We start from the raw sequence: 115343 nt of genomic DNA on the forward strand, positions 1-115343 counted from the left end.
AGCGCGGATGGGCCGGATCTTCTTCTACCATGCGGCGCAGGCGTGAAATCTGCACATCAATCGAACGCTCCATCGCGCTGTACTCGCGGCCACGCGCCAGGTTCATCAGCTTGTCGCGGGAGAGCGGCTCGCGCGGGTGGCTGACCAGCGCTTTCAGTACCGCGAACTCGCCGCTGGTGAGCGGCATCGGCTCATCTTCGCGGAACATTTCACGCGTGCCGAGGTTCAGCTTGAATTTGCCGAAAGCGATGACCGCCTCTTCCTGCGACGGCGCGCCCGGCAGCTCGTTGGCCTGACGGCGCAGCACCGCGCGAATACGCGCCAGCAGCTCGCGCGGGTTAAAGGGCTTCGGAATATAGTCGTCGGCGCCAATCTCCAGACCCACGATACGGTCTACCTCTTCTCCTTTCGCCGTCACCATAATGATCGGCATCGGGTTGCTCTGGCTGCGCAGACGACGACAGATCGACAGGCCATCTTCGCCCGGCAGCATCAGGTCGAGAACCATCAGGTGAAAAGATTCACGGGTTAACAGACGATCCATCTGCTCGGCGTTGGCGACGCTGCGCACCTGAAAGCCCTGCTCGGTGAGATAACGTTCGAGCAGCGCGCGCAAACGCATATCATCATCGACGACCAGAATTTTGTAGTTCTCTTGCATTTCTAAACTCCCAAAGGCGCCATTGCCTGAGCCAATATTGTTAAAAAAAGATGCTCTATAGTGACAGTCATTAATGGTTTATATTCTAGCCGAAATTGTTACAAAGCATATTAAACAGCAGCTTATCTTCTGTTTTTACCCGGCGCTGCGCTCAGGATCGCAATTCTGAGGTTGCGAACGCCGTTACGTCTTATCTGAAATATAAGCACTTTTTCTGCTATTCGCTGGCGTGATATTCGCACCAGGAAATAATAAACAAACAAATACAACGAGTTACTTTTTCCCGCTGCCTGCATGGCCATCACAGCATAGAACTCCGACCAGAATATCGTTTTATTCACCAATTACGCAGCAGAAAAATTCGTCTGCTGTTTTAATGCCGCGCATCGCCTCTCGGATAATCTCCATCCTGCCGCCTGTTCGATCCGCTAAAAAATAAAGTCTGCGAAATCAGCGGTTAATCATCCCTTCCCCGCTGCGGAAAAATCACGCACACTGCTTTCCATCTGAACATGCTCTCTCTTAAATGATTCACCTGCTTTCTGAACTGAAGTACATGCTACGCGCCTGCCAGTTTCGCCACCGGGGAATAAAGGATTCGGTTTTTACCCTTTTTAAAAACTGGTTCCCCGACTCTTTTTTTGCGCATTGAACTCCGCAGATTAATCCCTTTACACTAACCTGCATCTGAATCTTCTGGCAGCAACAGAATGAAAACCAAACTTATCACCCGTGAAGGCTTTAACCAGCTGAAAGCGGAACTCGACACTCTCTGGCGCGAAGAGCGCCCGGAAGTCACCAAAAAAGTGACCTGGGCCGCCAGCCTGGGCGACCGCAGCGAAAACGCCGACTATCAGTACAACAAAAAGCGCCTGCGCGAGATTGACCGCCGCGTACGCTACCTGACCAAAAGCCTCGAGCAGTTGCGCATTGTTGACTATTCGCCGCAGCAGGATGGCAAAGTTTTCTTTGGCGCCTGGGTGGAAGTTGAGAACGACGCGGGCGAGCTGAAACGCTTTCGCATCGTGGGCTATGACGAGATTTTTGGCCGCAAAGATTATATCTCTATCGACTCGCCGATGGCGCGCGCGCTGCTGAAAAAAGAGGTGGGCGATGCCGCGACGGTAGAGACGCCGGTGGGTCCGGCGCTCTGGTACGTCAATGAGATAACCTACGTCAAATAGTCGTTGAGAATATGGCGCAAAGCTGCCCGCGTCGCTGGCAATTTCACCTTTCAATCCGTATAACTGTCCCCTGTTTCTCAACCCTGTGTAAGCAAGATAGTTACTGATGATGAAAGATCTGAGCCAGATTATTGCAAGTGAGCTTCAGGCGCGGGCAGAGCAAGTTGAAGCCGCCGTGCGCCTGTTGGACGAAGGGAATACCGTGCCTTTTATTGCACGTTATCGTAAAGAGGTGACGGGCGGCCTGGATGATACCCAACTGCGTCAGTTGGAAACCCGCCTGGGCTATCTGCGTGAGCTGGAGGAGCGTCGCCAGTCGATTCTGAAATCGATTGATGAGCAGGGAAAACTGACCAACGATCTCGCCAACGCCATCAACGGCACGCTGAGCAAAACTGAACTCGAAGATCTTTACCTCCCCTACAAACCCAAACGCCGCACCCGTGGACAGATCGCGATTGAAGCGGGGCTGCAACCGCTGGCCGATACGCTGTGGCAGGACCCAGCGCAGGATCCGGAACAGCTCGCCGCCCGCTATATCGACGCGGATAAAGGCGTCGCCGACGCGCGCGCGGCGTTAGACGGCGCGCGTTATATCCTGATGGAGCGCTTTGCCGAGGACGCCACGCTGCTGGCGAAAGTGCGCGAATACCTGTGGAAGAATGCCCATCTGGTTTCCCGCGTGGTGGAAGGCAAAGAGGAGGCGGGCGCAAAATTCCGCGACTATTTCGATCATCACGAACCCCTTTCCAGCGTTCCGTCGCACCGTGCGCTGGCGATGTTTCGCGGCCGCAATGAAGGCGTGCTACAACTCTCGCTGAACGCCGATCCGCAGTACGATGAAGCGCCGCGCGAAAGCTATGGAGAAACCCTGATCGCCGACCACCTCAATCTGCGCCTGAATAACGCCCCTGCCGACGGCTGGCGTAAGGCGGTAGTGAGCTGGACCTGGCGCATCAAGGTGCTGCTGCACCTTGAGACCGAGCTGATGGGCACGGTGCGCGAACGCGCTGAAGATGAAGCGATCAACGTTTTTGCCCGCAATCTGCACGATCTGCTGATGGCGGCACCGGCAGGGATGCGCGCCACCATGGGTCTCGATCCCGGCCTGCGTACCGGCGTGAAGGTGGCGGTTGTGGATGCCACCGGCAAAGTGGTCGCGACCGATACCATCTATCCGCACACCGGCCAGGCGGCAAAAGCCGCTACCGTGGTCGCGGCGCTGTGCAGTAAACATCAGGTGGAACTGGTGGCGATTGGCAACGGCACCGCCTCGCGCGAGACCGAACGTTTCTTCCTTGATGTGCAGAAGCAGTTTCCCCAGGTCAAGGCGCAAAAAGTGATTGTCAGCGAAGCGGGCGCATCGGTCTATTCCGCCTCCGAGCTGGCGGCGCTGGAGTTCCCCGATCTGGATGTTTCACTGCGCGGCGCGGTTTCCATTGCTCGCCGCTTGCAGGATCCGCTGGCGGAGCTGGTGAAAATCGATCCGAAATCGATCGGCGTCGGCCAGTATCAGCATGACGTCAGCCAGAGCCAGCTGGCGAAGAAGCTGGATGCGGTGGTGGAAGATTGCGTGAACGCCGTCGGCGTCGATCTCAATACCGCTTCCGTTGCGCTGCTGACGCGTGTGGCGGGCCTGACGCGCATGATGGCGCAAAACATTGTCAGCTGGCGCGACGAAAATGGCCGTTTTCACAACCGCCAGCAGCTGCTGAAAGTGAGTCGCCTCGGACCCAAAGCTTTTGAGCAGTGCGCGGGCTTCCTGCGTATCAATCATGGCGATAACCCGCTGGACGCCTCCACGGTGCATCCGGAAGCTTATCCTGTGGTGCAGCGTATTCTGGCCGCCACCGAGCAGGCGCTGGATGCGCTGATGGGCAACCCTGCCAGCCTGCGCAATCTGAAAGCGGCGGACTTTACCGACGAACGCTTTGGCCTGCCCACCGTTACCGACATCATGAAAGAGCTGGAAAAACCGGGCCGCGATCCGCGTCCGGAATTCAAAACCGCTCAGTTTGCCGAGGGCGTGGAAACCCTGAACGATCTGCTGCCCGGCATGGTGCTGGAAGGCGCGGTGACCAACGTGACTAACTTCGGCGCCTTTGTGGATATCGGCGTGCATCAGGATGGCCTGGTACACATCTCGTCGCTGTCAGACAAATTTGTTGAAGATGCGCACCAGGTGGTCAAAGCGGGCGATATCGTGAAGGTAAAAGTGCTGGAAGTGGATTTGCAGCGCAAGCGTATCGCCCTGACGATGCGTCTGGATGAACAGCCGGGCGAAACGGCTTCCCGTGGCGGCAACAGCAAAGCTGCCCCACGTGATAACGCGCGTCCTGCCAGCGCCAAAGCGCGTCCGCGCGGCAACAGTCAGCCGGCAGGCAACAGCGCGATGGGCGACGCGCTCGCAGCCGCCTTCGGTAAAAAACGCTAACCTGCCCTGTTCCCCTTTTCCGTCTCGCGGAAAAGGGGACAAATTTGCGATTTTCCACCAGGAAGCTACGCTGAAAAACAGCCTGTATAAAAAATAACTCCTGCCGTGGCCCCCGTTAAATATGGAAATTATCAATGCATTAATCGATAAGATTTACGCTGGTTCCTTTCCTGTGGGCGCACGCGAAAGATTGCTCTCTCATATCCGGGCGGCGCGCGATACGGTAAAGATGCCGCGCAAACCGCACTGGGATGAGAAAGATGTTGTGCTGATCACCTACGCCGATCAATTCCGCGAAAGCGAAGCGCCGACGCTCCAAACCTTTTCACGCTTTTATCAACAGCATCTGCAATCCACCTTTAACCTTGTCCACCTGCTGCCTTTCTTTCCCTATACCTCCGACGACGGTTTTTCAGTGGTGGATTACCATCAGGTCAACCCAATCTGCGGAGAGTGGCAGGATATTGCTGAACTTCACACCCATACGCGGTTGATGTTCGATTTCGTCTGTAATCATATGTCGGCGAAAAGTCCCTGGTTCCGTCATTTTCTGGCGCAGGACCCCGGCTGGGATGATTTCTTTATCAGCATGCCGCCGGCAACCGATCTCAGCGCCGTGACCCGCCCGCGCACCTCCCCGCTGCTCACCCCCTTTACGCTGGCGAACGGCGAGACGCGTTTTATCTGGACTACCTTTAGCGCCGATCAGATCGACCTGAATTTCGCCAACCCGGAAGTGCTGATCAGCATGGTGGACGTGCTGCTGGATTATCTGAAAAAAGGCGCGGACTACGTGCGCCTCGACGCGGTGGGCTATATGTGGAAAACGCCGGGCACCAACTGTATTCATCTGGAGAAAACGCATCAGCTGGTGAAACTGTTTCGCGCCATCGCCAACGTGGTGGCACCCGGTACGGTGATCATTACCGAGACCAACGTGCCGCATAAAGACAATATCAGCTACTTTGGCGACGGCGAGGATGAGGCACAAATGGTGTATCAGTTCTCGCTGCCGCCGCTGGTGCTGCACGCCATCCATTCCGGTTCGGCGCGCGCGCTGCGCCAGTGGGCGTCAAGCCTGGAGCTGAGCGGCAATACCACCACTTTCTTCAATTTTCTCGCTTCCCATGATGGTATCGGACTGAACCCGGCGCGCGGCATTCTCTCGGAGCCGGAGATCAACGCGCTGGTGCGCGATCTGGCGCTGGAAGGGGCGCTGGTTTCTTATAAAAACAACCCGGACGGCACCACCAGCCCGTACGAAATCAACGTTACCTATCTGGATGCGCTGAACAAGCAGGAGGACGATGATGAAACGCGCCTGCGCCGTTTCCTGCTGGCCCATGGCATTTTGCTGGCGTTCCCCGGCGTGCCCGCTATCTACATTCAAAGTATTCTCGGCGCGCGCAATGACCGGGAAGGAGTCAGAGCCGCCGGACATAACCGCGCCATTAACCGCGAGAAATATGCCCTGCGTGAAATTGAACAGGCATTGGCGGGCGAAAACTGGCTGCGCCAGCAAATCTTCAACCGCCTGAGCGCGTTGATTCAGCTACGCACGCGTCAGCCGGCATTTCACCCTGATAACGCCATGACGCTGTTTGACAGCGAAAATGCGTTATTGATCCTCAAGCGCCATCGTCCAGAGAGTCAGGATAGTTTGCTATGCGTATTTAATCTCAGCAGCCGTCAGGTAGAGGCCCATCTGCCCGAAATGGATAAATTTCACGATGTGATTAGTGGCGAGAAAGTAGATGGCACCCAGCCGGTGCAGCTGGATGCCTGGCAGTTTATGTGGCTACGCGGCTGATTATTTATACACTTCCGCCACGCCGCTGAAGCGTCCATGTTCACGCCCGGCGATAATCATGTAATAGCGGCCGCCCTTCTCATCCGCCATCTTCGACAGCTCGCGTTTTGCATCCATAGGCGAGGTGGTTTCCGCCGTGGTGTTCACGGTGCCAATTTTTTGCAAATTCATTTTCTGCACATCTTCTTTCGTCACTTCTTTCGCAGCCAACGCAGAAAAGCAGGCGATGCAGCAGAGTGAAGCAATAACCGTTTTCATGACATTCATACATGTATCCTCATTCATTATTGGTATGCAGGATGCAAGCAGCCGCAAAACACAATCAGGCAGAATGGAACAACATGACTCCCTTCCGGATGCCAGACAGCGGCCCTGCTTACCTGAAAAAGTATTGTCGCATCACACAATTTTTCCAGCGGCCAGGAGAAGTTTTATTTTGTCAGATCCGCGCTAAAGCTGAGGATGTGCTGACAAAAAAGCGCGGGATGAGAGATAAAAGGCGCATGTGCTGCCTTTTCTATAACCACCGACTCACTTTCTGACCAGCGTTCATCCAGCATTTCCGCCACGCGGCGCGGTACCAGCCCGTCGAGCCAGCCGTAAATGCGCAGGAAAGGCAACGCCAGATTAGTTAAGGCATCACGCAGATCGGCCTGGCGCAGAATCTCCAGACCGCCTTCGAGCACCGCCACCGGCGGCATCGGCTGCGAAAGCACCACCTCTTTCAGCGCGCGGGCATCCTGACGGGCGCTCTCCGTGCCCAGCGTTTGCAGCGCCAGAAAGCGCTCTACCGTACGCTGAAAATCATTACTCAGCTGTTGCTGAAAGCCCTGCAGCGTTTCCGGCTTGATGCCGGGCCAGCTTTCCCGCGCGGTAAAACAGGGCGATGACGCCACGGTAATCAAGCCGCGCACCCGCTCCGGCACAAACAACGCCAGCTGGCTCGCCACCAGTCCGCCCAGCGACCAGCCAAGCAAAATGGCGCGCTCGGGCAGCAGGGGGATAAGCTGCTGCGCCATCTCTTCCAGCGTCAGCGCGCCATAACCCTGGCTGCGGCCAAAGCCGGGCAGGTCCACCTGATGCAGACGAAAATGCGGGCTGAGTCGCGCCGTAATGTTGCTCCATACTTCCGCATTCAGTCCCCATCCGTGCAGCAGCACAAGATCCACATTTCCTTCCCCGCTGGTGTGCCAATAGAGCGATTTCATCAGTTACTATCCCGAAATTTAAAAGGAGGTCGCTATGCTACCAATGCCGGGCGTCTGTTGGCTATGTCACCTGCCGCTGCGTTTGCCGCTGCACGGCATTTGCAGCGTCTGTCTGCGCCAGCTGCCCGCCTTGCCGATTCTTTGCCCGCGCTGCGCCCTGCCGTCGCAGCATCCTTATCTACCCTGCGGTCGTTGCCTGAGGCGCTCGCCGCCCTGGCAGACGCTGATTTGCGTGAGCGATTATGTGCCGCCGCTCAGCCAGCTGATTCAGCGCATGAAATTTTCCGGCGCTACCGCACTCAGGGTGATGCTGGCCCGACTGCTTTTGCTAAGCTGGTTAGAGGCGCGACGCACGCGGGCAGTGCCGCATCCCGACCTGCTGCTCTGCGTGCCGCTGCATAAAAAGCGTCTGTGGCAACGCGGCTATAACCAGTCTGCGCTACTGGCGCGCCCGCTGGCGCACTGGCTTACATGTGAATTCCAGCCGCACGGCTTACGCCGTTATCGACACGGCGTGCCGCAGCACCGGCTAAGCGCCCCGGAGCGGCGGCGCAACATGCAGGCCGCTTTCCGTCTTGAAACAGCGGTGCAGGGACGGCATATCGCGCTGATTGACGACGTGGTGACCACCGGCAGTACGGTGGCGGAAATCACCCGCACTTTGCTGGCTCAGGGAGCAGCCAGCGTACAAATCTGGTGCCTGTGCCGTACCTTGTAGAGCGTCGGTGATGGGCGTATTATAACCAACTAAATTAGTCAACTATTGAGCTATCGCCATGATCCGTATTACCGATTCTGCCCAAGAGCATTTTGCAAAACTGCTGTCAAAACAGGAAGATGGCACCCAAATTCGCGTATTCGTTATCAATCCGGGTACGCCTACCGCCGAGTGTGGCGTCTCTTACTGCCCGCCGGATGCGGTAGAAGCGACCGACACCGAATTTAAGTTTGAAAAGCTCTCTGCCTATGTTGATGAGTTAAGCGCGCCCTATCTGGAAGATGCCGAGATCGATTTCGTTACCGATAATCTCGGTTCTCAGCTGACGCTGAAAGCGCCGAACGCCAAAATGCGTAAAGTGTCGGACGATGCGCCGCTGATGGAGCGCGTTGAGTATCTGCTGCAGGCGCAGATCAATCCGCAGCTGGCGGGCCATGGCGGTCGCGTAACGCTGATGGAAATCACCGATGAGAACTACGCCATTCTGCAATTCGGCGGCGGCTGCAACGGCTGTTCGATGGTCGATGTCACCCTGAAAGAAGGTATCGAGAAAGAGCTGCTGAACGCCTTCCCGGAACTGAAAGGCGTGCGCGATCTCACCGAGCATCAGCGCGGCGAGCACTCTTATTACTGATGTGCTTTTTAGCCGACAGGATTGCGCCTGTCGGCTCGCGGTTACTGGCTGTTTCGCTGCTGGCTGACCTCTTTCAGCAGGCGATTCACCTCTTCGTCTTTAAACAGCGCCTCAATGGTGACCGTTAGCCTGCGTCGCCAGTTCGGGTACTCATCCACCGTGCCCGGCACGTTAACCGGCGTCGTCATGCCGAGCCAGTCCTCCGGCTGCAAGCCAAGCAGCGCGCTGTTTGTTTTCGCCAGAAAACGATGGATCGCCTGATTCAACGCGGGCGTCATCGTTTCGTCGCGTGTCTCTCCACTGTTTTCCGCCAACGCGCCCGCCTGACGTAGCGCCTCCAGCAGCGCCTGTTTCTGCTTTGCACGCTGTTCATGCAGCTGTTGCAGCACCGTTTCGTTGGGATAGAGTCCCAGCTTTTCCCCCAGCGCAAAATCACCGGCGTCCCAAAAGCCGCTCAGCGTCGGCAGATCGTGCGTGCTGGCGCTGGCGATTGACTGACGCGGCCAGCTCTGCGGCAGCCGGTAAGCGCCGTTGCGCTGCTGCTCAAACCACAGCACCTTCCACGAAAAAATGCCGCTGTTGCGCAGCTTGCCGACGATCTCTTTTGGCACGGTGCCCAGATCTTCGCCAATCACCATGCAGCGCTGACGCTGGCTTTCCAGCGCCATAATCGCCAGCAGATCGTCTACCGGATAGAAAACATAGGCGCCCTTATCCGCCGATTCGCCATAGGGGATCCACCACAGCCGCAGCATCGCCATCACGTGATCGATACGCAAGGCGCCGCAGTCGCGCATATTGGCGCGCAGCAGATCGATAAAAGGTTGATAGCCGCGCGCCAGCATCACATGAGGATCCATCGGCGGCAATCCCCAGTTTTGTCCCAGCGGACCGAGGCGATCCGGCGGCGCGCCCACCGACGCCTTCATGCGGTAAAGCTCAGGATCGTGCCAGGTTTCCGCGCTGCTCTCCGCCACGCCCACCGCCAGATCGCGATAGAGGCCGACGGCCATGCCCAGCTGCTGGCAGCGCTGCCAGCATTGGGCAAACTGCGTCTGCGCCAGCCACTGTAGCCACATCCAGCAGCGAATTTCATCGACGTGCTCCTCGCACCAGCTCTGCACGGCGGGCAGCTGCGTGTTCTGCCACGCTTCCGGCCAGCTGCGCCAGCCGACGCCCTGCCCTTCATCCGCGCTTTTTTCAAACTGTAGCGCGTCGTAAGCCGCCTGATACCAGAGGTTATCGCCGCCTTCCTGCACAAAAGCTTCAAACGCCAGCATGGCGCTATCCTGCTCGTCACGCTGGCTGAACTGCGTCCAGGCCAGGCGCAGCGCTTCCAGCTTCAGCTGTGCGACGGTGGTGTAATCTACCCATTCGCTGCCGCGCGCCTTTTCCAGCGCCCGCCGGGTTTTCGCCGTTTTCCACCAGCGCTGTGCCGCCTTGCTTTGCTGAAAATCTTCCACCTGCGTGACATCGATATAAAGGACGTTCAGCCAGCGGCGCGACGAGGGACTGTAGGGACTGGCGCCTTCCGGGTTTGCCGGATAGAGCGCATGTAGCGGGTTAAGGCCGATAAAATCGCCGCCGCGTTCGGCAATTCCCACCAGCATTTTTTCCAGATCGCCAAAGTCACCGATGCCCCAGTTATTCTCTGAACGCAGGGTATAAAGCTGCACCAGCGCGCCCCAGCGTCTCTCACCGGCCCGCAGTGCCTCTGGCTCATAGCAGCGGCGCGGCGTAATGATGATGCGCGAATTCCACTGCTGCTTACCTTTGCTGAGCGTCAGCTCATGGTAACCCTGCGGCAGCCGCGGCGGCAGCGTCAGCACATCGCCGCCCGCCACGTCGCCGGTAAAGGCTTTGCCCTTCTCGGTCATTAGCTGCCAGTGAAACTGCCCACGACCCTTTACCGTCAGCTCGCGTTTGCCGGGGCCGCGAAATACCTTAGCGGGCGGCAATGGCGGCGCTTTTTCCTTTGTCGGATGCTCCATTATCGCCAGCAGCTGCTGTCGGGTTTCTTCACTGATCGCCTGCACTTCGCCTTTGGCATTGATATAGCTCGGGGCGATCCCGGTTGCGCTTGCTGCCTTTTCCAGTTGCTTCTCTTTCATTACGGCTCCTTAGCGCTTCGCCTGCCAGATGCGTTTCTGATAATCGCGGATTGAGCGGTCAGAACTGAACATCCCGGTACGCGCGGTGTTAAGGATTGCCGCACGCGTCCAGGCTTCCTGATCTCTCCACATCTCCTCAACGCGCGCCTGCGCCTTGATATATTCCGCAAAATCGGCCAGTACCAGCCAGTAATCGCCATACTTCGTCAGGCTGTCGAGCATCAGATCAAAGGCATGCTTGTCGCCATCGCTGAACTTGCCTTTCTCCAGCTCTTTTAACAGCCCGTCGAGATGCTTATCTTTTTTGCGCAGCTTTTTCGGATCGTAGCCGCCCGCCTTCAGCGCTTTCACCTGCTCTACGGTATTGCCGAAGATAAAGATATTCTCTTCGCCCACCTGCTCCGCAATCTCCACGTTCGCGCCATCCAGCGTGCCGATGGTCAGCGCGCCGTTCAGCGCCAGCTTCATATTGCCGGTGCCGGAGGCTTCATAACCGGCGGTGGAGATCTGCTCGGAAAGATCGGCCGCCGGGATCATCAGCTCCGCCGCAGTAATGCGGTAGTCGGGGATAAACACCACCTTCAGCCGATCGCCTGTTCGCGGATCGTTATTGACCACCTCGGCTACTTTATTGATGGCGTAGATGATGTTTTTCGCCAGGTAGTAACCGGGAGCCGCTTTCGCGCCGAACAGGAAAACGCGCGGGACAAAATCCGCCCGGTTGGGATGGTCGCGCAGCTCACGATAGCAATGCAGAATATGCAGCAGACTAAGATGCTGGCGTTTGTACTCGTGCAGGCGCTTGATCTGCACATCGAACAGCGCATCGGGACTGACCTTAATGCCGGTGAGACGCTCGATATACGCCGCCAGCCGCACCTTGTTGTCCTGCTTGATTTGCCGGTAACGCTGGCGAAACGCAGGATCGTCGGCATACGGCTCCAGGCCTTTCAGCGCATCGAGGTTATTGACCCACTCCACCTTCAGCGTCTCGTCAATCAGCGCGGCAAGCTGCGGATTACAGGATTTCAGCCAGCGGCGCGGCGTAATGCCGTTGGTGACGTTATGGAATTTCTGCGGCCAGAGCTGGTGATATTCAGGAAAGAGATCTTTCACCACCAGATCGGAGTGCAGCGCCGCCACGCCGTTAACGGCAAAGCCGCTCACCACGCAGAGATTCGCCATACGTACCTGACGGTCGTGCACTACCGCCAGCTTTTCCCAGATCGCCTCATTGCCTGGCCAGCGCTTCTCAACGATTTTCTTCAGGCGACGGTTAATTTCGCGGATGATCAGCATATGGCGCGGCAGCAGCGCGCGCATCAGGCGCTCATCCCAGCGCTCCAGCGCTTCCGGCATCAGCGTATGGTTGGTGTAAGCAAAAACATTGCTGGTGATGCGCCAGGCCTCATCCCAGCCAAGCTGATGCTCATCCAGCAGCAGGCGCAGCATTTCAGGAATGGCGATAGTGGGATGGGTGTCGTTCAGCTGGATCACTTCGTAGTCGGGCAGCTCCTCCAGCTTACGCCCCGCCTGATGATGGCGCCGCAGAATATCCGCTACCGCGCAGGCGCACTGGAAATATTGCTGCATCAGGCGCAGCCGCTTGCCTTCCTGATGGTTATCGTTGGGATAAAGCACCTTGGTCAGCTTTGCGGCGTCAATGCCCTGCTGCTCCGCCTGCAAAAACTTGCCGTCGTTAAACAGCGTCAGGTCGAATGGGTGGGCGTGGCTCGCTTTCCACAGGCGCAGCGGCAGAGTGATGCCGTTGCGATAGCCGATGACCGGCAAATCCCAGGCTTCGCCGCGCAGCGTAAAGGCGGGCTTCCAGAGCAGACGGCCATCGCCGGTTTTTTCCACGCTGCCGCCCATCCCCACGCTGACATCCTGCGCCGCGTTATGGCGGAACCAGGGATAGCTGTCGCGCTGCCAGTCATCCGGCGCTTCATGCTGTTTGCCATCCTGAAAAGACTGGCGGAACAGACCATATTGATAGTTCAGCCCGTGCCCCGTGGCCGACTGCCCCACCGTAGCCATCGAGTCCATATAGCAGGCCGCCAGACGACCCAGCCCGCCGTTGCCGAGCGCTGGATCCACCTCCTCCTCCAGCAGCTCGCTGAGATCCACCTGGTGCTGCGCCAGCACCGCTTTGACCTCGTCATACCAGCCGAGATTCAGCAGGTTATTGCCGGTCAGGCGGCCAAGCAGAAACTCCATCGACAGGTAGTTCACATGACGCTGCGGCCTGGGGCTTTTTGCCGCAGGCTGCGCGGCCAACAGCTCCGCCAGCGCGCCGCTCAGCGCCTGCCACCACTGGTGCGGCGTCATTTGCTGCGAAGAGGAGAGACCAAGATATTGCCACTGACGGGTTAATGCAGATTCAAAGCGTGCCTGATTGAATTTTTGCTGCGACATATCAATAGTCCGTTTTCCGTGTTGCGAAATTGGGTTGCGCACAGGCTGACGGCGCCACGTTATGAGAAGTGATGGAACGAAAATGGCTCCAGTCCGGGGCCAGAGATAAACGCGGACGCGTCAGCAACGCCTTAAGTTAAGACGTCATTGAGAAAAAAAGCGACAAGCTCGCAACAGGAAAATAAAAAGGCGTGGGTCAGGCCAGCCGGGCTGGCCTGCGGGACGTCAACAAAGCTCGAGCTGGACCTCATACTGCTCAATCACTTTCATTACGCTGGCGGGCGGCTGCTCGTCGGTGTAGAGATAATCGACCAGGCCCATATTGCCGAGATTGACCATCGCGTTACGGCCAAATTTCGAGTGATCAACCACCAGCATCACGCAGCGGGAATTCTCAATAATGGCGCGCTTGGTGCGTACTTCGTGGTAATCGAACTCCAGCAGCGAGCCATCCATATCGATGCCGCTGATGCCGAGAATGCCGTAATCGAGACGAAACTGGGAAATGAAATCGAGCGTCGCTTCGCCCATGATGCCGCCGTCGCGCGTGCGGATTTCGCCGCCAGCGATAATCAGACGAAAATCGGGCTTCGACATCAGCAGCATGGCGACGTTGAGGTTGTTGGTCACCACGCGCAGATTGTTGTGATTCATCAACGCATGCGCCACCGCTTCCGGCGTGGTGCCGATATCGATAAACAGCGTGGCACCGTCCGGGATCTGGCTGGCGACGCGCTGGGCGATACGCGCCTTTTCAGCAGACCACATCATTTTGCGGTCCTGCCAGGCGGTATTCTCGGAGCTGGAGGGTAAGGCGGCGCCGCCATGGTGCCGCTGGATTTTATTCTGCTCGGCGAGATCGTTGAGATCGCGCCGGATGGTTTGCGGGCTGACTTCGAAGTGATCAACTAGCTCTTCGGTACTGACATATCCCTGACGCCGGACCAGATCGATGATGGCGTCATGACGCTGCGTCTGCTTCACACTGCTCTCCTTAATGGCCTGTGGCCTGTTTTTTTCAGCGACGACGACGCTAGCGCCGCACCACTTTTTTACGGGTATCGACAAAGGCCATCGCCAGACCGACCAGTAGCCCGGTCACATGCGCCGCGTTGGCGATAGACAAGCCAAAGGCACCAAACCAGCCAATCACCAGCCACAGGATAGCGAAACCAATCAGCCCCCGCTCCAGAAAAATGCCGCTTTCGGGATCGCGCTCGCCGCGCAGCCAGCAATAGCCCATCAGTGCATACACCACGCCGGAAAGACCGCCAAACCAGATGCCGCTGAACTTCGCCTGCATCCAGCCGCTCAACAGGGCGGAAATCAGCGTAATCACAAACAGCTTGCCCTTGCCGAGACGTTTTTCTACCGCGCCGCCGAGATACCACCACCAGAGCAGGTTAAAAAGGATATGCAGCAAAGAGAAGTGCAGCAGAGCGTGACTGAACCAGCGCCAGACCTGAAAATATTGTCCCGGTCCGTCTGGCCAGGCGAGCCAGACCATCACGGTGCGCGCGCCGACGATCTGCATCAGAATATAAATCGCGACGCAGGCGACCATGATGGTCATGGTCAGCGGCCCCGCGCGCTCACGAATATTCCCCCAGAAATTGCTGCGCTGATAATGCAGCCCGCTGGCGGTGTTGCCGGTGCGCCAGCTGGCATCATGGTAACGCACATGGTTAGGGTCGCGGATAAACTGCTGAAGTTCGTTTTCGACCATTTCCACTTTCGTCTCATCATCAAGGATGATGAAATAGTGGCCGTCTTGCTCAATTCGCAGCCGTATGCCGCGCGTTGCCATGTAATCCACAAAGGCCTGCGCCATCCGCGGATTGTTAAAATGAGTAATACGCATCATGCACCAAGCTCCTTCCTTTATTACGTATTACGCGCCTCAGGCAATCTCAGAAGCAACCTTTTCGGGGAAAGCGGCGCGCCAGGCATCGAAACCGCCATCAATGCTGTAAGCCGCAGCGAAACCTTGCTCAAGAAGGTACTGCGCCGCGCCTTTACTGCTGTTGCCGTGATAGCACATGACCAGTACCGCTTTAGCGCGATCGGCCTCTGCCAGAAAGCTGTTCAGATTGCTGTTAGAAAGATGAAGCGCATCCGTGGCGTGCGCGGTCTGAAAGCTTTGCGGATCGCGGATATCCACCAGCAGCGCGCCCTGAGCCAGTTGTTCCTGAGCCTGCAGGACGTTGATGCATTCAAAATTTTCCATGGGATTTCTCATTTCTGCGTCATAAACAGCGGCTATTGTAACGCGAGTTAGTCAGGCTATAACCTGACAAACACGCGGGTCTGGCGATTATTTTGCGCAGAAATGTTAGCCGCATCACGCAAAATTGTTTTTATTTGGTTAAGCGCTGGCATCAATGTTGGTTTCCGATTATTATTATGCTCGAAAACGAACATTATTGAACTATTCCGAACATCGGAGGAGATGACGTGGAAACCAAAGACCTGATCGTGATCGGCGGCGGCATCAACGGTGCCGGTATTGCGGCAGATGCCGCAGGACGCGGACTGTCTGTGCTGATGCTGGAGGCGCGGGATTTGGCCTGTGCAACGTCCTCCGCCAGTTCGAAGCTGATTCATGGCGGCCTGCGCTACCTTGAACATTATGAATTCCGCCTGGTGAGCGAAGCGCTTGCCGAGCGTGAAGTGTTACTGAAAATGGCACCGCATATCGCTTTTCCGATGCGTTTCCGTCTGCCGCACCGTCCGCATCTGCGTCCGGCCTGGATGATCCGTACCGGTCTGTTTATGTACGATCACCTGGGTAAACGTACCAGCCTGCCAGGCAGCAAAAGTTTGCGTTTTGGCGCGGATTCAGCGCTGAAACCGGAAATTACGCGCGGTTTCGAATATTCCGACTGCTGGGTCGACGATGCGCGTCTGGTGGTACTGAACGCGCAGGAAGTGGTAAAACGCGGCGGAGAAGTGCGTACGCGTACGCGTGTAACCCGCGCCTGGCGTGAAAATGATTTCTGGATGGTGGAAGCGGAAGATAGCGACAGCGGCAAAACCTTTACCTGGCGCGCCAAAGGGCTGGTCAACGCTGCCGGGCCGTGGGTGAAAGAGTTCTTTGATGACGGACTTAAGCTGAAATCTCCGTACGGTATCCGCCTGATCAAAGGCAGCCATATTGTGGTGCCGCGCGTACATCGCGAAAAACAGGCCTACATTCTGCAAAATGAAGATAACCGTATTGTGTTTGTCATTCCCTGGATGGATGAGTTTTCCATCATCGGCACCACCGACGTGGAATACAAAGGGGATCCGAAAAACGTCAAAATCGACGACAACGAGATCGATTATCTGTTGAAAGTCTTTAACGGCCACTTTAAGCATACGCTGGTGCGCGATGATATCGTCTGGACTTATTCCGGCGTGCGTCCGCTGTGCGATGACGAGTCGGATTCACCGCAGGCTATCACGCGTGATTATACGCTGGATGTGCATGACGATAACGGCAAGACGCCGCTGCTTTCAGTGTTTGGCGGCAAGCTGACCACCTATCGCAAGCTGGCAGAACATGCGCTGGAGAAGCTGGCGAAATATTATCCGAACGCCGGTCCGGCCTGGACGAAAACCTGCGTGCTGCCGGGCGGCGACATTGCCGGCACGCGTGAAGATTATGCGGCGAGCCTGCGTCGTCGTTATCCTTTCATCAGTGAAGGCATGGCCCGTCATTATGCCCGCACCTACGGCAGCAACACGGAAAAGCTGCTCAAGGGCGCGCAGAGCCTGAAAGATTTAGGTGAAAACTTCGGCCACGAGTTTTTTGAAGCCGAGCTGCGCTATCTGGTGCAGAACGAGTGGGTGCGCGAGCTGGATGACGCCATCTGGCGCCGCACCAAGCAGGGCATGTGGCTGAGCAAGGCCGAGCAAGCCCGTGTGGCGGAGTGGCTGGCGGATAACGTGGCGGACGGCGGTCCGTTGCCGTTGAAGCAGTCTGCGTAAACGCAGGCGCGGTTCGCTGACGCGGCGGGTTTTGACCGCCCATACGTACCGCAGTTTCAGCCCGCCGGTGCGGGCGACCGACAAGGGGCGCCCGTCCGGCGGACGTCCCCTCCCTTCATAGCTTTAAATACGCCCGAATCCCGTCCAGGAACATCTGCGTCGCCAGCATAATCAAAATCAACCCCATCAGCCGCTCCAGCGCGTTGACGCCTTTATCGCCCAGCAGGCGTAAAAACAGACCTGAAAGCAGCAAAATGGTCACCGTAATGCCCCAGGCCAGCAGCAGCGCGCCAACCAGGTGCCCCATCTGGTGAGGATATTGATGGGAAAGCAACATCAAGGTCGCCAGCAGCGACGGCCCTGCTACCAGCGGGATCGCCAGCGGCACCAGAAACGGCTCTTCGCCGGCGGGCAGGCCGGAGCTGCTGGTCTCTGGCGAAGGGAAAATCATCTTGATGGCGATCAGAAACAGAATAATGCCGCCTGAAATCGACACCGTCTCGGCGCGCAGGTTAAGAAACGCCAAAATGCGCTCGCCGGCATACAGAAACAGCAACATCAGCACCAGCGCAATCAGCATTTCGCGGATCAACACCACGCGCCGCCGTTTCGGCTCCAGATGCTTCAAAACCGACATAAATATCGGCAGGTTGCCCAGCGGATCCATAATCAACAACAATAATATGGTCGCGGAAATCAATTCAGTCATTTGTTTTAGGTTATCCCTGTCGCTGACAGCGCGTTATTAGTTACGCTGCTGAAAAAGTTAGTGCAATCGATTTAATTCACTTGCCAGACGTGCTGCATTTTGTAGAGTTAGTAACCATTAGTAAATCGTATAGTACATATCAGGGTAATGGCCTCGCCGTTACGGGTTCAGACACTTAATCAGGCAACCGGCGGACAACAGGCTCAGCCTAATCGCCTGAGACGGACAAAAGATGAAAAATGTAGGTTTAATCGGCTGGCGCGGCATGGTGGGTTCCGTGCTGATGTCCCGCATGAGCGAAGAACGTGATTTCGATATGATCAATCCGGTCTTTTTCTCCACCTCGCAGCATGGCCAGCCTGCCCCCGAATTTGGCGGCAAGAAAAACGGCACGTTGCAGGATGCCTTTGATATCGACGCGCTCAAGGCGTTGGATATCATTATTACCTGTCAGGGCGGCGACTATACCAGCGAAGTTTACCCTAAGCTGCGCGCAAGCGGCTGGCAGGGTTACTGGATCGATGCGGCCTCCACGCTGCGTATGAAGGATGACGCCATTATCATCCTCGATCCGGTTAACCATCAGGTGATTCGTCAGGGTCTGGATAAAGGCATCAACACCTTTGTCGGCGGCAACTGCACCGTCAGCCTGATGCTGATGTCGCTGGGCGGCCTGTTTGCCAACGATCTGGTGGAATGGGCCTCTGTTGCCACCTATCAGGCGGCATCCGGCGGCGGCGCGCGTCATATGCGCGAACTGCTGACGCAAATGGGCATGCTGCACGATCATGTGGCGAAAGAGCTGCAAAATCCCGCTTCCGCCATCCTGGAAATTGAACGTAAGGTCACCGACCTGACGCGTTCCGGCACGCTGCCGACCGACAACTTTGGCGTGCCGCTGGCGGGCAGCCTGATCCCCTGGATCGACAAACAGCTGGATAACGGCCAGAGCCGCGAAGAGTGGAAAGGCCAGGCGGAAACCAACAAAATCCTTGCCACCCGCAGCACGATTCCGGTTGACGGTCTCTGCGTGCGTGTCGGGGCGCTGCGCTGCCATAGCCAGGCCTTTACGCTGAAGCTGAAAAAAGATCTGCCGCTGGCGGAAATCGAACAGATGCTGGCGTCTCATAACGAATGGGTGAAAGTGGTGCCGAACGACCGTGAGCTGACGATGCGCGAGCTGACCCCGGCGGCGGTAACCGGTACGCTGACCACGCCGGTTGGCCGTCTGCGCAAGCTGAATATGGGTCCGGAATACCTTTCTGCCTTTACCGTGGGCGATCAGCTGTTGTGGGGAGCAGCGGAACCGCTGCGCCGCATGCTGCGTCTGCTGGTAGGCTAACTCTGAATATGCAGCCGAGGCCGGGTTTTCCCGGCCTTTTTTTATTCTGTTCGATGTAAAATCAATCTACGTTTCGTCCTGCTAGTGATCCGCTTCCCCTTTTTGATACGGGGAAAATAATTTTTTGCTTTCTCCCATGGCATCTGCCAGCCCCAAGCTATGATTTAACCATGATGTGCCGGTAGTTAACTGTTTTTGCTTTGCGAAATGAATAGTTGTTGTACACGGCTGAGAATTTTCCCACGGACGGATAGCTTCCATGCCAGTGTGCTCATGGCTCAATAAAAAGCAGCGCAGGTGAGGAGGCTTGTACCCGCCTCGCTCATTTCGCCTGCCCTATATCACAGGAAGAAAGTCATGTCAGAGCTTCCCGATCGCCAGACGATTAACGCCCTGTTTGCGGGTAATTATGCCGATCCCTTTTCACTGCTGGGGATGCATCAAACCACTCAGGGATTGGAAGTCCGGGCCCTGCTGCCCGAAGCCTCAGAAGTATGGGTAATAGAAACCAAAACCGGGCGCAAATGTGCTCAGCTAAAATGTCTGGATTCGCGCGGTTTCTTCAGCGGCGTGATCCCCAGACGCAAAAATATGTTTCGCTATCAGCTCGCCGTAAACTGGCACGGGCAACAGAACCTGATTGATGACGCCTACCGTTTCGGCCCGCTGCTGGAAGAGATGGACGCCTGGCTGCTGGCGGAAGGCACGCATCTGCGGCCTTATGAGAAGCTGGGCGCGCACGGTGCGGTTATTGATGATGTCAGCGGCACGCGCTTCAGCGTCTGGGCGCCAAACGCCCAGCGTGTTTCTGTGGTCGGTGATTTTAACTACTGGGATGGTCGTCGCCATCCGATGCGTTTTCGCGCTGAAATGGGTATCTGGGAGCTGTTTGTGCCCGGCGCCTTTAACGGCCAGCTCTATAAATTCGAAATCGTTGATAACAGCGGCAAACTGCGCATCAAAGCCGATCCTTTCGCCTTTGAGGCGCAGATGCGTCCGCAAACGGCATCCATGATCTGCGGCCTGCCAAATAAAGTGGAAATGCGCGCTGAACGTAAAGCGGCCAACGCCTTTGACGCGCCTATCTCGATTTATGAAGTGCATCTGGGCTCCTGGCGTCGTCACACCGACAACAATTTTTGGCTCAGCTATAAAGAGCTGGCCGAACAGCTCATACCCTATGTCAAAGAGATGGGCTTTACCCACCTTGAGCTGATGCCGATTAATGAACACCCCTTCGATGGCAGCTGGGGCTATCAGCCGCTGGGTATGTATGCGCCGACGCGCCGCTTCGGCACGCGCGACGAGTTTCGTCATTTTATCGCCGCCGCCCACGACGCCGGACTCAACGTGCTGCTCGACTGGGTACCGGGCCATTTTCCCAGCGATGATTTTGGTCTGGCGAAGTTTGACGGCACCGAACTTTATGAACATAGCGATCCGCGCGAAGGTTTTCATCAGGACTGGAACACGCTGATCTACAACTTCGGACGCCGCGAGGTGAGCAACTTCCTCTCCGGCAATGCGCTCTACTGGCTGGAGCGATTCGGTATTGATGGCCTGCGCGTGGATGCGGTGGCCTCGATGATTTACCGCGACTACAGCCGCGCCGAGGGTGAATGGGTGCCGAACTATTACGGCGGGCGCGAGAATCTCGAAGCGCTTACCTTCCTGCGTTATACCAACCGCACGCTGGGTCGCGCGGCACCGGGCACCATCAGCGTGGCGGAAGAGTCGACCGATTTTCCCGGCGTCACTAAGCCGCCGGAAGGGGGCGGTCTTGGCTTCTGGTTCAAGTGGAACCTGGGCTGGATGCACGACACCCTTGACTACATGAAGCTCGACCCTATTCATCGCCGTCATCATCACAACCTGATGACCTTCGGCATGCTTTACAACTACACCGAAAATTTCGTGCTGCCGCTCTCGCACGATGAAGTGGTGCATGGCAAACGCTCGATTCTGGATCGTATGCCCGGCGATGCCTGGCAGAAGTTCGCTAACCTGCGCGCCTATTACGGCTGGATGTGGGCCTTCCCCGGCAAAAAGCTGCTGTTTATGGGCGGCGAGTTTGCTCAGGGAAAAGAGTGGAACCATGACGTCAGCCTTGACTGGCATCTGCTGGAGGGAGCCGACAACTGGCATCACGGCGTACAGCGTCTGGTGCGCGATCTCAACCACACCTATCGTCACTATCCGGCGATGCACCAGCTTGATTTCGATCCGCAAGGCTTCGACTGGCTGGTGGTGGATGACCATGACAACTCTGTGTTTGTATTTGCACGCCGCGACCGCGATGGCAACGAAATCATCGTCGCCAGCAACTTCACGCCGGTTCCGCGCGAGCATTACCGTTTCGGCGTTAACCAGGCGGGCGGCTGGCGCGAAATAGTCAATACCGATCAACACGATTATCACGGCAGCAACACGCACAACAGCGGCGTTGTGCAAACTGAGGCGATACCCAGCCATGGACGTGAACAATCACTGAGCCTGACGTTGCCGCCACTGGCGACTATCTGGCTGGTACGGGAGGTTGAATGACGTTACAGATCGGCAAGCCTGAACCTTTAGGCGCAAGCTATGACGGCAAAGGCGTGAATTTTACCCTGTTCTCTCAACATGCGGAGCGCGTGGAGCTTTGCCTGTTTAACGAGCACGGTTTAGAGAGCCGCTTCGACCTGCCCGGCCGCAGCGGCGACATCTGGCACGGCTATTTTCCGGCGTTGAAGCCGGGGCAGCGCTACGGCTACCGGGTGCATGGTCCGTGGGAGCCGCCGCGCGGGCACCGTTTTAATCCGGCCAAGCTGCTGGTGGATCCCTGCGCGCGCGCCGTGATTGGCGACGTCCCGGACGATCCGCGCTTTCACGGCGGCGATGCCGAACCCGATCCGCAAGATAACGCCGCGCTGGCGCCCAAGTCGGTGGTAGTCGCCGAAGATTTTGACTGGGACAAGGATGCCCATCCGCGTACCCCCTGGGGCAACACGGTTATCTATGAAGCCCATGTGCGCGGCCTGACAAAACTGCATCCGGAAATTCCGGAAACGCTGCGGGGGACTTACGCCGCACTGGGCCATCCTGTTATGGTGAATTACCTGCAACGTCTCGGCGTGACCGCGCTTGAACTGCTGCCCATCGCTCATTTTGCCAGTGAACCCCGTTTACTACGCCTGGGACTGAGCAACTACTGGGGCTATAACCCCTTCGCTAACTGGGCGGTCGATCCACGCTACGCCTCCGGACAGGATGGCATGCCGCCATTGCAGGAGTTCCAGCAGGCGGTAAAAAATCTTCATGCCGCAGGTATCGAGGTACTGCTGGATGTGGTGTTCAACCACACCGCCGAGCTGGAAGAGACCGGCCCGGTCATCTCCATGTGCGGCATTGACAACGCCAGCTACTACTGGCTGAACGAGCAGGGCGATTACGAAAACTGGACCGGCTGCGGCAACACGCTCAACATTTCCCATCCGCATGTCACCGAGTTCGTGCTGGAAGCGCTGCGCTACTGGGTGAACGTCTGCCACGTTGACGGTTTCCGTTTTGATCTGGCCACGGTGCTGGGACGTACGCCTGACTATAGCCAGCAGGCGCCGCTGTTTGCCGCCATCAAGGCATGTCCGGTGTTATCAAAAGTAAAACTGATCGCCGAACCCTGGGATATTGGTCCTGGCGGCTATCAGGTGGGTGATTTCCCCGCGCCGTTTGCCGAATGGAACGACCATTTCCGCGACGGCATCCGGAAATGGTGGCTGCATGATGAATTGAGCATCGGCGATTTTGCCCGTCGCTTCGCGGCGACCAGCGACGTGTTTGAACGTAAGGATCGCCTGCCTTCCGCCTCAGTCAATCTGATCACTGCCCACGACGGCTTTACGCTGCGCGACCTGGTGAGTTTTAACCGAAAACACAATGAAGCCAACGGCGAAGACAATCTTGACGGTAATAACAGCAACTTCAGCTATAACCACGGTACGGAAGGGCTGAAAGCGTCATATGAAGTCATTGAGCGCCGTCGGCGTAGCGTGCACGGCCTGCTGACCACGCTGATCCTGGCGCAGGGTACGCCGATGCTGCTGGCAGGCGATGAGCTTGGCCACAGCCAGCACGGCAACAATAACGCCTATTGCCAGGATAACGTTCTGACCTGGCTCGACTGGCAAGAAGGCGATAACGAACTGATCGACTTTACTGCGGCTCTGATTCATCTGCGCCAACGCATTCCGGCGCTGACCATGGATCGCTGGTGGCAGGAAGGCGACGGCAACGTGCAGTGGTTGAATGCCAGCGGCAAACCATTGCAGGAAGAAGAGTGGAAACAGGGGGCGCACAGATTGCAGATCCTGCTCTCCGGCCGCTGGTTAATAACAATAAACGCCACGGAGTCCGTGAGCGACATTAAGTTACCAGATGGAGAGTGGCGCGCCATTCCTCCTTTCGCCGGGGATGAAAACCCGATCCTGATAACTGTCTGGCATGGGTCCGCGCACGGCGTGTGTGTGTTCCAAAAGCAATCATAAGGAGTCAGACATGGTCAAATTTGATAGAACAGATCAAATGATGCTGGCGCGACAACTGCCAGCTCAGACGATCGCCCTGATCCTCGCGGGTGGACGCGGCACGCGCCTGAGAGACCTCACCGCAGAACGCGCCAAACCGGCAGTGCATTTTGGCGGTAAGTTTCGCATCATCGACTTTGCGCTCTCCAACTGCCTGAACTCAGGCATTCGGCGCATTGGCGTGATCACCCAATATCAGTCGCACTCGTTAGTGCAGCACATTCAGCGCGGCTGGTCCTTTTTCAATGAGGAGATGAATGAGTTTGTCGATCTGCTGCCTGCTCAACAGCGCTTCTCTACCGAGCACTGGTATCGCGGCACCGCCGATGCAGTAACGCAAAACCTCGACATTATTCGCCGTTACAACGCGCAGTACGTGGTAATCCTCGCTGGCGATCACATCTACAAGATGGATTACTCACGCATGTTGCTGGATCACGTCGGCAACGAAGCGAAGTGCACCATCGCCTGTTTGCCGGTACCGATCCATGAAGCCACCGCTTTTGGCGTCATGGCGGTGAACGAGGAGAATATTGTGGTGGATTTCGTTGAGAAGCCGCCGCAGCCGCCCGCTATGCCCGGCGACGATACCCAGGCACTGGCCAGTATGGGTATCTACGTCTTTAATGCCGACTATCTTTACCAGCTGCTGGAAGAAGATCTGCTGGAACCGGGATCGAACCATGACTTCGGCAAAGATTTGCTGCCGAAAATTGTCGCCAGCGGCAAAGCCTACGCGCACTCTTTTACTATTTCCTGCGTGCAGAATGATATGAACGCGGTGCCTTACTGGCGCGATGTCGGAACGCTGGAAGCCTACTGGCGCGCCAATCTCGACCTGGCTTCAGTGACGCCCGAACTGGATATGTATGACCACGAGTGGCCGATTCGTACCCACATGGAACAACTGCCACCGGCGAAGTTTGTGCAGGATCGTTCCGGCAGTCACGGTATGACGATGAATTCGCTGGTTTCCGGCGGCTGCATTATCTCCGGTTCTGTGGTGGTGAATTCGGTGCTGTTCCCGCGCGTACGCGTTAATTCTTTTTGCAATATCGATTCCAGCGTACTGTTGCCGGATGTGGTAATCGGTCGATCCTGTCGTCTGCGCCGCTGCGTGATCGATCGCGCCTGCGAGTTGCCGGAAGGCATGGTGATTGGCGAAAACCCCGATGAAGACAGCCGCCGGTTTTACCGTTCAGAAGAGGGAATCGTGCTGGTTACCCGATCCATGCTGGCCAAGCTGGCTGAATAAGGTCACTGAGTGACGAAACAGTACACATGCAATCGACGCGAGGATCGCGCCTGATTATCAAAATAGGGGTCGAGGATGCAGGTTTTACATGTCTGTTCAGAACTTTTCCCGCTGCTGAAAACGGGCGGGCTGGCTGATGTCGTCGGGGCATTACCACAGGCACAGATTGCTGGTGGTACGGATACGCGGATACTGCTTCCCGCGTTTCCTGACCTGCGCAAGGGAATTCCGGACACGGAAGTGGTAGCAGAGTTACACACCTTCGCCGGTTTTGTGCGCCTGCACTTCGGGTACTTTAACGGCGTCGGAATTTATTTGATTGAGGCGCCGGGGCTGTACGATCGCCCCGGCAGTCCGTACCACGATGAATCACAGTTTGCCTATACCGATAACTATCTGCGCTTTGCGCTGCTCGGCTGGATGGGCTGCGAACTCGCCTGTGGGTTGGATACCTTCTGGCGTCCCGATATTGTGCATGCTCACGACTGGCATGCAGGTTTGGCTTGCGCCTACCTTGAGGCGCGCGGCCGGCCCGCTAAGTCGGTGTTCACCGTGCATAACCTGGCCTATCAGGGGCTGTTTTATGCGCATCATATGGATCAAATTCAGCTGCCGTGGTCTTTTTTCAATATGCACGGGCTGGAATTCCACGGCCAGATTTCCTACCTGAAAGCCGGGCTTTTCTATGCCGATCACGTCACGGCGGTAAGCCCAACCTACGCCCATGAGATTACCCGACCTGAATTCGGCTACGGCATGGAGTCGCTGCTGGCGCAGCGTCTGCTGGAGGGACGCTTAAGCGGCATCCTGAACGGCGTCGATCCGGCGATCTGGGATCCGGCCCACGATTTACTGTTGACTGCGCGTTATAACCGCGACACGCTGGATGCCAAAGCGGAGAATAAACGTCAGCTGCAAATCGCCATGGGCCTGAAGGTCGATGACAGCGTGCCGGTGTTTGCGGTCGTGAGCCGCTTAACCCGCCAGAAGGGACTCGATCTGGTGCTGGAAGCGCTGCCTGGCCTGTTGGCGCAGGGCGGCCAGCTGGTGCTGCTGGGACAAGGGGACGCGGAACTGCAGCAGGGTTTTCTCGCCGCAGCGGCGGAACATCCGGGCAGCGTCGGCGTGCAGATCGGCTATCACGAAGCCTTTTCACATCGCATTATGGGTGGCGCTGACGTCATTGTTATACCCAGCCGTTTTGAGCCTTGCGGCCTGACGCAGCTCTACGGTTTGAAGTACGGCACGCTGCCGCTGGTACGTCGAACCGGCGGCCTGGCGGACACCGTCAACGACAGTTCTCTGGAGAACCTGGCTGACGGCGCCGCCAGTGGCTTCAGCTTTGAAGACAGCAACGCCTGGTCATTACTGCGTGCTATCCGGCGCGCTTTTGTGTTGTGGTCCCGTCCTTCGCTCTGGCGCTACGTTCAGCGTCAGGCGATGGGGATGGATTTTAGTTGGCAGGTGGCGGCACAAGCCTACCGCGATCTTTATCAACGTTTGCTGTAACGAGAGATTGGGATACTGGATATGAAAGCACCTTTCACCTATGCCGCACCCACGCTAACGGTCGATGCCTTAAAGCACTCTATCGCCTATAAGCTAATGTTTACCATTGGCAAAGATCCCTCTGTCGCCAATAAGCATGAATGGCTGAACGCCGCGCTGCTGGCGGTGCGTGATCGCATGGTGGAACGTTGGTTACGCTCCAGTCGCGCGCAACTGTCGCAGGATGTCCGTCAGGTTTACTACCTGTCGATGGAGTTTCTGATGGGTCGCACCCTCTCCAACGCGCTGTTGGCGATGGGGATTTATGAAGATCTCAATCAGGCGCTGGAGGAGATGGGGCTGGATCTGGCCGACCTGATGGAGGAAGAGAACGATCCGGGATTAGGCAACGGTGGTTTGGGCCGCCTGGCCGCCTGCTTCCTCGATTCTCTCGCTACGCTCGGCCTGCCGGGACGCGGCTACGGCATCCGCTACGATTACGGCATGTTCAAGCAAAACATCGTGGATGGTCAGCAGAAAGAGTCGCCCGATTACTGGCTGGAATATGGTAACCCGTGGGAATTCCAGCGTTTCAATACCCGTTATAAAGTGCGTTTCGGCGGGCGGATTCAGCATGAAGGCAGCAAGGTGCGCTGGCTTGAAACCGAAGAGATTCTGGCGATGGCTTACGACCAGATCATTCCCGGTTTCGATACCGACGCCACCAATACGCTGCGTTTATGGGGGGCGCAGGCCAGTAACGAGATCAATCTGGGTAAATTCAATCAGGGCGACTACTTCGCGGCGGTTGAAGATAAAAACCACTCCGAGAACGTATCGCGCGTGCTTTATCCCGATGACTCCACCTACTCCGGCCGCGAGCTGCGTCTGCGTCAGGAGTATTTCCTGGTTTCCGCCACGGTGCAGGATATCCTGGAGCGACACTGGCAGATGCATCAAACCTGGGACAACCTCGCGGATAAAATCGCCATCCATCTCAATGACACCCATCCGGTTCTGGCGATCCCGGAGCTGATGCGGCTGTTGATTGATGAGAATAAATTTAGCTGGGACGATGCGTTCGAGGTCGCCTGTCAAGTTTTCTCCTACACCAACCACACGCTGATGAGCGAGGCGCTGGAAACCTGGCCTATCGATATGATCGGCAGAATCCTGCCCCGCCACCTCGGCATTATTTTCGATATTAACGATTATTTCCTGAAAACCGTTCAGGACTACTACCCGGACGACTGGGATCTGATGGCGCGCGTCTCGATCATTGATGAGAACAATGGCCGTCAGGTGCGTATGGCCTGGCTGGCGGTGGTGGTGAGCCACAAGGTCAACGGCGTTTCCGAGCTGCACTCCAACCTGATGGTGCAGTCGCTGTTTGCCGATTTCGCCATGATTTTCCCTGGCCGCTTCTGCAATAAAACCAACGGCATTACGCCGCGTCGCTGGCTGGCGCTGGCCAATCCGGCGCTCTCGTCCGTGCTGGACGAAGCCATTGGCCGCAACTGGCGCACCGATCTCAGTCAGCTGTCCGAGGTGATGCCGCAGATTGACTACCCCGCGTTTATCGAACAGATCGCCGATGCGAAATTTGCCAATAAGCGACGGCTGGCGGAGTGGGTGGCGAAAAACATGGATATCGTGCTCGATCCGCATGCGCTGTTTGACGTACAGATCAAGCGTATCCATGAATATAAACGCCAGCTGCTTAACGTTCTGCATGTGATTACGCGTTATAACCGTATCAAAGCGGAACCGGATGCGGACTGGGTGCCGCGTGTGAATATTTTCGCCGGTAAAGCCGCTTCGGCTTACTACATGGCGAAACACATCATTCATTTGATTAATGATGTAGCGAAGGTGATCAACAGCGACCCGCAGGTAAAAAACAAGCTGAAGGTGGTGTTTATTCCTAACTACAGCGTAAGTCTGGCGCAGATCATTATTCCGGCGGCGGACCTCTCTGAACAGATCTCAACGGCGGGAACCGAAGCCTCGGGCACCAGTAATATGAAGTTCGCCCTGAACGGCGCGCTGACTATTGGCACGCTGGATGGCGCTAACGTTGAGATGCGCGAGCACGTCGGCGAAGAGAATATCTTTATTTTCGGCAATACCACGCCGGAAGTCGAAGCGCTGCGTCGTAACGGCTATAACCCGCGTAAATATTTTGAAGAGGATGCCGAGCTGCATCTGGCGCTGACGCAAATCGCGACTGGGGTTTTCAGCCCGCAGGAGCCGGAACGCTACCGCAATATTTTTGATGCGCTGGTCAATCTGGGCGATCACTATCAGCTGCTGGCGGATTACCGCAGCTATGTAGACACCCAGAATAAGGTTGATGAGCTTTATCGTCAGCCGGAAGAGTGGCAGCGCCGCGCCGCGTTGAATATCGCCAACATGGGATATTTCTCTTCCGATCGCACGATTCAGGAGTATGCGGATGAAATCTGGGGAATTACGCCGGTAAGGTTGTAAAGAAGTACCAACAGAGGGGAGCGGGCTGCTGTAGCAGCGCCTCCCCTTTCGCGATCAAATCATGACAACAGCGCAAAGGCGATCATGCCGACCAGCGCGCCCACGCTGCCTAAAATCGTCTCCATCAGCGTCCAGGTCTTGAGTGTTTCCCCTTCCGTCGCGCCGGTAAAGCGGCCAAACAGCCAGAAACCGGCATCATTCACATGGCTGAGAATAATCGAGCCACCCGCGATACAGATAGAGAGCGCCGCCAGCTGCGCGCCGCTGTAGTGCAGATTATCTATCACCGGCATTACCAGACCCACCGTAGTGAGACAAGCCACCGTAGCCGAACCCTGAATCACCCGCACCGCGCCGGAAAGAATAAAGCAGGCGAGCGCAATCGGCAGACCGGCGCCGGTTAAGGCGTTGCCCAGCACCGGACCCACGCCGGAATCGACCAGCACCTGCTTAAAAACGCCGCCCGCACCAATCACCAGCAGAATGATTCCCGCTGGCTGCAGCGCGCTGCCGCATACCTGCATCACTCTCTCTTTATCCATGCCCTGACGATACGCCAGACCATAAATCGCTACCAGGCAGGCCAGCAGAATTGCGGTAAAGGGATGACCAATAAATTCCAGCCACTGGTACAGGCGCGAGCCCTCGCTGGTAAAGCGCGCGCCGATGGTTTTCAGCCCCACCAGCACCAGCGGGAACAGAATCAGCGCCAGGCTGAAACCAAACGACGGCAGTTGTTTTTCATCCACTTCGGGCTGATGGGTTTCCGGCGGCATGGTGAAGCTGACGTGACGGGCGATCAGATTGCCGAACAGCGGACCGGCAATCAACATGCCGGGGATTGCCGCGCAGAGGCCCAACAGGATCATCCAGCCGAAATCCGCATGCATTTGCGCGGCCAGCAGCATCGGCGCCGGGCCGGGCAGCAGAAACGCGGCGGCGGCGGCCACCCCGGCGAACAGCGGGATCACCAGCTTCACCAGATTGTGATGCGTGCGGCGCGCTACGGCAAACGCGATGCTGATCAGCAAGACCACCGCCACCTCAAAAAACAGCGGCAGCGCGCAAACCAGCCCGGCAATACCCATAGCGTAATGCGTGCGGTTTTCGCCAAAGGTTTTCAACATGCGGATAGCAATCTGATCCACCGCGCCGGTTTCATGCAGGATTTTGCCGAACATCGCGCCCAGCGCCACCACGATGGCAAGGAATCCCAGCGTTCCGCCCATGCCCTTCTGCATGGTTTCGGCGATTTTATCGAGGGGCATACCGGAAAAGAGACCGGCGCCAATAGAGACAAGCATCAGCGCGACAAAAGCATGCATGCGCGCTTTCATAACAAGAAACAGCAGCAGGAATACGGAACCTGCTGCCGTCAAAACCAGCGTTGCGGTACTCATTAAACTAATCCTTGTTAACGGCTCCCTGGATGGTCGCGACCGTGGCGGCGACGACGTCGTCCAGCGCATGGTCAATATCCACCACCAGTACATCGTCCTCATCACTGCCAGGCTCTTCCAGCGTGGCAAACTGCGTGACCAGCATTTGCGGCTTGAAGAAGTGCCCTTTACGCGCTTTGAGACGGGATTCAATAGTATTGAAATCACCTTTGAGATAGATGAATTTCAGGTTTTGATTGCCCTGCCGCAGGATATCGCGATAACGCTTTTTCAGCGCTGAGCAGACAATAATCGAGATGGTCTGGGTGCGCTGCATGGCAAAGGCGGCGTCATTCAGCGCCTGTAGCCAGGGCTGACGATCGTTATCGTCCAGCGGATGCCCTTCCGCCATTTTCATAATGTTGGCGCGTGGATGCAGGAAATCGCCGTCAAGAAAGGCGGTATGCAACTCACTGGAAACCTGATTGGCGACCACGGATTTACCGCTGCCAGATACCCCCATCAGGATAAATACATGATGCGGCGTGGTATGCGTTGTCATTTTATTCGCTCCGGCAGATGAATTTGCCAATGTTACCGATAACAATTTCAGCTAACATTGTCGGGACAGGTTTACAGCGTGGCAACCTTTTTACCGGGAAAAGCGCAAAAGTGTGAACTGGCTCAAAAATCCACCAGGATCAGATGCTGCCTCCTTCGGCGATCTCAAACCCGACATCCAGCGCGGTGGTCGCGCTGCGATCGCCGCCGATACGCGCCAGCAGCATTGCCGCTGCCTCGTGCCCCATGCGTTCGCGCGGGGTCAGAACGGTAGCCAGACGCGGCGTAACCACCTGCGTAATATCATGGCCGTGGAAACCAGCGATCGCCATCTGCTGAGGAACCTTGAGTCCCTGACGCTGGCATTCAAACATCGCGCCTACCGCCAGGTCATCATTGGTGCAGAACAGGCTGTCCGTTTCGGGATAACGCTGTTGCGCTTCACACAGCAACATCGCTCCGGCGCTGAACGACGACGCATCCTCCATCATCACGCTGCGCGGCTCCAGCCCCGCCTCACGCATCGCCTTCTCATAGCCCTGCTGCTTTTGCAAGGTACGCTCATCCAGGCGCGCGCCAAGGTAAACCGTATGGCGATGGCCTTTTTTCAGGATAGCATGGGTCATCTGACGTGCCGCTTCCACGTTGTCGAAACCCACCGCCATGTCGAGACAGGGTGAAACGCAGTCCATCACTTCGATCACCGGAATGCCAGCCACTTCCAGCATACGCAGCGTGCCCGGCGTATGGTTGCGCTCGGTGAGGATGACGCCATCGATATTCCAGCCCAGCAGCGAACGCAGCTGCAGCTCCTCTTTTTGCGCGTTGTAGCCAAAGTGCGCGACCAGCGTTTGGTAGCCCGCTTCATCAGTGACGGTTTCTATGCCACGCAGTACGTCGGCAAATACCTGGTTGGTCAGGGAGGGCAGCAAAACGCCGATGGCGCGGCTGGTGGCGTTGGAGAGCATATCGGGAGCGCGGTTCGGAATGTAGCCGAGCTCATCAAGCGCCACGGCGATTTTTTCCCGCAGCGCGACAGAGACCTGCTCAGGATTGCGCAGGTAACGGCTGACAGTCATTTTTGTGATGCCGATGCGATCGGCAACGTCCTGTAATACCGGTCTTTTCTTCTTCATCGTAATCGCTCAGGGACAGATTTACGATGAGTCTATCATTAAACTGATGTTGAAAAGTAAACAGGGCGCGACCTTTGCGCGCGCCCTCACTTATCAGACCGGCGGCAGATCAAACAGCAGTACTTCCGCTGCACTTTCTGCTTCGATATTCAGCGTGCTTTCGTCCCAGATTGCCAGGGCGTCGCTGGCGCCGGCCAACTCTCCGTTCACCTTCACTTCGCCTTTCACCACCTGGATCCAGACGCGGCGACCCGCTTCGATATCAACGCCATCTTTATCGCCTGGGTTAAACACCCAGCGCGACAGCGTCATATCCTGGTAGACCTTGAGCGAGCCGTCGCGCTCATCGGGCGTCAGCACGAACTGGCGGCCTTTCACATCATCAAAACGACGCTGAGCGTAACGCGGTTCGATACCGGTACGTTCCGGAATAATCCAGATTTGATAGAGATGCAGCGCTTCGGTATTGCTGGCGTTGTACTCAGAGTGACGTACGCCGGTGCCTGCACTCATAATCTGGAACTCACCCGCCGGAATCTGTTCTTTATTGCCCATGCTGTCCTGATGCTCCACGGTGCCGGAGAGCACATAGGTCAGAATTTCCATGTCTTTATGGGGGTGGGTGCCGAAGCCCTGACCGGGATCGATGATATCTTCGTTTATCACCCGCAGCGCCGAAAAGCCCATAAAGTTGGCGTCGTGATAGCTGGCGAAAGAAAAGGTATGCCAGCTGTCGAGCCAGCCGTGGTTAGCGTGACCGCGTTCTTCTGCTTTACGTAAATAAATCATGTTCAATTCTCCTCAATGTTTTTTATAGTCTGTACCTGAGGCGGAATGATTGATAGCTGAAAAACTTCATTTGTCTGTTCAAAAAAATTGAAGAGATGGAGACGCGTTGTTGAATCACGCTGAAAGGAAACGCTTGCCCGGACAAGAGCGAATTTCAGATAAAAAAAAAGCCAGCACCCAAGCTGGCTAAGAAACACTGGAAGCAATGTGAGCAATGTCGTGCCTTCACCGGTTATCCACAGGAACTGCCGGGAATGCATGACAATAATAATCATTATCATTCGCGTTTGTAAAGCGGTTTTTGCAAGTTGTTAATATCCTGCGGTTAAATCATCAATGGTACGGGGATCGGATGCGCCATACAGCATACCGTCCGGGCCAATCATAATGCTCTGCGTGCTGCCCATCGCGGGTTCCACCTTCACATGCTGGCCGCGATTCTCCAGCAAACGCAGCGTATCGGGACTGAAGCCCTTCTCGACGCGTAGCTGATCCGGCAGCCACTGATGATGGAAGCGCGGCGCATTGGTCGCTTCCGCCACGTTCATCCCATAATCGATGCTGTTCACCACCATTTGCAGCACGGTGGTAATAATACGACTGCCGCCTGGACTGCCCGTCACCAGCCAGGTTTTACCCTCTTTCGCCACGATAGTGGGCGACATGGAAGATAAAGGCCGCTTCGCCGGCTGAATGGCGTTGGCTTCGCCACCCACCAGCCCATACACGTTTGGCGTGCCCGGCTTGGCGGAAAAATCGTCCATCTCATTATTCATCAGGATACCGCTGTTGCCCGCCACGATGCCGCTGCCAAAGTTAGTGTTCAGCGTGTAGGTCACCGCGACCGCGTTGCCGCGCTTATCCACCACGGAAAAGTGCGTGGTCTGATTGCTTTCATAGGGGGCCAGTTTGCCCGGCTTGATTTCGGATGAAGGACGCGCTTTCGCCAGATCGATCTGCTGCGCCAGCGATTTTGCGTAGGCTTTGCTGGTCAGAGCCTGCCACGGCACCTTGACGAAATCGGGATCGCCTAAATACTCCGAGCGGTCGGCATAGGCATATTTTTCCGCCTCCGCCATTACCTGCATCGCATCGGCGCTGCCGAAGCCCATTTTTGTCAGGTCGAAATTTTCCAGAATGTTCAGGATCTGCACGATATGAATGCCGCCGGAGGAAGGCGGCGGCATCGAAAAGACTTCATAACCGTGATAGGTGCCGCTGATCGGTTTGCGCTCTACCGCGCGGTAAGCAGCCAAATCCGCTTTGCCAATCAGCCCGCCGTGCCGGGCCATCTCGCCAGCAATTTCATCGGCAATGGCTCCACGATAGAAAGCATCAGGTCCCTGGGAGGCGATGAGCTGCAAGCTGTGAGCAAGATTTTTCTGCACCAGCCGTTCACCCTTCTGATAAGGCGTACCGTCAGCCTTGAAGAAAATCGCCCGGCTTTCCGGATGGCTGAGCAGGACCTCTTTGCCGTAAGTGTTGAGATCGTCCGCCAGGGCGTCATCAACCACAATGCCGTCGCGCGCCAGCTTAATCGCCGGAGCCAGCAGGCGGCTGAGCGGCAGCGTGCCATATTTTTGCGCCGCCATGGCAAAACCCGCCACGGTGCCCGGCGTGCCGGAGGCAAGCGGCGACGTCAGCGACAATTTGCTGTCGGCATTGCCCTGCTTATCAAGAAACATATCGCGCGAGGCGCGAGCAGGCGCCATTTCACGGAAGTCGATGGCGCTGGTGCGGCCGGATGCGGTACGCAGCAGCATAAATCCGCCGCCGCCGAGGTTACCTGCCTGCGGATGCGTGACCGCCAGCGCGAAGCCGACAGCAACCGCCGCATCCACCGCATTCCCGCCCTGCTTCAGGATATCGACGCCCACTTCGGTCGCCAGCGCGTCCACCGACGCGACCATGCCATTTTTCGCTTTCACCGGATGGAAGGTGTCCGCTTCAACACCGTAAGAGACTGGCGGCGCGCTGGTCGTCGCGGCTGCCGCCCCCTCCGCCAGGGTAAAACTTACCAGCAGCACCCAGCCCAGCTGGCGCATTTTGCTTGCTCTGCTCATCCCACCACCCTTTTCAGTTATTTACATTTTTTATCGATCTGCCAAGTGTTTACAAATACAGCAAAAAAATTACCACTAAGTCAAATCTGGCGATCTGCTAAATTACAAAGGTGTGAAATTGCATAGACTTAAACAGGAGACCGTGTCGTCTGTTGCAGACGTTTCTGAGACAGCGTACAGGTTGCATAAAAGGGAGAACGTAACATGAAGAGATGGTTAATCATTTTTGCCGCGCTGCTGCCGTTAAGCGGCATGGCGAATATGCTCAACAATAATGAGCCAAACCGGCCGGGCTATAACCCCAGCCAGCAGCGTATGCAGACGCAGATGCAGACTCAGCAGCAGCTGCAAAAACAGCAGCTGCGGCAGGATCAGCAGCTTCAGCAGCAAAATACCCAGCGGAAAATGCAGGAGCAGCGTAACAGCACCCAGCAGCGCGTAATTCAGTCGCAAACCGGGCAGCCGAGGATGATTACCCCGCCCCAGCAAAATCCTTAACGGAAATCGGGGCCGATGATGTCAATGCGATCGGTGCAGATAGCATCGACGCCCCAGTTCAGCAGTTCACGCGCTCGCGCCGGGTTGTTTACCGTATAGACCAGAATACGCAGCCCGGCGGCTTTCAGTTCTGCGGTACGCGCCGCGTCCAGCAGCCGGTGGTTAAGGTGAATCGAGACGCAATCCAGCGCCACGGTCAGCTCATGCCAGTTATCATGCCACTCATCAAGCAACAGCCCGCGCGGCAGCTCCGGTGCAACCGCCATCGCCGTTTCCAGCGCCTGATAAGAGAAGGATGAAAGCAGCGGTGCGGTTTGCCCCTGCCACAGCTCGCGTGCGGCCAGCGCAATCGCGCGACCGGTTTCTTGTTCCGCGCCGTGGGTGGGTTTGATCTCAATATTCGCCATCAAGTGATACTGATGACAGCGTGCCGCCACGTTGCGCAGCAGCGCCAGCGGCTCGCCATTGAACTGCGCGCCAAACCAGCCGCCGGCATCCAGCTGCGCCAGCTTTTGCCAGGGTAGCTCACCGGCAATCCCCCAGCCGTTGCTGGTGCGATCCAGCGTATCGTCATGCAGCAGGAAGATTTCATTATCCTGCGAGAGTTTGGCATCAAATTCGATCATCAAATGCCCGTAACGGGCACCAACGTCAATCGCCGCCAGCGTGTTTTCCGGCGCCAGCTTACCGCCGCCGCGATGGGCCACGACAGGCGGGTAAGGCCACTGTTTATTGCTCATTCCAGACGCATCCCATGGGTTGAATCGAAATAGTGTAACGCATCAGGCGGCAGATGCAGCCATAGCGTGCTGCCCGGCTGCGGACGCTCGGCATGGGGCAGACGCACCACCAGCGCGCTATTGCCCAGCCTGCCGTGCGCCAGATTATCAGCCCCCAGCATCTCCAGCGTGTCGACATGCAGCGGAACAGCGCCTGTCTCGCGGCTGCCGATGCGGATATGCTCCGGTCGGATGCCGAGCGTGACCGGACGGTTTGCCCAGCGGGCCTGACTGCTGCCCAGCGGCAGCGAATGCTGCGCGTCCAGCATCAAGCGCATACCGTCGCTGCTAATCTGCCCATCCAGCAGATTCATCGCTGGCGAGCCGATAAAAGCCGCCACGAAGCGGGTCGCCGGACGCTCATAAATTTCAACCGGCGTGCCGATCTGTTCAAGGATGCCCTTGTTCATCACCATCACGCGCTGCGCCAGCGTCATCGCCTCTACCTGATCGTGGGTAACGTACAGGCTGGTGGTGTTCAGACGACGATGCAGCTGCTGTAATTCCAGACGCATCTGCACGCGCAGACGCGCATCAAGGTTGGAGAGCGGCTCGTCAAAGAGAAAGACCGCCGGTTCGCGCACGATGGCGCGCCCCATCGCCACGCGCTGGCGCTGGCCGCCGGAAAGCTCGCGGGGACGGCGTTTCAGCAGCTGATCGAGTTCCAGGCTGCGCGCGGTTTCCAGCACGCGCTGGCGAATCTGCTCTTTACCCATGCCGCGAATTTTCAGCCCCCAGGCCATATTCTCTTCCACCGTCATATGAGGATAAAGAGCATAGTTCTGGAACACCATCGCAATGCCGCGATCTTTTGGCTCCAGCTCGGTGACGCGCTTGCCGTCGATATAGATATCGCCTGAAGACACGCGCTCCAGCCCCGCCACCATGCGCAACAGGGTCGATTTGCCGCAGCCGGAAGGGCCGACCATCACCATAAATTCGCCGTCGTTGACCGTGACGTTCAGCGGCTGAATGATCTGATTTTTGCCGTCGTAGGATTTGGTTACCGCCTGAAGATGTACGCCTGCCATGCTTTATTTCTCGCTCTCGACCAGGCCACGCACAAAGGCACGCTGCATGACCAACACCACCACAACCGGTGGAATTAAGGTTAATAACATCGCCGCCATCACCAGGTTCCACTGGGTCGTGCCCTCGCCCGACGCCATCATGCTGCGAATACCGGCCACCGCAGTGCCCATTTTCGACTCGCTGGTGATCAAAATCGGCCACAGATACTGGTTCCAGCCGTAGATAAAGGTAATGACAAACAGCGCGGCCAGATTGGTTTTCGACAGCGGCAGCACGATGTCCCAAAAGAAGCGCATCGGGCTGGCACCATCGATGCGCGCGGCTTCAACCAGCTCGTCGGGCAATGACAGAAAGAACTGGCGAAACAGAAAGGTCGCGGTGGCCGACGCCATCAGCGGCAGGGTTAAGCCGCTGTAGCTGTCGAGCATGTCGAGTTTGGCGATCACCTCGACGGTGGGGAAAATACGCACCTCCACCGGCAGCATCAGGGTGATGAAAATCATCCAGAAAAAGACGTTCCGCAGCGGAAAGCGAAACCAGACCAGGGCAAACGCGGAAAGAATGGAAACGGTGATCTTTCCTGCCGTGATGCCGAGCGCCATCAGCGTGCTGTTCAGCAACAGAATGCTCAGCGGCGCGCTGTTGCTGCTTACTCCCTGCTGCCAGATGGTTTTGATGTTATCCCACAGGCTGCTGCCGGGGATCAGCGGCATCGGCACCTGAAAAATCTGCTGATTATCCAGCGTCGCCGCCACAAAGGCGATCCAGAGCGGAAACAGCACCGTGAGGATGCCGAGGCAGAGCATGACGTGGCTGAAGATATCCAGCCCGCGACGATTCTCAATCATTGATAACGCACCTTACGCTCGACGTAGCGGAACTGGATCACCGTCAGAACAATCACCAACAGCATTAATATCACCGACTGCGCCGCCGAGGCGCTGAGATCGAGTCCGGTAAAGCCTTCGCGATAAATTTTATAAATCAGCGTGGTGGTGGCTTGAACCGGCCCGCCCTGGGTTGCCGCGTCGATCACCGGGAAGGTATCGAAGAAGGCGTAAACCAGGTTAACCACCAGCAAAAAGAAGCTGACCGGCGCGATCAGCGGTAGCGACAAACTGAAAAAGCGACGCACCGGCCCCGCGCCGTCGATGGCGGCCGCTTCCACCAGCGAGCGCGGGATCGACTGCAAGGCGGCGAAAAAGAACAGAAAGTTGTAGCTGATCTGCTGCCAGACCGAGGCGAGCACCACCAGAAACATCGCCTGCCCGCTGTTCTGCGCGTGGTTCCACTCATAGCCCATCTGGTGCAGCGCGTGGGAAATCAGGCCGAGGCCGGGGTTAAACAGAAACATCCAGAGCACGGCGGCAATTGCTGGCGCCACCGCGTAGGGCAGCAGTAGCAGCGTCTGGTAGAAACGCTTCATGCGCAGCACGTAATCCACCAGCGCGGCAAAAAAAAGCGAGATCAGCAGACCGCTGCCGGTCACCAGCGCGCTGAAAATCAGGGTGGTCCAGAACGAGGCGAGATAGTACTCATCCTGCAACAGGGCGGAAAAATTCGCCAGCCCGACAAAGGTGCTGGAGAGGCCAAAAGGATCGACGCTTTGCACCGAGTACCAGAGCGCCTCACCGGCTGGCCAGAGAAAGAAGATCGCAGTAATCAGCAGTTGCGGCAGCACCAGCAGATAGGGCAACGGAGAGAGGCGAAAACCGGGACGGTGGAGGGACATAACGACTCCGGGCTAACAGAGAAAACGGCGGCAACCTTGCCGCCGTGACCGCGGTCGGGGGATTAGCCGCCCGACCCTGAAAATTTACTTCACCTGCTGTTCGAAGCGACGCAGCAACAGGTTGCCGCGCTGCACGGCATTATCCAGCGCCGCCTGCGGGGTTTTCTTGCCGGTCCAGACCCCTTCCAGCTCTTCATCCACGATGGTGCGAATCTGTGGCATGTTGCCGAGACGCAGACCTTTAGTGAACGGCAACGGCGGCTTGTTCAACATCTGACGCGTCGCGATATCCGCGCCGGGATTTTTGTCATAAAAGCCCTGCTGGCGCGTTAACTCATAAGCAGCGGTGGTGATCGGCAGATAGCCGGTTTTCTGATGCCACTCGGCGGCAATTTCCGGCTGGGCGAGGAACTGCATGAACTCCGCCACGCCTTTGTAGGTTGGCGCATCTTTGCCCTGCATCACCCAAAGACTGGCGCCGCCGATGATGGCGTTTTGCGGGGCGTTTTTCACCGTTTCGTCATAGGGCATCATGCCAACGCCGTAGTTGAATTTGGCGTAGTGACGGATGTCCGCCAGCGATCCGGATGACGCGGTGGTCATGGCACAGTCGCCGTTATAGAACTTTTGCGTAGATTCGTCTTTACGACCGAAGTAGGTAAAGCTGCCCTTTTTGTTCATCTCCTCCAGCATGGCGATGTGGCGCACCTGGATCGGGCCGTTGAATTCCAGCTTTGCATCGGTGCCGTCAAAGCCGTTGTTTTCGCTGGCGACCGGCAGTGCGTGCCAGGCGCTGAAATTTTCGATCTGAATCCAGCCCTGCCAGCCGCTGGCGTAGCCGCAGCTCATGCCTGCTTTGCGCAGCGCTTCCGCATCTTTCGCCAGCGCCTGCCAGGTTTTTGGCGGCTGCTCAGGATCCAGTCCCGCTTTTTTGAAGGCGTCTTTGTTGTAATAGAGTACCGGCGTAGAGCTGTTGAACGGCTGCGACAACAGGTGGCCAGTTTTGGCGTCGGTGTAGTAACCGGAAACCGTGGGCACGAACTGTTTTTCATCGAAGTTAATGCCTGCGTCCTGGAAAACCTGATAAACCGGCTTGATCGCTTTTGAAGCCATCATGGTGGCGGTGCCGACTTCATACACCTGCAAAATGGCGGGCGCTTTGCCGGTACGCACCGCGGCGATACCTGCCGCCAGGCTCTGCTCGTAGTTGCCTTTGTAAACCGGAACGATTTTATAGTCGGGATGGGCCTGGTTAAAACGTTGAGCCAGTGAGTCAACTTCTGTGCCTAACTCGCCTTCCATCGAGTGCCAGAACGGGATTTCAGTCGCAGCCAGGGCATTGCCGCTGAGCGCCATGCCCAGCACCAGAGTCAAAACGCGACGACGAGGAGTAAAAGCGGCCATATCGGTTTCCTGTGACATTGTAGGTACGCGCGAAATCACGCATTTTTTGTTCGCGAAGTAACATGACACGGGAAAATGACAGAAAAATAACTGAATTATTTCATCAACATGACAACCGCATTGCAGCGGTTCCAAAAAGGTTTTGCCTTTAAAAAGCCCGCACCTGACGAGGCCGTTGGCGGCGAAGTCCTGCTGCGGGCGGACAGCGCGCAGCTCCCGGAGCGTACTGTAGTACGTGAGGAGAGCGAGCACTGCCCAACCGCAGCAGGACGAGTAAGGCAGGCCGAAAGATCAGCACCCGCGCAGCCACCGGAGCGTACTACAGTACGTGAGGATGGCGAGCACTGCCCGCCCACAATATTGCGAGTAAGCCAGGCCGCTAAGCGCCTAAATACGCGCTGCGAACCGCTTCATTGGAAAGGAGGGCCGCGCCGCTGTCTTCCAGCACCACATGGCCATTCTCCAGCACATAACCGCGATCCGCCAGCTTCAGCGCCTGGTTGGCGTTCTGCTCTACGAGGAAAATGGTCATGCCCTCGCTGCGCAGCTGCTCGATGGTATCGAAAATCTGCTGAATGATAATCGGCGCGAGGCCCAGCGACGGCTCATCCAGCAGCAGCAGGCGCGGCTGGCTCATCAGCGCACGACCAATCGCCAGCATCTGCTGCTCGCCGCCCGACATGGTGCCGGCGCGCTGGCTTTTACGCTCCGAGAGACGCGGAAAGAGTTCATAGACGCGCTGAATACGCTGCTGATACGCCTGACCGCTGACAAAAAAGCCGCCCATCGCCAGGTTCTCTTCCACTGTCATGCGCGAAAAGACACGGCGACCTTCCGGCACAATGGCGATCGCTTCGCGCATAATACGTGCGGTTTGCCAGTCGGTAATCGCTTTGCCATCAAAGGTAATGCTGCCCTGCGAGGCGCGCGGCTCGCCGCACAGCGTACCGAGCAGCGTGGTTTTGCCTGCGCCGTTCGCGCCGATCAGCGTGACGATCTCGCCCTGATTGATATGCAGACTGACGTTATGCAGCGCCTGGATTTTGCCGTAATGGGCGCTGACGTTGTCTACGGTTAACATCGGATTTGCCATGTTACGCCTCTCCCAGATAGGCACGGATCACGTCCGGGTTATTACGAATCTCTTCCGGCGTGCCGTTAGCCAGTGGCGTACCCTGGTTCACTACATAAATACGATCGGAAATGCCCATCACCAGCTTCATATCATGTTCAATTAACAGCACCGACACCTTGTGGTCGCTGCGCAGTTCGGCGATCAGCGCGTCCAGCTCGTGGGTTTCGCGCGGGTTCAGACCGGCCGCCGGTTCATCCAGCATCAGGATTTCCGGGCGCGTCACCATGCAGCGCGCAATCTCCAGACGCCGCTGCTGACCGTAAGCCAGGTTGCCCGCCTGACGGTTAGCCAGATCCAGCAAGCCAACGCGCGCCAGCCAGGTGGCGGCGCGATCCAGCGCCTCGCCCTCGCTTTTGCGGAAAGCAGGTGTTTTCAGCAGACCGGAAAACAGACCGCTTTTCAGGTGTTGATGCTGGGCCACCAGCAAATTTTCAATCACCGTCATTTCACGAAACAGACGTACGTGCTGAAAGGTGCGCACAATGCCCATGCGGGCGATCTTCTGTCCGGTCAGGCCCGCCAGCTGCTGATCGCGCAGCGTGATCGTGCCGCCGGTCGGCTTATAGAAACCGGTCAGGCAGTTAAACACCGTGGTTTTACCCGCGCCGTTTGGTCCGATTAATGAGACGATCTCCTGTTGTCGCAGCTCAAGCGCCACGTTGTTCACGGCCAGCAGGCCGCCGAAGCGCATCATCAGACCCTCAACCGCTAATAAAGGCTGACTCATGCCTGCTCTCCTTGTTTACCCTGCTTCAATTTCAGCTGTGGACGCTTCATCGGCAGCAGCCCCTGCGGCCGCCAGATCATCATCAAGACCATTAATCCGCCCAGCACCAGCATGCTGTATTCGTTCAGGTCACGCATCAGCTCGCGGGAAACCACCAGCAGAATCGCGGCAAGGATCACGGCGAACTGCGACCCCATCCCGCCCAACACCACAATCGCCAGCACAAATGCCGACTCGACAAAGGTGAAGGATTCCGGGCTGACAAAACCCTGGCGCGCGGCGAACAGGCTACCGGCGAAACCAGCAAAGGCGGCGCTGATAGTGAAGGCGGTCAGCTTGATGCGCGTCGGACTGAGGCCCAGCGAGCGACAGGCGATCTCATCTTCACGTAGCGCTTCCCAGGCGCGACCCAGCGGCATACGCAGCAGACGGTTGATCACGAACAGCGTCAGCGCCACCAGCAGCAGCGCCACCAGGTAAAGAAAAATAACGCGGTCGCTGGGGTCATATTTCAGGCCGAAGAATTCATGGAAGGTGCTCCAGCCGCCTTCGGAAACTTTGCGACCGAACTCCAGGCCAAACAGAGAAGGCTTTGGAATTTGCGCGATGCCGTTGGGGCCGCCGGTAAGCGCAGTATTATTCAGCAGCAAAATCCGCACGATCTCACCAAAGCCAAGCGTCACAATCGCCAGATAGTCGCCGCGCAGGCGCAGCACCGGGAAGCCGAGCAGCAGGCCGAACAGCGCGGAGACGATGCCCGCCAGCGGCAGGCACTGCCAGAAGCCAAGGCCGTAATAATGGTTCAGCAGCGCGAAGGTGTAAGCGCCGATAGCGTAAAAGCCGCCGTAGCCCAGCACCAGCAGCCCCGACAGCCCCACCACGACGTTAAGACCCAGCCCGAGCATGATGTAGATCAGCGTCAGCGTGGCGATATCCACCGCGCCGCGTGACACAAAAAAGGGCCAGGCCACCGCCACCACGATCAACGCCAGCATAAACAGCTTCTGCTTAGGGGTAGAACCGTCGATGCCTGGCAACACCAGCGCCGGGCCGGAAATCTTTTTCATGCCGCGCTGCCAGAACGGGCGCAGCAGCTGAAAGAAAAACACCACGGCGCAGCCGACGAAAATCCAGTTCCAGCGCACCTCGCCGGCGCTCTGCACCACCAGTCGCGTGCCGTCGAGGCCGAGCCGCATTCCCATAAAGAAGCTGGCCAGCACCAACAGCATCACGGCAGAGAGCAGCGCATTGATAAAGGAGGATTTCATACTTTTTCTACCTCCGGGCGGCCCAGGATACCGGTCGGCATCACCAGCAGCACCACAATTAGCAGCGCGAAGGAGACAACATCTTTATATTCGGTGCTGAGATAGGCGGAGGTCAGCGCTTCGGCAATACCGAGCACCAGACCGCCGATCATCGCGCCCGGAATGCTGCCGATGCCGCCAAGCACTGCGGCGGTAAAGGCTTTCATCCCGGCCATAAAGCCGATAAAAGGGTTAATTGAGCCGTAGAACTGGCCGAGCAGCACGCCCGCGACCGCCGCCATCGCCGCGCCGATGACGAAAGTCAGCGAAACCACGCGGTCAGTATTGATGCCGAGCAGGCTCGCCATCTTCAGATCTTCCGCGCAGGCGCGGCAGGCGCGACCCATACGCGAATAGCGGATAAACAGCGTCAACGCCAGCATCGCCAGGAAAGTCACCAGCCAGATCATGATCTGCATCGTGGAGACGGTTGCCGCAAAGCCGTTGCTCTGGCCCAGCGTCCACTGACCGGTAATCAGACTCGGCAGCGCCAGATCGCGCGAACCCTGCGTCAGGCTGACGTAGTTTTGCAGGAAGATCGACATGCCAATGGCGGAAATCAACGCGATCAGGCGTTTCGAGGATCGCACCGGCTTATAGGCGACGCGCTCGATACTCCAGCCGTATGCGCTGGAAATCAGGATCGCCATGACGAAGCCAGCGGCGATCATCAGCCAGCCGGTATCGATACCCATCATCATCAGGGCGGCGATAACAATAAAGGAGACATAGCTGCCGATCATATAGACCTCGCCGTGGGCGAAGTTGATCATGCCGATAATGCCGTAAACCATGGTGTAACCGATGGCGATCAGCGCATAGGTGCTGCCGAGAGTAACCCCGTTAAGCATCTGCTGAATGAAATAAAGAAACTGCTCGGACATAGTGAAGACCTGCATGAGAACGGGAAAATCCCCTGCCGTCACGGCAAGGGATTTGTCTGCCGATGGGACGATTACTTAACCGCGCTAGAAGAACCGTCTTTGTGCCATTTGAATACGCCGAACTCGAAACCTTTCAGATCGCCTTTCTGGTCCCAGCTCAGGTTGCCCATAACGGTGGGTACCGGCTCGCCGCCCTTCAGGTTTTTCGCGATCGCTTCCGGCTCGTCGCTCTTGCTGCGCTCAATACCGGCCACCAGCGACTGGATCGCCGCATAGGTGGTCCAGACGAACGGACCGGTCGGATCTTTACGGTTCTGCGCGCTGTTGGTTTTGATGGCGTCAACGATCGCTTTGTTCTCTGGCAGCTGGTCGTAGCGCTTCGGCAGCGTCACGTAAATGCCTTCCGAGGCGTCGCCTGCGATATTGGAGAGCGACGCGTTACCCACGCCTTCCGGTCCCATAAAGCCAGCGTTCAGGCCAGCCGCTTTCGCCTGGCGCAGGATCTGGCCCATTTCCGGGTAATAGCCGCCGTAGTAAACAAAGTCCACGTTTTCTTTTTTCAGACGTGCAATCAGTGTGGAGAAGTCTTTATCGCCTGCGGTAATACCTTCGAACAGCACCACATTGCCGCCTTTGGCTTTCAGGGTTTTCTGTACCGATTCCGCCAGGCCCTGGCCGTACTGCTGCTTGTCATGCACCACGGCGATACGCTTGGGCTTGATCTGGTCGAGAATATAGTTAGCGGCGGTCGGCCCCTGATCGGAGTCCAGACCGGTGGTGCGCATAATGGTTTCATAGCCGCGCGCGGTTAACTCCGGCGCGGTCGCGGCCGGGGTAATCATCAGTACGCCTTCGTCGTTATAAATGTCGGACGCAGGCTGGGTAGAAGAAGAGCAAAGATGGCCGATAACATATTTAATGCCATCGTTGACGACCTTGTTCGCCACCGCTACGGCCTGCTTCGGGTCGCAGGCGTCGTCATATTCCACGCCAACCAGTTTGTCGCCGTTCACGCCGCCTTTGGCATTGATATCCTTAATCGCTTGCGCGGCGCCAGTGAACTGCATATCTCCATACTGCGCCACCGGGCCGGTTACGGCACCGACAATCGCAACTTTGATATCTTCTGCCAGCGCGGCATGGCTCATCGCCAACGCAACGCAGCCCGCCAGTAACGCGCGACCTTTGCTCATTTTCATCCGAACTTCCCCATCAGTTGTGTCTGTGTTTGTTGTGGTTTGCGTTTATTTTCTGCCAGAGAATTACTGAAAAACGATTTCGCAATAATGAGTTAGCGCAACAATCTGGCGTTTATGAGTGATAAGGCTTTATTTTTCAGGTTATTAAACAGGAATTTTCTTCTTTAAATCAACTGACATATTCAGTAATAGCCACTTCCAACAGCATAATTCTCTGGCAGCAATCACGGTTATTTCGCCGTCCAGCCAGCGTGTTATGCTGGTTTTTAAGACAAAACTTATCGCTTTACACCACTATTCTGGCAGCCGTAATGGTGTTTCACCTGTTTTTTTCGCAAAAAGTCTCAGCGCTCTGGCTGTTCAAATTCGCTACACTAACGCTTTCTACTGGCACAGGTCTCTGGCATGAAGCTCACTATTCTGCGATTAACCGCATTAACGCCTCAGGACCGCATCGATTTAGCAAAAATCTGGCCCGAGCTGGCGATTGCGGATCTGGAGAACAGGCTCGATGAAAACCATCGCTTTTATGCGGCGCGCTTTAACGAGCGTCTGCTGGCGGCTTTGCAGCTTGAAATCACCGGTACACAGGGCAAAGTTCAGGCGTTGAACGTGCGGGAGGTTACCCGTCGACGCGGCGTGGGGAAGTATTTGCTTGAAGAAACAATAGCGCAGAATGCGGCGCTGGCAGACTGGTGGATCGCCGATGACGGCAGCGCCGAACAGAGCGTGCGAGCGGCGTTTATGCAGGCCTGCGGCTTTCGCGCGCAGTCAGATGGTTGGGTAAAGTGAATCGCGGGCAACAAAAAGGGCGACTTTGCGTCGCCCTTCATCGTTAAGCTTCAATCGCCATGCGCAGCTTTTTCATGGCATTTTTTTCCAGCTGCCTGACGCGCTCTGCGGAGACGCCGTAGCGATCGGCCAGCTCCTGCAGCGTGGTTTTGTTCTCTTCGTCGAGCCAACGCGCGCGAATGATATGCTGGCTGCGCTCATCGAGGCCCTGCATCGCATCGCTCAGCTTATCGGCTGCGTGTGCGTCCCAGTTGTCTTCTTCGATGCCGTCAGCAAAGTCAGAGGTTTTATCCTGCAGATAGAGCACAGGGGCCATGGTTTTGCCTTCGCTGCTTTCGTCATCAGACGACATATCGAAGGTCATATCCTGCGCCGCCATACGCGACTCCATCTCACGCACATCTTTGCTGCTCACGCCCAGCTCGCGCGCCACCATTTCCACTTCATCCTGGTTAAACCAGCCCAGACGCTGCTTGGTTTTACGCAGGTTAAAGAACAGCTTACGCTGTGCTTTTGTGGTCGCAACCTTCACGATACGCCAGTTACGCAGCACGTATTCGTGAATTTCGGCTTTAATCCAGTGCACGGCAAAGGAAACCAGACGTACGCCCACTTCAGGATTGAAGCGACGCACCGCCTTCATCAGGCCGATGTTCCCTTCCTGAATCAGGTCCGCCTGCGGCAGGCCGTAACCGGAATAATTACGAGCGATATGAACAACGAAGCGCAGGTGAGACAGGATCAGCGTCTTAGCTGCATCCAGATCGCCCTGGTAATGCAGCCGTTCAGCCAGCGCTTTTTCCTCTTCTGCCGACAGCATCGGCCAGACGTTGGCGGCCCGAATATAAGATTCCAGGTTGCCGAGAGGAGCAATAGCTAAAGTTTGCATTTCTTTGGTCATTCAAACCCTCACAAATTCAATGGAGTTGCTGCACAATTCCCTGAGCAGAGGTTACAGTATGTCAACCCTGCCCAAAAATCGAAAGCAATCTGTGCTACTTGGACGACAAAGTTATCCACAAGTTCAATTATAGCAGTGAATATTTTACACACAGATGACGGAGAAAGGATCAGGGAAGGATTTCCTCTGCTTCCTTAGTCGTCGGCAGCAGAGGAACATTATATCAAAAAAACGTTGCTGTTGGTTACTGTGGCGTAAAACGACGTAAATGTTGTGCCGTCGCCAGCCAGGCGGCAATCCAGCCAATCATCGCGGCGATCAGCAGCAGCAGTAATCCTTCATCCCAGGAGAAGCCTTCCAGTGAGAAGGTGGTGCCGAACACCGCCGCCACATGCGCCACCACCGACTGCAAACGCAGCACCAGCACTTCAGAAAGAATCAGCGACAGCAGCGCGCCGCTCAGGCCAAGCAGCGCCCCGCCATAGAGGAAAGGACGCAGAATAAAGCCGTCGGTGGCGCCGATCAGCTTCTGCACGTTGATGGTATCGCGCCGGGCGAAAATGCTGAGCCGCACGCTGTTGCCGATCACCAGGAACACCGCCACTACCATCAGAATACCGATCATTGCCGCAACCTGCCCCACCAGGCCGGTCAGCGCCGCCAGACGGGCAAACCAGCTGTCATCCATGCGCACTTCATCCACGCCGTCCACCTTCGCCACGCGCTCGCGCAGGTTTTGCATGGTGTCGGAGTTCTGGAAATTAAGCTTCGGCGTAATGATCGCCACCGCCGGCAGAGGGTTCTGCTCCAGCATATCCATCGCGCCGCCAAACCCTGACCAGTTGCGGAACTCGCTCAGCGCCTCTTCACGTGTCAGATAGTTCACGCTCTCTACGCCATCCAACTGCTTTAACTGCGTTGCGACATTTTCCGCGGCGCTATCGTCCAGGGTTTTCGACAGATAGACCGTGAGCTGCGGCGCTGGATACCACTGGGTCGCCGCCTGGCTGACGTTTTTCCACACCATGTAGCAGACGCTGGGCAGCGTCAGGGAGATGGCGATCACCATCACGGTCAGCAGCGTCGCCAGCGGCTGACGCCACATGTCGGACAGGGTGCCGCGCAGCGCATAGCGCCACTGCTCCTGCCAGCCGCCCTTCAGCGCTTTGCTTTTCGAAGGCTGCTTCGCTTTCGGCGCTGGCGCGCGTTTGTTGCGTTTATTGACCATCGTGGCCTCCGTGCAGACGTCCCTGGTTTAGCGTCATCACCCGATAGCTGCGGCGCGTAATCAATCCGATATCATGCGTCGCCATCAGCACCGTCACGCCCACGCGGTTGAACTCTTCAAACAGACGCAGAATATCTTCCGACAGCGCATTGTCGAGGTTGCCGGTTGGCTCATCCGCCAACAGCACCGACGGTTTATTCACCACCGCGCGGGCAATGCCGACGCGTTGCTGTTCGCCACCAGAGAGCTGGACAGGATAATTTTTCGCTTTGTCGAGCAGGCCAACCTTATCCAGCGCCGCCGAAACGCGACGGCGGATATCTTCACCGCTGGCGCCGGAGATGATCAGCGGGATCGCCACGTTGTCGTAGACCGAACGATCCATCAACAGGTGGTGATCCTGGAAGATCATGCCGATCTGGCGACGCAGAAAAGGCACTTCGCTGTTGCGCAGCCGGGTAATATCGTGACCGCCGAACCAGATTTGTCCGGCGCTTGGCCGCTCAATACCACAAATCAGCTTCAGCAAGGTGCTTTTCCCTGCGCCGGAGTGGCCGGTCAGAAACGCCATTTCGCCAGGGCGCAGATGAAAATCCACCCCCTGCAACGCCTGACGCCCACCGAGATAAGCCTTACTGACCTCTTCAAAGCGAATCATCCAAATTAGTCCTCTCGGGCAAACAGTGCCTCAATAAAATCCTCGGCCTTGAATGGCCGTAAATCTTCGATGCCTTCTCCGACACCGATATAGCGAATCGGAATGCCGAACTGATCGGCCACCGAGAAGATCACGCCGCCTTTGGCAGTGCCATCCAGCTTGGTGAGCGTAATGCCGCTAAGCCCTACTGCTTCGTGGAACAGCTTCGCCTGGCTGATGGCGTTCTGCCCAGTGCTGGCGTCGATGGTCAGCATCACTTCATGCGGCGCGTCCACATCCAGCTTCTTCATCACGCGGACAATCTTTTTCAGCTCTTCCATCAGGTGCGATTTGTTCTGCAAACGACCCGCGGTATCGGCGATCAGCACATCCACGTTGCGCGCTTTGGCGGCCTGAATGGCGTCAAAGATCACCGAGGCGGAATCAGCGCCGGTATGCTGGGCAATGACCGGAATGGCGTTGCGATCGCCCCACACCTGCAGCTGCTCCACCGCCGCTGCACGGAAGGTATCACCCGCCGCCAGCATCACGCTTTTGCCCTGCGCCTGATACTGCCGCGCCAGCTTGCCGATGGTGGTGGTTTTGCCGACGCCGTTTACGCCAACCATCAGGATGACGAAAGGCGTTTTGCCGGTGACATCAAGCGGCGCGTCAACCTTCTGCAAAATGCCGGCCATTTCCGCTTTCAGCAGGCCATAAAGCGCTTCGGCATCGCGCAGCTGTTTGCGGTTCGCCTGCTGCGTCAGATTAGTGATGATGCGGCGCGTGGTTTCCACACCGACATCGGCGATCAGCAACTGCTCTTCCAGCTCTTCAAACAGCTCGTCATCGATTTTTTTGCCGCGGAACAGGCTGATAAAACCGGAGCCGAGGTTCTGGCGCGTTTTCACCAGGCTGCGTTTCAGACGGGCAAAGAATCCCTCTTTGGTCGGGCGCTCCTGCTCCTGGGAAACGATAGGCGCGGCGGCAAGCGGCAGATCGCTGACGGTATCGACCGGCTCAGCATCAACGTTTTCCGGCGCGACATCGGCCAACGCCAGCGCTTCCAGCTCTTCGTCGCTTAACGGCTCGCCAGCTTCTTCTTCCGCCAGCTCTTCCGCCTGTGGCTCTTCCTCAACCGGCGCGATATCAGGATGCGCGATCTCTTCCGGCAGCACCTCTTCTTCCGGGACAACAATAGCGGGTTCATCTTCAACCACAGCGATCGGCTCTGCTGCCGTGACGTCCGGATGTTCCGCCTGCGTTTGCGCTACCGCTTCGGTGATGGCGACCGTGGCTTCCGCCTGTGCTTCAGCGCGCGCCACTTCAGGAATCTCGGTTACTTCCGCCTGCTGTTTCGCAGTGGGTTCGCCAGGCTGCGCGACGCTCTCGTTCTCTTCGGCAGCGGGCTGTTTCTCTTCTTCTTTGCCAAAGCCCAGCCAGGAAAAAAAGCCACGTTTTTTCTCTTTTGCCATTGTGTGACCACACTCCTCGATGGCTCAAACCCGGCCGCTCGCGGCTGCCAGGGTGCAAATAAACTTGATAATATTAAGGGCGATCCGCTGATGATGCGCAGAACCTGTTGATACCACATCACATCAGGAACACAGCCTGCTAGTCTAACACTTTCCAGCCAGCGCACCACAGCACCCTTTTTTAACGTTTCTTCTCACCTCTTCGCCCGTTAAACTACGCAACAAATTATGACGAGTTGTGAGCAAGATGAATAAAAGACCCCGCAGCGCCGGCGGTGCCGGACAGATTCGCATTATTGGCGGTCAGTGGCGCGGGCGCAAATTGCCGGTGCCGGACAGCGCCGGTTTGCGTCCCACTACCGACCGCGTACGTGAAACCCTGTTTAACTGGCTGGCGCCCGATATCCGCCAGGCGCGCTGCCTCGACTGCTTTGCTGGCAGCGGCGCGCTGGGGCTGGAGGCGCTGTCGCGCTATGCCGCCTCGGCCACGCTGCTGGAGCTGGAACGTCCGGTGGCGCAGCAGCTGGAGAAAAATCTGCAAACCCTGGGCACGTCGCAGGGCAAAGTGATCCAGACCAACACGCTGAGCTGGCTGGCGCAGGCCGGCGAGCCTTACAACCTGGTGTTTATCGATCCGCCGTTCCGTAAAGGTTTACTGCAGGAGACGCTGACGCTGCTGGAGCAAAACCACTGGCTGGCCGCCGACGCGCTGATTTATGTAGAGAGCGAAGTGGAGCACGGCACGCCGCCGGTTCCCGTTAACTGGCATCTGCACCGCGAGAAAATCGCCGGTCAGGTGGCTTATCGTCTGTATCATCGCCAACAGGAGACGCGGGATGTGGATTAATCTGGGACGCCTGCTGATGCTGTGCGTTTGGGCCTTTTTGCTGCTGAATCTGGTGCAGCCGTTCCCGAAACCGCTGACTTATTTTGTTAACGTCGCGCTGTTTTTTATGGTGATTATGCATGGCCTGCAGCTGGTGCTGCTGCGCGCCACCCAGCCCAAAGATGCCGCGAAGCTTAGTCGCCTGACGCAGCTAAAAATCTTTGTTTTTGGCGTGTTTGAATTGCTGTCGTGGCAGAAAAAGCACTATCCGAAGCAGTAATAACGCGCTTTACGCTTGCGTTTATCGCGCTGGCGTAAAGCTCACGAAGCGCGTGCCCTGCACTTTTAGCTCCCCTGTCTCGCCTTTGTCCATCTGATGATAATCGCTGGCGTCCAGCATCAGCTTAAAATCGCCAGCGCCATTCAGCGGATGAAACCAGGCCTCGTAGCGCATCTCTTCCCCGGCAATCACTTCACGCTGGCGCGACCGGCGGTTCGGTGCCGGAAATTCGCGTTTGGTTTTGATCTCAACCGGCAGCGCCCGTACGGGCGAAGCGTCATTGACGGCGACTTCACGTCGCTGCTTGATAAACTGGCGGGTCGCCAACAGGGCGATAATCGCCAGAACGATAAAAAAGAGTAGCGGTGGTTTGCTCATGTTTTCTCTCGCGCTTTGCGTTTCACAAAAGGATGGCGGCAAAGGATACAACCAGAGAAGCCTGATTGTCACATTCACAGGCCGTAACCTAAACTGAGATCGAAATTTTGGGAATTTTCATCTGATTAGCGGACGATCTGTCCGGAAAGGGAGAAAAAATGCTTTGGTCTTTCCTTGCGGTACTTTTTTCCGGTTGGCTCTACGTTGACGCCTCTTATCGCGGGCCGCAGTGGCAGCGCTGGGTATTCAAGCCCGTCACGCTGTTGCTGCTTGTCGCCTGGGCATGGCAGGCGCCCACGCTGCATACCACCGATTACCTGATCCTGGCCGGTCTGGTCGCCACGCTGATTGGCGATGCGCTAACGCTGCTGCCGCGCCAGCGTATGCTCTATGCGCTCGGCGCATTCTTTCTGTCGCACCTGCTTTATACCATCAGCTTCGCGGCCAATATGACCATGAGCTTTTTCTGGCCGATTCCGCTTGTGCTGCTGGTGATTGGCGCAGTGCTGATCGCGACGATCTGGACGCGGCTGGAGGATTTACGCTGGCCGATCTCAACCTTTATCGGCATGACGCTGGTGATGACCTGGATGGCGGCGGAGCAATATTTCTTCCGCCCTACCGACTACAGCTTTTCGCTGGTAGTGGGTGCCAGCCTGCTGCTGCTGGCGAATATTGTCTGGTTTGTCAGCCACTATCGCCGCCGTTTCCGCGCCGACAGCGCTATCGTGGCCGCCTGCTACTTTGCTGGTCATTTTATGATTGTGCGATCGCTGTGGCTTTATTAAACAGAATGTCCTTCTGCCGGGTTCGGGCATGGATGCCAGAATCCGGCATTAGCCGTCGCGCAGTTACAATCCTTTCTTAATTAAAAATTTATACGGCAGCGCATCCGTTTCCTGCATCAACAGCGTATGTTCCATAAAGCGGCAAAAGCCGGGAATATCACGCGTGGTGGCGGGATCGTCGGCGATAATCAGCAACGTTTCGCCATCCGCCATATGACGGACGGTTTTACGCACCATCATTACCGGCTCCGGGCAGCGTAGCCCAAGGGCATCCAGGGTTTGATCGGGATTAGCAAAGCGATCGCTCATAATAGTCTCTGATTTCAGTTGCAGGCGGCCATTCTAACGCGCTGAATTGGCGGCGCAAGGCGATAACGATTGCGTTAAAATTAACCATTGCATAAATAGTGTAAAACGGTAAGATGCCGCCCGATTTTCTCTAAGTTTAACCGCAACCGCGCCATACGTTTCAGCAATCTGAGCGTTTGCAGGGCTGCAATGGGTTCCCTCACCCCAAAACTAAAAAGGCTAAATATGATTAATTTTTCTCCGCGTCAGCGCATGCACGCGCTGTTCTGGCTCGCTTTGTTTCACCTGCTGGTGATCACTTCCAGTAACTATCTGGTTCAGCTACCGATCGCCATTTTTGGTTTTAACACCACCTGGGGCGCCTTCAGCTTTCCCTTTATTTTTCTCGCCACCGACCTGACCGTGCGTATCTTCGGCGCACCGCTGGCGCGTCGTATTATTCTGGCGGTGATGCTTCCGGCATTGTTTATCTCTTATGCGGTTTCCTGCGTCTTTTATCAGGGAGAATGGCAGGGCTGGGCCGCGCTGAAAGAGGTGAACCTGTTTGTGGCGCGTATCGCCTGCGCCAGCTTTATGGCCTATGCCCTTGGGCAGATACTGGATGTGCATGTGTTTAACCGCCTGCGTCAGCTGCCGCAGTGGTGGGCTGCGCCAGCGGCGGCGATGTTCCTCGGCAATATCAGCGATACCCTGGCCTTCTTCTTCATCGCCTTCTATAAAAGCCCGGATCCCTTTATGGCGCAGCACTGGGTAGAAATCGCACTGGTGGATTACAGCTTCAAAGTGCTTATCTGCATGGTTTTCTTCCTGCCCGCCTACGGCGTGTTGCTGAATGCGGCCCTGAAGCGCCTTGCGGAGCGTTCCCGCCGTAGCCAGTTAAATTTCGGCTAATCCTATGGAGCAAAGCCCGGCAGACCGCTAAGATCTGCTGACAATCCTCAGGTTGCTTTTGCTGACTGAGGATTGTATCAATGGCTGCCTGGACACAAGAAAAGGGATGAAAATGCGTAATTTAGTAAAGTATGTCGGTATTGGTTTACTGGTGCTGGGACTTGCTGCCTGCGACCAGAAGAAAGAAGACGCGGCGAAGGATGACAATGGCGTCAGCGCCAGCCAGTCCGCGCAAACCGTGACGCTGATGGATGGCAAGCTGAGTTTTTCGCTGCCGGGCGGCATGTCTGACAAGAGCGGTAAAATCGGTTCGCAGTCGACCAATATGCATGTTTATGCCAACGAAAGCGGCCAAAGCGCCATTATCGTTATCGAAGGCGATACCACCAACGAGTCGCTGGATGTACTCTCTCAACGTTTAGAGCAGCAGCAGCGCAACCGCGACCCGCAGTTGCAAGTCGTCTCGAATAAAGCGGTAACGCTGAAAGATCAGCCAGCTCAGCAGCTTGATACGGTGATTTCCGCCAATAATCAGACCTCATGGTCAACGGTGATTCTGGCGAAAGTTGACGGCAAATTACTGACGATGCAGATCACCCTGCCCGCGGAAAACCAGCAGCAGGCGCAGAGCGATGCGGATAATATCGTGAAGACGATTATGCTGAAGTAATGTGTTGAACCCAGGGGGCTGGCGGGCTTCGCCCCGCCGACCCCTGGTTGTCAGGCGACTCCCGCCCGCGCTGCGCGCCAGTAGGCAATCAACTGCAAATAGTTACTCTTCACCTGCTCAATCAATGCCCGGTCGTCCAGCTCGCCCTGTAGCCACTGGCGTGACGGCTGTCCGAAGATGGTGCGGCCCACGGCAAAGCCCTTTACCCACGGTGCCTGAGCGGCAGCAGCAAAGCCCGCCTTGAGCTTCTCTTCCGGCGCATCAAGGCCAAGCAGAAGAATGCCGCGACAGTATGCATCCTGCTGTTCAATCAGACCGCCGATCGCCTGCCAGCTCGCGGCTGAGAGCGGCGGCAGTTTCCACCAGTCAGGCTGAATGCCCAGGCTGTAAAAGTGGCTCAGAATATCCAGATAATAAGACTCCTGATGATCCGGATTGCTCTCTGGCAGGATCACCTCCAGCAGCAACTCATGGCCGCTCTTGTTGCAGCCGCGCCAGACGTCCAGCACCAGCTCATCCTGCGCTTTACGCAGTTCGGCGCTGTCGTGCGGATGGTAGAACACCAGACATTTCACCACCTGCTCCTGCGGCCAGTCGATAAGCTGCGAGCCGATGTTGCCGTGTTCAAGACGCAGCGGCCGGGAGCCGGGTAATTCAATCGGACGGCCTATCCACCAGCCTTTGCCTGTGATGGCGTTAAGCGCGCGCTGACCATAAGTGGTATCGGCCAGGATGCCGCTTTTGTTTTCCAGGCCTGCCTCCTGAGCCGCCTCTTCCGCCGCCTTCAGCAGCAGCAGCTTGAGCTGTGGAATCTTGCTCTCATTTACCCCCGCCTCGTGCGCCATATCCGCCAGCTGCTTACGGTGATCAAAAGCGAACACGCAAAGTTCCGGCCACTGCTGCTTACGTGTCGTGACACGATGCAGATGGTTCAGACGCGTATCCCGATCGGGACGCTTCACGTCACGATCGCGGCTGAGGAAATCATCCAGCTCCTGTTTGGTTGGCATCGCTGGCGCGCAGCCGTGGCGCGAAACCACCAGCGCGCCACAGGCGTTGGCGTAACGGCAGGCCTGCTCCCAGCCTTCATCATTGAGCCAGCCGCGCAGCAGGCCGGACATAAACGCATCGCCTGCGCCCAGCACATTCAGCACTTCCACGCGTACGCCGCTATGTAGTCGGGTCTCTTCCCAGCTATCCGGGATCGCATTTTCGAACACCACGCAGCCGAGCGGACCGCGTTTGCACACCAGCGTCGCCTGGCTGGCCTGACGCACATTTTTCAACGCGGTCAGCGTATCGGTGCTACCGCCGGCGATATGAAACTCTTCTTCCGTCCCGACGATCAGATCGAAATAGTGCGCCACTTCCTGTAGCTGTTGCGTGACCTGCTGCGACTCAATGAAACGCGTTTCACCGTCGCCCAGCGAGGTTAATCCCCAGAGCACCGGCCGGTAATCGATATCCAGCGCGGTACGCAAGCCGTTGCTTTTGGCAATATCCAGCGCTTTTAACACCGCCGCACGGGTTTCCGGATGGGAGAGATGGGTACCGGTTACCGCCACGGCGCGAGAAGAGGTAATAAAGGCTTCGTCGATATCCTCCGGCACCAGTCCCATATCCGCGCAGTTATCACGATAGAAAATCAGCGGGAACGTATCCTCATCTTTAATCCCGAGGATCACCAGCCCGGTCAGGCGGTTTTTATCGGTAATCAGCCCATCGGTATTGCAGCCGACACGCTGCAACTCTTCACGCAGAAAGCGGCCATTATGCTCATCACCCACACGCGCCAGCATCGCTGATTTCAACCCCTGAATCGCCGTGCCGTAAGCCACGTTGCCGGACGAGCCGCCCAGATACTTTGCAAAAGTGCTGGTGTCTTCCAGACGTGCGCCAATTTGCTGACCGTAGAAATCAACGGCGATGCGCCCGATACAAATCACATCGAGCCGCTTCTGTTGTGTACTCATACCTGTGGTTTCCTTCTGGTTGACTATAAAGCCAGTATGAGGAACAAACATTCCAAACTCAATATGAAATGAAATGTCCACCTCAATTCTGTGAACCAGGTAAAAGTCTCAGCCGGGCGATTAAGCGGGTTAAAGGCGTAGCGCGCTTTGCCTGCTCATCAACGCTGTGAGCAGCCTCGCATTTTGACTTTATCAAACCAGGGAACCCGTTGAAGCAGAATGAAATTTCTTTAAAGGTCGTTAATGCCTTGTTGCCGTTTCATTTATTACCCGCCATCCGGTGTAAAAAGGCATGCGCCATCGTTAAATTTGATCTCACTCGCAAAATGAAATGTTTCTTCTGTAGTTGTATTTTATGGAAAAAATATTTGTTTATAATCGCCTCACGTTTCACTTATTTGCGGTGGCATCTTCTGTCCGCGCAGCACCCGCCACCCGCGTCGTACCTGCTTACCGGGTACCAGCATGTAAAGGATGAGCATATGGGCACAATCAGATTAACCACGGCGCAGGCCCTGGTAAAATTCCTTGATAATCAGTACCTGAACGTTGACGGCGTTGAGACGAAATTTGTGAAAGGGATCTTCGCTATCTTCGGTCACGGCAACGTGCTCGGCCTGGGTCAGGCGCTGGAACAGGATCGCGGCGATCTGGTGGTGCATCAGGGGCGTAACGAACAGGGCATGGCCCATGCCGCGATCGGTTTCGCCAAACAGTCGCTGCGCCGACAGATTATCGCCTGCACCTCATCGGTTGGGCCGGGCGCGGCAAATATGATCACCGCCGCAGCTACCGCCACCGCCAACCGCATTCCTTTACTGCTGCTGCCGGGTGATGTATTCGCCACCCGCCAGCCCGATCCGGTTCTGCAACAGATTGAGCAGAGCCACGATCTCAGCCTCAGCACTAACGACGCCTTCCGGGCGGTGAGCAAATACTGGGATCGCGTCAGTCGTCCGGAGCAGCTGATGACCGCCTGCATTAACGCCCTGCGCGTGCTGACCGATCCGGCGGAAACCGGCGCGGTGACGCTGGCTCTGCCGCAAGATGTCCAGGGCGAAGCCTGGGATTTCCCGGAATATTTCTTTCAGAAACGCGTCCATCGCCTCGATCGCCGCTTGCCGACGGTCGCCCAGCTGGAGGATGCGCTTCAGCTGCTCGCCACTAAGCGTAAACCGCTTATCGTCTGCGGCGGCGGGGTGAAATATTCCGCAGCAGGCGACGCGCTGTTGCAGTTTGCCGAACGCTACAATATTCCCTTTGCCGAAACCCAGGCGGGCAAAGGCACCCTTCTCTCCGACCATCCGCTGAACGTCGGCGGCGTCGGCGAAACTGGCTGCCTGGCGGCGAACCTGCTGGCGAAAGAGGCCGATCTGGTGATTGGCGTCGGCACCCGCTATACCGATTTTACCACCGCCTCGAAGTGGATTTTTCAGCATCCAGAGGTCAGCTATCTCAATATCAACGTCAGCAATTTCGACAGCTACAAGCTGGACGGCGTGCAGCTGCTGGCGGATGCGCGTGAAGGTTTGACTGCGCTGGATGGCCGTCTGGCGGCTCAGGGCTATGAGAGCCAGTGGGGCAACCAGATCGAGCAGGCGCAAAGCAAGCTGTTAAAAGAGACGCAGCGCGTTTATCAGGCAGCGTATACCGGCGACGGTTTTATCCCGGAAATTGATGATCATCTTGACCGTGAAGCGGTTTTTGCGGAATTCAATCGCCTGACCCAATCCTTCCTGACGCAAAGCAGCGTGCTGGGTACGTTAAATGAGCAGCTCCCAAAGGATGCGGTGATTGTCGCGGCCGCAGGTAGCCTGCCGGGCGATCTGCAACGCGTCTGGCGCACCAAAGATTACAACAGTTACCACGTTGAGTATGGCTACTCCTGCATGGGTTATGAGGTGAATGCGGCGCTGGGCGTCAAGCTGGCGCAGCCGCAGCGCGAGGTCTATGTGCTGCTGGGCGACGGCTCCTTTATGATGCTGCACTCCGAGCTGGTCACGTCGATCCAGGAAGGCGCCAAAATCAACGTGGTGCTGTTCGACAACATGACCAACGGCTGTATCAATAACCTGCAAATGGAACACGGTATGAATAGTTTCACCACCGAGTTTCGTTTCCGCAACGCGGAAAGCGGCAAGCTGGACGGCGGCTTTGTGCCGGTGGATTTTGCTGCCATCGCCGCCGGTTACGGCTGTAAAACCTACCGCGTCACTACGCTGGATGAGCTGAAGGCCGCGCTGGAAGATGCGCGCAGCCAGACGGTTTCTACGCTGATTGACATCAAAGTGCTGCCCAAAACCATGGTGCACAAATATTTCAGCTGGTGGCATGTGGGCGCAGCGCAAACGTCCAACTCCGATCGCATCCAGGCCGTGGCAGAGAAACTCAACGCCCATCTTGATCAGGCGCGCAAATACTAATGACCTCGGGGCCGGACAACCGGCCCGACGATTATCTTACCCGAACCCTACAGGTGTAATTATGACTCTGAAACTTGGCGTTATCGGTACTGGCGCAATAGGTCAGGAACATATCCGTCGCTGCAGCCATGTGCTGCAGGGCGCGAAGGTGGTTGCCGTTTCTGACATCAACGTGGAGGGCGCACGCGCGGCGCTGCAACGTCTGAATATTGAAGCGGAAGTGTATCAGGATGGTCATCAGGTGGTGAGTTCCCCCGACGTGGACGCCATCCTCGTCACTTCCTGGGATCCCACACACGAAGAGTTTACGCTCGCGGCCATTGCGGCTGGCAAGCCGGTTTTCTGTGAAAAGCCGCTGGCGCTGAGCGCCGAGGGATGTCGCCGCGTTGTGGATGCGGAGATGGCACAGGGCAAACGTCTGGTGCAGGTCGGCTTTATGCGTCCTTACGATGCCGGTTATCGTGCGCTGAAAAAGGTGATTGTCGAGGGTGAAATCGGCGAACCGCTGATGCTGCACTGCGCGCACCGTAACCCGACGGTAGGCGAAAATTACACCACTGACATGGCGATCACCAATACCCTGATCCACGAGCTGGACGTGCTGCGCTGGCTGACCAGCGATGACTATAAGTCGGTACAGGTGGTGTTCCCGCGCGTTACCTCGAAATCCCATGCGCAGCTGAAAGATCCGCAAATCGTGCTGTTCGAAACGCAGAAAGGGATCCGCATCGATGTGGAAATCTTTGTTAACTGCGCTTACGGCTACGACATTCAGTGTGAAGTGGTGGGCGAAACCGGCATCGCCCGGCTGCCGGAGCCTGCTTCCGTACAGATGCGCAAAGAGGCGAAGCTCGCCACCACTATTCTCACCGACTGGAAGGATCGCTTTATTGATGCTTACGACGTGGAGCTGCAAGCCTTTATCAACGACGTGCAATCGGGTCAGTTGAGCGGTCCTTCAGCGTGGGATGGCTTTGCCGCTTCAGTGGCCGCCGACGCCTGCCTGAAGGCGCAGAAAAGCGGCGCTATTGAATCTGTAGAGATGCCGTCGCGCCCCGCTTTTTACGACAAATAAGCCGCAGGCCGTTCTGATCCGAGCGGGACGGCCGACTCAATGCACCGGAATAGCAGGGAGATAAAGATGAAAATCGCCTTTGACGTGGATGTTATTAAAGATATGGGGATTACCCGCATGGTGCATCAGGTGGCCGAGTGGGGATACAAGTACATCGAGCAGTCGCCACATCCGCAGATCAACCCGTTCTACAAGCATCCTAAAGCCAGCCGGGAAGTCGTGACCGAATATAAGAATGCGCTGCGTTCTACCGGACTGGAGATCTCCTCATTTATCGTGGTTTATCGCTGGTCCGGCCCGGACGAGATGCGTCGTCAGGCCGCGGTGAAAAACTGGAAGCGTATGATTGAGATCGCAGTAGAGATGGGCGTGCCGGTGATCAATACCGAACTCTCCGGCACGCCAAACGAGCCGGAAATTTGCGAAGAGATGTTTTATCGCTCAATGGAAGAACTGCTGCCGATCGTTGAACGTGAAGGCATTCGCATTGAAATTCAGTCGCATCCGTGGGATTTCTGCGAAGAGAATAACGAAACCGCTGATATGGTGAAATCGTTCCGCAGCGAGAATGTGAAATACCTCTACAGCGTGCCGCATACCTTTTTTTATGACAAGGGCAAAGGCGACGTGAAAAGCATGCTGGAGTATGCCGGCGACGACCTTTCCCATGTGCTGATCGCCGATACCATGAACCACACCCGAAACTGCCGCTATATCGTTAACCCGCCGGGCGTGGATGCCACTATCCATCAGCACGTCGGCGTAGGCGAAGGGGAAGTCGATTTCGACACGCTGTTTACAACCCTGCGCGAGATGGATTTTGCCAATCGCACCTTCAAAGTGGGCGGTGAGTCGATTATCGCCTCTTCACTGTTTGGCTATCCGGAAAAAATGAAGTATCAGGCAGTGGAAACCCGCGAGCTGATCGAGCGCGAGTTATTGGGCAAATAATCTTCGTTACCTGTCAGGATAAAACGATGAATAAGCAAAATGTAAAACTGGCGATCGCGCCGATCGGCTGGACCAACGACGATATGCCGGAGCTGGGCAGTGAAAATACTTTTCAGCAGACGGTAAGTGAAATGGCGCTGGCAGGCTTTAGCGGCAGCGAAGTGGGCAGTAAATATCCGCGCGATCCTGCCGTGCTGAAGCCGATGCTGGAGATTCGCGGCCTGGAAATTTGCAACGCCTGGTTCAGCACCTTTTTCGCCAACGGCGAGAAGGCGAAAACCATTGATGAGTTCGTCAATCATATGAATTTCCTGCATGCCATGGGCGCGCGGGTGATTGGCTGTTCCGAGCAGAGCAAAAGCATTCAGGGTACCACGCTGGCGGTGTTGGAAGAGAAGCCCATTTTTAGCGACGAAGAGTGGCGTCTGACCGCTGAAGGCTATAACCAGCTGGCGCAGATTGCGGCGGAGAAAGGGATGCGTGTTTGCCTGCATCACCATATGGGCACCGCGATTCAGACCAGCGAAGAGATCGATCGCTTTATGGCGCTGACCGATGAGCGCGTCGGCCTGCTCTACGATACCGGCCACGCTTACTATTCGGAAGGCTCGCAGGAGAAGATGCTGGCGGTGCTGGAAAAATATCTGCCGCGCATTCCCCATGTGCATTTGAAAGATGTGCGTGACGAGGTGGTTGCTGAGGTAAGAGCGCAGAAGCTTTCGTTCCTGGATGGGGTGAAAAAAGGCACTTTTACCGTGCCGGGCGACGGGGTGATCGACTTTAAGCCGGTGTTTAAACTACTTGATGAGTACGGCTATCAGGGCTGGATGGTGGTGGAAGCGGAACAGGATCCGGCGCTGGCGAATCCCTTTGAGTATGCGGTAAAGGCACGGAAATATATTCGCGAAAATACAGGGATATAGCGGGAAAAAAGCGTCAACGTTTCAGCCCGGCCCGGATCGGTCCGGGCATTATCCGCTTATTCTGTGAGGCATTTCATAAACCAATGAAATAAAGCTCACGAAATACGCAAACGAATGAAATTTTCCATCCATCTGGTACTATAGCGTTCATAATCCAGTCAGATTCTCTTTTAACGGGCCGCTGTAATGACCAATAATCCAACCCAACTCTCCTTGTTGCAGGACGATATCCGTCGCCGCTATGAAACGCTGAGCAAGCGGCTTAAACAGGTGGCTCGTTATATTCTTGATAACAGTAACAGCATCGCATTTGATACCGTGGCGTCTATTGCCCAACAGGCTGACGTGCCGCCATCTACGCTGATTCGCTTCGCTAACGCCTTTGGCTTCAGCGGTTTCAACGAAATGAAACAGGTTTTCCGTCAGCACCTGATGGAAGAGACGGTGAACTACACCGAACGTGCGCGCCTGTTCCGCCAAACCGCGACCGACGACAGTACCACCTCACCCGAGAGTCCGGCCGAGATCCTGAATGTCTTCACCATGGTCAACAGCCAGGCGCTGCAGCAACTGGCGATGCAGATTAACCCGGACCAGCTCAACAAGGCGGTCAAACTGCTCGGCGAGGCGGAAAATATCTATGTAATCGGTTTGCGCCGCTCGTTCAGCGTCGCCTCTTATCTGGTTTACGCTCTGCGTCATCTGGAGCGTCGCGCCTTTCTGATTGATGGTCTGGGCGGCATGTTTACCGAACAGCTCAGCATGGTGAATCCGAAAGATGTGGTGATTGCTATCAGCTACTCGCCCTATGCGCGCGAAGCGATGGAACTGGTGGAATTAGGGGCAAAGCGCGGGGCGCATCAGATTGCGATTACCGACAGTCAGGTCAGCCCGCTGGCCGCCTTCAGCGATGTCTGCTTTGTCGTGCGGGAAGCGCAGGTTGACGGCTTTCGCTCACAGGTCGCCTCGCTCTGCCTGGCGCAGACGCTGGCAGTGTCGCTGGCGTTGAATAACGTCGAACAAACCCAGACCGAAGCCTGACGATTACCGGCTTCAGGCCGGTACGCAGGCAACAAAAAAGGCAGCCAGGCTGCCTTTTTTAATGCGCAGAGTCTACTTCGTGCGCGGATAGTTGTCGCTGTTCACCCAGGCGTGATCCTTCTCCCAGGTAAATTTCCACAGGCGAACCGGTCCCGCCATCACGTTGAGATAGTAGTTATCGTAACCGGCAATGGTCGCCATCGGATGATAGCCGCGCGGCACGGTCACCACATCGCGGTTGTAGGGCGCCATACAGACGTCGAGCGAGCGGTCATCGGTATAAACGCGCTGCATAGCGAAACCCTGTTCCGGATTGAAACGGTGATAGTAGGTTTCCTCCAGATAGGTTTCGTTTTCCGCGTTTTCCTGATCGTGCTTGTGGCTGGGATAAGAGCTGGTATCCCCCTCGTTGGTATAAACCTCCACCACCAGCAGGCTGTCTGCCGGTTTATCATCCGGCAGAATGTTATGCACCAGCCGCTTGTTGTGCCCTTTTCCACGCTGCTCCACGCCCACATCCTCCGGCGCGATCAGGCGCGCCGGCAGATTTCCCTGGCTGGGCGCGCTGCAAACCGCCAGCTCAAGATCGCTCTTGGCAAAGAGTTCCACTTTGTCGCCGTGCGGCACATAAACCGACCAGGGCGGCGTACGTTCGAAAGGCGACATGCGTTGACCAATATGGGGAAACTCCGCCTGCGAGGTTTTTACCGATGCCAGCCCTGCAATCAGCACCAGGCAAAGCTCTTTGTCGCCGCTCTCCAGATTCAGGGTTTGCCCCTTCTTCAGCAGGTAAGCATCAAAGCCAACGTAACGCCAGCCAGCGCTTTCCGGCGTGATGTGCTGAATACGACCGCTGCTGTCTGGCTGCTCTGCTTTGGCTAGTAAAGACATCCTGATCCTCCTCCGTTAGCGACTTAACCCAGGGTTGGCATGCTGAACTCAGATACCGTTTGCTGACCGCTCGGCCAGCGCGCCGTGGCGGTTTTCATGCGGGTGTAGAAACGCACGCCGTCCGGGCCATGTACGTTCAGCGCGCCGAATATCGAACGCTTCCAGCCGCCGAAGCTATGGAACGCCATCGGCACCGGTACCGGGACGTTGACGCCCACCATGCCCGCCTGCACTTCCTGAACGAAATCGCGCGCGGTATGGCCATTGCTGGTAAAGATGGCGCTGCCGTTGCCGAATTCATGACTGTTCACGATCTCCAGCGCACTGGCGTAATCAGGGGCGCGCATAATGCTCAATACCGGGCCAAAAATCTCTTCGCGCCAGATCACCATCTCAGGAGTCACGTTATCGAACAGCGTGCCGCCAACGTAATAACCTTCAGCGTAGCCCGGCACCTGGAAATTGCGGCCATCAACCACCAGCTTCGCCCCTTCCTGCTCGCCTTTGTCGATGTAGCCTAATACTTTTTTCTGGTGCGCGGCGGAGACCACCGGACCCATTTCATTCTCTTCCGCGCCCTTGTTGATACCCGGCCCCACGCGCAGTGCTTTCACCAGCGGCGTCAGGCTGGCGATCAGCTTATCGGCGGTATCGTCGCCCACGGCGACCACGACCGGCAGCGCCATGCAGCGTTCGCCCGCTGAGCCATAGGCGCCGCCCATAATGGCGTTCACGGTCGCGTCGAGGTCGGCATCCGGCATTACGATGGCGTGGTTTTTCGCCGCGCCGAACGCCTGTACGCGTTTGCCGTACGCGCTGGCGGTTTTATAAATATGCTCGGCCACGCCGGAGGAACCGACAAAACTCACTGCCTGCACGCGCGGATCGGTATAAAGCTGCTCAGCATCTTCATTAGAGCAGTGAACCACGTTAAACACGCCGTCCGGCAGGCCCGCTTCGCTCAGCAGTTCAGCCATACGCACCGAGGCGGAAGGATCGAGCGCGGGCGGCTTGAGCACAAAGGTATTGCCGCAGGCCAGCGCGATAGGGAACATCCACATCGGCACCATTGCCGGGAAGTTGAACGGTGTAATGCCCGCCACCACGCCCAGCGGCTGCATCAGCGAGTAGCTGTCAACGCCGGTGCCGACATTAGGCGAATACTCTCCTTTCAGGAGATGCGGAATACCGCAGGCGAACTCCACCACTTCCATACCGCGGGTCAGCTCGCCCAGCGCATCGGACCAGACTTTGCCATGCTCAGAAACAATCAGCTCCGCCAGCTCATCGCGGTGCTGCTCCAGTAGCGCTTTGAAGTTAAACATCACGCGCGCGCGGCGCAGCGGCGAGGTTCTTGACCATTCAGGAAAAGCGTTATGCGCCACTTCGATCGCGTTGGCGACTTCATCAGCCGTACACTGCGTGAGTTCGCGCGCAACGGAGCCAGTTGCCGGATTGTAAACCGGGATCGTTTCGTTGCTGGCGCTGAAGGTGGTTTGACCGCCGATAAAGTTTCCTGTGATGTTCATGCTGTTGCCTCTTTGAATGTGTAAGTTCCCTGCAGGCAGTCAGTGTTTTCAAACGACACCTGTCCAGGCAAAACCAAAAGCGTGTTTTGAAGCTATTACAATGGAATAAATTTTTCAAATAATTATTTTTGGAAAATTCCTTTTTAGCGGCATGGATCGCATTTTTTCTGCAAGCCTGGCGGTCGGCTGAAAAATCTGAGGTAAAACGCCCGATGCCAGTCATGTCGCAGGTTGAGCATTCGCGTTCCGGTCCGATAAAAACCCGGACGGCATGGAAAATCAGCGCGGTTGAAAGCGACTTTACTCATGCAAAATGAAATTTTTGCGAGACATATCGAATAATTTATATTTCATAATTCCCTGCCAATGAAATAAATGTTCTTTTATAGCCATCCCAGACCCTCTTTATGCAGGAGCACAGCATGGCCATCGATCCCACCCGTTTCTGTATCAACCGTAAAATTGTCCCGACGCTCTCCCTCGACGCTTTTTTCCAGCTGGTACAGCGTCTTGGCCTGAATAAAGTGGAACTGCGTAACGATATGTCCGGCGGCAAGGTCACCGACCATCTCAGCGCGGACCAACTGCTGGCGCTGAAAGAGAAATATGAAATAGAGATCGTAACCATTAACGCCCTCTACCCCTTTAACCGCCCGGATGAAGCCTTGCTGGCAAAAGCGGAAGCGCTGTTACAGCAAGCCCAACGCATTGGTGCCAAAGCGCTGGTGATGTGTCCGCTGAATGAAGGCGTGGCGATCTCTTCTGATGAGACGCTGGCGGCGATGCAAACCCTGGCACCGCTGTTTGAACGTTACGGCATTCAGGGGCTGGTTGAGCCGCTGGGGTTCCCGGTCAGCTCGCTGCGTTCGGCAGTGCAGACGCAATCGCTGATTCGTGATGCGCAGGTGCCGTTTAAGCTGCTGCTCGATACGTTCCATCATCATCTGTATGAAAATGCCGAGCAGGAGTTTCCGGCAGAGATCGATGTGAACCAAATTGGGCTGGTGCATCTGTCCGGCGTGGAAGACAGGCGCCCTACGGCAGAGCTCACTGATGAAGAGCGCATTATGCTGAGCGACAGCGATGTGCTGAACAGCGTGGCGCAGGTCAAACGGCTGGAGATGCTGGGCTATAAAGGCATCTACGCCTTTGAACCCTTCGCAACGCAGCTGGCGAGCTGGACAGAGGCGGACATTGAACGTGAGATTCGGCACAGTATTGCACTGTTGCAGGATTAAACTTTATACGGAGGCGACGGCCTCCATCGATTTTATCTGTGTCTTTGCACTTTTTCGGGCCTCGGTTGGAGGCCCTTTTTTCACTCTTTGCTTAACGGCTGTTTGACTGAAATTTTCATCTGAGTGCATCAATCTACGCCCTTTCTTATGCCTTTTAACAGATCCACTGCTGACCAGCCTGTTATTGATGCTGGCTGCGCGGGATTTGTTGAAGCGCCAGCCTCACTAAAATTATTCTGTTTTCGCTCTGTAAATCAGGATGTTAATTTGCCTTCAGCTACACTTTGCTGTGCCGGTTCATTATCAGGAGAGGGTATGAGCGAACCCCTGCAACAAAAAATGGGTCAGAATATGTTGGTGAAGATGGCGATGCTGGTCATTATTCTGGCCGGTATTCGCGCCGCTTCCGATATTCTGGTGCCCTTTCTACTCGCCACCTTTCTGGCGATTGTGCTTAATCCGCTGGTGACCATGCTGCGACGACGCGGTGTGCGTCGTGGCCTGGCGATCACGCTGGTGATTTCGGTGATAATGATCGTTATTCTGATGCTGGTGGCGGTGCTGGCCAGTTCGGTCAGCGAGTTTTCAGTTATCTATCCGCAGCTGCGTACCCTGCTGGAGCAAAAGCTACAGGTGATTCAGCATCTGGCGGCAGGCTTTAATCTGAATATTTCAACCGAGTCGCTGGCGGCGCATTTTGATCCGAATGTGGTGATGAACATGGCGACGCTGCTGTTGACTCAGTTTTCCGGCGCCATGACCAATGTGGTGCTGCTGATCCTCACCGTGGTGTTTATGCTGTTTGAGGTTCACCATCTGCCTTATAAGCTGCGCAACGCGCTGATGAATCCACAAATTCATATCGCAGGCTTACACCGGGCGCTGAAAGGCGTGACGCACTATCTGGCGCTGAAAACCTTGATCAGCCTGATTACCGGCGTCACGGTCTGGCTGTCGCTGTTGTTGCTGGATGTGAAGTTTGCGCTGTTCTGGGGCGTGGTCGCCTTTATTCTGAATTTCATCCCCAATATCGGGCCGATTATCGCCGGCATTCCTCCTTTTATTCAGGCGCTGGTGCTGAACAGCGTTTACGACGCGCTGCTGCTGGCCGCCCTCTTCAGCGCCATCCATATGGTGTTTGGCAATATGCTGGAGCCTCGCTTAATGGGGCGCGGCCTCGGTCTGTCGACGCTGGTGGTGTTCCTGTCGTTGATTTTCTGGGGCTGGCTGCTCGGTCCGGTCGGCATGCTGCTCTCGGTGCCGCTCACCAGCGTCAGCAAAATCCTGATGGAAACCACGCCAGGCGGCAGCCGACTGGCGATAATGCTGGGCAACGGCCGACCGCCGCCGCGCAAAATTTAACGCGGCGGCAGAACGTTTAAGGGTGGGTTTCCGTATACAGGCTGTTATCGGTAATCGCCTGCACATCCACTTTGTTCGGTAAGATCTTCAACTGACTGAAGAGATCGGCTACCCGCTGTACTTTCGCCACATCCTCCGGCGTCACGGCGCGAATGCCATGGGAAATGCGCGCCGTGATTTTACGCGCATCTTCAGGCGACAGGCGCGTCAGCTGAGCATAAACCTGATTGTACTCGTCAGGATGTTTCAGCGCCCAGTCGCGTGCTTTCACCAGCCTGTGGGTAAAGTCGGCAATGGCGGCGCGTTTGGCCGGATCGTCGAGCGATGCCTGAGTGGCGGTGACAAAAGAGAGCGCGGTAGTCAGCCCTTTGCCGTCGCGCAGCAGGCGCGCGCCGTGCTGCTCCGCAATCCCGAGGTAGGGATCAAAGGTCGCCCAGGCGGCGATTTGACCGGAATTAAACGCGGCACTGGCATCGGTCGGCAGTACAAAACGCACCGGCACGCTGTCGCGCTTTACCTGCGCTTCCTCCAGCGCGGCGTAGAGCAGATGCTGGGAAATGCTACCGCGTGCCGAAGAGACCACTACCTGCTTGCCCGCCAGATCCTTCACGCTTTGCAGCGGCGAATTTGCAGGCACCACCAGGCCGTTCGCGCTGGCATCGCCCACGTTGGTGGCGATGATTTTCAGCGGCACGCCGCCAGACGCCGCCATCAGCACCGGCAGATCGCCCGCGTAAGAGGTATCAACGGCCCCGGCGCGCTGTGCTTCAAACAGCGGCGCGGCGCCCTGAAAGTTGGCCCAGCGATAGTGGTAAGGCGCATCTTTCATCACGTCCGCGGCTTCCACCAGCGAGCGCAGATTACGCACCTGATCGCCCAGCACCAGCGTAACGGCGGAGAGATCCGGCGCGGCCTTGACGCTAAACGCCGCGCACAGCAGCAGTACCGACACAATGGGTTTAAGTGGTTTCATGATTGGCGCTCTCAGAGTGCGTTGCGGTTCAGCTGACGGATATAGGCATCCCAGTGCAGCAGGTATTTCTGGTTACGTATGCCGTTTTCAAACGCCAGCGCCACTTTTTCCGCCACCTCGTCCGGCACGATAATCAGTTCCGCCCCGCCCGACTGCGCTGCAAGCTGCGCCTGACAGGCGCGCTCCAGGTAATAAAGATTGTAAAACGCCTCCTCAATGCCGCCGCCGCAGGTTAACAGACCGTGATTGCGCAAAATCAGCGCGTTCAGTTCGCCAAGATCCGCCACGATGCGCTGCTGCTCGTCAAGATCCAGCGCGATCCCTTCATAATCGTGGTAGCCGACGCGGCGATGGAAGCGGCTGCTGTGCTGGGAAATCATCAGCAGGCCCTGTTTTTGCGCCGCTACGCCCATGCCTGCCGCCGTATGGGTGTGCATCACCGCATGCGCATCGGGCCGGGCGCGATGAATAGCGCTGTGGATCACAAAGCCTGCCGGGTTAATCCCCAGCCCGGTTGGGTCATCAATGATGTTGCCGTCGATATCAATTTTCACCAGCGTTTCCGGCTGGATCTCATCAAACGTCTGACCATAGGCGTTAATCAGGAAGTGGGGCAGATCGCCCGGCACGCGCAGGGAAAAATGGGTATAGATATGATCTGTCCAGCGCAGCTTTGCCGCCAGATGATAAGCTTGCGCCAACTTAGTGCGCGTCTGCCATTCAGCATCGCTGATGCGCTGTTGCAGTGACGAAATATTCAGGGTTGCCGTGCTCATTTTCGTTCCTTACCTGTGCCTGAGAGGGGTTCACTGCATCGTGACACAGCCTCTTTTCCGGCGGGAAATACGAAAAAAAGCAAAACATTGTCAATAAATACAAAACGCGGTCGATAATTGACCTGTGTCAGTTTTGTTTGTTATGAAATCGCTATTCTGCACGGCCCGGAGAAACACCATGCTGCGCTGGCCGATCGGCTTCGCCTTGCTGGCGCATAAATTTTCAGAGGATCTACGTGGTGCCGCCACATCATCGAAAACGTGACTACGGCTGGCTGCTGATTGTTAGTGCCGGATTGCTGCCGCTGATATTCGGTCTTATCTGCACCGCTCTTGAGGCTCGCCACAGCGTGCGTCAGCAGCAGATCAATGCTGCCACTATATTGCTCTCCCAGGCGGAGAAAATGAGCGACAGCGCCTGGAATATGATCACCTCGTTGCGTCAGTATCACTATCAGCCCTGTTCCGACATTGAAACCCAGCTACAGCGCGCAGGCACGCTCAACGCCTATTTCCGCGCCATCGGCAAACTGGACGGCGCTAACGTGAGCTGCTCCTCCGCCTATGGCCTGAACCCCGGCACGCTGGCGCAGATGATACGGCGTCAACCGCCTGTCACCGGCAAGGCCTGGTGGAGCCTCTCCATTGCCGGTACGGCTGCGGTGCCCGAACGCCCGGCGGTGATTTTTGTGCGTCAGCTGCCGGACAGCGAAGGGTTTTGGGCGATTATTGACGGCCAGTATCTGATAGACTTTATGCACGCCATCGGCGAATCTCACGGTTATCAGCTCTCGATGCGCTTTGACAACGGCGCGCCCATTGCGACGGGCAAAGCGGAAGAGCGGCCAGGCCGCCTGTTTTCAGGCCAGCAATATGATACGCAGTCAACGCGTTACCCTATTACGCTCAGCATGATGGCGCCCTCTTCCGAGATGCTGCGCGCCTGGCGCCAGGGCTTTTTTGTCTTTATGCCGATGGCAGCCATCTTTTCCATCCTGCTCATGATCCTGACCGCTAACTGGGTACAGCGTCGCATCTCGTGGCGCGATGAGATACGACGCGCCATCGCTGGCCGCCAGTTTTCCGTGCACTATCAGCCGGTATACGGCGCCCTCATCCAGCGTTGCGCCGGTGTGGAAGCCTTGATGCGCTGGCAGCAGCCCAACGGCGAGTGGATCCGCCCGGATATCTTTATCAGCGCGGCGGAAGCGGAAGGGATGATTGTGCCGCTTACCCGCCATCTGCTGGACCTGATTGCTGAAGATATGCAGAGGTGGGAAGTTGAACCGGGTTTCCATCTCGGCATCAACCTGGCGGCGGCGCATCTGCAACATGCGGAGTTTGTCAGCGATATCCTCGCTTTTGCCGACAGGGTGAAGCATCACCAGCCCCTGATTACGCTGGAACTCACCGAGCGCAGTCTGATTCAGGACGGCGCTGACGTTGCGCGCAAGTTAGCGCAGCTACGTAAGCAGGGCATTAAGGTGGCGATTGACGATTTCGGCACCGGACACTGTTCGCTCTCTTATCTGCAAACCTTCCCGCTCGACTACCTGAAAATCGATCGCGGCTTTATTAACGCCATTGAGCGGCTGGATGGCGAAACGCCGGTACTGGATGCCATTATCAACCTCAGTCATAAGCTGGCGCTGGAGGTGCTGGGCGAAGGCGTAGAGACATCGTTGCAGCTGCAGTACCTGAAAAATCGCGGCGCGGTGTTTATCCAGGGCTACTATTATGCATACCCCATGGACAACGATACCCTGCTCGCCTGGTTAAAGGTGAAGGGCAGCCTGCCGCTGGATACGCCCTGTACCACAGAAAAACTGAGCTGATTCGTTCTTCCTTCCCGTTAACCCCGTTTTTACTCCTCTTAGCGGACATTGTTCCGGTACGAAATGCTGCACGCCGGGTTTGTCATTACCTGTGATTTAATCGGCAAAACGGCCCAACAACGAACCAAATATGACAAATATCAAACAAAAACGGTATACTCTGTGGCGGGAAGCAATAATTTCAATACTAATTATTGCGTTGCGTAGCCGATCATCTGTGTTGATCGAGGCTATGCTTTAATTTTCTCAACGCCGCGGACTGAAGCGATGAGATCGGTTCGCGCCGTTGAGGACTTTCATTTTCCGGATACAGGGTAACCTCATGAAATTACGTAGGAAGCGTGTAAAACCCATCGGGCTGGATGATGTCACTATCATTGATGATGCCCGTTTGCGTAAGGCCATTACCGCCGCCTCTCTGGGCAACGCGATGGAGTGGTTTGACTTCGGTGTTTATGGCTTTGTTGCCTATGCGTTGGGTAAAGTCTTTTTTCCGGATGCCTCGCCTGGCCTTCAGATGATCGCGGCGCTGGCCACCTTTTCCGTTCCATTTCTTATCCGTCCGCTGGGCGGTCTGTTCTTCGGCATGCTTGGCGATAAATATGGTCGCCAGAAAATCCTCTCTATTACCATCGTCATTATGTCTCTGAGCACCTTCTGTATCGGGCTGATCCCCTCCTATGCTTCGATAGGGATCTGGGCGCCGGTGCTGTTGCTGATTGCCAAGATGGCGCAAGGCTTCTCGGTAGGCGGGGAATATACCGGGGCATCCATCTTCGTGGCGGAATATTCACCGGACCGTAAGCGCGGCTTTATGGGCAGCTGGCTCGATTTTGGTTCCATAGTGGGCTTTGTGATTGGTGCCGGTTTGGTGGTACTGATTTCCACTATCGTGGGTGAAGAGAACTTTATGAGCTGGGGCTGGCGTCTGCCGTTCTTCCTCGCGCTGCCGCTGGGCATTATTGGTATTTATCTGCGTCATGCGCTGGAAGAAACCCCGGCGTTTCAACAGCATGTGGAGAAACTGGAACAGGGCGATCGCGAAGGCCTGCGCGACGGACCGAAGGTGTCGTTTAAAGAGATCGCCAGTAAACACTGGAAGAGCCTGCTCGCCTGTATCGGTTTGGTGATCTCGACTAACGTCACCTATTACATGCTGCTCACCTATATGCCGAGCTACCTCTCCCATAACCTGCACTACTCAGAAGATCACGGCGTGCTGATTATCATCGCCATTATGATCGGGATGCTGTTTGTGCAGCCGGTAATGGGCATGCTCAGCGATCGCTTTGGCCGTCGTCCCTTCGTTATCTTCGGCAGTATCGCCCTGCTGGTGTTTGCGATTCCGGCCTTTATCCTGATCAACAGCGGCGTGATTGGGCTGATTTTCGCGGGTCTGCTGCTGCTGGCGGTAATCCTGAACGCCTTTACCGGCGTGATGGCCTCTTCGCTGCCTGCCATGTTCCCGACGCATATTCGCTACAGCGCGCTGGCCAGCGCTTTTAACATTTCAGTGCTGGTTGCCGGTCTGACGCCGACCTTAGCGGCCTGGCTGGTAGAAGCGACCAATAATCTCTATATGCCTGCGTACTATCTGATGGTGGTTGCCGTTATTGGTCTGGTTACCGGTATTTATATGAAAGAGACCGCCAACAAGCCACTGTCGGGCGCGACGCCAGCCGCTTCCGATCTTGCAGAAGCACGAGAAATCCTGCAGGAGCATCACGATAACATCGAGCAGAAAATCGAAGATATCGACGAAGAGATCGCTAAACTGGAAGCGAAACGTAAGAATCTGGTGCAGCAGCACCCGGACATTAACGAGTAGTCTATGCCCTCTCCCGCCGCCCGGCGGGAGAGGAGTTTTTAGCCGCAAAAAAATTCCGTTGCAGCACACAAACCTTCATTGTCGCCCGCCAAAAGAGGTAAACTATCGGCACTTTTTTATACTGTTTAGTGAAGCTCCCATGTCTGATTTTTCCCTTATCCAGCGCCCGAGAAGGCTGCGTAAAAGCGCGTCGATGCGCGAAATGTTCCAGGAAACCTCACTGAGCCTGAACGATCTGGCCTTGCCGATTTTCGTTGAGGAAGGGGTAGACGATTACAAAGCGATCGAAGCGATGCCGGGCGTAATGCGTATCCCGGAAAAGCGTCTGGCGTACGAAATTGAGCGCATCGCCAAAGCGGGTATCCGCTCGGTGATGACTTTCGGTATTTCTCATCATACCGACGCGACCGGCAGCGATGCCTGGAACGAAAACGGTCTGGTGGCGCGCATGTCGCGTATTTGTAAGGACACCGTGCCTGAGATGATCGTGATGTCCGACACCTGTTTTTGCGAATATACCTCGCACGGCCACTGTGGCGTGCTGTGCGACCACGGCGTGGATAACGACGCTACCCTGATCAATCTTGGCAAGCAGGCGGTGGTTGCCGCGCAGGCCGGAGCGGACTTCATTGCGCCTTCGGCAGCAATGGACGGCCAGGTGAAAGCGATCCGTCAGGCGCTGGATGCGGCGGGCTTTACCGATACCGCCATCATGTCCTACTCCACCAAGTTCGCCTCTTCGTTTTACGGCCCGTTCCGTGAAGCCGCTGGCACCGCGTTGAAGGGCGACCGTAAAACTTATCAGATGAACCCGATGAACCGTCGCGAAGCGATTCGCGAGTCGCTGATTGATGCGGCGGAAGGCGCGGATTCGCTGATGGTTAAACCGGCCGGCGCCTATCTTGACGTGCTGCGCGATATCCGCGAGCGCACTGAGCTGCCGCTGGCGGCTTATCAGGTCAGCGGCGAATACGCGATGATCAAGTTTGCCGCACAGGCGGGCGCCATCGACGAACGCAACGTAGTGCTGGAAAGCCTGGGCGCCATTAAGCGTGCCGGTGCAGATTTAATCTTCAGCTATTTCGCGCTGGATTTAGCAGAACAAAAAGTGCTCTAATCGTCCCGCCATCCTGTAGCTACCATGCTAAAGCTGCAGGATGCTTTTTTCACCCTTCAGGCATTATCCGCTTACTTCTTCTGTTTACATAAAAGGTTCGCGATGAAAGCACCCGCTATTCCTTCTGATGAGCGGCAGCGTTTAACCGAGCTGCGCGCGCTTAATGTTATCAATACGCCCACTGAAGAACGCTTCGATCGCCTGACGCGTCTGGCACGCCGCCTGTTCAACGTGCCCATCTCTCTGGTGAGTCTGGTAGAGAAAGATTATCAGTGGTTCAAATCTGCTGACGGCTACAAGGTGAAAAGCTCGCCGCGCAACATCTCCTTTTGCGCTCATACCATTCTGCAGGATGAAGTATTGGTAATAGAGGACGCGCTGAAAGATGAACGTTTTCACGATAACCCGCTGGTCACCGGAGAGCCGTATATTCGGTTCTATGCAGGCTGTCCACTGCATACTCCCGGTGGCGCGCGTATCGGTTCGCTCTGCCTGATCGCCCACGAACCTCGCACCTTTAGTCAGGATGACATCAGCGCCCTACGCGACCTGGCGGCAATGGCCGAAGCGGAGCTGGTTGCCTTCCAGGCCGCCACCTCAGACGAGCTGACGCAAATCACTAACCGGCGCGGCTTTATGACGCTGGGTCAGCTGATACTAAATGAATGCCTGTTAAAACAACGATCTGCCAGCCTGACCTTTCTCGATCTCGATAAGTTTAAAGCGATTAACGATGTGCTGGGTCATCGCGAAGGGGATCGGGCGCTGATGGATTTTGCCGATGCGATGAAGGTCACGTTCCGCCATTCCGACCTGTTTGCCCGCCTGGGCGGCGATGAATTTGTGGTACTGCTTAATGGTTCGCAACAGCATGAGGCAGAAGAGCAATTACAGACATTCAGACACTATTTGCAGCAGCAGGCAATGCATCTTAATCGCCGTTACAGGCTCGACTTCTCCTCCGGTGTGGTGGAGTTTAATCCTCATGACCCCCATACGCTGGAACAGCTGCTGGAAAGCAGTGATGCCGTGATGTATGCCGCAAAAAAAGCGAAAAAACGTTCAGGCTAAGCGACAGGCAGGGCGCTAACTCTGCCTGTCTTTGCTTCAGAGAGATTTTGCCAGATCGTCAATCAGCGTCCGGTTAAACTTCTCCGGCTCTTCCATCTGTGGCGCATGGCCCATGCCGGGAAACTCGATCAGATGCGCATCAGGGATAAGCTTCGCCGCCTCTTTGCCCAATACCTTGTAGTTACCCAGCTGTGCCTTCACCGCTGGCGAAGCGATATCGCTGCCGATGGCGGTGGTGTCTGAGGTGCCGATCATCAGCGTGGTTGGCACCTTCACCTCTTTAAACTCATAGTAAACCGGCTGGGTAAAGATCATGTCGTAGATCAGCGCCGAATTCCAGGCGACCTTCTTGTGTCCCGGCCCGCTGTTCAGCCCGGCCAGCATATCCACCCATTTGTCATATTCCGGCTTCCAGCTTCCGGCATAGTAGGTGTGCTGCTCATATTTTTTGATCCCTTCCGCGCTGGTCTTTAGCTCGCGCTGATACCATTGGTCCACCGAGCGCCACGGCGCGCCTTTCGCCTTCCAGTCTTCAAGACCAATAGGGTTAACCATCACCAGCTTCTCGGTTTCGGCCGGGAACATCAGCGCGTAACGCGTTGCCAGCATGCCGCCGGTGGAGTGGCCCATGATAACGGCTTTTTTCACGCCCAGATGCTGCAAAAGCTGGTGGGTGTTATCGGCAAGCTGCTGGAAGCTGTACTGATAACTGGCTGGTTTGCTGGAGGAGCAAAATCCTATCTGATCCGGCGCAATAACCCGATAGCCGCTGCTGCTCAGCGCTTTGATGGTGCTTTCCCAGGTGGCGCCGCAGAAGTTTTTACCGTGCATCAGCACCACGGTATGCCCATTCGCGTTCTGCGTCGGCTTTACATCCATATAGCCCATGCTCAAAGACTGCTGCTGGGAAGAAAAATTAAAGTGCTGCAACGGATAAGGATACCGGAAGCCTTCCAGCTGTTCGCCATAGACGGCGGCCAGCGTGGGCGCACAGCTTAATAACGCGACAGAGGTAACTAAAACGGCCAGCGATTTTTTCAACGCATGTGTCGGTCCCATCCGGGATTCTCCTTGTTAATAAAGGGGGAACAGTGTGGCATGCCCGTTAAGCCTGCGTATTGATGTCTTGTGTCATGATGCAGATTTCACTCCACAAGCGTAGCCGCAAAAGCTGACCTGAGAAGCGGCTTTACCTTTGCCCGTGTTTTACAGAGAAAAGTTTACCTTTAAGAATATTAAGACGGATTAAACTTATTACATCGGGCAAAAAAAGAGATGTGGTATGGACGAGAAGAAATACAATGAAGGCGTGATCGATACTGTCACCCTGTGGATTAATAACAATCTCGAGAATCGGTTAAGCATTGATGACATTGCGCAAAAGGCGGGTTATTCAAAATGGTATTTACAAAAGCTGTTTGTCAAATACCATCATGAATCTCTGGCACGCTATATTCGCAAAAAAAAATTGGCCGCCTGTATTAAAGCGCTGAAAAGCACGCCGGTGCCGATTATTACCCTTGCGGTCAGATTCCATTTCGAAAGTCAGCAATCTTTTACCCGTTCTTTCAAAGGCGTGACGGGCTGTACGCCCTACCACTGCCGCAAGCGCAAGCTTTCTGACGTCGCGATGAAGCAGTTAAAAGAGGAGGATGATCCCTGCAAGCTGTGCAGAAGCCACTCCGCGAAAACAACGCTTTTTCGCCCTCGAAAAAAGCGAGGCGACTAATCACTCTGTTTTTACCTGCTTATTTTATCAGGAAAAAATAGCGAAGCGGCTTATTGCTGATAATATCCTTGCGTTAGCAAAGAAAAATGTTCGTTATGTTGGAGGGCAATACTCTACCCGTTTTTGTTATCCGCCAGCGTAAATAAGCAGGATTGCAGCTAAGCTTATTTACCCGCTTCGGTAATATGGCTGACTTATATGTCTGTTAGCAACTTAACTCAATGCCAGGATGTACTTTTTGGCGAGAGGCCAGACATTTTACCGCCCGTCCGGCCCCTGATCTGTAACTTAACGCGCCGCCAGTTTGAAAGTAGAGACGGAGTGCGTGAGATGATGCACCTGCTCCTCCAGCGAGGCCGCCGCCGCCGCCGATTCCTGCACTAATGCGGCGTTCTGCTGCGTTACGCCATCCATCTCGGTCACCGCCTGCTCAATCTGGCTGATGCCACGGCTCTGCTCATCCGACGCGGTAGAGATATGCTCCATCAGCGTATCCACCTGGGTCACCGACGCGATAATGGCGGCAATCGCCTCACCGGTACGCGAAACCTGGTTCGAGCCTGCCTGGATATTGCTCACGGATTCAGAAATCAGGCTTTCAATCTCTTTCGCCGCGACGGCGCTGCGCTGCGCCAGATTACGCACTTCCCCCGCCACCACAGCAAAGCCGCGTCCCTGCTCGCCAGCACGGGCCGCTTCCACCGCCGCGTTCAACGCCAGAATATTGGTCTGGAAGGCAATGCTGTTAATCACGCCGGTAATATCTTCAATCTTCTTCGAACTGGTGGTGATACGGCTCATGGTAGTAATCACTTCCTGAGACACCTTCTCGCCGGTGCGGGCATTTTTTACCGCTTCACGCGTCAGGCGGCTGGCCTGGAACACGTTTTCAGTGTTCTGCTTCACCGTTGCGCCCAGCTCTTCCATGCTGGCGGCAGTTTCCGTCAGTGCGGCGGCCTGCTGTTCAGTCCGTGATGCCAGATCGACGTTACCGGCTGCAATCTGCTGCGATGCTGACGCCACCGTATGGCTGGAGTCGCGCACCTGACCAATGATATCGGTCAGGGCCAAACGCATCTGCTCCATCGAGCGCAGCACATCTTCGATTTCGCTGCGTGAACGCACGTTAACCGGCACCGGCGTGTCCAGATAACCTTCAGCGATCTGGCGACAGCGATCGCGCGCACTGTTCAGCGGCGTTAACACATAACGTTTCAGGAACAGCAGTACCGCAACGATAACCAACAGGAACAGCAGCGCAAAGGCGATAATCAGACCGATGCCGAAGGTGAAATGGCTTTGCGCCCGGCCATTCAGATCTTTCGCATACTGCTCATGCAGCGCCAGCACCTTGTCCAGTACGATTTCATACTGACGATCCAGCTTCGCCACGGTCGCGATTTGCGCTTCAAAGCGGGGGCGATCGTTCGCCTGCGCCGCATCGATCAGGGGTTGCAGCCCCTGCTGACGATAAGCAAGCCAGGCGGTGCGATAAGCGTCAGCCAGCGGCGCTTCTCCCGGCTGCTTCGGCGCGTTCAGGTAAGCCTGAAAAGCCGCATCCGCTTTTTCAGCCACCGCTTTTACGCCTGCCAACGACGGCGCCGTCTGCTCCGCATTGCCGTTCTCCATCGCCTTCATATATTCCATTACGCGCACGCGCAGCGTACGGCTGTGGTTAATGGGATCGATAATGGAGAGCACAACGCGGATCTCTTTGTTCACGCTATCCAGCGACTGGTTGCTGCGGGTCAACAGCCAGACACTCGACATGGTGCCGGCAAAGAAAATAATAAACAGAATGGCAAGGACAAACAGGGAAGATTTCTTCAGCGACATAATGACTTCTCGGTAAAACGGGTAAGTGTTTACTATCGGCATAAACCACGAAGGATTTAGCAGATACTCAGCATGATTCACCGCAAATCAAAGCCTCCATTTCCCTGATTTGCTGTTTCGTGCTTTTAAAACAAACAGAGTAAAAATACTGTAGATATCCAGCCCATTGAGTTAATTACGCTTTTTTCCCGCTTAACTTTTCCTGCATGAGATTTGTCCGTGCCTTATCGCAAAATGTGTGACCGGTAACACATCGGCAATGACTATCTTTACATAGCATTTACAAAACAGAGCGCGTTGAGCTTAAAGGAGAAGCTGTATGAGTACCGCGAAATCATCGGGAAATAATCAAAATCGCTTTACCTGGTTTGTCTGCTGTATGGCAGCGCTTTCTGGCCTGTTGTTTGGGCTGGATATTGGCGTGATTGCGGGTGCGCTGCCCTTTTTGTCGAAGGATCTGCATATCAGCAACCATGAACAGGAGTGGGTGGTCAGCGCCATGATGTTCGGCGCCGCACTCGGCGCGCTTGGCGCGGGTTGGATCTCTTCCCGTCTGGGACGTAAGAAAAGCATGCTGGTTGGTGCGACGCTGTTTGTTATCGGCTCGCTCTGGTCTGCGCTTTCACCGGACGTAGAGTCGCTGGTGATGGCGCGCATACTGCTCGGCCTGGCGGTGGGCATCGCCTCGTATACCGCTCCGCTCTATCTGGCGGAAATCGCGCCGGAACGTATTCGCGGCTCGATGATCTCTATGTATCAGCTAATGCTGACCACTGGCATTGTGGTCGCCTATCTCTCTGATACCGCGTTCAGCTACAGCGGCAACTGGCGCTGGATGCTGGGAATTATCGCTATTCCGGCGCTGATCCTGTTCGTCGGCGTGCTATTTCTTCCCAACAGCCCGCGCTGGCTCGCCGCACATGGTCGGTTTAACGAGGCGCAACGCGTGCTGGATCGGCTGCGCAGCACCACAGCGCAGGCGAAGCAGGAGCTGGAAGAGATCCGTGAAAGTTTGCAGGTGAAGCAGACCGGCTGGGCACTGTTTAAAAGCAACACCCACTTCCGTCGCGCCGTCTGGCTCGGGATGCTGCTTCAGGTAATGCAGCAGTTTACCGGGATGAACGTGGTGATGTATTACGCGCCGAAAATTTTCAGCATTGCGGGCTTTTCCAGTACCAGCGATCAGATGTGGGGTACGGTGATTGTCGGCCTGGTGAATATGCTCTCTACGCTGATCGCCATTGGTCTGGTGGATCGCTGGGGGCGTAAGCCGATGTTGATCACCAGTTTTCTGGTAATGGCGCTGGGCATGGGGGCGCTCGGTACGCTGCTGCATCTCGGTGTGGAAACCGATTTTCGCAAATATTTCGCTATCGCCATGCTGCTGATGTTTATTATCGGTTTTGCCATGGCGGCAGGTCCGGTGGTCTGGCTGCTCTGCTCGGAAATCCAGCCGCTAAAAGGCCGCGATTTTGGCATTACCGCCTCCACCACCACCAACTGGGTGGGCAATATGATTGTCGGGGCGACGTTCCTGACGATGCTCGATCAATTCGGCAGCGCTAACACTTTTTGGTTCTACGGCGTGCTTAACCTGGCCTTTATCCTGCTGACGTTCAGGCTGGTGCCGGAGACCCGGCATGTGACGCTGGAGCATATCGAACGCAACCTGATGCAAGGCAAACCGCTGCGCGATATCGGGGTGTAATGCGGGAAAGTTTTCAAAGTGGTCAAATCATTGGACAATGATTTGACCAACAGGAGGTAGGTATGCGATCGATAAGTTACAGCGAAGCCAGGCAGAATCTGTCAGCGACAATGGTGCAAGCCGTTGAAGATAAAGCGCCTGTTTTGATTACACGTCACGAATGATGCACTGCTGATTGCAGCCTGCTGCTACCATTATTAATGCGTACAGCCCGCCGCTGCGGGCTTTTTTATAATGCCTGCGCGCAGGCCCAGGCGGAGCTCCAGGCCCACTGGAAGTTATAACCGCCCAGCCAGCCCGTCACATCGACCACTTCGCCGATAAAGTAGAGTCCCGGCACGTCGCGCGCTTCCATGGTCTTTGACGAGAGCAGCGTGGTATCTACGCCGCCCAGCGTGACTTCCGCGGTGCGGTAGCCTTCGGTGCCGTTGGGCTGGATGCGCCACTGGTGCAATCTTTCCACCAGCTCCGCCTGCTGCTTGTTGTTGAGCTGCTTGAGGCTGACGTCCGGCACCTGGTCGAGCGCCTGTAACACCTCCACAAGACGTTTGGGCAAAATCTTTGCCAGACTGTTTTTCAGGCTGAGGTTGGGATGCGCCTGGCGCTGCACATTAATAAACGCATCGAGCGCGGTAGCAGGCGACAGATTAACAGTAATGAACTCCCCCGGCTGCCAGTAGCTGGAGATTTGCAACACCGCCGGGCCTGATAAACCGCGATGGGTAAACAGCATCGCCTCTTTAAACAGCGTGCCGTCCTGCGCTTCAATGGTGGCAGGCAACGCCACGCCGGAAAGCGCTTGCAGCTGATCCAGCAGCGGCTTATGCAGCGTGAACGGCACCAGCGCCGCGCGCGTCGGGTAAACTTTCAGGCCAAACTGCTCAGCAATCTTGTAACCAAAGGGAGAGGCGCCCAGCCCCGGCATCGACAGGCCGCCGCTGGCGATCACCAGTTTTTCCGCCGCCACCTGCGCGCCATTCAGCTGCAATGTGTAGCCCGCATCATCGCGCGTCACGCTCAGCACCTCAGAACGCAGACGCACCGTGACATGGCCTTTGTCGCACTCCGCCATCAGCAGATCGACAATCTGCTGTGCCGAGTCGTCGCAAAACAGCTGCCCGAGAGTTTTCTCGTGATACGCAATGCCGTGGCGGTTAACCAGATCGATAAAATCCCACTGGGTATAGCGCGCCAGCGCCGATTTACAAAAATGAGGGTTGTTCGACAGGTACGCCGCAGGTTCGGTATAGAGATTGGTAAAGTTGCAGCGACCGCCGCCAGACATCAGGATTTTGCGGCCCGTCTTCTTGCCGTTATCCAACAGCAATACGCGTCGTCCGCGCTGCCCTGCCTGCGCCGCGCAAAACAACCCGGCTGCGCCTGCGCCAATAATGATAACGTCAAACTTTTCCACTGCTTCTACCCGACTCGCCTGAAAGGCGCTGATTGTAGTGATCTGACCTGCGAGACGCCAGCGTCAAAAAAAAGTCGTAAATATGTCATATTGTAACTGACTCATTTTCCGACGTTTTTCGCTCGTTATGCCGCACAGATTACCCATTAAGGGCAAAAAAAGACTATATTTTCCTTTCCCATACAGCATGTTGTCGCGGATAATGCGCCGCGTTCATGTCCTCCATAATGGCGTAACGTTTATGCTACATCTGTTTGCTGGTCTTGACCTCAGTACCGGCCTGTTATTGGTTCTTGCCCTGTTGTTTGTTTTGTTTTACGAAGCGATCAACGGCTTCCACGATACGGCCAATGCGGTCGCCACGGTAATCTATACGCGCGCTATGCGTGCGCAGTTGGCGGTTGTAATGGCTGGGGTGTTCAACTTTTTTGGCGTCCTGCTCGGCGGTTTGAGTGTGGCCTACGCCATCGTCCACATGCTTCCTACCGACTTGCTGCTGAATGTCGGTTCGGCTCACGGCCTCGCCATGGTCTTCTCCATGCTGCTGGCTGCGATTATCTGGAACCTCGGCACCTGGTATCTGGGTTTGCCTGCCTCCAGCTCCCACACGCTGATCGGCGCCATTATTGGTATCGGTCTGACTAACGCCCTGATGACCGGCTCGTCGGTTGTTGATGCGCTTAATATTCCGAAAGTGATTAATATTTTCCTGTCGCTGATCCTGTCGCCCATTGTGGGCATGGTGCTGGCTGGCAGCCTGATTTTCCTGCTGCGCCGTTACTGGAGCGGGACAAAAAAACGCGCCCGTACTCATATGACGCCGGCGGAACGTGAAAAAATCGACGGCAAGAAAAAGCCGCCGTTCTGGACGCGTATCGCCCTGATCGTCTCCGCCATTGGCGTCAGCTATTCACACGGCGCGAATGACGGTCAGAAAGGCATCGGCCTGATTATGCTGGTGCTGATTGGCGTAGCGCCAGCTGGCTTTGTGGTAAATATAAATGCGTCAGGCTACGACATCACGCGCACGCGCGATGCAGTTAATCATCTTGAGCAATATTATCAGCAGCATAACGAGACGCTGACGCACATTGTGCAGATGGCGCCGCCTGCGCTGCCGACGCCGGAGCAAATCGCCTCAGCTCCGCACGAGTTTCACTGCAACAGCGCACTCGCCATGCAGGCGGTACAGCGCGCTCAGGGCCTGCTGAACAACCTGCAGAGCTACGATCAGCTCTCAGTCGATCAGCGCAGCCAGATGCGCCGCCTGTTGCTCTGTATCTCGGATACCGCAGAGAAAGCGGCGAAGCTGCCGGAAACCAGCGCCGACGACAAACGCTTCCTTAATAAGCTGAACAGCGACATGCTCGGCACCATCGAATATGCGCCGGTATGGATTATTATCGCCGTCGCGCTGGCGCTGGGCACCGGCACCATGATCGGCTGGCGTCGCGTGGCGACCACCATCGGCGAGAAGATCGGTAAAAAAGGGATGACCTATGCGCAGGGCATGTCCGCACAGGTGACGGCGGCGCTTTCCATCGGCATCGCCAGCTACACCGGTATGCCCGTTTCTACCACGCACATCCTCTCCTCCTCGGTGGCCGGCACCATGCTGGTTGACGGCGGCGGATTACAGAGCCGGACGATTAAGAACATCGCCATGGCGTGGGTATTTACCCTGCCCGTCTGTATTGTTCTGTCGGGTTCGCTGTACTGGATAGCGTTGAAGCTGGTGGCATAAAAGCCCAGGCAGATAAACAAGGGCGGCGAAAGTCGCCCTTTTTTAATGCCAGATCGCCAGGCCAATCAGGCTGATCACCACCAGGCCACACAGCGAACTGGTCAGAATAAACTGGCCGCGCACGCGTTCGCAGCGACGAATAAACTCCTCGTCATGATGATCGCGATAGCGTTTCGCCCAGATATAGCGCACCAGGCGCACCTGTTTACTCGGCTGGCCGTGAGAGGTAAAGAAGCCTGCGCCATCCACATATTGATAAAGCAGCGGATCGCAGCCACGTAAAACGGCCAGCAGTGAGCGCAGAGAAGAGAAATAACGCGCCATGTTTACCAAACACACAATACAAAGAGCCCAAAAAAGCGCGATAGTGCTAATCATATTCCCCTCCCGGCTGGAACCGCAGAGACGGGTGCAGCAGGGAATCGCCGGCCACGTCCCACGATAAATAGCCAACCACTTAATGAACCGAACTGCGTTGTTGTTCTGAAAACCATGGCGATAAGTGCCGATTCGGCAACCGCCTTTTTCAGTGTAGGAGATCTGGTAAAAGTTTTTCCAGCGATGATTTTCGTTCACCGCGAGCGAAAAAACCGTTAAGCCTTGATCTGACTCACAGCCAGGGCGCGCTTTGCAGCTTTTGTTAACAGATATAGCTATAATCAAAGCATAACAACAAGCTGCCTGCACGATTCATTGCGCAGGCATGGAATATTGGTGGCGCTCATTGTCCACTCGCGCAAGGGAAGTTCGCCATGTTGTGCGGCGCCAGGACAGGGGTTGTCATCCACAATCTCGTGAAAGGAGTTGTATTATGGCTTATAAACATATCCTGATTGCAGTCGATCTTTCCCCGGAAAGCCAGTTGCTGGTTGAGAAAGCCGTTTCTCTGGCCCGTCCTTACGATGCCAAAATCTCCCTGATTCACGTGGATGTAAATTACTCCGATCTCTACACTGGCCTGATTGACGTTAACCTCGGCGATATGCAAAAACGCATCTCCGAGGAGACCCATCATGCGTTAACCGAGCTGTCGCAGGCCGCCGGTTATCCCATCAGCGAAACCCTGAGCGGCAGCGGCGATCTCGGCCAGGTGCTGGTGGATGCGATTAAAAAATATGATGTGGATCTGGTGGTTTGCGGGCATCACCAGGATTTCTGGAGCAAGCTGATGTCCTCCGCGCGCCAGTTGATCAATACCGTACATATCGACATGCTGATTGTGCCGTTGCGCGACGAAGAGGAAGTGTAGGTTCGCGCCGTGGGAAAAGAAGTGAACAGCAAAAGGGCCGGATTAACCGGCCCTTTTCTTTTATTGGCCCGGCAGCGGCGGATAGATATCAAAACGGTGACTTTTCGTCGACACCGCAGACTGCGTCGCCACGCCTGCCAGCGGCGGCGCGTAGTCGGGGCGCTTGACCACGATTCGCTTTTTCGCCAGCCGACGCGCCGGTTCCAGCAGGGCATCGGCATCCTCGTCGGCCCCGACCAGCGACTGAAACACGCGCATCTCTTTTTTCACCAGCGCGCTTTTCTGCCGGTGGGGATACATCGGATCGAGATAGACCACATCCGGCTGCGGCGTAATGTCGTTCAGCGCCGTCAGGCTGGATACGTGCAGCAGCGTGAGCCGCTCGCGCAGCCAGCCGCCGATTTCCGCATCCTGATAGCCGCGCTGTAGTCCGTCCTCCAGCAGCGCGGCCACCACCGGGTGACGCTCCAGCATACGCACACGGCAGCCGACCGCCGCCAGCACAAAGGCGTCGCGCCCCAGCCCGGCGGTGGCGTCAACCACGTCCGGCAGGTAATCGCCTTTCACGCCGACCGCTTTCGCCACCGCCTCGCCACGGCCGCCGCCGAAACGCCGCCGGTGCGCCATCGCGCCCGAAACGAAATCGACAAAAATGCCGCCCAGCTTCGGCTCGTCGCGCTTGCGCAATTCAAGATGGGTTGAGGTCATAACCAGCGCCATCAACGCATTATCGTCATGCTGCAGCTGCCAGCGTTCGGCTAAAACAGATAAGGCGCCGTTGTCGGCGCCCGATTCTTCAAGCAAACAGATGTTCACGCCTGAGGTTATCCCTGGATACCGTAGTGTTCCAGCATCGCATCAAGCTGCGGCTCACGGCCACGGAAACGTTTGAACAGTTCCATCGGCTCTTCGGCGCCGCCGCGCGTCAGGATGTTATCAAGGAACGACTGGCCGGTTTCGCGGTTGAAGATGCCCTCTTCTTCGAAACGTGAATAAGCATCCGCAGCCAGCACGTCGGCCCAGAGATAGCTGTAGTAGCCTGCCGCGTAGCCGCCCGCAAAGATGTGGCTGAAGGCGTGCGGGAAACGGCCCCACTCCGGGCTTGGCACTACCGCCACCAATTTTTTCACCTCGCGCAGCGTTTCGAGAATCTGCGCGCCTTTGGCCGGATCGAACTCGGTATGCAGGCGGAAATCGAACAGACCAAACTCCAGCTGACGCAGGATAAACAGCGCAGCCTGGTAGTTTTTCGCCGCCAGCATTTTGTCCAGTAGCTCTTTTGGCAGCGGCTCGCCGGTTTCATAATGACCAGAAATAAAGGCCAGCGCATCCGGCTCCCAGCACCAGTTCTCCATAAACTGGCTTGGCAGTTCAACCGCATCCCACGGCACGCCGCTGATCCCGGAGACGCCAGGGGTTTCCACGCGCGTTAACATATGGTGCAGCCCATGACCAAATTCATGGAACAGGGTGGTCACCTCGTCATGGGTAAACAGCGCCGGTTTGCCCTGCACCGGACGGTTGAAATTACAGGTGAGGTAGGCCACCGGTTTTTGCAGGCTGCCGTCCGCCATGCGCATCATGCCGACGCAGTCATCCATCCAGGCGCCGCCGCGCTTGTTTTCACGCGCATAGAGGTCGAGATAGAAGCTGCCGCGCAGCTCGCCGTTTTCGTCGAACAGATCGAAGAAGCGAACCTCAGGATGCCAGACGTCAACGTCCTTGCGCTCCTGCGCCGTGATGCCATAAATACGCTTCACCACCTCAAACAGGCCGTTTACCGCACGCGTTTCCGGGAAGTACGGACGGAGCTGTTCGTCGCTGATGGTATAAAGATGCTGCTTCTGTTTTTCACCGTAGTAAGTGAGATCCCAGGGGTTCAGCTCGTCGAGGCCATAATGCTCTTTGGCGAAGGCGCGCAGCTGCGCCAGCTCTTTTTCACCCTGCGGACGGGCGCGCTTAGCCAGATCGTTCAGGAAATCGATCACCTGCGACGGGCTTTGCGCCATTTTGGTCGCCAGGGATTTGTCGGCGTAGGAAGCGAAGCCGAGCAGCTGAGCCAGCTCGTGACGCAGCGCCAGCTCTTCCGCCATCACCGGGCCGTTATCCCATTTGCCGGCATTTGGACCCTGATCGGAGGCGCGCGTCGAATAGGCGCGATACATCTCTTCGCGCAGCGCCTGGTTATCGCAGTAAGTCATCACCGGCAGATAGCTGGGAATATCCAGCGTCAGCAGCCAGCCCTGCTGCTCTTTGGCTTCCGCCTGCGCTTTGGCCGCCGCCAGCGCGCTTTCCGGCATGCCCGCCAGCTCGCTTTCGTCGGCGATCAGCTTGCTCCAGCCCATGGTCGCGTCGAGCACGTTGTTGCTGTAGGTAGAACCCAGTTCGGAGAGACGCGCGGCGATTTCGCCATAGCGCTTCTGCTTCTCCTGTGGCAGGCCGATGCCGGAGAGTTTGAAATCACGCAGCGCGTTATCCACCGCTTTTTTCTGCGCCAGCTCGAGCCCGGCGTAGCTTTCGCCCTCTTTCAGATTCAGGTACGCCTGATAAAGCCCTTCATGCTGGCCAACCCAGGTGCTGTACTCTGACAGCAGCGGCAGCGTCTGCTCGTAAGCCTGGCGCAGCTCAGGGCTGTTTTTTACGGAATTCAGGTGGCTCACGGGTGAAAAGATGCGGCCAAGCCGATCGTCCACTTCCGCCAGCGGCTGGCAAAGGCTATCCCAGCTGTAGGGTGCGCCTTGCGCCACCACCTTCTCCACCGTCGCGCGACAGTCGTTCAGCGCTTCAGTGACAGCGGGAACCACATGTTCAGGTTTAATGGCGGAAAACGGCGGCAGCGTAAAGGGAGTGAGTAAGGGATTGGTCATAGCGCAGTCCTTTTATCGTTGTATGGGGCGCGAATGAACGCGCAGAGCAAAACAGGCTGTATCCAACATTATTTTATCAGCATCACGCGCGGTCAATCGGCATTTTGCCGCAGAGCCGACGCGCTGTTGGTTAAGCGCACAGCCTGATAAAGCTAATCCTGCACTCTACGTTGCGCACGGGCATGAAATCAAATCGAACCCGTCGACGCCAAAAAAAAGGCCAGCGATGCTGGCCTGAGGGACTACTTAACCGACAATTGATAGTGCACCACATCATAAGGTGCGACCCAGCCGGGCAGAGGTTCACGCTCAAAAATATCCTGCGCCAGCGCCCATCCCTCAATCTCGCCATTCTTGCCGGTGAGGGATAATCCTTCATAAAGCAACGGCGGAAGATCCTGATGGTAGGAAACACGATCGTCAGAAAAATCATTGATCACCTTGCCCTCCAGCGTCGTGACCTTGACGTTTACCGCGACCACGGCATTGGCCTTGAGCGGGGATTTTACTGGTTTCACCGTGAACCAGCTCATTCCCTCACTCTGTTTCAACACTTTACGGTTGCCGATCTTTTTCTGGAGCTTCTCATAGCCTTTGGCAATCAGCATATTCATTCCCTGGCTGACCTTCTCGTCCAGCTTTTTATAACGCGCCTCCATCTCCTTATCGCTAATCGCTGATTCCCCGTTATTTAATTTTGTCGTGAGGCCCGCGCTTAACGGATCCGACAGAATGGCGATGCCCGCATCCTTGATGATTTTGATTTGAGCGCCGACGTTAGCGGCAAGAAACTGACCAAGGGCATAGCTGTCACGTTCTGCTTCGGATTGCGGGAGAGGGGAAGAGGCGGGCGATTCAGGCTTAACGGCTTTGGTCACATCCTGAGCCAGCGCTTTGCTGGCGTTAACCAGATTATTGAGCTGAGTTAGCTCTTTTTCGAGACTGTCTGCGCGCTGACGCTGTTTTTCGTTTTCCTGCTGTGATTGTTGATATTGCTGCTGTAGCGCTGCCAGTTGGGAAGTTAACTGCTCCTGCTCTCTGGATTGCGGCGGCGGCTCTTTAGCCTTAACGCTCTGCTTCTCCTGCTGGAGGTGCGCGAGCTGCTTCTCGGTCGCCTCAAGCTTTGCCTGCAAACTTTGCAATTCTTTCTGACGCTCGGTCTGCTGCTGCTTCAGCACGGCAGCGGCGCTCTGCTTCTCCTGCTGTAGCTGAGCGAGTTGTTTCTCGGTCGCCTCAAGCTTTGCCTGCAAATTCTCAAGCGCTTTCTGCCGTTCAGCCAGCTGTTGATTCAGCTGGACGCTGGCGCTCTGCTTCTCCTGCTGTAGCTGTGCCAGCTGCTTTTCCGACGCCTGCAACTGCTGGTTCAGGTTTGCGATTTTTGCGTCCGTTTGCTGGCCGCTGATTTTCGCTTCAGCCGCCTTTAATGCGCTCTGCTGGCTGGCGATGGTCTGCTTGTTTTTTCGGATTTCTTCTTCAAGGTTTTCAATCAGCCTTTCCGTTTCATCAGTGGTACGCGAAACCTGCGCCTTTGTCTCATTTTGCGCTTTGAGCGCTTCCAGTTGCCTAATCCTTTTCTGTAACTGGTTTCTTTCTTTTTGCAATGCCTTTAGCTGTATCGATAACGTCTCTTCCCGGCTTTGAGCTTTTCCCGACGAGGCTGAAGGCAAACTGCGCGCAGTTTCATTAAACAGTTTTAATATTTCTTCATCATCAGACGCCTGCGAAGAAAATGAGAGAGACGCAACGGAAACCAGCAAAGTGAGCAGCGCCACTTTGCCTGTATAACATTTTTTCATGAACTATTACCTTAATAATTACCGCATCCCGCAGTGCAAATAATCGCAATAGCTTGACCGTTGTTTATTTAATTGTTGGCAAAGCTAATCATGAGCATGTTAATTCTGATATTGGTTTTATCTGTTTACTTTACCTGACTGATCATCAGCTGTGCCAGACGCGTCTTAACGCGGAAGCAGAGTTCGCGTATTTGAAATTGATAGTGCGGCATCACGAGATTATTGATATCTGAGCCAATGGCATTTTTTACCGCCAGGTATTTCTGCGTCTCTTTGCCTACCTTCTGGAATTCAGCCAGATAACTGTTGTAGGAAGCAGGATTGTATAAACGAATCGCGTCTAATTCTTTGCGGCACTGCTGAATGTATTCGGCATTACTGCTAAAAGCCCTGTAATCCATATCGCGGCTCTCTGCTGCTTCAGCCTGCTGGCTCTCTACGTCATCCTGTGACGATTCCGGCTGAGCGGTTACGCTGCTCTGCTGAGCCTGAGAAGCGTGTGTGATAGCAGACGGTGTATTTTTTTTAGGGACGCATCCCGCCAGCGCAAAAAGCGAGACAATGATAATACCTGCAAACTTGTGCATTCTATTCCTCCGGTTTGAATGTTAATACGTTCTTTCCATGTGAAGTCGTCCACTGCAGCAACCCGCTCTTTTTACCCTTACCTTTAATGTTCAGAGTAAATAAATTTCGCGGGTACAGAACCCGACGGCGTGCATATTACCTTAAATCGCCGCTTTAACGATACCCTGGTATCTCCCGCGCCAGAATAAGTTATCTCATCGGGTCAAAATTTAACGAACAGGAAACAAATTCGCCTGAATCAGCTTCACTTATTTTGTGATTTTAGATTAACTCGCGGCGTGACCCGCCTCGCCTGACAAATAACTCCAGGCTCTTCTGGAAAGTTATTCTGGCATTTTATCTATTATCAGAAATGATAAGATTAATAATAATTAACCCGATAATTTTATCATTTTCGAGGTCGAAAACAGGCGTGGAGGTTCTCCCCTCTTCCCGTCCGGCGCAGAGAAGCGCAGCATTTTACCCGCTGCCCATGTATACTTGCCCGCGTGACACTCGATATTGACTTCCGAACGCAGCGCCGCGCAAAAAACCAATTTTACTATGCTCAGTTATCGCCACAGCTTTCATGCTGGCAACCATGCCGATGTTCTCAAACATACTGTTCAGAGCTTGATCCTCAGCGCCCTGAAAGAAAAAGAAAAACCGTTTCTTTACCTTGATACGCATGCGGGTGCGGGACGTTATCAGCTCAGCGGCGAACATGCCGAGCGTACCGGCGAATACCTGGAAGGCATTGCGCGTATCTGGCAGCAGCCTGATGCGCCTGAACTGCTGAAGCCCTATTTCGACGCCATCCGTAACCTTAATCCCAACGGAACGCTGCGCTACTATCCTGGCTCGCCGCTGATTGCGCGTCACCTGCTGCGTGAAGAGGATAAGCTGCAGCTGACGGAACTGCACTCCAGCGATTTCCCGCTGCTGCGCAATGAGTTCACCAAAGACAGCCGCGCGCGCGTAGAACGCAGCGACGGTTATCAGCAGCTTAAAGCGAAGCTGCCGCCACCCTCGCGTCGCGGACTGATTCTGATCGATCCCCCTTACGAGCTGAAAAGCGACTACCAGGCGGTGGTTCAGGGGATTCAGGAAGGCTACAAGCGCTTCAACACCGGCGTTTTCGCGCTCTGGTATCCGGTTGTGATGCGCCAGCAGATCAAACGTATGCGACATGAGCTGGAAGCCACCGGCATTCGCCGCATTCTGCAAATTGAGCTGGCGGTGCGTCCGGACAGCGATCAGCGCGGCATGACCGCGTCCGGCATGATCGTGATTAACCCGCCGTGGAAGCTGGAGCAGCAGATGCGTGAGCTGCTGCCGTGGCTGCATAAAAAGCTGGTGCCTGCCGGAACGGGCCACACGCGCGTTGAATGGATTGTGCCGGAGTAAAAACGCTATACCTCGAAGACGGCAAAGTCTCTCGCCAGTTCGGTGTCGGGAAATACCGACTGGCACTCTGCCAACAGTCTCGCCATATCCTGCCCGCCATAGCGCGAGCTGAAGTGGGTAGCAACCAGCCGCTTTGCGCCCGCCTGTAGCGCAACGCGCGCCGCCTGAAGCGTAGTGGAGTGGCCGCGACCGTTGGCCTTTTCCGCCATCGCCGCCTCCAGCGTGGTTTCATGCACCATCAGATCCACATTGGCCGCCAGCGCAAACGCCGCATCGCCAGGCGCGGTATCGCCAAAAATGGCGATGGCTTTGCCTTTGGTCGCCGGACCGAGATAGTCCGCGCCATTAATTACCCGTCCATCTTCCAGCGTCACGCATTCGCCACGCTTTAGCTGCTGATACCAGGGACCGCGCGGCACGCCTTCCGCCTTGAGTCGCGGCGCATCCAGAAAGCCAGGCTTGTCATGCTCCTCAATCCGGTAGCCGTAACACTCCACCACATGATTCATCGGCCATGCCGTGACTTTCAGCGTGCCGTCGTCATAAACCGGCCCGGCTTCGATTTCAATAATCTCCAGCGGAAAAGTGGTAAAGGAGCCGCTCAGCGAGAGCGCCGTCTCAACGAAAGTTTTAATGCCTTTCGGCCCGTAGATCGTTAGCGGCTCCAGAATGCCCGCCATTGAGCGGCTGGTCAGTAATCCCGGCAGGCCAAAGATGTGATCGCCATGCAGATGGGTAATGAAGATTTTTTCCAGCTTACCCGGCTTAAGTCGACAGCGCATGTACTGATGCTGGGTGGCTTCGCCGCAGTCGAACAGCCAGGTTTCGCCGCGACGGGAGCGTGTCAGCGCAATGGCAGTGACGTTGCGCTGCAGGCTGGGCGCGCCAGCGCCAGTACCGAGAAATGTAAGCTGCATGTTATGCTTCCCTGAAAATGAGGAAAATATCTAACCCTATTACAATCATAGGTGCAAACTTTGCGGCAACTCGCCCGGCAGCGTTACACTCTATGCCAATTTTTTCATCCAACCTGATGGACACAATCGATGACCAGACATTATGACTACCTTGCTATTGGCGGCGGCAGCGGCGGCATCGCCTCGATCAACCGGGCGGCAATGTATGGCCAGAAATGCGCGCTGATTGAGGCGAAAGAGCTGGGCGGCACCTGTGTAAACGTAGGTTGTGTGCCGAAGAAAGTCATGTGGCACGCGGCGCAGATTGCCGAAGCGATCCACCTCTACGGTCCGGATTACGGCTTTGATACCACGGTGAACCGTTTCGACTGGGCGACACTGGTGAAAAACCGCAGCGCCTATATCGATCGCATCCACACTTCCTATAACAACGTGCTGGGCAAAAACCAGGTTGACGTGATCCGGGGCTTTGCCCGCTTTGTGGACACGCACACGGTAGAAGTAAACGGTGAGAAGATCACGGCGGATCATATTCTGATTGCTACCGGTGGCCGTCCGACTCATCCGAACGTGCCGGGCGCAGAGTATGGCATCGACTCGGACGGTTTCTTTGAGCTGGATGCGCTGCCGAAGCGCACCGCCGTGGTTGGCGCAGGCTATATCGCCGTTGAGCTGGCAGGCGTGGTCAACGCGCTGGGTTCAGAAACTCACCTGTTTGTGCGTAAGCATGCGCCGCTGCGCCACTTCGATCCGCTGCTGTCGGAAACGTTGGTGGAAGTGATGGAGCAGGAAGGCCCGACGCTGCACACCCATGCGATCCCGAAAGCGGTGATCAAAAACAGCGACGGCAGCCTGACGCTACAGCTGGAAGATGGCAGCGAGCAGACCGTGGATTGTCTGGTCTGGGCGATTGGCCGTGAGCCGGAAACGGACAGCATGAACCTGAGCGTGACCGGCGTTGAGCTGAATAAGAAAGGTCATATCAAGGTCGATAAATTCCAGAACACCAACGTGCCAAACATCTATGCCGTGGGTGATAACACCGGCGCGGTGGAGTTGACGCCGGTGGCGGTCGCAGCGGGCCGTCGCCTCTCTGAGCGTCTGTTTAATAACAAACTCAATGAGCATCTCGATTACAGCAACATTCCCACCGTGGTCTTCAGCCATCCGCCGATCGGCACCGTTGGCCTGACTGAGCCGCAGGCGCGCGAGAAATATGGCGATGGCGAGGTGAAAGTCTACACCTCCTCCTTCACTGCGATGTATACCGCCGTGACACAACATCGTCAGCCGTGCCGTATGAAGCTGGTTTGCGTGGGTCAGGAGGAGAAGATTGTCGGCATTCACGGTATTGGCTTCGGCATGGATGAAATGCTTCAGGGCTTCGCGGTCGCGCTGAAAATGGGCGCAACCAAGAAAGATTTCGACAATACTGTCGCCATCCATCCGACCGCAGCGGAAGAGTTTGTGACGATGCGCTAAACGCAAAATTCTTTCATCACCACCCGGCAATTCGTTCCCCAATGCCGGGTTTATTTTATCCAGCTGCAAAAGCTTAAATAAATTACCCGAAACAAAGTAAAACCTTATGAACTTATCAGAAATTTCTGAGTCTATCTGAACTAACGATTTATTGTCTGCAACGAATTTCGCCTGTTAATAATCAGGCTTTTTCGCCTGTATAATTACAGAGGAAAAAATATGATCATTTGGCTTGACTAAAGCGGAAATAAAAATAGTGCGCAAGAAAATAATTCAAGACATATTATTTTCAGCTTTTTTAGATAGCATAATCCCGCCAGAAATATATCTGACGGGATTAAGTAAATGCATCTTACTTTACTGGCCATCCATGGCCTGCGCGGAACTAGCTACGACTGCTGTTCTGTCCGCCTTTTTTCCCTGCCTCAGAGGCTTTCTCGCGGTCATTTTTAAAATTACCGCCGCTGTGTTGTCCGCCTTTTTTACCTGCTTCTGATGCTTTCTGACGGTCGTCTGCAAAGTTTCCTGAACCACCACGATGCTGAGTCATATTAATTTCCTCTTCGTGAGTTTTAAGAAATACATAACATGTTTCTGTACTGCGAAGAAATCAGTTATGTGCGTCCTACGCTTTAAAATATAGATCACCCTGAACCGAATGCAAGGCGCAAATATAAAGAAGGCAACCGGAATCGACTTATACATATTACCTGGCATTTCGCAACATTTTGTCATTATCCGATAAACTGAATCGATATATTAACCCGGTCTCGCTTATTGCTAAAATAATGTTTTCAAATCAGGGGTTTTTACCCTTAATAAAAAACGCAGCGCTAAGCGATCGAACCGGATATAAAAAGCAAGAGGCGGTTTTGCTGTTATCACGCCGGTTTAACCACCCGTCAGGTTTACATAAACTTACGAAGAGCTCCCGGCGCACAGGCGCGCGCCGGGGATGATAAAGCAGGATCAGGCCTGACGCGCCGGGGCTTTATGCACCAGGGTATAAGCGTAATCGACGCCCATGCCGTAAGCGCCGCTGTGCTCGCGCACCAGATCCATTACCGGGTTATAGGTCTCTTTGCGTGACCAGTCGCGCTGGTACTCCAGCAGCACCTGCTGCCAGGTCACCGGAATCGCCCCGGCCTGCACCATACGCTGCACAGAACGCTCATGAGCGTCAACGCTGGTACCGCCAGAGGTATCGGTTACCACATAAACTTCATATCCCTCTTTCATCGCCATCAACGCCGGGAAGGTCAGGCAGACTTCGGTCCACAGCGCAGAGATCACCAGCTTTTTACGGCCCGTTTTTTCCACCGCCTCGACAAATTTGGCATCTTCCCAGGAGTTCATGGAGGTTCGCTCAATCGGCTTCAACTCGGGGTGAACCGCTAACAGCTCCGGCCAGATATAGCCGCTGAAGCTTTCGGTTTCCACAGAGGTGTAAATCACCGGCACGTTAAAAATTTTGCCTGCCTTCGCAAGGGCCACGGTATTATTTTTGAGCTGCTGGCGATCGATATTTGCGACGCCGAAAGACATCTGCGGCTGATGGTCGATGAAGATCAGGGTAGAGTTTTGCGGGTCGAGCAGATCGAATTTAGACATGGTTATTTCCTCTCGGTGATATTGGATGTTGTGTTGTGTCCTGTTGAAACAAACAATACAAACTGAGGAAACAAACTGATAACGGAAAGAATTTTATAACTTGTCAAAAATTCTTTGATATCGCTGTTCAGAAAGGATTTTATCAGGAACAGAGGGCTGCCGACGGCCATTCACAGGGCGTAACCCGTGTTGACAGAGACAAGAGTGAGAAGAAATCAGGCGGGCAAGTTTGCCCGCCTGCGGTCAGGGCGTCGGGCCTTTGCTCGCGTCATCCGCGAGACCTTTCGCCGCGCAAATCAACGACAGGTGGCTTAATCCCTGCGGCATATTGCCGCGCCAGGTTCGGGTTCTGACATCAAACATCTCGTTGAAGATCTGCACATTCCCCGTCAGGCAGAGCGTATCCAGAATCTCCTTCATCGCTTCGTCTGCCGCTGTGGTTTGCCCCATCTTCGCCAGCGCTTCCACCAGCCAGAAAGAGCAGGCCACAAAGGTGCTTTCTTCTTTATCAACGCCGGAGTAGCGATAAAGCATAGGACTGCCCTGCCCCAGCCGTTGCTGTATAGCGCGTAGCGTAGAGAGCATCCGCTCGGGATTCACCATGCTGCCGTAATAATGCGTCAGCGCGATGGCGGCATCCAGTTTGTCGCTGCCCACGAAAAAGGTATAAGCCTGCTGTTGCGCAGACCAGCAATGTTGCTCAATCCAGTCGCGGATTCGATCGCGCTCGCGTTCCCAGCGCCCTTTCCACGTCGGTTCAATATGCCCCTCTTTCGCCAGCGCCACCGCCTGATCCAACGCTACCCAGCAGGCCATTTTCGAATGGGTGTAGTGCTGTTTCTCCGGCAATTCCCAGATGCCGGAATCCTGCTCGCGCCAGCTGTCGGCACAGCGATTAGCCAGATGACCTAACAGGCGCGAAGAAGCGAGATCAAACACATGTCCGGCATCGATAAACAGCCGCGCGGTCGCCAGCATGTCACCATACATACTGAGCTGCACCTGACGGCTGGCGTTATTGCCCGAGCGCACCGGCTGCGTGCCTTTATACCCCTCCAGCGGCAGATAGCGCTCCTCCGGCACCTGACCGCCTTCCAGCGTATAGCAGGCGCGCAGCGTGCCGTCATGGCGGATAATGGTAGTGGTCAGCCAGGAAAAGGCGGCTTTACAATCCTCCAGCGCGCCAAGATAGACAAACGACTTGATAATCAGGCAGGCATCGCGCACCCAGGCGTAGCGGTAATCGTAATTTTTCTCTTTGCCTAACCCTTCCGGCAGCGAGGTGGTGGCCGCCGCAGCCAGCGCGCCGGTCGGCGCATACCAGAGAAACTTCAGCGCCAGCGCCGAACGCTTCACATGGTTGGTGAACGGGCCTTCCCAGGAGAGATTGTTCACCCAGTCGCGCCAGGCGTAATCACTGGTCTCGATACGTTGGTCGATCTTCTCCAGCGGCGGTACCGCCAGCGGCTCCCGTTCCGTTGCCACCAGGGCGACCAGGGTACGCGAAGCAGGCCGGGTAACAAAATAGCCGCTCACGCCTTCGTCGCTGCTTTCCGTCAGGGTGACTTCTTCAGAGTGTCGCAGCATCAACAGCAGATCGCCGACGTGAAAAACCGGTTTTTCCTGCACCCGTTCTAACCAGGGCGACTGCGTCTCGGCACGCGTGCCCAGCCTCAGGCGCAGCAGCATACGCACTTCACCCTCTACGCCTTCTACGCGTCGCGCCATTTCGCTCCACGGCAGGCGGCCTGCCAGCGTACTGTTAAGCGATTCAGTGATCCTCACGCTGCCGCTCGCCGTCTCGTAGCGGGTTTCCAGCACGTTGCTGTCGGGCCGGTAGCTACGCTGCATCCGCCAGGGTTCTTCAGGCACCAGCTGAAAATAGCCGCCGATGCCGGCGTCAAGAATGCGGTCAAACAGCGGTGGCGAGTCAAGGTTAGGCGCGCACCACCAGTCAATAGCGCCGTCAGGCGCTATCAGCGCAACGGAGCGGCCTTCGCCAATTGCGGCGTAGTCGCCCAGCTCCGCGTATCCATCCTCGCGTGCGGGTGATGCAAAGGTCTTATTCTTCACAAGTAGCTGATTCCTTTATGACCGGAGGCCGCCAGCGGCCAGATTAGGGGATAGCTTTAAGCGTAGTACAGACGTGATCGTTGTCACAGGCTTTCAGTACATCGTTCCGAAAAAGCCAGACGGCGCGCAATACCCCCGGCAAGCGGCAGAAAGACACATATACTTCTAAACGTGAGCGAGGTCACGTGAGGAACCAGCGGAAATGAAGCAAGAGCAGATCGCCCTGTCAGATATGGCACGACTCATTTTTGGCCAGTCGCCTCCGTCATTTTTGCTGGAAGTTATAGTGCGCGCGCTGATCTTTTTTATCCTGATCATTTTGACGCTGCGCCTGCTGGGAAGACGCGTCGCCTCCCAGTACACGCTGATCGAACTCTCCGCCGTGGTCACCCTGGCGGGCACTATCGGCGTGCCGCTGCTGGATGACAAACGCGGCCTGCTGCCGCCGCTGCTGATTGTCTGCGGCATTATTGCGCTGCAACATCTGATGGGCATATTGAGTACGCGTTACCGCAGGCTCGACCGGCTTCTCACCGGCACCGAGCGCGTCGCGCTGGATGATGGTCGGCTGCGCCTGGATACGCTGCGCGCCACCGTTCTGTCGCGGGAAAAGCTCTTCTCCCTGCTGCGCGGGCGCGGCGTACAGCATTTAGGTCAGCTGAGCCGCATCTATATTGAACCGTCCGGGGCGGTGACCCTGGTCTGGAGCGATACGCCCCGTCCCGGCCTCGCCGTTATTCCGCAGGACGATCCCAGCCTGCATGACGCCATGCGGGACGAGAAACATATCGTCTGCACCCGCTGCGGCCAGCTTGAAAAGCAGACACACGATCGGCAATCTCCCTGCTGCTGTTGTCAGGCCACGCGCTGGGCGCCCGCTTCTGTTGCGCTGGAGGATTAACGAATTGACGGAAATGATGCATAAATGGCTGATTGGCGAAGCGCCCTGGTCCTTTGCCCTGGAAGTGCTGCTGCGCTTTCTGATTATCTATCTTGTGCTGCTGATCGTGCTGCGCCTGATGGGACGACGCTTTGCGGGCCAGCTCAGTATTGTTGAACTGGCGATTATGGTAATGCTCGGCGCCGCTATCGGTCCGCCGCTGCAAACGCCGGAGAAAGGTATTCTGCCCACCGTGGTATTGCTGATCACCCTGCTCGGCTGTTATCGCCTGCTCTCCTGGCTCACCTTTCGCTTTCATCCGCTGGAAAAATTCAGTCAGGGCGATGTGACCCTGCTGGTCATGGACGGCAGACTGGCGCTGAAACCTATCCGGCGTGCGGAGCTTTCGCGCGATCGTATTTTTTCCGAACTGCGCGCGCTGAATGTGCAGCATCTTGGCGAGGTGCGGCGCGCCTGGCTGGAGCCTTCGGGCAGCGTCAGCCTGCTGCGTTACCAGCAGCCGCGCGTGGGCCTGTGGCTGCTGCCGGAACAGGATAAGGAGTTTGATAAACGCATTCAGATTGGAGACAGCTATGCCTGTTCAAGCTGCGGCTATGTGGTCAGACAGGACACGCCGCCCCATGAAGCCTGTCGCTATTGTCAGCAGAACACGTGGCAGCCAGCGGTAAAAAGATTGGGCACTGACAAACTCTGGCGTGAAATGCAGGAAGATAACCAGCAAGATGAGAAAACAACCACAGAGTAATGGAATTAATTGGCGCTAACGGCTCGATTTTTTTTCCCGCAGGTGTCAGGCTGGCGGCCTGCTTATTCACTCCTGAACTGTAAAACTCACTATGATTGTTCGTCCTCCACAGCACTGGTTTTTGCGCCTGTTTGACTGGCACGGCTCGGTACTATCCAAAATCCTGTTTCGCCTCAGTCTGAATCTGCTGATGTCGGTTATCGCAGTGATGGGCTATCAGTGGTATGAAAGCCTCGGCATTCACCTCACCACCGCTCCCTTCAGCCTGCTGGGCGTCGCTATCGCTATCTTTTTGGGCTTTCGCAACAACGCCAGCTACGCGCGTTTTACCGAGGCACGCCGCCTGTGGGGATCGTTGTTGATTACCCAGCGTTCACTGCTGCGTCAGGTAAAAAGCGTGCTGCCGGAACAGGATGATGAGGCGAAAAGCTTTGCCGCGCTGATGATCGCCTTTAGCTGGAGCCTGAAACATCAGCTGAGACACAGCGACGCGCAGACGGATCTGGCGCGGCTGGTGCCGCCACGCTGGCGCGACGAGGTGATGAACAGCCCGCTGCCCACCAACCGGCTGCTGCTCTGCATGGGGATCTGGCTGGGCGAACAACAGCGCAACGGGGCGATTTCAGATGTTTTTATCCAGAACATCGATCGCAACCTGAACGCGCTGTCGCAGGTGCTGGGCGGCTGCGAACGTATCGCCACTACGCCGATTCCCTTCGCCTACAGCCTGATTCTGCATCGCACGGTGTACCTGTTTTGTACGCTGCTGCCGTTTGCGCTGGTGGCGGATCTGCACTACATGACGCCGCTGGTATCGGTCTTTATCTCCTATACCTTTCTCTCTCTGGAGTCGCTGGCGGAAGAGCTGGAAGATCCCTTTGGCAAGGCGGCGAACGATCTGCCGCTGAACGCCATGTGCACGACCATCGAACGTAATCTGAAAGAGATGAACAGTGATTTTCCGCTGCCGGAACCGCTACAGCCCGACAGCCGCTTCAACCTGATTTAACGGCGATGCACGTCAAAGGTGCAAATCATGCCAGATTATCGAGCCAGCGTGCGTAGGCCTGATCCCACAGCGCCGCTGGCGTTCCTGCTTTGCCGAGGCCAAAACCGTGCCCGCCTTTCGTGATCTGAATCAGCTCCACCGGCACGCGCATACGGCGGCAGGTGTCGCGCATCAGCTCCGAGTTGAACGGATTGGCGGTGTGATCGTCCTCCGCCTGGGCAAGAAAGGTTGGCGGGTAGCGGTGCGTCACATGGTTTTGCACCGACCAGTTCGCCTCATCCGCTGGCGTGGCATTGCGGCCCACCATCATCAGATGCGTTGCTGTGTGCTGATAAGGCGCCTCCAGAGTGATCACCGGATAGATTAAGCCGACGCTGTCCGCTCTGGGTACGACCTGATCGAGCGGGTCCTGCGGCGCATAGGAATCAAAATCGGGACGCGCCGCCGCCATGCCGAGCAGATGGCCGCCAGCGGAAAAACCCAGCAGATGCACTTTGCGTTCAAACGAGCGCACCAGGCGGATAGCGCGCTGCGCGTCCTGCAACGGCGCCAGTCGGCCCGCCTGCCACTTCTCATGGGGTAAACGATAGCTCAGAACATACGCGGTATAGCCGTTGGCATTCAGCCAGCGCGCAACCGGCCACGCCTCGCGTCCCATGCCGATCCAGCGATAGCCGCCGCCTGCGGCGATCAATACCGCTTCGCCATTGGGATTTTCAGGCCGGAAGCGCTGAATCGCCGGGCTGACGATGTTTGACCATGAGCCGTTAAGGCTGACATGCAGCTGGCCGGACGGCCCGCCGCCGCCGGGCGGATCGTCCGGCCAGAGTGGAATAATCTCATCACGGGCAAAAAGTTTGCCGGTAGACATAGAGAGCATTGTGGCAGCAGTGCCAAGGAATAAGCGTCGACGCGTGATCATGATACCCGTAAGCGATTCCACTAAAACGGTCAGCTGCCGCACCCGGCGACCTGACTTTTTCTGAATGATGCAAGCTGAGTGCCAACCAGAGGCAATTATGCCGGTAGTCGCAAATGAAAAGCTATAAAAAAACGCGCCTTAGCGGGGCGCGCTTTTTTATTGTCATGATGGGATAGCGAGCGGCCGTTTGGTTAATCTTCCTGCTGAAACTGTGTCATGACGGTTTGCTCACACTGCTGCTCATTGCCGCGCAGCTTACTGCGTTCCTCATCGCCCAGCTCCATCCAGGCATTGACCACCTCACGCGCGGTATCTTCATCAAAAGACTGCTTGTTCATCGCCGAAGGCGACTGACTGCGCGCGATAGTGTCTTTCATCTGCGCGATATATTGATCGCCCGTCATGGTCGTCGTTTCGCCGCCGACAATATGGCAAAGCTGGCTGGCGTAGATGTTTTCCGGCGTGTCGTCCGCTGCCAGCGCGCTGGCCGAGAGAGTCGTCATTCCCAACAGTAATAACAGGGAAAATTTCATGTAAGGCTCCTGTTTATTCCGAATAATTTAAAGCGTAGTTGATCATTTGTCCTGCTGCCGGGCGGCCTGGCGCGCGGCGCGCCAGTTTAGCAGCGGTGTTACCGTTACGCCGTGCAGCACAATACTCGCCACCACCAGCGTCAATGCCATATCCACCATCATCGTCGCCTTTGGCCCTTCCATGCCATGCACCCAGGCAAAGGCGATGTAGTTAATACTGCCGATGCCGCGAATACCCAGCCAGCCGATCAGGATACGACGCGCCGGGGGAATGCCCGCGCCCAGCGTCGCCAGCCACACCGCCAGCGGTCGCACCACCACAAACAGCAGCAGGCCGAGTATCACGCCCATCAGATTCCAGTGATCCGCCAGCGTCACGCCCAGGACCACCATCAATCCAGCCGCCATCAGGCGTTCAATGGTATCGCCAAAAGAGAGCGCATCGCCCACCACCAGCCCGACTGATTTTGCCATATTGCCGCCGCTGTATGACATGCGCTGGTTAGGGTTGATCAGCTCTTCCGCAGGCAGGAAACGATCGCTTTCCGGCAGATCTTCCTGCGGATTGCGCTTGATAACGCGCAGTTCCGCACGTCGCAAACCGACGCCCGCGGCAAAGGTCGCCAGGAAGCCGGAAGCATCCAGCGACTGCGCCGCCGCGTAGCTTATGGCGATCAGCGCCAGGGCGAGAAAGTCATTGGGCGCCACATCGCCATGGGCATTGCGCAGATGCGTGACCAGCATGCCGATGACGCGTCCCAGCAAAAAGCCGATGCCGACACCGCCGATCACTGCCCAGAGCACATCTTTCGCCGCCCAGTGGGTAAAGAGCGTGCTATCGGGCATTTCGCCGTTGAACAGCACCACCGCCAGAATCAACAGCGGCAGCGCCGATCCGTCGTTCATTCCTGCTTCACTGGAGAGCGCTACGCGCAACGCATCGTCATCGCGCGCATCGTTAACAGAGATCAGGCTGGCCAGCACCGGATCGGTCGGCGCCACAATGGCGGCGAACGCCAGCGACAGCGGCCAGTTAAAGCCGGTAAGCCAGTGAACCAGCAGGCTCATGCCGCCCACGGTAAGCAGCATCGCGGGGAAAGCGAGGCGCAGCCCTACCCGCCAGCCGGAATGACTGAACGGCAGACGCAGCTTAAGCCCGGTGATAAACAGCGAGGCGGCCATGGTGATTTCCGTGATATGCGCCGCCAGCGTCGAGTGGCTGATGATATCGATATGCAGCAGATCGAACGCCCATGGTCCGCATAAAATACCGGCAAACAGAAAGAGGCCAAATGAGGTGACTGGCCCCCGGTGAATCCAGCCGGAAGCCAGCGACATTAATAACAGCAGGCATCCTGTTGCGGCTGTCCAGGCAAGAAAGTCCATGATGCTCCCTGTTAAAAAAAGAACTTTCTTAATAATGGCACAATATTTTCAGGGCTGAACGAATCAGTCCCTGAGATGGCGACTGGCGAGGCGTACCGCCAGACTCGCCGCAGCGGCTAAGGTCGCCAGCATCACCACCCCATTCCAGCCCCAGTGCGCCAGCGCCATGCTGCCCAGCGCCGCGCCGGTCGCCATGCCGATAAACACCACGGTGAACAGCAGCGCATTAAGGCGGCTACGTGCCTCGGGCGCCAGACCATAAACCAGCGTCTGGTGCGCCACCAACGTCGCCTGTACGCCGAGGTCAAAACCAATGGTGCTCAGCACGATCAGCCCTAATTGAGCAGCCACCGGCAGCGCGGGCAGCAGAAACATCAGGGCAAAGGAGACCATCACCAGCGCCGCGCCCGCCTGGGTCACGCGCGCCGGGCCGATACGATCGGCAAAGGCGCCCGCCAGCGGCGCCGCCAGCGCGCCTGCCGCACCGGCCAGGCCGAAAGATCCGGCGACCGCGCTGTCGAGATGGAAACGTTCGCTCAGCATTAACGCCAGCGTCGACCAGAAGGCGCTGAAGCCCACCGACAGCAAGCCCTGCGCCAACGCGGCGCGGCGTAAGGTTTGATGCTGCCGCCAGAGATGCGCCAGCGACAACAGTAGCTGCGGATAGCTCACCGAGGTACCGGGCCGGAAGCGCGGCAGCACGCGCCAGAGCGCAACGCTGATCGCCAGCACCGCAGCAGCGGCAAACAGGTACATGGCGCGCCAGCCCAGATATTCCGCCACGACGCCGCTGACAACACGCGACAGCAGAATGCCTACCAGCAGGCCAGTCATCACCGTGCCCACGGTTTTGCCGCGGCTGCGCTCCGGTGCCAGCGTCGCCGATGCCGGTACGATATCCTGCGCCACCGTGGCGGTCAGCCCGGTCACGAAGCTGGCGATCAGCAGGGCGTTCAGTCCGCCAGAGAAACCGCAGAGCAGCAGCGCCGCCATCAGCAGCAGGCCCTTGATCAGAATAATGGTGCGGCGATCGTGCCGATCGCCCAGCGGCGCCAGCAGCAAAATACCAAATGCATAGCCAGCCTGGGTCAGCATCGGCACCATGCCCACGTTGCTCACGCTGGCATGGAACTGTTTGCCGATGATATCGAGCATCGGCTGACTGTAGTAAATCGACGCCACGCTTAACCCGGCGCCAGCGGCGAGAGTAAAGACCAGTGGCGCAGGCAGCTTTTCTGCTTCAGCCACATTAGCGATGCTGTTTAACGCTGACATAATATTTTTCCCCAAATGAAAGTGCGCCTATTACAGCCTCTCTGCGCCATACGCGGTAGACGGGTTGCTGACAAAACTGTTATACGTAATGCGTATGAAAACCCTGAACAGCGGCAGCATCGACCGCATAGAACTGATGCAGACTTTTATCCGTATCGTCGAGAGCGGCAACCTGTCGGCCGCCGCAACGCAGCTTGGCACCAGCCAACCCACCATCAGCCGTCGCCTGCAGGCGCTGGAACAGCTGCTCGGCCTGAAGCTAATCCTGCGCACCACCCACGCGTTGAAGCTGACCGACGACGGCGAGCGCTGCTATGCGCAGGCGCGACAGCTGCTCGCCACCTGGCATGCGCTGGAAGATGAGCTGACCGGCGCCAGCGACGATCCGGTGGGCACGTTACGGGTGCGCGCGCCGCACGCTTTTGGTCAGGATCAGCTGATCGCGCCGCTGGTGGATTATCTGCGCCGTTATCCCCGTCTCAACGTGGAATGGATGCTGAATGACCGCACGCCGGACTTTGTGGCGGAAAACGTCGACTGCGCCATTCAGGTCGGCGCGCCGACCGATCCCTCAGCGGTGGCGATTCTGCTGGCGGAAATCCCACGCATCGTGGTGGCCTCCCCCGAACTGTTGGCGCAGCATCCTATGGTGCAGAAGCCGGAACAGCTGCCCGATCTCCCCTGGCTGGCGCTGAGCAGCTTCTATCGCAATGAAATTACTTTAAAGCGCATCAGTGATGGCGAGGCGAGCAACATGGCGATTACGCCGCGTCTGATCAGCGACAGCCTTTATGCGGTGCGCAAAGCGGCGCTGGCGGGCATGGGCGCGGCAATTGTTTCCGCATGGGTGGTGCAGGAGGATTTGGCGACGGGCACGTTGATTCAGCTTACGCCAGCGTGGCAGGCTGCGCCGCTGCCGGTCTGGCTGACCTGGCCGTGGGCCAGCTACTACCCGGCTCGTCTGCGCCAGTTTATCGCCATGATTCGGGAAGTGATGCCGCAGCTGGCGGGCACGCAGCCCGCCAGCAGTAAAGGTTAGTGCGCTTTTTTATCGTTGCGCGACATATTGTCGAGGTAGCCCATCACAAAGGCTGAAAGCACAAAGGTCAGATGGATAATCACGTACCACATCAGCTTGTCGTTCTCGACGTGACGCGCTTCCATAAAGACGCGCAGCAGGTGGATGGAGGAGATCGCCACAATCGACGCCGCCACCTTGTTCTTCAGCGAGCCGGAGTCCATTTTGCCCAGCCAGCTCAGCTTCTCTTTGCTTTCGTCAATATCAAGTTTGGAAACGAAGTTTTCATAACCGGAAAGCATCACCATCACCAGCAGGCCGCCCACCAGCGTCATATCCACCAGCGACAGCAGCAGCAGAATCAGGTCATTTTCACCGATATTGAAAATATCGGGCAGCAGGTGAAACACCTCCTGAAAAAACTTGATGGTCAACGCCAGCAAACCCAGCGAAAGTCCAATGTAAACCGGTGCCAGCAGCCAGCGCGACGCATACATCAGGTTTTCGGTAAAACGTTCCATAATTTCCCATGGGTTATCAGACAGGGCGGGCAGTATAACCGATGCTATGTGAAGTTATTTCAGCGCGTCCCGATAAATTTTTGCTGCGCGTGAGGGGTAAAAAGCCGGGAAAAGGGGCCGACATGGATCGCCTCTTTCAGATCGAGCGCAGCCGTCAGCTCGGCCAGATCGTCGACATACTGATCCCTATTATTGCCATCCCAGGGCTGAGAAGATCGGCCATGCCCGCAACGATCGGGCGCGATCCCGCCTCGCCGGGGACGGCAATGTGCGGTGCCCGCGCACCGCTGTTGTTCTGTGTTCTACACCACGCGAGTTAACACCGGCTCTCCCTGCGCAAACGCCAGCAGATTTTCAAATACCAGGTCAGCCATCGCCCGCATCGTCTCTTCGGTGCTGCTGGCGATATGCGGCGTGATCACCACATTGTTCCGCTTCTGCAATGCCTGCGGCACCGCCGGTTCGTGCTCAAACACATCCAGCGCCGCCCCGGCGATTTGGCCGCTTTCCAGCGCCTGAATCAGCGCCTGCTCATCTACCACGCTGCCCCGTGCGATATTGATCAGAAAACCCTTCGGTCCCAGCGCCTGCAAAATCTCCGCATCGATCAGGTGGCGCGTACTGGCGCCGCCCGGCAGCGTCAGCACCAGAAAATCGGCCTGCTGCGCCAGCGATTTCAACGTCTCGTGGCGGGTATAGGGCACATCAGGGCGCGAGTGCGGGTTGTAAAAGTGAATATCCATATCGAAGGCGCGCGCGCGCCTTGCCAGGTCAAGGCCGATGCTGCCGAGGCCCACAATGCCGCACACCTTGCCGCCAATTTTACAACCGGCAGGAAAGCGCCCGTGCGACAGCCATTTTCCGGCGCGCGCATAGCGATCGGATTCGCTGACGCGGCGCGCCACGTCCAGCAGCAGCGCCATGCCCAGGTCGGCCACGCAGGCATTCAGCACGCCGGGCGTATTGGTGACGATAACGCCACGGGCGCTCGCCGCTTTGATGTCGATAGAGTCATAGCCGACGCCGTTGCTGCAGATAATCTTCAGGTTGGGCAGGCGGTTAATCAGATCCACCGACGCGCCCATTACCGGATTACCGCTGGTGAGCAACGCATCGATCTGCGGACCGATCTCCTGCAGGTAAGCTGCGTCATCCGCCGCTTCCCACAAGCGGAAAGCGGTGAACTGCGCCTCAACGTTATCCAGCAGGCGCTGCGGTAGCTGCGGGCCTTTTATCAGCACGTTAAACTGCTTTAATGCCATCTTGTTTCCCCTGATTTTCATAAATTGATGCGCCGTTATCCTGCTCTTCGCCAACACGTTCAATCGGTCCCATCACAAACAGGAACAACAGTGCCGCGACGATGCAGTGCGCGCCGACAAACAGCAGACCAATGCTGTAGCTGCCGGTCAGACCGACGATCACGCCAAATATAATCGGCGTGGTGAAACCGGCGATATTGCCCAGCCCGTTGAAAATCGCCCCCGCCAGACCTACCGCCTCTTTTGGCGCGGTATCGCTGATCAATGCCCAGGTACCGGCACCGGCGGCGATACCTTTGCCATAAAACGCAAAGGACATAATGGCAATTACCCCGACATTACCCGGCATCACGGCAGCGATGGTCAGGGTGGCGGCCATCAGCATCCCGACGATATAGGGCGTTTTACGCGCCCAGGAGAGAGTCCAGCCGCGGGTAATCAGCTTGTCGGAAATATAGCCGCCGGAGATAGCGCCCAGAAAGCCAAACAGGGCGGGCGCGACGGTAGCGAAACCGGCATCAAGAATATTCATGCCGCGCGCCTGTACCAGATAGATGGGAAACCAGGTAATAAAGAAATAGCTCAGGGCAATAGTGCAATACTGACCAATATAGGCGCACCACAACATCCGGCTGGTGAGCAGCTTCTTAAACATCGCTTTGCTGACCGCAGGACGCGCTTTTAACGTGCGGGCTGAGTCGATATCGATCAGCGCGCCGCCCTCAACGATATGCTTCATCTCCGTTTCGGAAAGGCCGGGATGCTGCTTCGGCTCGCGCATATACCAGCTCCAGATAAACACCGCCAGCACGCCGATGCCGCCCAGCACAAAGAAAGGCCATTCCCAGCCGTAGCGTGAAACCAGCCAGCCGGAAAGCGGCGAGAAGATCGCCACGGCGAAGTATTGCGCCGAGCTGAACAGCGACGAGGCGCGACCGCGTTCCGCGCTGGGAAACCACATGATCACCACGCGCGCATTGGCCGGGAAGCTGGGCGCCTCAATCAGGCCAAGGGCAAAACGCAGGCTGAACATCAGGATCAGCGCGCCAGCCATGCCGCCGGCAAACTCACCGACAAAACCCATGGCGATGGTGGAAACAGACCAGAGCGCCAGCGAAATGCCGTAAACCTTTTTAGCGCCGAAGCGATCGAGAAACAGGCCGCCGGGAATTTGTCCGATGACGTAAGCCCAGCTAAAGGCGGACAGCACAAAGCCAAGCTGGATGGCGGAGAGGCCGAACTCATCTTTTATCGCCGAGCCGGAGATGGAAAGAATGGAGCGGTCAGCATAGCCGACCACGGAGAGAAACAGGATTAAGCATAAAATCCAGACACGTACATGCGTGGTGCGGGTAAGCGTTTTATCTTTCAACATAGGGTAAATTCCTTAAAAGGGAGCAGCCTGCCGCAAAGTTTTTTTTCAGGAATACCGCTTTCATTTCACTGTTAAGGAAATATAGAGAGCTTGTTACATGTCAGTCATTGTGCGGATGGTGGAAATGCACTTCCAAAAAGCAGCAATATTTGACGTCTGCCACAAAGCAGCTTGCGGAGCCGCACATAACGGCAAAAATTCACTGCGTTTCGCTGTGGAATGTGCGCCGAGTCGAGGAAATGCAGCCCGCGAATAACTATGTCAGTGCGCAAACGCCACAGAATTATTTGCAGTCCGTGCCAAACGCCGATGTAAATGAAATTTTTGTTCAAAAATAATCTGTGAACTTTATTCCGTTAATTTCATTGACCTGTTGGCAGATAGCGCCAACTTTCTTAGTCTGAATCTCGCTTCGCAAATACCCTTTCCGCTTAATGCGGAATAATTATTCCATTTATTTTTGCCTCCGGAGAGATCGCTATGAAAGCGCTACCTGCCCTGCTGCTGTTTACCCTGCTCTGCAGTTCCACCTCTGCGCTGGCAGAGAAGTTGGGTGTTTCCATGGCCTACTTTGACCAAAATTTCCTGACCATTATTCGCCACGCCATTGATAAAGAGGCGCAGGCGCGGGGAGTTGCGGTGCAGTTTGAAGATGCGCGCGGCGACGTGGGCCGCCAGACCGATCAGGTACAAAGTTTCATCAGCGCCGGGGTGGATGCCATCATTGTCGATCCGGTTGATTCCGCCAGCACGCCTGCGCTGACAAAAATGGCGCAGCAGGCAAAAATCCCGCTGGTGTATGTCAATCGCACGCCGGGCGATCGCTCTCTGCCGCCGGGCGTGGTGTTTGTTGGCTCCAACGAGCGTGAATCGGGCACTTTGCAGATGGAAGCGCTGGCAAAACAGATGAATTACAAAGGCAACGTCGCGATTATGATCGGTAACCTGACCGACGCTGGCGCGCAGCAACGCACAAAGGATGTTGAGCAGGTGGTCGCGAAATATCCGGATATGAAAGTGGTGCTGAAGCAAACCGCCAACTACTCCCGCAACGAGGGGATGGATCTGATGCTCAACTGGCTGACCAACGGGGAGGAGATCGACGCAGTGGCGGCCAATAACGATGAAATGGCAATCGGAGCCATTATGGCGCTGGAGTCAGGCAAACAGGATAAACCGATTCTGGTCGGCGGCATTGACGCCACGCCGGACGGCCTGAAGGCGCTCGCCTCCGGCAAGATGCAGGTCACCGTGTTTCAGGATGCCATCGGCCAGGGAAAAGCCTCCGTGGATGTGGCTCAGCGCCTGATAAAGGGAGAAAAAGTACCCTCTAATTTGTGGATCCCTTTTGAGCTGGTCACGAAAGAAAACATGCAGACCTACATTGAAAAAAGTCGTTAATAAACGCGGCGGTAGAGAGATATTCTTTGTGAAGAGTTGACGGCAGGTTGGCGGAAGCGAATCGATTCTTGCACTAAGCTGAAAACTTTATGGCAAAGGGCAGGACCTGATTATGCTGTACCGCCGTTTCGAACGCTTTATTAACATCTTTCAGGACGCACCGTCTGATACGCCGCCTTCCCGTGTCTGGCCGTTTTACTTTTACTACCTGCGCCAGGTGTGGCCCAGCTTTGCCGCACTGCTGGTGGTAAGCCTGGCCTCCGCCCTGATTGAAGTCGCTCTCTTCAGCTACCTGAGCCGCATTATCGATCTGGTAAACCACTCCACGCCTGCCACGCTGTTTAGCGAAAACTGGCCGGTCCTGGTCTGGATGGGCTTTGTCGCATTGATCTTGCGGCCGCTCTGTACCTGGCTACACGATCTGCTGGTGCATCTGAACATCAATCCGGGTATGCCCAACCTTATCCTCTGGCAACAGCACAACTATATGCTGCGTCAGAGCCTGAGCTTTTTTCATAACGATTTTGCCGGGCGCATTGCTCAACGCATCATGCAAACCGGCAACGCCCTGCGTACCTCGGCGGTACAACTGGTGGAAGCGCTCTGGCACGTATTGATTTATGCCATCACTTCGCTGGTGTTATTCGCCGATACGGATTGGCGGCTGATGGTGCCGCTGATCATCTGGATTGTGACCTACAGCGCCGCGCTGCGCTTTTTCGTGCCGCGCGTTAAAAAACGCACGGTGGTGGCGACGGCGGCGCACTCAAAGCTGATGGGTCATATCGTTGATGGCTACAGCAATATCGCCACTATCAAACTTTTTGCCCATAGCGCGCTGGAAAAACGCTTCGCCCGCGAAGCCATTCAGGAGCAGACCGACAAAGCGCGCGTGGTCAGCCGTATGGTTACCAGCATGGATGTCACCCTCGCTATCCTTAACGGCCTGCTGATTGTCGCCACTTCCGGCATCGCGCTCTGGCTTTGGAGCCAGTCGCTGATCAGCGTCGGGGCCATTGCGCTGGCAACCGGCCTGGTGATCCGCCTGGTTAATATGTCAGGCTGGATCATGTGGGTGGTGAACGGCATTTTTGAGAACATCGGCATGGTGCAGGATGGCCTGACCACTATTGCGCAGCCGCTCAGCGTTCAGGACGCGCCGCAGGCGAAGGATTTGCAGGTAAGCCACGGCAATATCCGCTTCGAAGATGTTTATTTTAACTACGGCAGCGAGCGCGCGGTGATTGACCGACTGAACCTGGATATCAAGCCGGGTGAAAAAATTGCCCTGATTGGCCCTTCTGGCGCCGGAAAATCCACGCTGGTTAACCTGCTGCTGCGCCTTTATGACATCAACAGCGGCCGCATTCTGATTGACGATCAGAACATCGCCGAGGTCAGTCAGGAGAGCCTGCGCGGGCAGATCGGCATGATCACGCAGGACACCTCGTTGCTGCATCGCTCCATTCGTGAAAACCTGTTGTATGGCCGTCCCGATGCCACGGACGCAGAGCTGAACGAGGCAATTCGTCGCGCCCGCGCCGATGAGTTTATTCCGCTGCTTTCTGATTCACAGGGGCGCACCGGACTTGATGCCCACGTTGGCGAACGTGGCGTGAAGCTCTCCGGCGGCCAGCGCCAGCGTATCGCTATTGCCCGCGTGCTGCTGAAAGATGCCCCGATCCTGATTATGGATGAGGCGACGTCGGCGCTTGATTCAGAAGTGGAAGCGGCGATTCAGGAGAGTCTGGAAACCCTGATGCAGGGCAAAACGGTGATTGCTATCGCTCACCGTCTGTCGACTATCGCGCAGATGGACCGGCTGATCGTGCTGAAAAAAGGACAAATCGTTGAGATGGGCAATCATCAGGAGCTGCTGGCCCAGAACGGGCTGTATGCCCGCCTCTGGCGGCATCAAACCGGCGGATTTGTCGGCATGAAATGATCGCCTCGTCGGTAAGGTAAGGCGTCGCGCGCCTCAATTGCCCAGGCGCGCATGCCAGCCCGTTCCTGCTGTAGAAAATCGCCCACTGCCTCACGCAGCCCCGGATGGCTGAGATAGTGCCAGGAGTGGGTGATCTGCGGCTCGAAGCCGCGCACCAGCTTATGCTCGCCCTGCGCGCCAGCGTCGAATCGCTGTAATCCTTCCTGAATAGCGAAATCCATGCCCTGATAGAAACAGGTCTCAAAATGCAGGCGGTCAAACTCCGCCAGGCAGCCCCAGTAACGTCCGTAGAGCGTCTGCTTATCCACCAGGCAGAAAGCCATGGCGGCAGGCTGATTCTGTAAGGTGGCAATGGTGACGCGGATGCTCTCCGGCATACGCTCCGCCAGTAAACTGAAAAAATCCCGGCTCAGATAAGGACGTTGACCGCGCACCGCATAGGTATTGGCGTAGCAGGTATAAACAAAATCCCACTGGCTTTCGCTCAGTTCGTTGCCGCGATACCAGGTAAAGGCAAAACCGCTGGCCTGCACCTGCTCACGCTCTTTGCGCAGCTGCTTGCGCTTGCGCGACATCAACGTATCGAGGAAATCCTGAAAATCGCGGTAACCACGGTTATGCCAGTGATACTGGCAGCCGAGACGCGGCAGCCACTCCGGCGCGTGCTGCATCAGCGCATTAGCGTGCGCATCGGTAAAGTTGATGTGCGCGCCGCTGAGACGCCGCTGGCGCAGATGGTCCGGCAACGCTGCCAGCAGCTGCGCCGCCGCCGAGGCATCGCCCAACAGGCGCGCGCCGGTTACCGGACTAAACGGAACAGCGCCGAGCCATTTGGGATAGTAGCGAATACCGGCGCGATGACAGGCGTCGGCCCAGGCATGATCAAAGACATATTCTCCCATGGAATTTCGCTTACGGTAGCCGGGAATCGCCGCGCGTAGCTCTGCTTTTTCACGCCACAGCAGATGATCCGGCTGCCAGCCGCTCGTCTCGCTGACGCTGCCGCTCTCCTCCAGCGTCAGCAGGAAAGCATGGCGCAGAAACGGCTGGTCGTCCGGCAGCAGCGCATCCCAGTCGGCGGCGGGCAGCTCCGCTAAGGAAGCAAGATGAATCAGTGACATCGGCGGCTCCGTATAAAATTAACGCGAAAAGTCAGTCAAACAGGTTTTCGTCCCGCTGAAAAGCATTGCCGCACCTAATGTGAAGAGACAAACAGAGCATTTTCCTGCGCCGGCGGCAGCGCAAAGCTGTGACGCAGCCGTTTTGCTTCCCCGACGGGCGTCAGGCGGAACAGGCGACGGAACTCGCGGCTGAACTGCGACGGGCTTTCATACCCTACCGCCAGGCTGGCCGCCGCAGCGGTCATCTCTTCCTTCACCATCAGCAGACGCGCCTGATGCAGTCGGATCGATTTAACGTACTGCATCGGCGAGGTTTGCGTCACCGTTTTGAAGTGTGCATAGAAAGTAGCATGGCTCATGCCTGCTTCGCGCGCCAGGCTCGCGATATCCAGCGGCCGGGCGTGATCGCAGGGCGCGGTGGCAATGATGAAGGCGTGGGAAGCGGTCACACGTTCTACAGATGGATAAAAGCTTGTGGTGCGGTGAAAAGTGCTGAAGAATCCCGCTTCTGCGCATGGCTGCTGACAACAAGGAGTAGCATGGATCGTCTGGATTGTGACCGTATGTTTGTTGCGGTGCTGGAAGTCGGCAGCTTCGCTGGCGCAGCACTCCGGCTGGGCACCAGCAGCGGACAGGCATCGAAGCTGGTTTCCAGGCTGGAGCGGGAGCTGGGCGTGCAGCTGTTCAAACGCAGCACGCGCGCGCTCTCGCCTACCGATATAGGCCTCGCCTACTATGAACGCGTTAAAAGCCTGCTGGATGAATTTGATGCGCTGGATGACGCGGTGCGTGATCGCGCCGGCGCGCCCGGCGGACAGCTGAAAATCAGCGCGCCTGTTACCTTTGGCACCGCCTCGCTGACGCCGGTGCTGGTGGCGTTTGCGCGCCAGTTTCCGCTGATTGAGCTGGACGTCAGTTTTGCCGATCGCGCGGTAAATATCGTTGATGAAGGATTCGATATGGCGATCCGTATCGGCAAGCTCAGCAACAGCAGTTTGATCGCCCGGCGGCTCGGCGACGTTCGCGTTATCATCGCCGCCGCGCCCGACTATCTGCAACAGCACGGCACACCGCAACACTGGCGCGACCTCGCTCAGCATCAGTGCCTGATCGATACCAACTTCCGCGATCCCTGGAACTGGCCGTTTGAAGATCCGCCCGGTAAGCTGGTGAATACGCCAGTACAGGGGCGACTGCGCTTTTCCAATACCGAAGCCTGTTTGCAGGCCGCCGTCGCCGGTTTGGGCATTGCTCGTCTGCCGGGCTTTATCGCCGCACCGGCATTAAAAAACAGCGGCGTGGTGCCGCTGCTGGAAAATTATGAAATTGCCCCGCTTGGGCTTTTTGCGCTCTACCCGCCCGCGCGCTATCTGACGCATAAAGCACGTCTGCTGATCGATTTTCTGGCCGACCATTTCCAGCGGCATCCGCCGACCTGATTTATTCCGTTTTGGAAGGAATGATTGCCGCTTCGCCTGGATAATCACTATCGCGGAAGCAATGTAACATCTCTCTCAACGATCAGAGAGGAGCAAACGCGATGTTAGTCAACGGCAAATGGAGCACGGAGTGGCACCCGGTACAGGCAACGGATAAACAGGGCGGCTTTGTGCGTCAGACCTCCAGCTTCCGCCACTGGATCACGCCAGACGGCGACAGCGGCTTTGCGGCCGAGCCGGATCGTTATCATCTTTACGTTGCGTTGATCTGTCCCTGGGCCTCGCGCGCAC

General features: G+C 56.3%; 100 protein-coding genes and 3 pseudogenes (2 of these 103 cut by a window edge). 45 read left to right on the plus strand and 58 right to left on the minus strand.

What is annotated here, in order from left to right; all coding sequences use genetic code 11:
• A protein-coding gene (gene ompR / locus ABU178_RS17060) for an osmolarity response regulator transcription factor OmpR (RefSeq protein ID WP_001157751.1) crosses the window boundary here: on the minus strand, positions 1–661 show its 5' portion. The gene continues 59 nt to the left of window position 1, outside the view; 661 of the gene's 720 nt are visible here — the first part of the coding sequence; it begins with the start codon at positions 659–661; its stop codon lies beyond the left edge, outside the window.
• Positions 662–1371: 710 nt separating this feature from the next.
• Between ompR and greB the strand changes: the two genes are divergently transcribed.
• From greB to ABU178_RS17075, 3 genes are all read left to right on the plus strand, one after another.
• Positions 1372–1845, plus strand: coding sequence for a transcription elongation factor GreB (gene greB, locus ABU178_RS17065; RefSeq protein WP_397217108.1), 474 nt, complete (start codon positions 1372–1374; stop codon positions 1843–1845).
• 106 nt (positions 1846–1951) lie between these two features.
• Positions 1952–4279: a Tex family protein gene (locus tag ABU178_RS17070; RefSeq protein WP_397217110.1), complete on the plus strand. Its 2328-nt coding sequence runs from the start codon at positions 1952–1954 to the stop codon at positions 4277–4279.
• Between the two features lie 121 nt (positions 4280–4400).
• Entirely contained in the window at positions 4401–6089 is a 1689-nt protein-coding gene (locus ABU178_RS17075; protein WP_397217112.1) for an alpha-amylase family glycosyl hydrolase, read from the plus strand.
• Here ABU178_RS17075 and ABU178_RS17080 read toward each other — a convergent pair whose 3' ends face one another.
• Both ABU178_RS17080 and bioH read right to left on the minus strand, forming a co-directional pair.
• Positions 6090–6356: a YdgH/BhsA/McbA-like domain containing protein gene (locus ABU178_RS17080; protein ID WP_397217114.1), complete on the minus strand. Its 267-nt coding sequence runs from the start codon at positions 6354–6356 to the stop codon at positions 6090–6092.
• Positions 6357–6520: 164 nt separating this feature from the next.
• Positions 6521–7297, minus strand: a complete 777-nt coding sequence (bioH, locus tag ABU178_RS17085) for a pimeloyl-ACP methyl ester esterase BioH (RefSeq protein WP_397217116.1) — start codon at positions 7295–7297, stop codon at positions 6521–6523.
• A 34-nt stretch (positions 7298–7331) separates the two neighbouring features.
• Between bioH and gntX the strand changes: the two genes are divergently transcribed.
• A complete protein-coding gene (gene gntX / locus ABU178_RS17090; RefSeq protein ID WP_397217118.1) occupies positions 7332–8015 on the plus strand; it encodes a DNA utilization protein GntX in 684 nt (227 codons plus the stop codon).
• Between the two features lie 58 nt (positions 8016–8073).
• Entirely contained in the window at positions 8074–8649 is a 576-nt protein-coding gene (nfuA, locus tag ABU178_RS17095; protein WP_397217120.1) for a Fe-S biogenesis protein NfuA, read from the plus strand.
• 41 nt (positions 8650–8690) lie between these two features.
• On the opposite strand, the gene malQ is transcribed toward nfuA, so the two are convergent.
• From malQ to glpE, 5 genes are all read right to left on the minus strand, one after another.
• Entirely contained in the window at positions 8691–10760 is a 2070-nt protein-coding gene (gene malQ, locus ABU178_RS17100; RefSeq protein WP_397217122.1) for a 4-alpha-glucanotransferase, read from the minus strand.
• Between the two features lie 9 nt (positions 10761–10769).
• Positions 10770–13175 carry a maltodextrin phosphorylase gene (malP, locus tag ABU178_RS17105; RefSeq protein WP_397217124.1) on the minus strand — a complete coding sequence of 802 codons (2406 nt, stop codon included), beginning with the start codon at positions 13173–13175 and terminating at the stop codon, positions 10770–10772.
• 225 nt (positions 13176–13400) lie between these two features.
• Positions 13401–14159, minus strand: coding sequence for a DeoR/GlpR family transcriptional regulator (locus ABU178_RS17110; RefSeq protein WP_397217126.1), 759 nt, complete (start codon positions 14157–14159; stop codon positions 13401–13403).
• A gap of 49 nt (positions 14160–14208) precedes the next feature.
• Positions 14209–15036 (minus strand): rhomboid family intramembrane serine protease GlpG, encoded by an 828-nt coding sequence (gene glpG / locus ABU178_RS17115; RefSeq protein ID WP_397217362.1) that lies wholly within the window; start codon positions 15034–15036, stop codon positions 14209–14211.
• Positions 15037–15075: 39 nt separating this feature from the next.
• Positions 15076–15402 carry a thiosulfate sulfurtransferase GlpE gene (glpE, locus tag ABU178_RS17120; RefSeq protein WP_397217128.1) on the minus strand — a complete coding sequence of 109 codons (327 nt, stop codon included), beginning with the start codon at positions 15400–15402 and terminating at the stop codon, positions 15076–15078.
• 227 nt (positions 15403–15629) lie between these two features.
• Between glpE and glpD the strand changes: the two genes are divergently transcribed.
• Positions 15630–17147: a glycerol-3-phosphate dehydrogenase gene (gene glpD / locus ABU178_RS17125; RefSeq protein WP_397217130.1), complete on the plus strand. Its 1518-nt coding sequence runs from the start codon at positions 15630–15632 to the stop codon at positions 17145–17147.
• A 115-nt stretch (positions 17148–17262) separates the two neighbouring features.
• Here glpD and ABU178_RS17130 read toward each other — a convergent pair whose 3' ends face one another.
• Positions 17263–17856, minus strand: coding sequence for a YhgN family NAAT transporter (locus tag ABU178_RS17130; RefSeq protein WP_397217132.1), 594 nt, complete (start codon positions 17854–17856; stop codon positions 17263–17265).
• A 232-nt stretch (positions 17857–18088) separates the two neighbouring features.
• Here ABU178_RS17130 and asd point away from each other — a divergent pair, with 232 nt between their 5' ends.
• Positions 18089–19198, plus strand: coding sequence for an aspartate-semialdehyde dehydrogenase (gene asd / locus ABU178_RS17135; RefSeq protein WP_397217134.1), 1110 nt, complete (start codon positions 18089–18091; stop codon positions 19196–19198).
• Positions 19199–19279: 81 nt separating this feature from the next.
• Here the strand turns inward: asd and ABU178_RS17140 are convergent, their stop codons facing one another.
• Entirely contained in the window at positions 19280–19459 is a 180-nt protein-coding gene (locus tag ABU178_RS17140) for a hypothetical protein (RefSeq protein WP_397217136.1), read from the minus strand.
• 96 nt (positions 19460–19555) lie between these two features.
• Here ABU178_RS17140 and glgB point away from each other — a divergent pair, with 96 nt between their 5' ends.
• From glgB to glgP, 5 genes are all read left to right on the plus strand, one after another.
• Positions 19556–21742 carry a 1,4-alpha-glucan branching enzyme gene (gene glgB, locus ABU178_RS17145; protein WP_397217138.1) on the plus strand — a complete coding sequence of 729 codons (2187 nt, stop codon included), beginning with the start codon at positions 19556–19558 and terminating at the stop codon, positions 21740–21742.
• Positions 21739–23721: a glycogen debranching protein GlgX gene (gene glgX, locus ABU178_RS17150; RefSeq protein ID WP_397217140.1), complete on the plus strand. Its 1983-nt coding sequence runs from the start codon at positions 21739–21741 to the stop codon at positions 23719–23721. Before glgB ends, glgX begins: the two co-directional genes overlap by 4 nt.
• A gap of 10 nt (positions 23722–23731) precedes the next feature.
• Complete coding sequence (gene glgC, locus ABU178_RS17155; RefSeq protein WP_397217142.1) at positions 23732–25015, plus strand: glucose-1-phosphate adenylyltransferase; 1284 nt, start codon at positions 23732–23734, stop codon at positions 25013–25015.
• Between the two features lie 75 nt (positions 25016–25090).
• The gene (gene glgA, locus ABU178_RS17160) at positions 25091–26524 is read left to right on the plus strand and encodes a glycogen synthase GlgA (protein WP_397217144.1); all 1434 of its coding nucleotides are present in this window, start codon (positions 25091–25093) and stop codon (positions 26522–26524) included.
• Positions 26525–26545: 21 nt separating this feature from the next.
• Positions 26546–28993 (plus strand): glycogen phosphorylase, encoded by a 2448-nt coding sequence (glgP, locus tag ABU178_RS17165; RefSeq protein ID WP_397217146.1) that lies wholly within the window; start codon positions 26546–26548, stop codon positions 28991–28993.
• A gap of 59 nt (positions 28994–29052) precedes the next feature.
• On the opposite strand, the gene gntU is transcribed toward glgP, so the two are convergent.
• From gntU to ggt, 5 genes are all read right to left on the minus strand, one after another.
• On the minus strand, positions 29053–30393 hold the full coding sequence (gntU, locus tag ABU178_RS17170) for a gluconate transporter (protein ID WP_397217148.1): 1341 nt from the start codon (positions 30391–30393) through the stop codon (positions 29053–29055).
• 4 nt (positions 30394–30397) lie between these two features.
• Positions 30398–30934, minus strand: coding sequence for a gluconokinase (gntK, locus tag ABU178_RS17175; protein WP_397217150.1), 537 nt, complete (start codon positions 30932–30934; stop codon positions 30398–30400).
• A 139-nt stretch (positions 30935–31073) separates the two neighbouring features.
• Positions 31074–32069 carry a gluconate operon transcriptional repressor GntR gene (gntR, locus tag ABU178_RS17180; RefSeq protein WP_397217152.1) on the minus strand — a complete coding sequence of 332 codons (996 nt, stop codon included), beginning with the start codon at positions 32067–32069 and terminating at the stop codon, positions 31074–31076.
• 93 nt (positions 32070–32162) lie between these two features.
• Positions 32163–32858, minus strand: coding sequence for a pirin family protein (locus tag ABU178_RS17185; protein ID WP_397217154.1), 696 nt, complete (start codon positions 32856–32858; stop codon positions 32163–32165).
• Positions 32859–33169: 311 nt separating this feature from the next.
• Positions 33170–34921 (minus strand): gamma-glutamyltransferase, encoded by a 1752-nt coding sequence (ggt, locus tag ABU178_RS17190; RefSeq protein WP_397217156.1) that lies wholly within the window; start codon positions 34919–34921, stop codon positions 33170–33172.
• Between the two features lie 204 nt (positions 34922–35125).
• On the opposite strand from ggt, the gene ABU178_RS17195 reads away from it, so the two are divergent.
• On the plus strand, positions 35126–35419 hold the full coding sequence (locus ABU178_RS17195; RefSeq protein ID WP_397217158.1) for a DUF2756 domain-containing protein: 294 nt from the start codon (positions 35126–35128) through the stop codon (positions 35417–35419).
• On the opposite strand, the gene ugpQ is transcribed toward ABU178_RS17195, so the two are convergent.
• The 10 genes from ugpQ to ABU178_RS17245 form a co-directional block, all read right to left on the minus strand.
• On the minus strand, positions 35416–36159 hold the full coding sequence (ugpQ, locus tag ABU178_RS17200; RefSeq protein WP_397217160.1) for a glycerophosphodiester phosphodiesterase: 744 nt from the start codon (positions 36157–36159) through the stop codon (positions 35416–35418). The two genes, ABU178_RS17195 and ugpQ, sit on opposite strands and share 4 nt — an antisense overlap.
• Positions 36156–37229 carry a sn-glycerol-3-phosphate import ATP-binding protein UgpC gene (locus ABU178_RS17205; protein ID WP_397217162.1) on the minus strand — a complete coding sequence of 358 codons (1074 nt, stop codon included), beginning with the start codon at positions 37227–37229 and terminating at the stop codon, positions 36156–36158. The genes ugpQ and ABU178_RS17205 overlap by 4 nt, the downstream gene beginning before the upstream one ends.
• A gap of 3 nt (positions 37230–37232) precedes the next feature.
• Complete coding sequence (gene ugpE, locus ABU178_RS17210; RefSeq protein ID WP_397217164.1) at positions 37233–38078, minus strand: sn-glycerol-3-phosphate ABC transporter permease UgpE; 846 nt, start codon at positions 38076–38078, stop codon at positions 37233–37235.
• Positions 38075–38962 carry a sn-glycerol-3-phosphate ABC transporter permease UgpA gene (ugpA, locus tag ABU178_RS17215; RefSeq protein WP_397217166.1) on the minus strand — a complete coding sequence of 296 codons (888 nt, stop codon included), beginning with the start codon at positions 38960–38962 and terminating at the stop codon, positions 38075–38077. The genes ugpE and ugpA overlap by 4 nt, the downstream gene beginning before the upstream one ends.
• An 84-nt stretch (positions 38963–39046) precedes the next feature.
• Positions 39047–40366 (minus strand): sn-glycerol-3-phosphate ABC transporter substrate-binding protein UgpB, encoded by a 1320-nt coding sequence (gene ugpB, locus ABU178_RS17220; protein ID WP_397217168.1) that lies wholly within the window; start codon positions 40364–40366, stop codon positions 39047–39049.
• A gap of 379 nt (positions 40367–40745) precedes the next feature.
• On the minus strand, positions 40746–41459 hold the full coding sequence (livF, locus tag ABU178_RS17225) for a high-affinity branched-chain amino acid ABC transporter ATP-binding protein LivF (protein ID WP_397217170.1): 714 nt from the start codon (positions 41457–41459) through the stop codon (positions 40746–40748).
• Position 41460: 1 nt separating this feature from the next.
• The gene (gene livG, locus ABU178_RS17230; RefSeq protein ID WP_397217172.1) at positions 41461–42228 is read right to left on the minus strand and encodes a high-affinity branched-chain amino acid ABC transporter ATP-binding protein LivG; all 768 of its coding nucleotides are present in this window, start codon (positions 42226–42228) and stop codon (positions 41461–41463) included.
• Entirely contained in the window at positions 42225–43496 is a 1272-nt protein-coding gene (locus ABU178_RS17235) for a high-affinity branched-chain amino acid ABC transporter permease LivM (RefSeq protein ID WP_397217174.1), read from the minus strand. Before ABU178_RS17235 ends, livG begins: the two co-directional genes overlap by 4 nt.
• Positions 43493–44419, minus strand: a complete 927-nt coding sequence (gene livH / locus ABU178_RS17240; protein WP_397217176.1) for a high-affinity branched-chain amino acid ABC transporter permease LivH — start codon at positions 44417–44419, stop codon at positions 43493–43495. The genes ABU178_RS17235 and livH overlap by 4 nt, the downstream gene beginning before the upstream one ends.
• Positions 44420–44490: 71 nt before the next feature.
• Complete coding sequence (locus ABU178_RS17245) at positions 44491–45618, minus strand: branched-chain amino acid ABC transporter substrate-binding protein (RefSeq protein ID WP_397217178.1); 1128 nt, start codon at positions 45616–45618, stop codon at positions 44491–44493.
• A gap of 405 nt (positions 45619–46023) precedes the next feature.
• On the opposite strand from ABU178_RS17245, the gene panM reads away from it, so the two are divergent.
• Positions 46024–46410, plus strand: a complete 387-nt coding sequence (gene panM, locus ABU178_RS17250; RefSeq protein ID WP_397217180.1) for an aspartate 1-decarboxylase autocleavage activator PanM — start codon at positions 46024–46026, stop codon at positions 46408–46410.
• A 43-nt stretch (positions 46411–46453) separates the two neighbouring features.
• Here the strand turns inward: panM and rpoH are convergent, their stop codons facing one another.
• The 4 genes from rpoH to ftsY all read right to left on the minus strand — a co-directional run bounded on the left by rpoH (position 46454) and on the right by ftsY (position 50651).
• Positions 46454–47311 carry an RNA polymerase sigma factor RpoH gene (rpoH, locus tag ABU178_RS17255; RefSeq protein ID WP_312240512.1) on the minus strand — a complete coding sequence of 286 codons (858 nt, stop codon included), beginning with the start codon at positions 47309–47311 and terminating at the stop codon, positions 46454–46456.
• Positions 47312–47555: 244 nt separating this feature from the next.
• Positions 47556–48539 (minus strand): permease-like cell division protein FtsX, encoded by a 984-nt coding sequence (ftsX, locus tag ABU178_RS17260; RefSeq protein ID WP_397217182.1) that lies wholly within the window; start codon positions 48537–48539, stop codon positions 47556–47558.
• Positions 48529–49197: a cell division ATP-binding protein FtsE gene (gene ftsE, locus ABU178_RS17265; protein ID WP_397217185.1), complete on the minus strand. Its 669-nt coding sequence runs from the start codon at positions 49195–49197 to the stop codon at positions 48529–48531. The genes ftsX and ftsE overlap by 11 nt, the downstream gene beginning before the upstream one ends.
• 5 nt (positions 49198–49202) lie before the next feature.
• Positions 49203–50651, minus strand: a complete 1449-nt coding sequence (ftsY, locus tag ABU178_RS17270) for a signal recognition particle-docking protein FtsY (protein WP_397217187.1) — start codon at positions 50649–50651, stop codon at positions 49203–49205.
• Positions 50652–50898: 247 nt separating this feature from the next.
• On the opposite strand from ftsY, the gene rsmD reads away from it, so the two are divergent.
• Both rsmD and ABU178_RS17280 read left to right on the plus strand, forming a co-directional pair.
• Positions 50899–51498, plus strand: a complete 600-nt coding sequence (rsmD, locus tag ABU178_RS17275; RefSeq protein WP_397217189.1) for a 16S rRNA (guanine(966)-N(2))-methyltransferase — start codon at positions 50899–50901, stop codon at positions 51496–51498.
• Complete coding sequence (locus ABU178_RS17280) at positions 51488–51757, plus strand: DUF1145 family protein (protein ID WP_397217190.1); 270 nt, start codon at positions 51488–51490, stop codon at positions 51755–51757. The genes rsmD and ABU178_RS17280 overlap by 11 nt, the downstream gene beginning before the upstream one ends.
• Positions 51758–51778: 21 nt before the next feature.
• On the opposite strand, the gene ABU178_RS17285 is transcribed toward ABU178_RS17280, so the two are convergent.
• Positions 51779–52135 carry a DUF2500 domain-containing protein gene (locus ABU178_RS17285; protein ID WP_397217192.1) on the minus strand — a complete coding sequence of 119 codons (357 nt, stop codon included), beginning with the start codon at positions 52133–52135 and terminating at the stop codon, positions 51779–51781.
• Positions 52136–52293: 158 nt separating this feature from the next.
• Between ABU178_RS17285 and ABU178_RS17290 the strand changes: the two genes are divergently transcribed.
• Positions 52294–52923 carry a lysoplasmalogenase gene (locus ABU178_RS17290; protein ID WP_397217194.1) on the plus strand — a complete coding sequence of 210 codons (630 nt, stop codon included), beginning with the start codon at positions 52294–52296 and terminating at the stop codon, positions 52921–52923.
• 63 nt (positions 52924–52986) lie between these two features.
• On the opposite strand, the gene tusA is transcribed toward ABU178_RS17290, so the two are convergent.
• Entirely contained in the window at positions 52987–53232 is a 246-nt protein-coding gene (tusA, locus tag ABU178_RS17295; RefSeq protein WP_397217196.1) for a sulfurtransferase TusA, read from the minus strand.
• Between the two features lie 225 nt (positions 53233–53457).
• On the opposite strand from tusA, the gene ABU178_RS17300 reads away from it, so the two are divergent.
• A complete protein-coding gene (locus tag ABU178_RS17300) occupies positions 53458–54123 on the plus strand; it encodes a 7-cyano-7-deazaguanine/7-aminomethyl-7-deazaguanine transporter (RefSeq protein ID WP_397217198.1) in 666 nt (221 codons plus the stop codon).
• Positions 54124–54235: 112 nt separating this feature from the next.
• Positions 54236–54793, plus strand: coding sequence for a DcrB family lipoprotein (locus ABU178_RS17305; RefSeq protein WP_397217200.1), 558 nt, complete (start codon positions 54236–54238; stop codon positions 54791–54793).
• A gap of 50 nt (positions 54794–54843) precedes the next feature.
• Here the strand turns inward: ABU178_RS17305 and ABU178_RS17310 are convergent, their stop codons facing one another.
• A complete protein-coding gene (locus ABU178_RS17310) occupies positions 54844–56766 on the minus strand; it encodes a bifunctional 5-dehydro-2-deoxygluconokinase/5-dehydro-2-deoxyphosphogluconate aldolase (RefSeq protein ID WP_397217202.1) in 1923 nt (640 codons plus the stop codon).
• Between the two features lie 482 nt (positions 56767–57248).
• On the opposite strand from ABU178_RS17310, the gene iolD reads away from it, so the two are divergent.
• The 5 genes from iolD to ABU178_RS17335 all read left to right on the plus strand — a co-directional run bounded on the left by iolD (position 57249) and on the right by ABU178_RS17335 (position 63179).
• Positions 57249–59189 (plus strand): 3D-(3,5/4)-trihydroxycyclohexane-1,2-dione acylhydrolase (decyclizing), encoded by a 1941-nt coding sequence (iolD, locus tag ABU178_RS17315; protein WP_397217204.1) that lies wholly within the window; start codon positions 57249–57251, stop codon positions 59187–59189.
• Positions 59190–59250: 61 nt separating this feature from the next.
• Positions 59251–60264 carry a Gfo/Idh/MocA family protein gene (locus ABU178_RS17320; RefSeq protein ID WP_397217206.1) on the plus strand — a complete coding sequence of 338 codons (1014 nt, stop codon included), beginning with the start codon at positions 59251–59253 and terminating at the stop codon, positions 60262–60264.
• A 66-nt stretch (positions 60265–60330) separates the two neighbouring features.
• Positions 60331–61215, plus strand: coding sequence for a sugar phosphate isomerase/epimerase family protein (locus tag ABU178_RS17325; protein WP_397217208.1), 885 nt, complete (start codon positions 60331–60333; stop codon positions 61213–61215).
• A 26-nt stretch (positions 61216–61241) separates the two neighbouring features.
• The gene (iolE, locus tag ABU178_RS17330) at positions 61242–62138 is read left to right on the plus strand and encodes a myo-inosose-2 dehydratase (protein ID WP_397217210.1); all 897 of its coding nucleotides are present in this window, start codon (positions 61242–61244) and stop codon (positions 62136–62138) included.
• A gap of 186 nt (positions 62139–62324) precedes the next feature.
• The gene (locus ABU178_RS17335) at positions 62325–63179 is read left to right on the plus strand and encodes a MurR/RpiR family transcriptional regulator (protein WP_397217212.1); all 855 of its coding nucleotides are present in this window, start codon (positions 62325–62327) and stop codon (positions 63177–63179) included.
• 72 nt (positions 63180–63251) lie between these two features.
• On the opposite strand, the gene iolB is transcribed toward ABU178_RS17335, so the two are convergent.
• Entirely contained in the window at positions 63252–64070 is an 819-nt protein-coding gene (gene iolB / locus ABU178_RS17340) for a 5-deoxy-glucuronate isomerase (RefSeq protein WP_397217214.1), read from the minus strand.
• A 23-nt stretch (positions 64071–64093) separates the two neighbouring features.
• Entirely contained in the window at positions 64094–65599 is a 1506-nt protein-coding gene (locus ABU178_RS17345) for a CoA-acylating methylmalonate-semialdehyde dehydrogenase (protein WP_397217216.1), read from the minus strand.
• Positions 65600–66021: 422 nt separating this feature from the next.
• Here ABU178_RS17345 and ABU178_RS17350 point away from each other — a divergent pair, with 422 nt between their 5' ends.
• Both ABU178_RS17350 and ABU178_RS17355 read left to right on the plus strand, forming a co-directional pair.
• Entirely contained in the window at positions 66022–66837 is an 816-nt protein-coding gene (locus ABU178_RS17350; RefSeq protein ID WP_397217218.1) for a TIM barrel protein, read from the plus strand.
• A gap of 315 nt (positions 66838–67152) precedes the next feature.
• Positions 67153–68199, plus strand: coding sequence for an AI-2E family transporter (locus tag ABU178_RS17355; RefSeq protein WP_397217220.1), 1047 nt, complete (start codon positions 67153–67155; stop codon positions 68197–68199).
• A 16-nt stretch (positions 68200–68215) separates the two neighbouring features.
• Here ABU178_RS17355 and ABU178_RS17360 read toward each other — a convergent pair whose 3' ends face one another.
• Together ABU178_RS17360 and ABU178_RS17365 are read right to left on the minus strand one after the other, a co-directional pair.
• Positions 68216–69172, minus strand: a complete 957-nt coding sequence (locus ABU178_RS17360; protein WP_397217222.1) for an ABC transporter substrate-binding protein — start codon at positions 69170–69172, stop codon at positions 68216–68218.
• Positions 69173–69183: 11 nt separating this feature from the next.
• On the minus strand, positions 69184–69948 hold the full coding sequence (locus ABU178_RS17365) for a class II aldolase/adducin family protein (RefSeq protein WP_397217224.1): 765 nt from the start codon (positions 69946–69948) through the stop codon (positions 69184–69186).
• A gap of 239 nt (positions 69949–70187) precedes the next feature.
• On the opposite strand from ABU178_RS17365, the gene ABU178_RS17370 reads away from it, so the two are divergent.
• The 4 genes from ABU178_RS17370 (at position 70188) to ABU178_RS17385 (ending at position 75799) form a co-directional block, all read left to right on the plus strand.
• A complete protein-coding gene (locus ABU178_RS17370; protein ID WP_397217226.1) occupies positions 70188–71783 on the plus strand; it encodes an EAL domain-containing protein in 1596 nt (531 codons plus the stop codon).
• 322 nt (positions 71784–72105) lie between these two features.
• Complete coding sequence (proP, locus tag ABU178_RS17375; protein WP_397217228.1) at positions 72106–73611, plus strand: glycine betaine/L-proline transporter ProP; 1506 nt, start codon at positions 72106–72108, stop codon at positions 73609–73611.
• 139 nt (positions 73612–73750) lie between these two features.
• Positions 73751–74728 carry a porphobilinogen synthase gene (hemB, locus tag ABU178_RS17380; RefSeq protein ID WP_397217230.1) on the plus strand — a complete coding sequence of 326 codons (978 nt, stop codon included), beginning with the start codon at positions 73751–73753 and terminating at the stop codon, positions 74726–74728.
• A 102-nt stretch (positions 74729–74830) separates the two neighbouring features.
• On the plus strand, positions 74831–75799 hold the full coding sequence (locus ABU178_RS17385) for a sensor domain-containing diguanylate cyclase (RefSeq protein WP_397217232.1): 969 nt from the start codon (positions 74831–74833) through the stop codon (positions 75797–75799).
• A 36-nt stretch (positions 75800–75835) separates the two neighbouring features.
• On the opposite strand, the gene ABU178_RS17390 is transcribed toward ABU178_RS17385, so the two are convergent.
• Positions 75836–76858, minus strand: coding sequence for an alpha/beta fold hydrolase (locus ABU178_RS17390; RefSeq protein ID WP_397217234.1), 1023 nt, complete (start codon positions 76856–76858; stop codon positions 75836–75838).
• Positions 76859–77081: 223 nt separating this feature from the next.
• Between ABU178_RS17390 and ABU178_RS17395 the strand changes: the two genes are divergently transcribed.
• Positions 77082–77528 carry a helix-turn-helix domain-containing protein gene (locus ABU178_RS17395; protein ID WP_397217236.1) on the plus strand — a complete coding sequence of 149 codons (447 nt, stop codon included), beginning with the start codon at positions 77082–77084 and terminating at the stop codon, positions 77526–77528.
• A 288-nt stretch (positions 77529–77816) separates the two neighbouring features.
• On the opposite strand, the gene ABU178_RS17400 is transcribed toward ABU178_RS17395, so the two are convergent.
• Positions 77817–79364: a methyl-accepting chemotaxis protein gene (locus tag ABU178_RS17400; protein WP_397217238.1), complete on the minus strand. Its 1548-nt coding sequence runs from the start codon at positions 79362–79364 to the stop codon at positions 77817–77819.
• Positions 79365–79683: 319 nt separating this feature from the next.
• Between ABU178_RS17400 and ABU178_RS17405 the strand changes: the two genes are divergently transcribed.
• Together ABU178_RS17405 and ABU178_RS17410 are read left to right on the plus strand one after the other, a co-directional pair.
• Positions 79684–81072 (plus strand): sugar porter family MFS transporter, encoded by a 1389-nt coding sequence (locus tag ABU178_RS17405; protein ID WP_397217240.1) that lies wholly within the window; start codon positions 79684–79686, stop codon positions 81070–81072.
• 62 nt (positions 81073–81134) lie between these two features.
• Positions 81135–81227 (plus strand): annotated as a pseudogene (locus ABU178_RS17410) (type II toxin-antitoxin system Phd/YefM family antitoxin); the annotation flags it as partial.
• A gap of 74 nt (positions 81228–81301) precedes the next feature.
• Here ABU178_RS17410 and ABU178_RS17415 read toward each other — a convergent pair.
• Positions 81302–82486, minus strand: coding sequence for an NAD(P)/FAD-dependent oxidoreductase (locus ABU178_RS17415; protein WP_397217242.1), 1185 nt, complete (start codon positions 82484–82486; stop codon positions 81302–81304).
• Between the two features lie 241 nt (positions 82487–82727).
• On the opposite strand from ABU178_RS17415, the gene pitA reads away from it, so the two are divergent.
• Positions 82728–84230 (plus strand): inorganic phosphate transporter PitA, encoded by a 1503-nt coding sequence (gene pitA / locus ABU178_RS17420; protein ID WP_397217244.1) that lies wholly within the window; start codon positions 82728–82730, stop codon positions 84228–84230.
• Between the two features lie 42 nt (positions 84231–84272).
• On the opposite strand, the gene uspB is transcribed toward pitA, so the two are convergent.
• On the minus strand, positions 84273–84608 hold the full coding sequence (gene uspB, locus ABU178_RS17425) for a universal stress protein UspB (protein ID WP_397217246.1): 336 nt from the start codon (positions 84606–84608) through the stop codon (positions 84273–84275).
• A gap of 433 nt (positions 84609–85041) precedes the next feature.
• Here uspB and uspA point away from each other — a divergent pair, with 433 nt between their 5' ends.
• On the plus strand, positions 85042–85479 hold the full coding sequence (gene uspA, locus ABU178_RS17430) for a universal stress protein UspA (protein WP_397217248.1): 438 nt from the start codon (positions 85042–85044) through the stop codon (positions 85477–85479).
• 60 nt (positions 85480–85539) lie between these two features.
• On the opposite strand, the gene rsmJ is transcribed toward uspA, so the two are convergent.
• The 4 genes from rsmJ to ABU178_RS17450 all read right to left on the minus strand — a co-directional run bounded on the left by rsmJ (position 85540) and on the right by ABU178_RS17450 (position 90729).
• The gene (gene rsmJ, locus ABU178_RS17435) at positions 85540–86295 is read right to left on the minus strand and encodes a 16S rRNA (guanine(1516)-N(2))-methyltransferase RsmJ (protein ID WP_397217250.1); all 756 of its coding nucleotides are present in this window, start codon (positions 86293–86295) and stop codon (positions 85540–85542) included.
• 8 nt (positions 86296–86303) lie between these two features.
• Positions 86304–88346 (minus strand): oligopeptidase A, encoded by a 2043-nt coding sequence (gene prlC / locus ABU178_RS17440; RefSeq protein ID WP_397217252.1) that lies wholly within the window; start codon positions 88344–88346, stop codon positions 86304–86306.
• Positions 88347–88588: 242 nt separating this feature from the next.
• Entirely contained in the window at positions 88589–90142 is a 1554-nt protein-coding gene (locus tag ABU178_RS17445) for a hypothetical protein (RefSeq protein WP_397217254.1), read from the minus strand.
• A gap of 125 nt (positions 90143–90267) precedes the next feature.
• On the minus strand, positions 90268–90729 hold the full coding sequence (locus tag ABU178_RS17450; RefSeq protein WP_397217256.1) for a hypothetical protein: 462 nt from the start codon (positions 90727–90729) through the stop codon (positions 90268–90270).
• A gap of 544 nt (positions 90730–91273) precedes the next feature.
• On the opposite strand from ABU178_RS17450, the gene ABU178_RS17455 reads away from it, so the two are divergent.
• Entirely contained in the window at positions 91274–92116 is an 843-nt protein-coding gene (locus ABU178_RS17455) for a 23S rRNA (adenine(2030)-N(6))-methyltransferase RlmJ (RefSeq protein ID WP_397217258.1), read from the plus strand.
• Between the two features lie 5 nt (positions 92117–92121).
• Here the strand turns inward: ABU178_RS17455 and rnz are convergent, their stop codons facing one another.
• A complete protein-coding gene (rnz, locus tag ABU178_RS17460) occupies positions 92122–93033 on the minus strand; it encodes a ribonuclease Z (RefSeq protein ID WP_397217260.1) in 912 nt (303 codons plus the stop codon).
• Between the two features lie 129 nt (positions 93034–93162).
• Here rnz and gorA point away from each other — a divergent pair, with 129 nt between their 5' ends.
• Positions 93163–94515 (plus strand): glutathione-disulfide reductase, encoded by a 1353-nt coding sequence (gorA, locus tag ABU178_RS17465; RefSeq protein ID WP_397217262.1) that lies wholly within the window; start codon positions 93163–93165, stop codon positions 94513–94515.
• Positions 94516–94900: 385 nt separating this feature from the next.
• On the opposite strand, the gene ABU178_RS17470 is transcribed toward gorA, so the two are convergent.
• The 3 genes from ABU178_RS17470 to ABU178_RS17480 form a co-directional block, all read right to left on the minus strand.
• Positions 94901–95065 (minus strand): general stress protein, encoded by a 165-nt coding sequence (locus ABU178_RS17470; RefSeq protein WP_397217264.1) that lies wholly within the window; start codon positions 95063–95065, stop codon positions 94901–94903.
• Positions 95066–95484: 419 nt separating this feature from the next.
• Positions 95485–96126, minus strand: coding sequence for a hydrolase (locus tag ABU178_RS17475; RefSeq protein ID WP_397217266.1), 642 nt, complete (start codon positions 96124–96126; stop codon positions 95485–95487).
• A gap of 243 nt (positions 96127–96369) precedes the next feature.
• Complete coding sequence (locus ABU178_RS17480; protein WP_397217268.1) at positions 96370–98199, minus strand: glycoside hydrolase family 15 protein; 1830 nt, start codon at positions 98197–98199, stop codon at positions 96370–96372.
• Positions 98200–98401: 202 nt separating this feature from the next.
• Between ABU178_RS17480 and ABU178_RS17485 the strand changes: the two genes are divergently transcribed.
• The 3 genes from ABU178_RS17485 (at position 98402) to ABU178_RS17495 (ending at position 100854) form a co-directional block, all read left to right on the plus strand.
• Positions 98402–99100, plus strand: a complete 699-nt coding sequence (locus ABU178_RS17485; RefSeq protein ID WP_397217270.1) for a DUF421 domain-containing protein — start codon at positions 98402–98404, stop codon at positions 99098–99100.
• Between the two features lie 13 nt (positions 99101–99113).
• On the plus strand, positions 99114–99845 hold the full coding sequence (locus ABU178_RS17490) for a DUF421 domain-containing protein (RefSeq protein ID WP_397217272.1): 732 nt from the start codon (positions 99114–99116) through the stop codon (positions 99843–99845).
• A 91-nt stretch (positions 99846–99936) separates the two neighbouring features.
• The gene (locus tag ABU178_RS17495) at positions 99937–100854 is read left to right on the plus strand and encodes a bestrophin family protein (RefSeq protein WP_397217274.1); all 918 of its coding nucleotides are present in this window, start codon (positions 99937–99939) and stop codon (positions 100852–100854) included.
• 25 nt (positions 100855–100879) lie between these two features.
• On the opposite strand, the gene ABU178_RS17500 is transcribed toward ABU178_RS17495, so the two are convergent.
• The 4 genes from ABU178_RS17500 to ABU178_RS17515 all read right to left on the minus strand — a co-directional run bounded on the left by ABU178_RS17500 (position 100880) and on the right by ABU178_RS17515 (position 104970).
• Positions 100880–101776, minus strand: a complete 897-nt coding sequence (locus tag ABU178_RS17500; RefSeq protein ID WP_397217275.1) for an alpha/beta hydrolase — start codon at positions 101774–101776, stop codon at positions 100880–100882.
• 191 nt (positions 101777–101967) lie between these two features.
• Positions 101968–102309 carry a hypothetical protein gene (locus ABU178_RS17505; protein WP_397217277.1) on the minus strand — a complete coding sequence of 114 codons (342 nt, stop codon included), beginning with the start codon at positions 102307–102309 and terminating at the stop codon, positions 101968–101970.
• A gap of 42 nt (positions 102310–102351) precedes the next feature.
• Positions 102352–103695 carry a cation:proton antiporter gene (locus tag ABU178_RS17510; RefSeq protein WP_397217279.1) on the minus strand — a complete coding sequence of 448 codons (1344 nt, stop codon included), beginning with the start codon at positions 103693–103695 and terminating at the stop codon, positions 102352–102354.
• 63 nt (positions 103696–103758) lie between these two features.
• Positions 103759–104970 carry an MFS transporter gene (locus ABU178_RS17515; RefSeq protein ID WP_397217281.1) on the minus strand — a complete coding sequence of 404 codons (1212 nt, stop codon included), beginning with the start codon at positions 104968–104970 and terminating at the stop codon, positions 103759–103761.
• A gap of 88 nt (positions 104971–105058) precedes the next feature.
• Here ABU178_RS17515 and ABU178_RS17520 point away from each other — a divergent pair, with 88 nt between their 5' ends.
• Entirely contained in the window at positions 105059–106009 is a 951-nt protein-coding gene (locus ABU178_RS17520) for a LysR family transcriptional regulator (protein ID WP_397217283.1), read from the plus strand.
• On the opposite strand, the gene ABU178_RS17525 is transcribed toward ABU178_RS17520, so the two are convergent.
• The 4 genes and pseudogenes from ABU178_RS17525 to ABU178_RS17540 all read right to left on the minus strand — a co-directional run bounded on the left by ABU178_RS17525 (position 106006) and on the right by ABU178_RS17540 (position 109146).
• Positions 106006–106509 (minus strand): TIGR00645 family protein, encoded by a 504-nt coding sequence (locus ABU178_RS17525; protein WP_397217285.1) that lies wholly within the window; start codon positions 106507–106509, stop codon positions 106006–106008. The two genes, ABU178_RS17520 and ABU178_RS17525, sit on opposite strands and share 4 nt — an antisense overlap.
• 116 nt (positions 106510–106625) lie before the next feature.
• A pseudogene (locus tag ABU178_RS17530) lies at positions 106626–106754 on the minus strand (alpha/beta fold hydrolase); the annotation flags it as partial.
• Positions 106755–106811: 57 nt separating this feature from the next.
• Positions 106812–107771 carry a 2-hydroxyacid dehydrogenase gene (locus ABU178_RS17535; protein ID WP_397217287.1) on the minus strand — a complete coding sequence of 320 codons (960 nt, stop codon included), beginning with the start codon at positions 107769–107771 and terminating at the stop codon, positions 106812–106814.
• Entirely contained in the window at positions 107752–109146 is a 1395-nt protein-coding gene (locus ABU178_RS17540; RefSeq protein WP_397217289.1) for an MFS transporter, read from the minus strand. Before ABU178_RS17540 ends, ABU178_RS17535 begins: the two co-directional genes overlap by 20 nt.
• Positions 109147–109626: 480 nt before the next feature.
• On the opposite strand from ABU178_RS17540, the gene ABU178_RS17545 reads away from it, so the two are divergent.
• Together ABU178_RS17545 and ABU178_RS17550 are read left to right on the plus strand one after the other, a co-directional pair.
• Positions 109627–110547, plus strand: a complete 921-nt coding sequence (locus tag ABU178_RS17545; protein ID WP_397217291.1) for a sugar ABC transporter substrate-binding protein — start codon at positions 109627–109629, stop codon at positions 110545–110547.
• Positions 110548–110659: 112 nt separating this feature from the next.
• Complete coding sequence (locus tag ABU178_RS17550; RefSeq protein ID WP_397217293.1) at positions 110660–112492, plus strand: ABC transporter ATP-binding protein; 1833 nt, start codon at positions 110660–110662, stop codon at positions 112490–112492.
• Here ABU178_RS17550 and ABU178_RS17555 read toward each other — a convergent pair.
• Both ABU178_RS17555 and ABU178_RS17560 read right to left on the minus strand, forming a co-directional pair.
• Positions 112462–113613: a GNAT family N-acetyltransferase gene (locus ABU178_RS17555; protein ID WP_397217295.1), complete on the minus strand. Its 1152-nt coding sequence runs from the start codon at positions 113611–113613 to the stop codon at positions 112462–112464. The two genes, ABU178_RS17550 and ABU178_RS17555, sit on opposite strands and share 31 nt — an antisense overlap.
• 74 nt (positions 113614–113687) lie before the next feature.
• Positions 113688–114017, minus strand: a pseudogene (locus tag ABU178_RS17560) (helix-turn-helix transcriptional regulator); the annotation flags it as partial.
• A 135-nt stretch (positions 114018–114152) separates the two neighbouring features.
• Here ABU178_RS17560 and ABU178_RS17565 point away from each other — a divergent pair.
• Entirely contained in the window at positions 114153–115052 is a 900-nt protein-coding gene (locus tag ABU178_RS17565) for a LysR family transcriptional regulator (RefSeq protein ID WP_397217297.1), read from the plus strand.
• 101 nt (positions 115053–115153) lie between these two features.
• A protein-coding gene (locus tag ABU178_RS17570) for a glutathione S-transferase family protein (protein ID WP_397217299.1) crosses the window boundary here: on the plus strand, positions 115154–115343 show its 5' end (the start). It continues 752 nt past the right edge of the window; 190 of the gene's 942 nt are visible here — the first part of the coding sequence; its start codon is at positions 115154–115156; its stop codon lies beyond the right edge, outside the window.

Source organism: Pantoea osteomyelitidis (genome assembly GCF_044342975.1).
GTDB lineage: Bacteria > Pseudomonadota > Gammaproteobacteria > Enterobacterales > Enterobacteriaceae > Pantoea > Pantoea osteomyelitidis.

Excerpts from the sequence above, each read along its gene's own strand:
- gntK (WP_397217150.1), bottom strand. The coding sequence starts at position 30,934 with ATGACAACGCATACCACGCCGCATCATGTATTTATCCTGATGGGGGTA.
- ftsX (WP_397217182.1), bottom strand. The coding sequence starts at position 48,539 with ATGGTCAATAAACGCAACAAACGCGCGCCAGCGCCGAAAGCGAAGCAG.
- glgA (WP_397217144.1), top strand. The coding sequence starts at position 25,091 with ATGCAGGTTTTACATGTCTGTTCAGAACTTTTCCCGCTGCTGAAAACG.
- ABU178_RS17070 (WP_397217110.1), top strand. The coding sequence starts at position 1,952 with ATGATGAAAGATCTGAGCCAGATTATTGCAAGTGAGCTTCAGGCGCGG.
- ABU178_RS17365 (WP_397217224.1), bottom strand. The coding sequence starts at position 69,948 with ATGAGCACGGCAACCCTGAATATTTCGTCACTGCAACAGCGCATCAGC.
- ABU178_RS17525 (WP_397217285.1), bottom strand. The coding sequence starts at position 106,509 with ATGGAACGTTTTACCGAAAACCTGATGTATGCGTCGCGCTGGCTGCTG.
- rsmD (WP_397217189.1), top strand. The coding sequence starts at position 50,899 with ATGAATAAAAGACCCCGCAGCGCCGGCGGTGCCGGACAGATTCGCATT.
- ABU178_RS17130 (WP_397217132.1), bottom strand. The coding sequence starts at position 17,856 with ATGACTGAATTGATTTCCGCGACCATATTATTGTTGTTGATTATGGAT.
- gntR (WP_397217152.1), bottom strand. The coding sequence starts at position 32,069 with ATGAAGAAGAAAAGACCGGTATTACAGGACGTTGCCGATCGCATCGGC.
- rnz (WP_397217260.1), bottom strand. The coding sequence starts at position 93,033 with ATGCAGCTTACATTTCTCGGTACTGGCGCTGGCGCGCCCAGCCTGCAG.
- tusA (WP_397217196.1), bottom strand. The coding sequence starts at position 53,232 with ATGAGCGATCGCTTTGCTAATCCCGATCAAACCCTGGATGCCCTTGGG.
- proP (WP_397217228.1), top strand. The coding sequence starts at position 72,106 with ATGAAATTACGTAGGAAGCGTGTAAAACCCATCGGGCTGGATGATGTC.
- ABU178_RS17185 (WP_397217154.1), bottom strand. The coding sequence starts at position 32,858 with ATGATTTATTTACGTAAAGCAGAAGAACGCGGTCACGCTAACCACGGC.
- ugpE (WP_397217164.1), bottom strand. The coding sequence starts at position 38,078 with ATGATTGAGAATCGTCGCGGGCTGGATATCTTCAGCCACGTCATGCTC.
- ABU178_RS17360 (WP_397217222.1), bottom strand. The coding sequence starts at position 69,172 with ATGAAACCACTTAAACCCATTGTGTCGGTACTGCTGCTGTGCGCGGCG.
- malQ (WP_397217122.1), bottom strand. The coding sequence starts at position 10,760 with ATGAAAGAGAAGCAACTGGAAAAGGCAGCAAGCGCAACCGGGATCGCC.
- ABU178_RS17520 (WP_397217283.1), top strand. The coding sequence starts at position 105,059 with ATGCGTATGAAAACCCTGAACAGCGGCAGCATCGACCGCATAGAACTG.
- glgP (WP_397217146.1), top strand. The coding sequence starts at position 26,546 with ATGAAAGCACCTTTCACCTATGCCGCACCCACGCTAACGGTCGATGCC.
- panM (WP_397217180.1), top strand. The coding sequence starts at position 46,024 with ATGAAGCTCACTATTCTGCGATTAACCGCATTAACGCCTCAGGACCGC.
- ABU178_RS17405 (WP_397217240.1), top strand. The coding sequence starts at position 79,684 with ATGAGTACCGCGAAATCATCGGGAAATAATCAAAATCGCTTTACCTGG.
- ABU178_RS17445 (WP_397217254.1), bottom strand. The coding sequence starts at position 90,142 with ATGAAAAAATGTTATACAGGCAAAGTGGCGCTGCTCACTTTGCTGGTT.
- iolB (WP_397217214.1), bottom strand. The coding sequence starts at position 64,070 with ATGTCTTTACTAGCCAAAGCAGAGCAGCCAGACAGCAGCGGTCGTATT.
- ABU178_RS17565 (WP_397217297.1), top strand. The coding sequence starts at position 114,153 with ATGGATCGTCTGGATTGTGACCGTATGTTTGTTGCGGTGCTGGAAGTC.
- ABU178_RS17390 (WP_397217234.1), bottom strand. The coding sequence starts at position 76,858 with ATGGGACCGACACATGCGTTGAAAAAATCGCTGGCCGTTTTAGTTACC.
- greB (WP_397217108.1), top strand. The coding sequence starts at position 1,372 with ATGAAAACCAAACTTATCACCCGTGAAGGCTTTAACCAGCTGAAAGCG.
- glgB (WP_397217138.1), top strand. The coding sequence starts at position 19,556 with ATGTCAGAGCTTCCCGATCGCCAGACGATTAACGCCCTGTTTGCGGGT.
- ABU178_RS17310 (WP_397217202.1), bottom strand. The coding sequence starts at position 56,766 with ATGAGTACACAACAGAAGCGGCTCGATGTGATTTGTATCGGGCGCATC.
- uspB (WP_397217246.1), bottom strand. The coding sequence starts at position 84,608 with ATGATTAGCACTATCGCGCTTTTTTGGGCTCTTTGTATTGTGTGTTTG.
- hemB (WP_397217230.1), top strand. The coding sequence starts at position 73,751 with ATGTCTGATTTTTCCCTTATCCAGCGCCCGAGAAGGCTGCGTAAAAGC.
- glgC (WP_397217142.1), top strand. The coding sequence starts at position 23,732 with ATGGTCAAATTTGATAGAACAGATCAAATGATGCTGGCGCGACAACTG.
- ABU178_RS17355 (WP_397217220.1), top strand. The coding sequence starts at position 67,153 with ATGAGCGAACCCCTGCAACAAAAAATGGGTCAGAATATGTTGGTGAAG.
- ABU178_RS17350 (WP_397217218.1), top strand. The coding sequence starts at position 66,022 with ATGGCCATCGATCCCACCCGTTTCTGTATCAACCGTAAAATTGTCCCG.
- glpG (WP_397217362.1), bottom strand. The coding sequence starts at position 15,036 with ATGCGTATTACTCATTTTAACAATCCGCGGATGGCGCAGGCCTTTGTG.
- ABU178_RS17505 (WP_397217277.1), bottom strand. The coding sequence starts at position 102,309 with ATGAAATTTTCCCTGTTATTACTGTTGGGAATGACGACTCTCTCGGCC.
- ABU178_RS17490 (WP_397217272.1), top strand. The coding sequence starts at position 99,114 with ATGATGCATAAATGGCTGATTGGCGAAGCGCCCTGGTCCTTTGCCCTG.
- ABU178_RS17455 (WP_397217258.1), top strand. The coding sequence starts at position 91,274 with ATGCTCAGTTATCGCCACAGCTTTCATGCTGGCAACCATGCCGATGTT.
- ABU178_RS17450 (WP_397217256.1), bottom strand. The coding sequence starts at position 90,729 with ATGCACAAGTTTGCAGGTATTATCATTGTCTCGCTTTTTGCGCTGGCG.
- ABU178_RS17545 (WP_397217291.1), top strand. The coding sequence starts at position 109,627 with ATGAAAGCGCTACCTGCCCTGCTGCTGTTTACCCTGCTCTGCAGTTCC.
- ABU178_RS17235 (WP_397217174.1), bottom strand. The coding sequence starts at position 43,496 with ATGAAATCCTCCTTTATCAATGCGCTGCTCTCTGCCGTGATGCTGTTG.
- ABU178_RS17075 (WP_397217112.1), top strand. The coding sequence starts at position 4,401 with ATGGAAATTATCAATGCATTAATCGATAAGATTTACGCTGGTTCCTTT.
- ABU178_RS17320 (WP_397217206.1), top strand. The coding sequence starts at position 59,251 with ATGACTCTGAAACTTGGCGTTATCGGTACTGGCGCAATAGGTCAGGAA.
- ABU178_RS17325 (WP_397217208.1), top strand. The coding sequence starts at position 60,331 with ATGAAAATCGCCTTTGACGTGGATGTTATTAAAGATATGGGGATTACC.
- ABU178_RS17205 (WP_397217162.1), bottom strand. The coding sequence starts at position 37,229 with ATGGCAGGCGTACATCTTCAGGCGGTAACCAAATCCTACGACGGCAAA.
- ABU178_RS17285 (WP_397217192.1), bottom strand. The coding sequence starts at position 52,135 with ATGAGCAAACCACCGCTACTCTTTTTTATCGTTCTGGCGATTATCGCC.
- bioH (WP_397217116.1), bottom strand. The coding sequence starts at position 7,297 with ATGAAATCGCTCTATTGGCACACCAGCGGGGAAGGAAATGTGGATCTT.
- iolE (WP_397217210.1), top strand. The coding sequence starts at position 61,242 with ATGAATAAGCAAAATGTAAAACTGGCGATCGCGCCGATCGGCTGGACC.
- ugpQ (WP_397217160.1), bottom strand. The coding sequence starts at position 36,159 with ATGAGCAATAAACAGTGGCCTTACCCGCCTGTCGTGGCCCATCGCGGC.
- ABU178_RS17140 (WP_397217136.1), bottom strand. The coding sequence starts at position 19,459 with ATGGAAGCTATCCGTCCGTGGGAAAATTCTCAGCCGTGTACAACAACT.
- ABU178_RS17485 (WP_397217270.1), top strand. The coding sequence starts at position 98,402 with ATGAAGCAAGAGCAGATCGCCCTGTCAGATATGGCACGACTCATTTTT.
- ABU178_RS17245 (WP_397217178.1), bottom strand. The coding sequence starts at position 45,618 with ATGAAAATGAGCAAAGGTCGCGCGTTACTGGCGGGCTGCGTTGCGTTG.
- gntU (WP_397217148.1), bottom strand. The coding sequence starts at position 30,393 with ATGAGTACCGCAACGCTGGTTTTGACGGCAGCAGGTTCCGTATTCCTG.
- ABU178_RS17335 (WP_397217212.1), top strand. The coding sequence starts at position 62,325 with ATGACCAATAATCCAACCCAACTCTCCTTGTTGCAGGACGATATCCGT.
- ABU178_RS17395 (WP_397217236.1), top strand. The coding sequence starts at position 77,082 with ATGGACGAGAAGAAATACAATGAAGGCGTGATCGATACTGTCACCCTG.
- livF (WP_397217170.1), bottom strand. The coding sequence starts at position 41,459 with ATGGCAAATCCGATGTTAACCGTAGACAACGTCAGCGCCCATTACGGC.
- glpE (WP_397217128.1), bottom strand. The coding sequence starts at position 15,402 with ATGGAAAATTTTGAATGCATCAACGTCCTGCAGGCTCAGGAACAACTG.
- ABU178_RS17535 (WP_397217287.1), bottom strand. The coding sequence starts at position 107,771 with ATGGCATTAAAGCAGTTTAACGTGCTGATAAAAGGCCCGCAGCTACCG.
- ABU178_RS17495 (WP_397217274.1), top strand. The coding sequence starts at position 99,937 with ATGATTGTTCGTCCTCCACAGCACTGGTTTTTGCGCCTGTTTGACTGG.
- ABU178_RS17540 (WP_397217289.1), bottom strand. The coding sequence starts at position 109,146 with ATGTTGAAAGATAAAACGCTTACCCGCACCACGCATGTACGTGTCTGG.
- ABU178_RS17080 (WP_397217114.1), bottom strand. The coding sequence starts at position 6,356 with ATGAATGTCATGAAAACGGTTATTGCTTCACTCTGCTGCATCGCCTGC.
- ugpA (WP_397217166.1), bottom strand. The coding sequence starts at position 38,962 with ATGTCCCTCCACCGTCCCGGTTTTCGCCTCTCTCCGTTGCCCTATCTG.
- ABU178_RS17470 (WP_397217264.1), bottom strand. The coding sequence starts at position 95,065 with ATGACTCAGCATCGTGGTGGTTCAGGAAACTTTGCAGACGACCGTCAG.
- nfuA (WP_397217120.1), top strand. The coding sequence starts at position 8,074 with ATGATCCGTATTACCGATTCTGCCCAAGAGCATTTTGCAAAACTGCTG.
- gorA (WP_397217262.1), top strand. The coding sequence starts at position 93,163 with ATGACCAGACATTATGACTACCTTGCTATTGGCGGCGGCAGCGGCGGC.
- ABU178_RS17400 (WP_397217238.1), bottom strand. The coding sequence starts at position 79,364 with ATGTCGCTGAAGAAATCTTCCCTGTTTGTCCTTGCCATTCTGTTTATT.
- ABU178_RS17555 (WP_397217295.1), bottom strand. The coding sequence starts at position 113,613 with ATGTCACTGATTCATCTTGCTTCCTTAGCGGAGCTGCCCGCCGCCGAC.
- pitA (WP_397217244.1), top strand. The coding sequence starts at position 82,728 with ATGCTACATCTGTTTGCTGGTCTTGACCTCAGTACCGGCCTGTTATTG.
- ABU178_RS17300 (WP_397217198.1), top strand. The coding sequence starts at position 53,458 with ATGATTAATTTTTCTCCGCGTCAGCGCATGCACGCGCTGTTCTGGCTC.
- ABU178_RS17385 (WP_397217232.1), top strand. The coding sequence starts at position 74,831 with ATGAAAGCACCCGCTATTCCTTCTGATGAGCGGCAGCGTTTAACCGAG.
- ABU178_RS17280 (WP_397217190.1), top strand. The coding sequence starts at position 51,488 with ATGTGGATTAATCTGGGACGCCTGCTGATGCTGTGCGTTTGGGCCTTT.
- ftsY (WP_397217187.1), bottom strand. The coding sequence starts at position 50,651 with ATGGCAAAAGAGAAAAAACGTGGCTTTTTTTCCTGGCTGGGCTTTGGC.
- ABU178_RS17510 (WP_397217279.1), bottom strand. The coding sequence starts at position 103,695 with ATGGACTTTCTTGCCTGGACAGCCGCAACAGGATGCCTGCTGTTATTA.
- ABU178_RS17550 (WP_397217293.1), top strand. The coding sequence starts at position 110,660 with ATGCTGTACCGCCGTTTCGAACGCTTTATTAACATCTTTCAGGACGCA.
- ftsE (WP_397217185.1), bottom strand. The coding sequence starts at position 49,197 with ATGATTCGCTTTGAAGAGGTCAGTAAGGCTTATCTCGGTGGGCGTCAG.
- ABU178_RS17345 (WP_397217216.1), bottom strand. The coding sequence starts at position 65,599 with ATGAACATCACAGGAAACTTTATCGGCGGTCAAACCACCTTCAGCGCC.
- ugpB (WP_397217168.1), bottom strand. The coding sequence starts at position 40,366 with ATGGCCGCTTTTACTCCTCGTCGTCGCGTTTTGACTCTGGTGCTGGGC.
- asd (WP_397217134.1), top strand. The coding sequence starts at position 18,089 with ATGAAAAATGTAGGTTTAATCGGCTGGCGCGGCATGGTGGGTTCCGTG.
- uspA (WP_397217248.1), top strand. The coding sequence starts at position 85,042 with ATGGCTTATAAACATATCCTGATTGCAGTCGATCTTTCCCCGGAAAGC.
- ABU178_RS17195 (WP_397217158.1), top strand. The coding sequence starts at position 35,126 with ATGAAGAGATGGTTAATCATTTTTGCCGCGCTGCTGCCGTTAAGCGGC.
- glgX (WP_397217140.1), top strand. The coding sequence starts at position 21,739 with ATGACGTTACAGATCGGCAAGCCTGAACCTTTAGGCGCAAGCTATGAC.
- ABU178_RS17475 (WP_397217266.1), bottom strand. The coding sequence starts at position 96,126 with ATGTCTAAATTCGATCTGCTCGACCCGCAAAACTCTACCCTGATCTTC.
- livH (WP_397217176.1), bottom strand. The coding sequence starts at position 44,419 with ATGTCCGAGCAGTTTCTTTATTTCATTCAGCAGATGCTTAACGGGGTT.
- rpoH (WP_312240512.1), bottom strand. The coding sequence starts at position 47,311 with ATGACCAAAGAAATGCAAACTTTAGCTATTGCTCCTCTCGGCAACCTG.
- ggt (WP_397217156.1), bottom strand. The coding sequence starts at position 34,921 with ATGAGCAGAGCAAGCAAAATGCGCCAGCTGGGCTGGGTGCTGCTGGTA.
- ABU178_RS17515 (WP_397217281.1), bottom strand. The coding sequence starts at position 104,970 with ATGTCAGCGTTAAACAGCATCGCTAATGTGGCTGAAGCAGAAAAGCTG.
- iolD (WP_397217204.1), top strand. The coding sequence starts at position 57,249 with ATGGGCACAATCAGATTAACCACGGCGCAGGCCCTGGTAAAATTCCTT.
- ABU178_RS17290 (WP_397217194.1), top strand. The coding sequence starts at position 52,294 with ATGCTTTGGTCTTTCCTTGCGGTACTTTTTTCCGGTTGGCTCTACGTT.
- ABU178_RS17305 (WP_397217200.1), top strand. The coding sequence starts at position 54,236 with ATGCGTAATTTAGTAAAGTATGTCGGTATTGGTTTACTGGTGCTGGGA.
- livG (WP_397217172.1), bottom strand. The coding sequence starts at position 42,228 with ATGAGTCAGCCTTTATTAGCGGTTGAGGGTCTGATGATGCGCTTCGGC.
- ABU178_RS17500 (WP_397217275.1), bottom strand. The coding sequence starts at position 101,776 with ATGATCACGCGTCGACGCTTATTCCTTGGCACTGCTGCCACAATGCTC.
- prlC (WP_397217252.1), bottom strand. The coding sequence starts at position 88,346 with ATGACCAATCCCTTACTCACTCCCTTTACGCTGCCGCCGTTTTCCGCC.
- gntX (WP_397217118.1), top strand. The coding sequence starts at position 7,332 with ATGCTACCAATGCCGGGCGTCTGTTGGCTATGTCACCTGCCGCTGCGT.
- malP (WP_397217124.1), bottom strand. The coding sequence starts at position 13,175 with ATGTCGCAGCAAAAATTCAATCAGGCACGCTTTGAATCTGCATTAACC.